This is a genomic window from Ornithinibacillus bavariensis (assembly GCF_050433565.1).
Classification (GTDB): Bacteria; Bacillota; Bacilli; order Bacillales; family Amphibacillaceae; genus Ornithinibacillus; species Ornithinibacillus bavariensis.
The window spans coordinates 57,672-173,014 of sequence record NZ_JBNPWZ010000003.1 but is presented as its reverse complement, the minus strand read 5'-3'; the positions used below and the strand labels follow the sequence as shown (position 1 = coordinate 173,014).

Below are 115,343 nucleotides of genomic sequence, written 5' to 3'. Positions count from 1 at the left end.
TCTGCAGCTGGTTTGTTTGATCAATCAAAAATTGTTACTAAAAAATAGTATGAAGTAAGGAGGTGTGTTAGTAATGCCATTCGAAGGTTATAGAGTTACAAGTCCGTATGGGTACCGTACAGATCCGATTACTGGTCAAAGGAATACGTTTCATGATGGGATTGATCTAGTTAAGGGTCATCAAGCACCGGTTGGTGCATTCATACCGGGTAAAGTATTGTACGCTGGAAATGGAGTAAGTGGTACTGGTGTCGGAGGCTACGGTAATGTAGTCGTTATTCAAGATAAATACAATCGGGCTCATGTCTATGCTCATCTTTCTAGTGTGACAGTAAAAAAAGGACAAACAGTTAAACAGGGTGACATAATCGGTAAACAGGGTGCTACGGGTGCAAGAGTAACTGGTTCGCATTTGCATTACGAGGTGCGAAAAAAATCTAGTCCATCTCTTGGTTGGATTAATGATCCAAAAGCCAGAACTTTAGACCCCACTCAGTATGTCAAGGATTACTTTGTAGCAGAAAGTGTAACTGGGAATAATATTTATGTAGTTAAGGCCGGAGATAACCTTACAAAGATTGCTAATGCCTACAATACAACAGTGGATGCACTTGTTAAACTTAATGGTATCGATAATAAACATCTCATATTAATCGGGCAAAAGATTAAGTTACCTGGTAAGACAAATAAAAAAGAAATTCTTTACCTACCAAAAACAGCTTCTAGTTGGCGAGTTTATTCAACCACGGTTGCGCCGGTTAAAGGTAACGAAAAAGGCTTCTTAAATCCAAGGAAATTTGGTGGATTACAATATGAGGTGCTTGGTAGGCCTCAGGCTAACGTTGTTACTATCCAGACAAGGGATTTTGGTAAAGTAAATATTTACGTAGGGCCTGAAACAGGTGCAATATTAAAGAAAATTTAAGAAACTAACTATTTTCTTATTCTATTGGACTACCTGAGGAAATTGTTCTTGTTACTTAAAAAGCTGTATTAATTTCTTTTTTCTCATTATTTTAGATACTAGGGTACACTTTTTATCACAATTTTTTTGAAGGTCACTACGTTTCCTAAACTAGTAAGTATTTAATTTTTTAACCTCATGAGTCGAATTCCTTAGGATTCGACTTTTTGAGATTAGTCTATTTAAATGATTTCTTCTTTAGCGGATTAGAGAATTTACTCTCACGACTAATAATTATCTAATACGGGCCTCTTCTTTACGTTTTATAATTTTAGATAGCGTTTCCTCAGGAGTCATATAGGAAGAATCATTCCAAAGTCCTATTTTAGGGTTTTCATGTAATAGTACGTTATTAAGCGTTTCTACTTGCCATGCCGTATATCCAGACTTATTTCGCTTTTGCTCTCTTTCAATTATTGAATTAACATTTGGATGAAGTGTAATGAAGTAAATTGGCTTTGATTTGAATTCATCTAGAAAGCCCATGACCTCTTTTCCTAAATAATTATCTTGAACCACGACAGAAAATCCTGCATTGTAATACATTTCTACTACTTTTGCTGCAATCTTAAAACGGAGTCTTAATTGCTCTAACGCACTTTGGGAATAATTTGGAGTCATATCAATGTTTCCTTTTACGATCATTTTTCGAAAAACATCTCCACGCACATGAACTCCTTTCTCAAATTTCTCTGCTAACATTTGGGAAATTGTGGATTTTCCAGATGCCATTACCCCAGTTATAATATAAATTCCTCTTTCAAGTGTCACAGTTCTACCCTCCAATCGCCTACTCAGGCTTTTACAATATAAAACAGATATCTTAAAAGCTAACTGCATGTATTTTGTGAAGTACTTATATTGAAAGAATAGAGTTGGTTAATACTAATGACAAACTATTCTCTCAACCCGTGCTTGATTCACATCTTTATCCCTCATAAAAAAGTACGGTTTTCTTTAAGTCACTTAATATGGATAAAGCAAGTGTCCATTCGATTTTACCACGTTCATATTAATTTCCACCATTTATATTTTGTCTTTCGATTCAAATCTAGCTTTAAAAATTATTGAAATTATAAAACGTAAACTTTCGAGGAGCAAATAAAAAACTTAAACTAAGAATAATCAGTTCAGCCTATAAGTTTATGGCATATTAAACCGAAAATAGCACTTCACTATACAGAAGAATAGTCCTAGAAAGAAAATGGGCATTCTCTTCTATACAAATGTCTATATTATTGATTGAAAGATACATATTTGTCATCAGGTAGGAAAGAATATGTCTAGAATTATTAATTGGAGGTTTATATATGTCTAATAAATATAAAATGAGCTCCACAGAACTAGGTGCATTATGGATGACATATCATAAAAAGACAATGATTTTGAGAATATTAGAGTACTTTATTGAAAAAGCTGATGATGAAGAAGCTAAAAATCTAATGTCAGGCTTGTGGGAGCAGCTTCATCCAAAGATTATTGAAATGGAGTCCATGTTTATAAATGAAGGTGCAGTACCTCCAAAAGGCTTTACAAAAGTGGATGTCAATTTAGAAGCACCAAAGCTATGGGAAAATGGTTTTGATATTATGTTTAGCAGGATTTTAAAGGAAATAAGTACAGGAATGTATGCACTGCATTTAACAATTTCATATAGAGAAGACATCATAAAACTTTATAAGCAACTTACTGAAATAACAGAGAATTATTATGATAAATTTACACAATATCTTCTTGGAAAGTCTATTCTGTCACGTCCAAATTATGTCAATATGCCAAGTTCAATTGACTTTATATCTGATAAACAGTACATGAAGGGAAGTACTATTTTAGGGCAAAAAAGATTATTAAATACCATCGAATTCGGTGTATTATATCGTGGGTTTGAAAGCAACATTACAGGGATGCAATTAATGAAAGGTTTTGCACAATGTGCAAAGGATAAGGATGTGCAAAAGTACTTTTCAAAAGGTTTGGAGCTTTCAAAAGAAATTATACTTGAAAATGAAGGTATACTAATAGAAAGTAATATCCAACCTCCTTCAACACCTGGTGGAACAGTTACGTCTTCAACCATTGCTCCATTTTCTGATAGGCTTATGCTGTTTTGTAATTATCTGTTAGGTAGTTTTAGTCTGGGAGGTCAAGGATTTAGTGCAACTTTCTTGTGGAGAAATGACTTAATCACAAAAATAGGTGTACAAGCCAAAGATATATTTGAATACACAAGAGAAGGAGCTGCCCTCTTGATGTCTAAAGGATGGATTGAGGAACCACCTAAAATGGATCTTTGAACGATAAACTCCCTGATGCAGTTCGGAGTTAGAATTTTGTATAACGTAACTAGGAAAGAACATGCTAGTTATTATCGAGATCCGGAAATGTAGTCCTATTTAATTGCGCTGAATTAATGATTACCATTATAGGTGGGCGGCGAAATAATTCTATATTTAAATCTAAGAGCGAATCTGAATGGATTCGCTTTTTTCGATCAGTAGGAGAGAATAAATAGTTTGGATGTTTCCAAGAACATTCTTTTTTCCACTCCTTGGTATTGGTTGCTAACGAATAAACATCTCAAAATAATTATCAGATGGAAACTTTCAAAGAGTGTAGAAGCTTGAATAGAATTGCTTTAATAATATGTTAACTTTTGAAGAACAAAAAAATCATAAATTTTCATCATCGTTTAAATGAGGAGTATTAACTCCTAATGCTTTATGTTCTTTTAAAATAAACTCGACGCTTTTAACATTTTCTCTCTCGCACTCAACTACTAAAATTACTAAAGGGAGTATTTTCCTTTCTGTTCGTCGACTATTTTTAGTAAGCTTGATAACACATATATTCCATAAGAAGCCAATAGAGAATCCAATAAATGCTGCTATTAACCCCCATATAATTGGCCCCCATGTAAGATTAAACCCTAAACTAGTTCCCACAACCCCAGTAGCAACTGCTAATGCAAGTGATTTATCTAAAAAAGAAAAACCATCTGCATCATGTATCGAATCGAAAATTTTTAATGTCTCATCTGATTCATCGATTGGTATGGCAAATATGTTCTTCTTTGTCACTCCTTCTTGTTCTAATTTTGTGATTGCTAATTCAAGTGATGGAGAATGTTCAAAAATAGAAAATACCTGCATTGTTTATTACCACCTTATTCTTTCCTTACCCTGAAACTAGGGTGTTGATAAGTTTCCTGAAGATAGTATCGCTGTTCTCTGATATAAAGTTTATTATTTTCAACTGTATTCACATAAGCATCATACATAGAAAACCCATAAATCGAAGGTAAGAATAAAAGCCATTCTTTATTGAATACCTCGGTTGCTTTTTGAATCTCCCCCATGAATATGTAATTTAACCCTTCTACAAAATGGGAATAATAAGTAATCACTACCATCCATATTAAAATAAAGCCTGCTAAAACTATACGATGAATATACAGCTGCCCTAAGCCCGGCATGATAAAAGACCATAATAATGCAGTTATGGGATTCCTCTTATCCAAATAGTTAATTTCAAACGCACCAAGAACAAAGGAGTTGAAACGATGTTTTTCTCGTTGTGCTAAAAGTGTTATCTTATTCATATCGACAGCTGTTCGATAACTATCCCAAGTAGCAAAAAAGTAGGTAGGAAGATATAACATGAGCCATCTAGTATCCAAGACGGCTTTCGCTTGTTCAAAATCTCCTATGAATGTATAAATTATCGCTTCATTTAAATGCGCATTTAAATTAATGACCATTTCCCATATAAATAACGCCATTCCTCTTAAATATTTCGAAAGCAAAAGATGTCCAAATCCTGGATAAGCAATAGACCACCATGCAATTATAATTGGGTTACGTAAGTGCAGTTGTGTCGTCCCCAGCTGACTAACGTATCCAACATATCTTCTTGCTGTATTGTTATTATCATAATTATTCATACGGATACCCCACATAAATGAACTCCATTAAAATTTCATTTGATAATTGGCTCTTTCTTTAGGTTTTACATTTATCATATGGAATATCCAAATAACAAAAATGGTAGTTTGAATTTGTGCTTATTTATGATGTTTTTGCATTTAAACAGCTATTTAAGCTTAGAGTGGGGAGCATGGATTTTCCAGGAAGTAAACGAAAAAGTGCTAAATCTTGTTAAAAAAGTAATTTAGCACTTTTTCTTTTTAACTATTTATATTATATTGGTTCTACTTCTATAGATTTTTCCCGCTAGTAGTATAACTTCGATGTAATTTCCAATATTGATTAATTGTTATGAGAAAACGTATGGTAAAAAATTGGTAAAGAGGGAGAGGTTTTTTATGATTCGCTATCCTTATCTATCGGAAGGTGGCATTATTGGTATTACGGCACCGTCTTCAGGTGTTGAACCTGAATTACATGATCTAGTAAAACAATCTATTCACCGAATGGAGTCCATGGGGTTTCAAACTATTGTAGGAGATACGGTTTGGACGCAAAAAAAGGCAAAATCTGCACCTGCACAAGTAAGAGCATACGAACTAAATGCGCTGCTTCAAAACGATAAGGTTGATTTAATCTTTCCTCCTTGGGGTGGAGAACTCCTAATCGAACTGATAGAGTATATCGATTACAGTGAGGTTAAACCAAAATGGATTATGGGCTATTCAGACACAAGTGTGTTACTACTTGCACTTACATTAAAGACAGGAATAGCGACAGCACATGGCGTTAATCTAATGGATTTACGAGGGGAGAAAAGTGATGAGACAACAGCCATGTGGCGGAATGTATTAGCAACTAAATCAGATGAATCTATACTACAACAATCCTCTTTTTTATACCAAAAAGCATGGCAGCACGACAATCCGTCCCCATGGGTATTCCATTTAACAGAACCAACAGAATGGAAATCAGTACCAAGAGGTATTTCGCCTATAAAAGGGAGATTATTGGGTGGATGTGTAGATGTCATCCGTCATTTAATTGGAACACCTTATGGTGACGTAACGGCATTTCAACAACATTATATAGCAAACGAACCGATTCTTTGGTATTTCGAAAACTGTGAACTATCGACAACAGATTTACGTCGGTCTCTTGTTCAGATGAAGCTTGCTGGCTGGTTTGACAACTGTTCTGGTATTTTATTTGGTAGAAGTGTTGCAAATCAGACAATTGAAGGATATGAAATAGAGGATGTATATAAAGACCTTTCAAATGAACTAGGTATTCCTGTTGTGTATGATATTGATTGTGGACACGTACCTCCGCAAATAACTTTCATTAATGGAGCATTTGCAGAAGTGGAGAAAAGAGATGGTAGCTGGAATGTCCTTCAGACATTTAAATAAACTGATAAGTGAATAAAGGCCGTTAAATTGTGTAAGGATAGTATTAAATACAGATTGATAAACCAAATGCCTAGTTTTAAGGTGTTTGGTTTTATTTTTTTCATAAAATAATCTATACAACTCTCACAAAAAAATGCTTCTTCATATGCTATTAGTTAGGAAGGGGTGTGATGGGATATATGCGAGAACGGCACGATATGAATGAATTCGACTTGAAAAATTATATGATCACTATTCGAGATAGCATCCAGAAAAGGATATTACAGCAAATTAATGGGGCTAATCCCAGCATAAAAAATCTCTGTTCCTATCTAGCCTTGAATTCAATAGTTAAACCAGAAATTAATTCGATCTTAGTCGAGGAAGGATTTTTACCGTTAAATAAGAGCAGCTCACATATCATGTATACCATAAATAAAATTATTGAACATCTTGAAGGAAGCGGCAATAGTCATAAAAATGATTATCTCACTGTCAAGGATTCAATAGTTCGCAGAGAAATGCGTTCCATCGAATTATTTGGTCGTGGAAATGATGACATCCCAAATATCATGGTAACATTGGATGCTTCAATGCTTGAGAATCCAAAGGTCTTCGAAGAATTAATTCTTGGAGGCATGACTATTGCAAGAATAAATTGTGCACATGATAATTTAGACATATGGAAATCCTTAATTCACACGTTAAGAGCCACGGAAGAGAGAATGAATAACACAGCTGATGCTACGATTTCATCTTGCAAAATTTATATTGATTTACCAGGTCCAAAAATACGGATAGGGAAATTAAAAGTGAGTAAACAAAAGGGAGAGTATATAAAGGTTAAAAAAGGAGATACACTACGAATTTATCGAGACTGTCATTATTTTGGCAGCCCGAGTTCTAATGAAACACCTGCTTCTATTGGGATAACAATTCCAAAAGCTCTACGAAATGTACGTGTCGGGGATAGAATATCTATTGATGACGGTAAGATTTTCGCAAAGGTTACGTCAGTACAAAAGGAATACATTGATTCTGAAATTGTTCTAGCGAGAAACAAAGTAGAAAAGCTAAAACCGAATAAAGGCATTAATTTCCCGGACTCTTTAGTTCATTTAAGTGTACCTACTGTAACAGAAAGAGATTTAATAATTCTGGAAAACATGCATCAAGAAATTGATATGGTCGGTATTTCTTTCATTAATCAGCCAAAAGATATTCAAATCGTTAAGGAAAAAATAGAACAACTTTCATCAGAAAAAATAGGGATAATTGCTAAAATCGAGACAAAGCAAGCACTATTTTCATTGTCACAAATTATTCTTGAGGGGCTAAACCATCAGCCTTTTGGAGTTATGATTGCTAGGGGAGACTTAGCTGTTGAAATTGGAATGGAGCAGCTAGCAAGTGCTCAGGAGGGAATAATGGAAATTTGTGATGCAGGCCATGTTCCGATTATATGGGCAACTGGGGTATTAGACAGAATGAATAAAAAAAACATCCCATCCATTTCTGAAATTACCGATGCCTACTGGGGATTAAGAGCTGACTGTATAATGCTGAATAAAGGTCCCTATGTGCCGTATTCTATCGAATTTATCCACCAACTTGATCAAATAAATAAGGACAATATGTTCCAATCAAGAGATTCCTTACTTCCTTTTGTTCAATATGGCTTTACATTCGATTAATACTCTACTAAAAGATTGAGCTAAGCTATTTAGCAAGGTCTTTTAGTATTACATAGATTATGAAACAAATAACATTTTATTCGGAACACAGCTTATCAGTTTCTAATTTCGTTCAACCACTCTGTTGATAAATTTGGAAAAAAAATAAAATGCCCCTATAATGAAAAATATTACTCTTAAAAAGGAGGGAAGATATGCAACAAAATGATGAAAATATAATTCTCTTCCCCAGATGGCAAAACACGTTAAAAAATGAAAGCCTTCAAGCAATTCAAGAAAGGCGTTATGAGGATGCGTTAGATAAAATAAATAGATTACTTCATTATCATGTGAAGGATCATGAAATTATCATAGGTAAAATAATGTGTTTAATGGAGTTAGGGCGATTTGAAGAAGCTGAAGAGGTTTGTGAGGAAGTACTTATAAATAGACAGGATGAGAACTACTATCAATACCTTCATATCTATTTAACCATCCTCTTCCAAACGAATAAATACAGCTTACTATTGGAAAGAATTGAAGAAGAAATGAAATCTCCTGAATTACCATTAGTGATGAGGGAACAGTTCGAACAATTGTACGAATTAAGTATTAAATTAGAATCGGATATCGTTGAAAAAAACTCTGACATGTATCGTAATGAATTAAAACAAGCTGTTATAGATTGTGATTATTTTAAACAATGGAGAACAATTTCTAAGCTCCGTTCTATGAAATTTGCAATTCATGACACTATTATCGAATTGCTTTCCAACCAAGATGTCCATCCAGTTGTCAAAACAAATATTTTTCATTGGCTCCAGGATCAGGAATATTCTGATAGCGTTCAAATCGTCAAGTTTGGAATAGAAATGAAGGTAATTCCAATAGAGATTTCTGAAATTACTATTCAACCTGTATATATAAAAACATTACAGTATCTTAGCGATTTAGAACAAGAAAACCCAACATTGTTTCTTTTTCTAGAAAAAACGCTGTATCGCTACTTTTATGTGAAACACCCAATACTTCCTCCTATGGAGGATTGTATTTTTCTTGCTAAAAGTCTTCAAAAAATTAGTAATCAGATAACACATAGGCTTGAAGTAGAAGAAGATACCAATATAGAGAAGGTATTACACTTCATGGAAGACATCGTACAATGTGAGCAGCTATACTTATCTATCATTGAAGATTAGCTAGTAACATTTATGCTTTACCCTTGAAAGGGCTAGTAATTATGGTATAATAAGATGGTTGCAATTTTGAATTGGCATTAAACAAATACGTAAAAAATGAATCTTATTAATGAAATTAAGTAGTTAATGGAAATAATAGATTTTGGAGGGAACAATTATGTCAGCAAAATGGGAAAAAAAAGAAGGTAATGAAGGTGTATTAACATTTGAAGTTTCTGCAGAGGATTTTGAAACTGCATTAGATAAAGCCTTCAAAAAAGTTGTAAAAACAGTTCAAGTTCCAGGCTTCCGTAAAGGTAAAATGCCACGTGCTCTTTTTGAAAAACGTTTCGGTGTTGAAGCATTATATCAAGATGCAGTGGACATTGTTTTACCAGATGCTTACGTAAAAGCTGTAGAAGATACTGGTATTGAGCCAATTGATCAACCAAGTATTGATATTGAGCAAATTGAAAGAGGAAATACTTTAATTTTCACTGCAGAGGTTACTGTTAAACCAGAAGTAAAACTTGGAGACTATAAAGGTTTAGAAGTGGAAGAACAAGACAGTACAGTTTCAGACGAAGATGTTGAAAAAGAACTTGAACAATTAAGAGAGCGTCATGCTGAATTAGTTGTGAAAGAAGAAGGTTCAGTCCAAGAAGGCGACACGGTTGTAATGGATTTTGAAGGTTTTCTTGACGGTGAAGCATTTGATGGTGGTAAAGGAGAGAACCATTCATTAGAAATTGGCTCAGGCCAATTCATTCCAGGATTTGAAGAACAACTTGTAGGAAAAGAAGCTGGAGTAGAAACTGAAATTAATGTTACGTTCCCTGAAGATTACCATGCTGAAGAATTAGCTGGTAAAGAGGCAACATTTAAAGTAACAATTCATGAAATAAAATCAAAAGAACTTCCTGAGCTAGATGACGAATTTGCTAAAGATGTTGATGATGAAGTGGAAACATTAGACGCATTGAAAGCTAAATTAAGAGAAGAACTTGAAACTGAGAAAAAACAAAATGCAGAAAATGCCAAACGCGAGGAATTAATTAACAAAGTAACTGAAAATGCTGAAGTTGAAATTCCTGATGTAATGGTAAAAACTGAATTAGATCGTATGATGCGTGAATTTGAACAGCGTCTACAAATGCAAGGTATGACATTAGACCTTTACTATCAATTCTCTGGTCAGGATGAAGATGCATTAAAAGAGCAAATGCGTGAAGATGCTGGTAAACGAGTTAAAACTAACCTTACACTAGAAGCAATTATTAAAGCTGAGAGTTTAGAAGTATCTGACGAAGATATAACTGCTGAGCTTGAAAATATGGCAACTATGTATGGAACTGATGCTGAGCAGTTAACACAAATGCTTGGTGGAAATACTGATGCAATCAAGGAAGATTTATTGTTCAGAAAAGCAATTGATTATTTAGTGGATAACAGTAAAGTAGTTGCATAAAATAAGGTAAATGAAATCTAGAATACAAGGTGCGATATTCGTACCTTGTATTTTTATATCTTCTTTCAGGGAAAGGTTTTTTTTAGTAATTTATATGATTTTCTAGTATGATTAAATAACCTACCCTTGTCATCGATTTTTAGTCAATTATATATAGGGTTGTAACATATACTAAAATGGATGATGTTCAAATTAGGAAAAGGGAAGAACTGAAAATATGAAATTGTTTTAGTGATTTTGAGTATGGAAAAGGTATATCATTTTGTTTTCAAAACGGGTTCTGATATGATAACTACTATAACTAAATGTTTTGCGTTGTGATTTGAAACTTTAGGGGTGAAAATTTTAATGTTTAAATTTAATGATGAAAAAGGGCAACTAAAATGCTCATTTTGTGGAAAAAGCCAAGAGCAAGTTCGCAAGCTAGTTGCAGGTCCTGGCGTTTATATATGTGACGAGTGTATCGAATTATGTACGGAAATAGTGGAAGAAGAGCTAGGAACAGAAGAGGAGTTGGAATTTAAGGAAATTCCAAAACCAAAAGAAATTTGTGCTATTTTAGACGACTATGTTATTGGTCAAGAGAAGGCAAAAAAGAATTTATCAGTAGCTGTTTATAATCATTACAAACGTATCAATACTCCAAAATCAAATGATGATGTGGAATTATCAAAGAGTAATATTGCGATGATTGGACCAACTGGTAGCGGTAAAACTTTACTAGCTCAAACATTGGCGCGAATCTTGAATGTTCCATTTGCAATGGCAGATGCAACTTCCTTAACAGAAGCTGGATATGTCGGGGAGGATGTAGAAAACATTCTACTGAAGCTTATTCAAGCAGCCGATTATGATATCGAAAAAGCCGAAAAAGGAATTATCTATATTGACGAAATAGACAAGGTTGCTCGAAAATCTGAGAATCCATCCATTACACGAGATGTTTCTGGTGAAGGTGTACAACAAGCACTTCTAAAAATATTAGAAGGTACAGTTGCAAGTGTTCCTCCACAGGGCGGAAGAAAACATCCTCATCAAGAGTTTATTCAAATTGATACAACGAATATCTTATTTATCTGTGGTGGTGCTTTCGATGGAATTGAACAAGTTATTAAAAGAAGACTTGGAAAGAAAGTAATTGGCTTTGGAATTAATGATAAACATGAAGATCTTGATAAAGGTAAACTACTTGCTAAGGTATTACCGGAGGATCTACATCGTTATGGCTTAATTCCAGAATTTATTGGAAGATTACCTGTAATTGGTAGTCTTGAACCACTAGATGAGGATGCGCTTGTAGATATTCTTACAAAGCCTAAGAATGCTCTTGTGAAGCAATATGAGAAGCTATTCCAGATGGATAATGTGGAACTAGAATTCGAAGATAATGCCTTAATTGAAATTGCCAAAAAAGCAATTGAAAGAAAAACTGGTGCCCGTGGATTACGTTCTATTCTAGAAACGATCATGCTAGAAGTTATGTTTGAACTGCCTTCTCGAGATGATATTCAAAAATGTATCATTACGAAAGATACCATCATAAATGAAAATGGCAGTCCTAAGCTCGTTTACAAGGATGGGACGGTAACAGAAGGTATTAAAAAACTTCCAAAAGAAAGTGCGTAAGTGAAAAAACAATTTGTTATAAACAGCTGACTGGGATGCGTAGCACTAAATGAGTTTGACTAATCTGTGCCAGCATTCTCAGTCAGCTTTTTATTTATTCTACTATCTAAAAGAATTAGTTATTATCTAGCGGGTAAACTAAGAAAAGCCATGCTCAATCATTTTACAAAATGACCTTATATTATATAAACTTTAAGAGAACTAAATACATAGGATAATTTATTACTGAAATAATGGAGGTTTTTACATAATGACCCATGATACAAAACAAGTTCCCCTCCTTCCGCTACGTGGTTTATTAGTGTTTCCTACTATGGTTCTTCACTTGGATGTAGGACGTGATAGATCTGTGGCAGCATTAGAAAAAGCGATGGTTGATGATCAGCTGATATTCCTAGCTGCACAGAAAATGGTAAGTATTGACGAACCAAAGCCAGAGGAAATTTATCGAATCGGTACATTAGCAAAAATTAATCAAATGCTAAAACTTCCTAATGGTACATTTCGAGTACTGGTAGAGGGTCTCTATCGTTGTGAAATCATTCGTTTTGTTGAAGAAGAAGAAGAATTTGTTGTAGAAATTCAGGAGCTAGAAGAGGTTCCTGGTGATTCTGTTGAGGAAGAAGCATTAAAGCGAAATTTGCTGACACAATTTGAACAGTATGTTAAAGTATCACGCAAAATATCCAAGGAAACCCTAAATACGGTTTTGGATATAGAAGAGTCAGGAAGACTTGCCGACATCATTACTTCGCATTTAGCATTAAAAATAAAGGACAAACAAGAACTGCTAGAAATAGTAAATACCCAACAGAGATTAGAACATTTAATGGAGTTAATCTCTAATGAGAAGAAAGTCTTAGACTTAGAAAAGAAAATTGGAGAACGAGTTAAGTCCTCCATGGAAAAAACACAAAAGGAATACTATCTCCGGGAGCAGTTAAAAGCCATTCAGAAAGAGCTAGGTGAGAAAGAAGGGAAATCCGGAGAAGTCCTCGATTTAAGAACAAAAATCGAGAAGTCCGGTATGCCAGAGAGAGTGATGGAAGTTGCTTTTAAAGAATTAGACCGATACGAAAAAATTCCACAGTCCTCTGCGGAAAGCTCTGTTATACGGAATTATATCGAATGGCTACTTGCCTTACCTTGGACCGAGAAGTCTCAGGATGCCATTCAGATTGAACGTGCAAAAGAAATTTTAGATAAGGAACATTATGGTCTTGACAAGGTAAAAGAACGAATTTTAGAGTACCTAGCTGTACAAAAATTGACAAAGTCACTAAGAGGTCCAATCTTATGTTTAGTAGGTCCTCCAGGTGTTGGTAAAACATCCCTTGCAAAATCAATAGCTAAATCAGTAAATCGAAATTTTGTTCGAATCTCGCTTGGTGGAGTTAGAGACGAAGCGGAAATCCGTGGACACCGTCGTACCTATATTGGTGCAATGCCAGGCAGAATTATTCAAGGAATGAAAAAGGCGAAGACGATTAACCCAGTCTTCTTATTAGATGAAATCGATAAAATGTCTAATGATTTTCGTGGGGATCCTTCTTCCGCCATGTTAGAGGTGCTCGACCCTGAGCAGAATAGCAATTTTAGTGACCACTTTATTGAAGAAGCATATGACCTATCCAATGTCCTATTTATTGCAACTGCAAACTATGTGAACAACATTCCTGGACCACTATTGGACAGAATGGAATTGATATCACTCTCAGGATACACAGAGCTAGAAAAGTTGCATATTGCAAAAGAACATTTAGTACCAAAACAAATGAAAGAAAATGGCTTGAAGAAAAGTAATCTACAAATTCGTGATGATGCATTACTTCGTTTAATAAGAGTTTATACAAGGGAAGCTGGCGTTCGTACACTTGAAAGACAAATTGCCAAGCTTTGCAGAAAAGCAGCGAAAATGATTGTAGCAAATGAGAAGAAACGAGTAATTGTAACTGAAAAGAGTTTGGAAGAATTACTAGGAAAACCTATATTCCGCTATGGACAAATGGAAAAAGAAGATCAAATCGGTGCAGCGACTGGTTTAGCATACACGACTGCTGGTGGTGATACCTTATCGATTGAGGTAACGCATTTTCCAGGTAAAGGTAAATTAACGTTAACTGGAAAACTAGGAGAGGTTATGCGTGAATCAGCTCAGGCAGCTTTTAGCTATATTCGTTCTAGAGCTGAAGAACTCGGCATTGAATCGGATTTTCATGAGAAATATGATATCCATATTCACGTTCCAGAAGGTGCAACTCCTAAGGATGGCCCTTCTGCAGGAATAACGATGGCTACAGCTTTAGTTTCAGCATTATCAAATCGTGCAGTAAAAAAAGAAGTAGCCATGACAGGTGAAATAACGTTAAGAGGGCGTGTTCTCCCTATTGGAGGACTAAAGGAAAAAACATTAAGTGCACATCGTGCAGGAATTACAACTATTATTTTTCCAGAGGATAATAAAAAAGATTTAGATGATATTCCGGAAAGTGTACGAGAGCAACTAACATTCATTCCAGTAAACCATCTTGATCAAGTATTAAAGCATGCCCTAGTGGAGGAGAAACATGAAAGTAACAAACGCGGAGATCGTAATTAGTGCTGTAAGTAAAAAACAATATCCCAATGATCAATTACCAGAGATTGCTTTAGCAGGCAGGTCCAATGTGGGAAAATCATCATTTATCAATAAGTTAATTGCCCGTAAAAGCCTTGCAAGGACATCATCAAAACCTGGTAAAACACAAACACTCAATTTCTATCGTATTAATGATGCATTTTATTTCGTGGATGTTCCGGGCTACGGCTACGCGAAAGTGTCTAAGACAGAGCGTGAAAAATGGGGCAAGATGATGGAAGAATATTTCCAAACTCGTGAAACATTAAAGGCTGTCTTACTCATAACGGACATCAGGCATGAGCCAACGAAAGATGATATTCAGATGTATGAGTTCCTAAAATACTACGAATTACCAGTCATTGTCGTGGCAACAAAGTTAGATAAAATTCCAAAAGGAAAACGTGCCCAGCATCTAAAAAGAACCATTAATACATTACAACTAGAAAGAGGTGACATCATTTTACCATTCTCATCAGAAACTGGTGAAGGTAAAGATGAAGCTTGGGGAATATTAAACAATTTTTTATAAGTCACACGGAGACCAGATCAAATAATGATTTGGTCTTTTTTTTGTGTCTGTCTTTGGTTAACAATACACTGACTTGAGGATGTCCCCAAATACTAGTCTATTATGAAAAACACCAAAGAGCAGCAGTAAGAGTCATATTAGAACTACTACTTTGAGCAATATTTAATAGTTGCTCAAAACCAATATTGCTTTATACTTCAGAAATAAATAAAGACCAGTAACTGAGGCATATATAGCTTCCCAAATTTCCGAGGTAGAGCAAAAAACGGTCATCAAAGCCAGTATTGCTTACCAAATCTCCGAGGAGAATCAAAAAAGGGTCATCAAACCTCGTTTTGGCTCCCAAATCTCCGATGAACAGTAAAAAACGGTAACTAAAACCAGTATTGCTTACCAAATCTTCGAGGAAAAGCAAAAAACGGTCATCAAAGTCTGTATTGCTTACCAAATCTTCGAGGAAAAGCAAAAGACGGTAACCAAAGCTTGTATTGGCTCCCAAATCTCCGATGAACAGTAAAAAATGGTAACCAAAGTCTGTATTGCTTACCAAATCTCCGATGAACAGTAAAAAACGGTAACCAAAGCCAGTATTGCTTACCAAATCTCTCGGGAGAATCAAAAAACGGTAACCAAACCTCGTTTTGGCTCCCAAATAACCGTGGAAAAGTAAGATACGGTAACCAAACTTATATTGCCCCTCATTATTTAGAAATTAACCTAATCTTGAAGTCAAAATCCTATCATATATCGAGTAATTTCCAAAACAGTACTATGAGTAGCGCAAATGGAGTGGTGCTGTAAAAGGATTACAGACCAAAAACCTCGACTCGATGCTATTTACCCTAGAAACCCTCTGCAATTTACCCAAATAGAGCGGAGAACTATTAATTCACAATAAAATAGTCGTTGGAGGAAATAATAAATATTGTCACATCCATGGTAGCACATTAGCTTGTGAAATGCGTTGTCGTTACTATGTACGAAGCATTATCCCTAAATAACTGAATACTAGGCTAATTAATACCATTTAATACCAAAAAGGGAGAACTTAGAAAATGAAAATAGAGACTCTCTTCTATATTTAGGATAAGGAGTCTCTATCTTCTCATTTCTTTTTTAACAAATAAACCCCAATTACGATTAAGACAAGTGGCCAATACATATTAATAAAATTAAATACATCATTTATCCAGTTAAGCTCATGTGGGATTCGAATGGAAAAGATGAATACGCAAGAAAGTATGATAAGTATTAGTCCTGGTATTAATCCTTCTTTTGTTTTCAAATAACGTACTAGAAAAGCTATTCCTACAATTAGTGGGTACATTGCCCAGTGATCAATCCAGAAGGTATAGTGCTCCATACCGTGAAAATGGATGCCAAGACCTAGGATCAATGTACCTGGAAATAGCTGATTAAAGTCCTTAACCTGGAAGCTATAGATTAAGAATGCAATGCCAATAATAATTAATAAAGTAGGCCACGAGTAAAAGTCTGTGAAGATTGGTAGCTTTAATTGCTTAAATAAGAAAAATAGTCCTATTCCAATAACTACATAAGCTGTGAATGTATTTTTCTTTTTCATGGAATTACCTCGCTTTCTCATACTAGGTGACTATAATGTTGATTCCTTGCTTATGAACTTTTGATGTGTTAGAGTACATCTGAGTTTAATATTATCGTGTTTTTATCATAGCACATATAGTTTCAAAAACTGTTCACAAAGCAAGAATTTATGACTTAATTCCTATGATATAATAAAAAATGTATGAAAAAATAAGTTCAATGCGACAATTTGAACCTCTTATTATGGAGGAGAGAAAAAAGTGCACATTTTAAAAGTAGGTTTAAATTATAAGACAGCTCCTGTAGAAATCAGAGAAAAGCTTACATTTGCTGAAAGCTCTCTTCAGGATGCCATGTTAGCTCTAAAAAAACAAAAAAGCATATTAGAAAATGTTATCGTTTCTACCTGTAACCGTACTGAAATTTATGCGGTAGTTGATCAGGCACATACAGGGCGTTACTATATAAAACAATTCCTGGCTGATTGGTTTCAAATCGATAAGGACGAATTTACTTCGTTTTTACGAATTAGTGAGGATGATGGGGCTTTAGAGCATTTATTTAAGGTCTCTTCTGGAATTGACTCTATGGTTCTTGGGGAAACACAAATATTAGGTCAAGTAAAACAAGCATTCCTAACATCACAAGAAGTCCAAGCAACAGGAACTATTTTTAATGAACTATTTAAGCAAGCCATTACGTTTGCAAAAAGAGCACAACATGAGACAAGTATTGGAGAAAATGCTGTATCTGTAAGTTATGCAGCTGTAGAACTCTCTAAGAAAATTTTTGGTTCTTTATCCAATAAGCATGTTGTCATATTAGGTGCTGGTAAGATGGGTGAACTTGCAGTTAAAAACTTACAGGGCTCTGGTGCTACGAAAATTACCGTGGTTAACCGAACACTGGAGAAAGCAAAGGCATTAGCAGCACAGTTTCAAGCAACTGCAGAACAAATGGAAAATTTAGCGAATTGTTTAAAGGATGCAGATATACTGATAAGCTCAACCGGTTCAAATAGCTTTGTATTAACAAAGGAAATGGTTGAAAAAGTCCAAAAGTCACGAAAAGGCAAACCACTATTCTTAGTGGATATTGCAGTACCTAGAGATCTGGATCCAGAAATAGCTAAATTAGAAAACGTCTTTTTATATGATATCGATGATTTACAACATATTGTAGATGAAAATTTAGAAGCACGTAAAAAGGCCGCTGAACAAATCGAAATCGAAATAGAGAAGGAAATAATGCTATTCAAAGAGTGGCTACGCACATTAGGTGTTGTACCAGTAATTTCTGCTTTAAGACAAAAAGCTTTAGCAATTCAAGCTGAAACCATGAAGAGTATAGAGAGAAAAATGCCTGATCTAACAGAACGGGAGAAAAAGGTTCTAAGTAAGCATACGAAAAGTATTATTAATCAAATGTTAAAAGAGCCTATTACCCAGGCGAAAGAATTAGCCGGTACAGACAAAGCCGCTGAAGCATTACAACTTTTTGTGGATATTTTCGGTATTGAAAATGAAGTAAAGAAAGAATTTGAAAAACAAGCAGAAAAAAGTGAAGGATTCATAAGAATACTGCAAAAGGAATTCCCAAGAGCAGATAAGCTTAAAGGTGAATTCATTTAGTAAAGGTAAAGGAAACTATCCATATGGTCGATTTACGATGGCTTTATGAAGGAATAGTATCTCTATATGTATTGAGTTTGATAGGTTATTTCATTGATTTTGTACAGCAAAACCGGAGGGCTAATACATTAGCCTTCTGGTTACTTTGTATGGTTTGGCTCTTGCAAACCTTTTTTTTGTTTCATCGGGTTCTAACAGAAGGGCGTTTTCCTATTGCCACTTTGACAGATAGTTTCTTTTTCTATGCATGGATATTAGTGACATTTTCTATATTAATGAACTGGCTGTTTAAAATATCGTTTATCGTATTTTTTATTAATCTATTTAGTTTTTTAATCTTACTTATGCATATCTCACATATAGCGCAAACCAATATGGTAACAAGTGGAATCCAATTGGTGAATGAAATATTAATTGCGCATATTTCCTTAGCAATTATTTCATATGGATTTTTTACTATTGCTTTTCTCTTATCTATTATGTACATGGTCCAATATTATTTCTTAAAAGAGAAAAAAGCTATAAAATGGATTTGGAGACTTGGTGATTTGGAACGATTGGAGCTAATGACCTTCCGTACGATAACGATAGGTGTTCCAACTTTACTTATTGGTATTATTTTAGGTTTTGTATGGGCATATACGGAAAATGCTACATTCTATTGGTATGATTTAAAGACAATAGGATCTTTAGTGGTACTATCTGTTTATATTAGTTATTTATGCTTACGAACTGTGAAGCGTTATTCGGGAAAAGCTTTGGCTACCTATAACACATGGGCCTTTTTATTTCTGCTTTTGAATTTCTTTATCTTTAGTCATTATTCAAGCTTTCATCTATTATGAACCAGTGGGAGGAATACGACATGCGAAAAATCATAGTTGGATCGAGACAGAGTAACCTAGCTCTTACACAAACAAATTGGGTAATCAATGAACTAAAAAAAGCTGGAGTTGAAAATGATTTTGAAGTAAAAAAAATTGTTACCAAGGGTGACCGCATACTGGATGTGACGCTATCAAAAGTCGGAGGGAAGGGTTTGTTTGTAAAAGAAATTGAACAAGCTCTATATGATAAGGAAATCGACTTTGCTGTCCATAGTATGAAGGATATGCCAGCAGTTCTACCGGATGGCTTAGCTATCTCTGCTATTCCTATCAGAGAGGATCACCGTGATGCTCTAATTTCCAAAAACAATATTAATTTTAAGGATTTACCACATGGAGCTATCGTTGGAACAAGTAGTCTTCGCCGTGCTGCACAGCTATTAGCAGAAAGGCCTGATATCCAAATTAAGTGGATTAGGGGAAATATTGAGACAAGAATACGAAAATTGCAGGAAGAGGATTATGATGCAATCATATTAGCTGTTTCTGGGCTTAAACGTGTAGGTCTTAGTGAGGACTTGATTACTGAATATCTTGATATCGATGTCTGTGTCCCTGCTGTAGGGCAGGGTGCTTTGGCAATTGAATGCCGCGAAGATGATCAAGAGCTTCACAACATTTTAGCTAAGATTAATGATGCTTATACAACGAAAACGGTTACTGCTGAGAGAACGTATTTGAACTTGCTTGAAGGTGGCTGTCAGATTCCTATAGGTGGATTTGCACAATTAGAAGACGATGAAGTTATTTTAACTGCATTAGTTGGTACACCTGATGGGAAAACGATTTTAAAAGAGATTGTTCGAGGTACAGATCCTGTACAAGTAGGAAAAGATGCCGCTGAAAAACTTCTCGGTCAAGGTGCAAAAGAAATTATTGAGCAAGTAAAAGAGGAGCTAGATAAGTAATGCAACTCCCACTTTCCGGTAAAAAAATATTAAATACAAGAGAAGCGTTACAGGCCGGAAAACTTACTAAAATGCTAGAGGAGTCCGGTGGGGCAGTTTTTGAAGTACCATTACTTAAAATCTCTTGTAAAATTACCAATGAAAACAAAAGCTTTATTCAGAATTTAAGCAGGTTTGAATGGATATTTTTCACGAGCTCTAATGGTGTTCATTGTTTTTTTAAACTTCTTTCACAATGTAACTTGGAACTACCGAATCTTCATATTGCAGTTGTAGGTCATAAGACAGAGGAAGCCTTAAAACAATATGGTTACCATGCTGAACTTGTACCAGAAATTTACGATGGAGAAAATTTAGTTCAAGAATTTCTAGCAAAATATAAGGTAAATGGTAAGGTTTTATTAGTTCAAGGAAGCCGTGCGAGAGATATTATTGCACTTGGTCTTAAGGAAGCAGGAATACCATATGAAGTAATTATTGTTTATGAAAATACCTTTAATGATGATGCAAAAGTGACGCTGAAAAGGCTATTACGTACAAAGAATTTTGACTATATTACTTTTACGAGCCCTTCCTCTGTGGAGGCTTTCATGATGTATCAAGATGGAGTCTTGCGGTTACAAACTAACCCTGTTTTCGTTTGTATCGGTAAGACAACAGAAGATAAATCAAAGGAACTGGGAATAACAAATACTATTTCACCAAGCATGTACACGATTGAAGGAATGGTACAGGCTATGTGTGAGACAACGAAATGAGAGGACTGAAGTTTTATGGAATATGTTACTGATTTTAAACGTCATCGCCGTCTACGTTCATCAAAGGCTATGCGAGATATGGTAAGAGAAAATCATTTACGAGTAGATGATTTTATCTATCCAATGTTTGTAGTAGAAGGAAGTAATGTTAAGAAAGAAGTACCTTCTATGCCAGGAGTATTTCAAGTTTCTCTTGATTTACTTTCTAATGAAGTTAAAGAAGTCTATGAACTTGGGATTAAATCTGTCATTCTCTTTGGTGTTCCAAATGAAAAGGATGAGGTTGGAACAGGCGCTTATATCGAAACAGGAATTGTACAAGAGGCAACGAGACTTATTAAACGCGAATATCCTGAGCTACTTATAGTTGCAGATACTTGTCTATGTGAGTACACATCACATGGTCACTGTGGTGTCATTCATAATCATGATGTTGATAATGATGAATCACTTGAATTATTAGCAAAAACCGCTGTTTCCCAGGCAAAAGCAGGTGCAGATATTATTGCTCCTTCAAACATGATGGATGGTTTTGTAAAGGTAATCAGACAGGCGTTGGATGAAGCTGGTTTTACGAATATTCCAATTATGTCATATGCAGTAAAATACGCATCAGCATTCTATGGTCCATTCCGTGATGCAGCCGATAGTACTCCACAATTTGGGGATCGTAGGTCATATCAAATGGATCCAGCAAATCGTCTTGAGGCACTAAGAGAGGCTGAATCAGATGTCGAAGAGGGCGCAGATTTTCTTATAGTCAAGCCTACACTTTCATACCTTGACATTGTACGTGACGTTCGTAATAACTTCAATCTTCCAGTGGTTGGATACAATGTAAGTGGAGAGTATTCGATGGTAAAAGCAGCAGCACAAAATGGATGGATTAATGAGAAAGAATTAGTGTTAGAAATGCTAACCTCAATGAAACGTGCTGGAGCAGATTTAATCATCACATATTTTGCAAAGGATGCAGCAGCTTGGCTTAAAGAAACTAATTAATGGTGAGGTGACTGGTGTGAATCGTTATGATCGATCAATTGATGCTTACAAAGAAGCAGTAGATTTAATGCCTGGAGGGGTGAATTCACCTGTACGTGCATTTAAGTCAGTCGGTATGGATCCGATTTTTATGGAAAGTGGAAAAGGTTCTAAAATAAAGGATATCGATGGTAATGAGTACATTGATTATGTGTTAAGCTGGGGACCATTAATTTTGGGTCATGCGGATGAAAGAGTTGTTCAAGGGCTTCATGAAGTGATAGCGAATGGGACTAGCTTCGGAGCACCTACGCTTTTGGAAAATAAACTTGCTAAACTAGTAATTGAGCGTGTACCATCTATAGAGGTTGTGAGGATGGTTAACTCTGGTACAGAGGCAACGATGAGTGCACTAAGACTTGCACGAGGATATACTGGTAGAGATATTATCTTGAAATTTGAAGGAAGCTACCATGGTCATGGTGACTCATTATTAATTAAAGCGGGATCGGGAGTCGCGACATTAGGCCTACCAGATAGTCCTGGTGTACCAAAATCAATTGCTCAAAATACTATTACTGTAGCATATAACGACCAGGATGGTGTCCGTGCAGCATTTGAACGATATGGTGAAAACATTGCTGCTGTTATAGCCGAACCTGTATGTGGAAATATGGGTGTTGTTCCACCAACAAATGACTTCTTAAGCTTTTTAAGAAAGATTACGGAAGAATATGGGTCATTACTTATTTTTGACGAGGTGATGACTGGTTTCCGTGTTGACTATAATTGTGCACAGGGTTATTTTGGCATAACACCAGACTTGACCTGTTTAGGAAAAGTAATTGGAGGGGGATTACCAGTTGGAGCTTATGGTGGCAAACGGGAAATTATGCAACAAGTTGCACCAGCAGGCCCAATCTATCAGGCAGGTACATTATCTGGTAATCCATTAGCGATGACAGCAGGCTATGAAACACTACATGCTTTAACGAAAGAGTCCTACTCAAATATTAATAAACGAGTAGATCAACTTGTTGAAGGCTATAAACAAGCAGCAGAAGATTATGAAATACCACTTCAAATTAATCGTGCGGGATCAATGGTTGGCATCTTCTTTGCTGAGGAGCCAGTAGTCAACTTTGAAACAGCATCAAAATCGAATTTGGAGTACTTCAAGAAATACTACCGAACAATGGCGGAAGAGGGCGTATTCTTACCACCGTCACAATTCGAGGGATTATTCTTATCAACTGCACATACAGAAGAAGATATTGATAAAACAATAAAAGCAGCGAGAAAAGCTTTTTCTACCTTAAAATAATAGGAGGGCTGTTCCAATAAAATTGGAATAGCCTTTTTCTTTTCTTAGCATTTTTACACATCATTTCACATCCGAATACATATAAAAATGATGTTTATAACGTTTCTATGCATCAATGTTTTAGCATTTATGCGTTAAAATGACGTTTAGAGCAACGCTAAACATCATTTCATTACCACATAGATAATCAAAATGAAGCTTATCGTGTACTTCATTTTATCTATTTTCACAAGTCTATATGATGTTTATCTATACCACTATCATGTACGTTATCTCAAAACACTTTTTACCTAGTTAGCATATCCTTATACCTTGACTCATATAGATAATTAAAGATAGAGCATATGGTATGTATGTGTTGAAGGGAGGAAACAACTTGGCAAATGAACAATCAGTATTCCGCTTTGATTTAAATGAATCACTGTATTTTGAGAAGGGCCAAGAAGTCGAAGAGATTATGGGGATATCCTTGGACCCAGAGATTTCAATTCAAGAGTTTACGGATTATATCTCCATTAGGGGAGTAGTAGAATTACAAGGTTCCTATCAAAAGCTTGAACTATTCGATGAGGAGGATGAAGCCGATTCCTATTTTGAATCCTATGATTCGAGGCGTTATATGGAACGTGTAACGGATACATCCTATGGGAGTGCCGAATTTATGCATCGTTTTCCAGTTGAGATAACGGTTCCATCCTACCGTGTTGAAAATTTGAATGATGTGTTAGTTACGATTTCAGAGTTTGATTATGAATTACCAGAACCAAACCATCTCAACTTACGATCCACGATTGAAATTCATGGTATAAATAATCGAGTTGAAGAAGTAGAGGACGAGGATCCAGAATCCGTAGTTGAGGAATCAGAAGAGGAACTAATCGAATCAAGAGACGCTGGTAATACCTTTGAATTTGATGTAAAGCCAGAGCTAGAGTCTTCCAGTTTTGAGGAGCCTGTCGGAATAGAAGAAGATGTAAAAAATGACCTCGATGATGAAATGGAAAGTGATCGCTGGAAGTTTAAGAAGGAATCTCAGACCTTCGAACAATTTTTCAACAAAAATAAAGTGCCAGAAGTAGAGGTTTTGGAGGAATCTTCATCCATAAAAGAATCTAGTTCTAGCTCTAGCTCCAAAATGGAAAGTCATGAAAGTAGGGAGGAAAAGACTGATTTAACTTATCTATCTGATATATTCCGAAGTTCTGAAGAGGAATATTTTAAACTGAAGCTCTGCATTGTACAGGATAGAGATACATTAGAGTCTATTGCTGAAAAATATGAAACATCAACCCTCCAAATTCGAAATTATAATCAATTAGAGGAAGATGATGTAACAGAAGGTCAACTACTGTATATTCCCATAAAAAAGTAAATGGAACGAATTAGAAACCCCTTGTCTTTTTTGCCAAGGGGTATATTAATGGAGCTTATTTTAGGTGGTGAGTAGCTTGGAAAATGTACGAGGTATTTTAGAAGCCTTTCGCGTCTATCCTGTTGAAATTGAAAAGTATACAGATAGAGTTTATTACGTTAAAAGTAATAATCAGACCTTTGCGTTAAAGAAAAGTATCCTCAATAACGATACACTTCCATTCTGGCATGATGTATATCGTGTTGCTCAAGCTGAGAATCTACAGCATATAATACCTGTGTATATAAACCATAGAGGAGATTTATATGCAGGGAATGGGAATGAGGTATATTACTTAACACCATGGATTGAATCTCACCATAGGTCATTATTTATTGATAAAGTCTATCAAACCTTAGGCTATATTCATGCTAAAACAAGGAAAATCCATACATTGACAGAGTCGTCACGAGAACAATCAAGAGAAAGCTTTTTAATCTACCAAAAACAAATATATGATTTACGAAAAGCACTATTGGGTCATGTAGAATTATTCGAGTCTAGACATTTTATGTCACCGGTAGAACTACTAGTCTGCACGCAATGCCGTGATATACTGAAGGCTTTCTTTTTAATGGATAGAAGGCTAGAGCAGTATCTAGAGTATCAATCTGATATTTCAGAGTGGCAAGTTTGTCTCTGCCATGGTAACTTATCGGGTAGCCATATCCTTCATGGGGAACGAACCTTTTTCATCAATTGGGAGCGTTCCAAGTATGATAATCCTATTATAGATTTGTCCCATTTTCTAAAGGATAGGACGCTTCATTATGACAATGAAGGTGAATCATTACTGAGTAAATTTAACAACTACATGGACGAGAACAAGCTTTTAATTCATGAGTTGATTCTACTTTGTATTTATTTAATGGATCCATCGCAATATCTCCAAGCAATTGAACGATATGTCAATGATAGTTCCGAGGACAGTACGATAAATCAGGTAATCCAGCTTCAGAGGCTTCATCGACAACTATTATTTGGTATCCGTTTTTCTGAATTTATTGAGGCAGAGTATGAAATGGTTTCACTTGATGAGAGTAGTGAAATTTAAATCCATTTAAGATAAAATGAAATAAATATAAACGCTAAAAACAGAGTAAGCAATACGTCAAATGAAGTTGGGAAAATAATAGTCCGAATAAGCTGGAAGATTAGTATTGGTAAGGTCACGCTTTCAACAACAATTAAACATTTTAATGCCCAAGGTGGTAATCGATATCGATAATATCTACTCATGCAAATTCACCTCCGTAAGGTAACACGTTATGTGATTTGGTATTCACTTAGCATCGCTTTTCTTAATACTATATGTATAAACAAAGGTGATTTGTGCAATGATTCATTTAATAGTTGATTTATGAACAGAAATTGACTAAAATAAGAAAATAAAACTATAAATGAAGCAAATGATTGGGAAGAGTACAGAAGCGTAACCGTTTAGAGAGGAAAACATTTGGTGAAAGTTTTCTCGGAATTACCTTTTGGAAGGTCGCCCTTGATGCAGCTACTCCGAATATAAGAGTAAGAGTATGCCGGTTAATTACCGTTATCAAGTAATGAGTGTATAGGTTTTTTTAGACCTGTAAACAAAGGTGGTACCACGGAATAATGCCCTTTTCGTCCTTTAATTAAGGATGAGAAGGGCTTTTTGTATTTAATAAGGAGGCTGATAAAAATGCAGGAAAATAACAGTTCACTTCCACCGAAGTATGATCATCAAGCAGTTGAACAAAATCGCTACAAATTCTGGCTAGAAGGTAAGTACTTTGAAGCAACAGGTGACCCAGATAAAGAGCCGTTCTCCATCGTTATTCCACCACCAAATGTAACTGGACGTCTTCACCTCGGTCATGCTTGGGATACTACTATGCAGGATACTGTATCTCGAATGAAGCGGATGCAGGGCTATGATGTATTGTGGCTTCCAGGAATGGACCATGCTGGTATTGCAACCCAGGCTAAAGTTGAAGCAAGATTAAGAGAAGAAGGTACTAACCGCTACGAGTTGGGTAGAGATAAGTTTCTTGAAAAAGCTTGGGAATGGAAGGAAGAGTATGCAGATTTTATCCGTTCACAATGGGAAAAGCTTGGTTTGGGGTTAGATTACTCCAGAGAGCGGTTTACGCTAGATGATGGGTTATCAGAAGCCGTAAAAGAGGTCTTTGTAACGCTATATGAAAAAGGGCTAATTTATCGTGGTGAATACATCATCAACTGGGATCCTGAAACAAAAACAGCATTATCGGATATTGAGGTAATTTACAAAGAAATTAAAGGTAATTTCTATCATATGAAATATCCAATTAAAGATAGTGATGAAACAATTGAGATTGCTACGACAAGACCAGAAACTATGCTAGGGGATACTGCAGTTGCAGTACACCCAAAAGACGAGCGCTATCAGCATTTAATTGGTAAAACGGTCGTTCTTCCAATAACTGGACGTGAAATTCCGATTGTTGCTGATGACTATGTTGATATGGAATTTGGATCTGGAGCAGTGAAAATTACCCCAGCACATGATCCAAATGACTTTGAGATTGGCAATCGTCATGATTTAGAACGTGTTTTAGTTATGAATGAAGACGGCACAATGAACCATAACGCAGGTAAGTACAAGGATATGGACAGATTTGCGTGCCGAAAGCAAATCGTTAAAGATCTTCAGGAGCTTGGTGTATTATTTAAGATTGAAGAGCATATTCACCAAGTAGGACATTCTGAGCGAAGTGGGGCAGTTGTTGAACCGTATTTGTCAACACAATGGTTTGTAAAAATGCAGCCACTTGCTGATGCAGCTTTAGCATTGCAGGATACAGATGATAAAATCAATTTTGTTCCAAAACGATTCGAGAATACGTATTTTAACTGGATGGAGAACATCCGAGATTGGTGTATCAGTCGTCAACTATGGTGGGGTCACCGTATTCCAGCTTGGTATCATAAAGAGACTGGTGAACTATATGTAGGAAAAGAAGCACCTGCAGATATTGAAAATTGGAATCAGGATGAGGATGTATTAGACACATGGTTCTCAAGTGCACTGTGGCCATTCTCCACGATGGGCTGGCCAAATGAAGACTCAGAGGACTTAAAACGCTACTTCCCTACAGATGTATTAATTACTGGATATGACATTATCTTCTTCTGGGTGGCTCGAATGATCTTCCAATCAAAGGAATTTACAGGAAAACGACCTTTTAAAGACGTATTACTTCATGGATTAATTCGAGATGAGCAAGGAAGAAAATTTAGTAAATCCCTAGGTAATGGTGTTGACCCTATGGACGTGATTGAAAAATATGGTGCTGATTCTTTACGATATTTCTTATTAACCGGCACTTCTCCAGGTCAGGATATGCGTTTCCATTGGGAAAAGGTAGAATCCACCTGGAACTTTGTTAATAAAATTTGGAATGCTTCACGATTCTCTTTAATGAATATGGAAGGCTTTACGTATGAGGACATTGATTTAACAGGTGAACTCTCGCTCGCAGATAAATGGATATTAACGCAATTAAATGAAACGATTGAACAAGTAACAAGAAATACGAATAAATATGAATTTGGTGAAGCAGGTCGTCATCTGCATAATTTCATTTGGGATGAATTATGTGATTGGTATATTGAGATGGCGAAGATTCCGCTATATGGTGAAGACGAACATGCGAAAAAGACTACACGCTCTGTACTTGCTCATGTACTAGATCAAACCATGAGGCTCTTACATCCATTTATGCCATTTGTTACAGAGGAAATCTGGCAAAAGCTTCCTCATGAAGGTGAATCCATCACTATTGCCAAATGGCCGGAAGTTAATACTAATTTCCATGATGAAAAAGCTTCAGAAGAAATGAAACGGTTAGTTGCTATTATCAAGTCAGTAAGAAATATTCGCGCTGAAGTGGATACACCAATGTCGAAGCAAATTAACTTATTGATTCAAGCAAAGGATGAGTCTATCGTTGCTGAGCTTGAAAACAACCGTCATTATGTGGAACGCTTCTGTAATCCAAGCGAATTAACGATATCTACTGCAATTGATGCTCCTGATAAGGCGATGTCAGCTGTCGTAACGGGTGCTGAAATTTTCTTACCGCTAGAGGGATTAATTGATTTTGATAAGGAAATTGCTCGTTTAGAGAAAGAGCTTGATAAGTGGAATAAAGAAGTTGAACGAGTTCAGAAGAAGCTTCAAAATCAAGGCTTTATATCAAAAGCTCCACAAGCCGTAATTGATGAAGAAAAGAAAAAAGAACAAGACTATTTAGAAAAACAAGCTGCTGTAAAGGCACGACTTGAAGAGTTAAAAGGATAGGTTAAGATGGAAACAAGAGTAGCAGGGGATATATACCACTATATATCCTTTGCTACTCTTTCTTTTATGAATGTGACATATTTCTCTAAAATATTCACATCACTTACAGCACTAAGTGTTCTAGAGCCAACAACATCTTCAATTTCATTAAATAATAATTCACCTTGATGTCCAATTAAAAAATCGATGCCAACCATCCCGAAATCAAATTGTGAAGTTATTTTAAATATTAATTTCTTCTCATCGCTATTTAATGGATACCAAGTTGCCGAACCACCAAGCTTATAATTAGCACGAAAGTCGGATTGACTCATACGCATAACCGCTCCAACAATCTCACTACCGACAACAAAAACCCGTAGATCTTTACCTAGCTGTACTTCTGTTGATTGTATAACATAATCTGAAGCGGTTAGCTGTTGAGTATATGCAACCCATTCCTCAAAATTCTTGATTAAAAAGACGTTTTTCCCACCTCTACCAGCTACTTCTTTTATAACAAATGGATAAGACATAGGAGGTGTCTCCAGTATATTCTCTCTTTTTATAAAGACAGTATCGACCATTGGAATTCCAAGCTTTGCCACTTCGAAATAGGTTCTTGCTTTATCATTACATATCTCTGATAAAGTAGAGGAATTAAAGACAGATACACCTAATTCCTCTAGTATTCGATTCATCATAGGCTCTACTGTCCGAACAATAGCAAATCTGGGTAAATCAACATGAACTCCATGATACAAAACAGAATGCATATTTTGGTATATTCCTATGGATAGATGTTCCCGGAGAATTAACGCTATGTGTAAGGATTGTTTTTTCCCTTCCTCGATAAACCATTCAATATAGGCTTTATTTTCTATTGCATCTCGACCACTATAAATAAGCCAACCATTAATCATTTTTATCCCTCACTGCATGTAATACATGCTCCATAATTGCATCTGCTGCATTAATTCCTGTACAGTTATATAGATTACGAATATGTGCATTAGAATTAATTTCGCAAATGATAAAATTACCCTCAGAACCATAAAGTAAATCTACTCCGCAAAAATCAGCCCCGATCGCTTTTGCTGCTGAAATGGCAACCTTTTTTGCTTGTTCAGAAGGTTCGAATGCCTCTATATTCCCCCCAGCTGTTACATTAGCTCGAAAATCATGATTTGCAGTACGTTTCATCGCAGCAACTACTCGATTACCAACCACTTGTATTCGAAGATCCTTTCCAAAGCTTGAATGGACAAATTCTTGAAACATAAACGGTTTTCCGTAAAGCTCGATTACTTTTTCTTTAAGCTCCTCCTTGGAATGGACGAGGTATACCTGTTCTCCAAATGATCCAAATGCTTCTTTCACAATCATAGGTAGACCAAGCTGCTCAATAATTGTGTCAAGATTTGGTAAATACTTTTCTTTACGACTATAAAATACCTTAGGAGCTACTATTGTCTTTGGAATTGGTAGCTGATGCTTTGCCAAAATCTGATAGGTAGCAATTTTATCATCACTAGTCTCAATCACATGTGAAGAATTAAAAACTGGAACGCCTAATAATTCTAGTTGTCTAGCTAAATAGATATCTTTATCTGTAAATACAATATAATCCGGTAATTCACTTTCGGATAATAGGCCGATTTGTCTGTCTCCGAATAATGTGAGGAGATCATTGTTTTTAATAATTTGAGCATTTGAACCAAGTCTATTTGCAGCATCTCGAATCATTTCAGCAAAATCCAAAAACTTATTACCAGGCAAGTTTCCATTGTATATAATCCAACCTGTTTTACTCAATTGACCTTTTCCTTTCTTATTTGTGCTATAATTTTTTCGATTAATAGAAAGATGGTGAAGCAATGTTTACTAGTCTAGAGCAGGTTAATCATTTCTTTCGGGATAGAAAAAACTATGGGATTAAACCTGGACTTGACCGCATGTATCAGTTACTAGAATCACAGAACAATCCTCAAGATAAAATAAAAGCAATTCATATTGCAGGAACAAACGGAAAAGGTTCAACACTAACATATATAAAAGAAGCATTCATTCAGAATAACTATACAGTCGGTGTTTTTACCTCACCTAGTTTAACAGGCATAACTGGCCATATTTACATTAACGATAAGCCTATTGGTGCCGAGTCCTTCTTAACCTACCTAAATAAGCTATTACCTACCATAGAACGATTAGATACAAAAAAAATGTATCCAACAGAGTTTGAAATTATTACGGTAATCGCCTTTATGTATTTTGCAGAATCTGTTGATATTGCCCTTATTGAATGTGGTATGGGAGGTAGAGAGGATGCTACAAACTGCATCTCTCCTATTTTGTCCATTATAACAAATATTGCTATGGACCATGCTTATTTTTTGGGTGATACTATAGAAAAAATTGCTTATCATAAAGCGGGAATTATCAAGGATCAAATACCTACTGTTGTAGGAAAAGTAGATAGTGCCTCTCTAGAAATTATTGTAAAGGAGGCAGCCTCCAAAAATTCGACAATATATCAGTATAGTCAGGAATATAAGGCTAGTAAAATCATGATCCAACAAAATTCGCAGAGCTTCCAATGGGAGTATAACGATTTCTCTCTACCTATCACAATAAACATGAAGGGACGCCATCAAATCGAAAATGCCTCAACAGCCTTGATGGCTATTCACCAATTAATAGATGCCGGATTTTCTTTAGATTGGGTAAAGGTACAAAAGGCATTTCAACTTGCTAAGCTTGAGGGTAGGTTTGAAAGGCTAATGGAACAGCCTTCTATTATCGTTGATGGTGCTCACAATCCAGCTGGAATGAATGCATTTTTACAAACCGTTCAATCTGAATATGGAGATAGAGAGAAAATATTAATCTTCGCAGGCTTCCGGGATAAAGAGTTAAAGCAAATGATACTGGAAGCAATTCCTTATTTTCAGACCGTATTTCTTACAACCTTTGATAGTCCGAGAGCGGAAGAAGCAGATGAGCTAGGAAGACAGCTTCAAGCTAATAATGTAAAAATCAATTCAAATTGGAAAGAGCTTGTCGAGAAGGTGGTTCTTTCGGATAAAGAGAGCAATAGTGCTTACTTTTTCGCTGGATCATTACACTTTATAGGATTAGTTAGATCATTAATTAATAGTGCAAATGGAGATAAACTTTCGCAGTATATGTAGAAAAAAACATTTGAGGACTGACAATATTCCTCTTACTTTTTAATAGAATTATGCTAGAGTAAAACAAACTAATCTAGCAAAGTGAGGGGAACAGCAAATGTCTGCTAAAGGACCAATAGTTGTAAGGATTGATGGACACAAAAAGAAAATAAATTCTGCTAAGGGTGATGACGGTCGTAAAAAAGTGGAAACATTGGCTCACACAGAAGCAGCAGCTGCTGAAGAATCAAGTGATCGCATTCATACTTTTGCTAGAGAGTATGACAAGTCACTGATGATATCTAAATCTAAGATGAAAAAACAAAGTACCTTTTCCATGTTTAAGCCAATTCTTATTGCAATCATTTCTGCTTTGGCAATAGGCTCTATCATGGGTTTTGTCATGCTCAAAATAATTGTAAACTTTGATAATGAGCTGAACCCAACACCAGCTAATGTTTTACCAGCAGAGGGTGAGGACGGTAAAGAAAATAAGAAGGCTGATTCTGTTGAATTATCCTCTTTTACACTTGATGCATTATCTGCATATGTGTTGCAGGGCGGGGTATATTCCGAATCTGCAAATGCTGAAACAGAATTAGGTAAATATACAGATTTAGGATATGCGCCAATTATATGGCAACGTGAGAATCAATTTTATTTACTAGTTAATATGGCGGATTCAAAAGTTTCCCTACAAGAGGATGCATTATCACTAGCAAACAACAATATTGAAGTATATGTGAAAGAATGGCAAATTAGTGAGTCAAAGCTTGAGCTTACGGAAGAGGAATATAACTGGATTACTGTTTTCCAAAAGGATTGGAATAATGCACTGCAAAACGGCAGTATCAATAAGGAAACCTGGAAAAAACTTATTGATGATGCACCAAACAAAACAGAGCATTTAACTAGTTTTACAGCAAGTTTACGTGAGGTATTAAAGCAAGAGGGGAAAGGAACAGGTACATTATTAATGGAAATGGCTAATGCATATGAGGATTGGTTAGCATCTGGAAAAATAAAATTAGAAGAGTAGTAATTTTTTATTTTTAATGTAGAGACAGTATGAAAAATATTATTTTTCATACTGTCTCTTGAATTTTATGGTTCGTTTAAGAAATGAAAATAATTTTATTTCAATTTGTCACGCCCTTGAGTCTAAGCTATTCTATTTAGAAAATGAAGGGAGGATAACCAATTGAAATCTTCAACAATCATGATAAAGGATGTTCCTAAGGAAGATCGTCCGAGAGAAAGACTGTTAAGCTTAGGAGCAAGTCATTTATCAAATCAAGAATTATTAGCCATTTTGTTAGGCAGTGGAACAAAAGATGAATCCGTTATGGCACTTGCTAATCGCTTATTAATGCATTTTGAAGGTCTCAAGCTATTGAAGGATGCTACCATTGAGGAGCTTACAGCAATTAAAGGAATAGGAAGTGCGAAGGGAGTATTAATTTTATCCGCCTTAGAACTGGGTAAACGATTAAGTCAATACAAGGCAAGTGAAAAATACGTCATACGTTCACCGGAGGATGGTGCTGATTATATTATGGAAGAACTTCGTAATTTGAATCAGGAGCATTTTGTCGTACTTTTTTTAAATACAAAAAATCAAATTATCCACAGGCAAACTATTTTCATTGGTAGCCTAAATGCTTCGATCGTTCATCCAAGAGAAGTGTTCCGTGAAGCGGTCAAGCGCTCCGCGGCATCAATCATTGTCGCACATAATCATCCCTCAGGTGACCCCACACCATCACAAGAAGATATCCACGTTACAAGGCGCTTAGCGGAATCAGGTAAAATGATTGGAATAGAATTATTAGATCATTTAGTTATTGGTGATCGTAAATTTGTATCATTAAAGGAAAAAGGATACCTATAGTACTATCAATTTTTTTGGTTTTCTCGTATAATTATGTATAGATGAAAAGCTAGCGCCATTTTCATATCATCTTGAAGGTGGCGCTCTTAGAATTGGAAAGGTTCTTTCCATACATATCGTTTTTAATCAATTACTATTCGAATTATATTATGAAGGGCTTCACATAAAATATATAGAAGTTAGTTATGCTACTGTTAATGAATACCGAATTGGAGTTGGAGAGGGAGATTTTATTGGGGATTATTGGACTATCTCAGGATTTGGGAATTGATTTAGGAACTGCAAATACATTGGTTTTTATTAAAGGCAAGGGTGTGGTATTAAGAGAACCCTCTGTTGTTGCAAAGAATATGGAGACTGGAGAAATTGAAGCGGTCGGAAGCGCAGCTAAGAATATGATTGGCAGAAGCCCTGGGAATATTTCTGTTATTCGCCCAATGAGAGATGGGGTAATTGCAGATTATGATACAACAGCATCAATGATGCAATATTATATTAAACGGGCGATGCGTAATCGGTCTTATTTTGCAAAAAAACCAAATGTTATGATCTGTGTACCATCTGGAATTACGATGGTTGAAGAACGAGCAGTAATTGACGCCACGAAACAAGCGGGAGCAAAGGATGCATTTCCTATAGCAGAGCCTTTTGCTGCGGCTATTGGTGCTGGACTGCCGGTTTGGGAGCCAACTGGAAGCATGATTGTTGATATTGGCGGTGGCACTACAGAGGTCGCAGTCATTTCACTAGGTGGTATTGTAACGAGTGAGTCAATTCGTGTTGCTGGTGATGATATGGACGAGGCCATTATTCAACATATTCGCAAAAACTATAACTTATTAATTGGCGAAAGAACTGCAGAACAGATTAAAATGGAAATAGGAACAGCCAGTGATACCAATATTGAAAATTTATCAATGGAGATTCGTGGGCGGGACTTACTAACTGGACTACCAAAAACAATAGCAATAGATGAAAATGAAATAGCTACGGCACTAAAGGATACAGTAGATGCAATTGTGTATGCGGTTAAGATAACTTTAGAAAAAACACCACCAGAGTTAGCTGCTGATATAATGGATCGTGGAATCGTCTTATCTGGTGGTGGTTCATTATTACGTAATCTTGATCGAGTATTAAGTGATGAGACGAAAATGCCAGTTTTTATAACTGAAAGTCCGCTGGACAGTGTTGTTATTGGAACAGGCAAGTCTTTGGAATATATTCAGCATTTCAAAGCGCAGCCGAATGTATCTACTCGTCCAACCGTAGAATAAGTGGGTGTTTTGATGTCTTTATTTCGTAAAAAGAGGTTATTTATTATATTAATAGGGATTATTGTACTTGTTGTTCTGATAGGATATTCCCTAGGAAATCGTTCTAAATTGTCGATAGGTGAACAATTTGTCAGCGACGTTATTGGAACTGTTCAAAATGTCATTTCAGCTCCTGTTAAATTTGTTACCAATCTCGTGGGGAATATAGGCGATGTTCGTGATACATACGAAGAAAATGAAGTATTACGAGAAAAGCTTGCACAATACAAAGGTTTAATCTATGAAGTACAGGAAATTAAAGAAGAAAATGAAGAGTTAAGAAAGCTTTTAGATAAAGCAGATTCTATACGCTCCTATAATCCAATTCATGCGACTGTTACAGCAAGGTCACCAGAGCGTTGGATTGAACAGGTAACCATCAATAAGGGTAAGCTTGATGGGGTAAAAGAGAATATGGCAGTTATTACCGCAGATGGAATGATTGGAAAAATCCAACGTGCTTCACAACAAACCTCAACTGTTCAACTATTAACAGGTTTTGATGAATTTAACCGAATATCAGCAACTATTTCTCGAGAAAAAGGAAATGATATTTTTGGTTTGATAGAGGCATATGACAGGGAATCGAATTCTCTTATTCTTCGAATAATAGAAGACTCTGATCAAGATCTGAAGAAAGGTGAGCTAGTTGTCTCCTCTGGAATGGGTGGGGTATTCCCAGCAGGATTACCAATTGGAAAGGTGAAAGAGGTTATTCCAGACCAATACGGACTAACAAGAACTGCACTGGTCGAGCCAGCAGCTAATCTGTATGATATAAATAACGTTGTTGTAGTAGATAGAGTTTTAAGCGGTGAAGAGGGGGATGAGGAATGAGGCATATATTCCTCCCCCTTATTCTGCTAATTCTTGTTGCTCTAGAAGGGGTAGCTTTAGATATTCTTCCGAGCAGTCTGCTGGACAGTAATCTAATGATAACTCCACATTGGGTCCTTATGTTTCTGGTATTAATTGCGATTTTCTATGATCGACAAAATTCCTACTATGCCATCATGTATGCCTTTATTTTTGGATTATTGATTGATATCGCCTACACTGGGATTCTAGGTGTATATATGTTTACATACGCTGTAGTTATTTACGTGATTCTTGAATTGAGGAAGATGTTACATAGTAATATTTATTCCGCGCTATTGTTTGGTATAATAAGTATAACGATTGCTGAGTTAATCATAAATGTTATTTACTATGTGGTAGGAATTATGAATACTACCTGGACAGATTATTTTATATATCGTTTAATCCCGTCGGTTCTAGCTAATGCGATATTCATACTTATTTTATATCCAATATTTGCAAAACGATTAGAAAAGTGGAAAAATACGCAGATAAAGTAAAAGGAATAGCAACCCTGCACGCTGAAATTAGCACTAATGAGGTGAACATATTGCAAGAAACAAAACAAAAAAACTATGTGACGATTAAAGGAACTAGAGATGGACTTACACTTTTTATCGATGATCGCTGTTCATTTACAGATGCGTGTAGGGAATTAGTTGATAAACTTTCCGTCAATATTGTACAAAAGGACGAGCCCGTTGTGCCAGTTACCGTGAAGCTTGGTAATCGCTTTATATATGAAGATCAAAAGAAACAATTAGAGGAAATTATCACCAAAGATAATCATTTTACCGTCCAATCATTAGATTCAAATGTTATATTACGTGACGAGGCACTAGCCTTTTTAGATGACACAGAAGTTAAAGTAATAACCCGTATAGTTCGCTCTGGCCAAGTATTAGAAATCAAGGGAGATTTGCTATTAATAGGTGATGTGAATCCTGGTGGAAAAGTAGTTTCTACAGGAAACATTTATATTATGGGGAGTTTACATGGCGTTGCTCATGCCGGTGTAAATGGTGACCGAAACGCGATTATAGCTGCTTCCTATATGAATCCTAGTCAGCTTCGAATTGCAGATCATATTAGTCGTGCACCAGATTATGAGTCTGATGGAGTATATATGGAATGCGGTCTCATTGATGATGAAAAAGATAAAATAGTGATTGATAGAATACAAGTTTTGGCACATAAGCGTAAGAGCTTAAATCGGTTTGAAAGGAGACTAATCAATGGGTGAGGCAATTGTTATAACATCAGGTAAAGGTGGGGTTGGTAAAACAACTACCACTGCTAATATTGGAACTTCATTAGCTTTAATGGATAAAAAGGTTTGTTTGATTGATACAGATATCGGTCTTCGAAATCTTGATGTTGTAATGGGTCTAGAAAACCGTATTGTATACGACATTGTCGACGTAGTACAAGGTCGTTGCAAATTAAAGCAAGCCTTAATTAAGGACAAGCGCTTTGAATATTTATCCCTGCTTCCTGCTGCGCAAACAAGTGATAAATCAGCTGTTACACCAGAAGGAATGCGCGAAATCATAAAAGAGTTGAAAACAGAGTATGATTATATTATTATCGATTGTCCTGCTGGTATTGAACAGGGATTTCAAAATGCAGTCGCAGGGGCAGATAAAGCAATCGTAGTTACCACCCCAGAGAAATCTAGTGTTCGTGATGCCGATCGAATTATCGGTTTATTAGAAAAGGAAGATATGGATGCACCTACTTTAATAATTAACCGAATTCGTAAGCATATGATGAAAAATGGGGATATGTTAGAGATTGATGAAATCGTTCAAATCCTTTCGATTGACCTAATTGGTATTGTATTAGACGATGATGAAGTTATTAAAGCATCTAATCATGGTGAGCCTGTTGCCTTTCAACCAAATACGAAAGCATCCATTGCTTACCGAAATATTGCTAGAAGAATCCTCGGTGAATCCGTGCCATTACAGTCTCTAGATGACGAAACTGGTATGTTCCAAAAGGTTAAGAGATTTTTTGGGATTAGGAGTTAGTTGGATTATAGCGTATTTCTTAACAGTTTCGTTTTATTGGATATAATTAGAAATTACTATATGAACAGAGTTCTAAACGATATTGATTTAGAACTCTGTTTTTTGTTTGTTAACAAAAGGATATATCGGTTTTCTGCTTTTTTGTATATGTATTACGAGATAAGTATTAGTCTTACAAAATACATAGTGCTTACACCAGCACTATCGTCCAGACTGCAAAGAACAAGCTAGGGGCAAAAATGAAGAAATCGGATGGATTTAGAATTGGCCTTATCGCTGTCTATGTACATTGCTTTAGCTGATTCTAAGACTACTTGCAACGCTACAATTATTAGGGTTAACTATACTGACTTTATGGGTAAAATATAAATAGGTCAATGACCAAACTAGGAAAAGTCAATAGACATTTTTTAATGGAATAGGTATAATAAAAGTAGACAAGCCATACTAATTAAATAACCGAGAATGCAGCAACATTCTCGGTTAGCATGATAGTAGATGTTCAGGTGGATTTCCCTCTGGACGAAGCAGAAAGAACCCCACCCTTATTTTGATTTAGCGGTCAAAAGGGTGGGGTTCATCGTTTATCAGTAAAGTCTTTTACTAATTGTCTAATGAAGTCTAACAGCTTTAACAAAAATGCTCCAGCTGCGAAAAGTACTGTTAATAGTAACAATACTAATTCTAACTCCATTGGCATCCCTCCTTTCACCATAATCGGTTTCCAGAGGGAAGCGAAATACCCCACCCGTACAACTATACCATGCTTGTCTTTATTTTATCTTATAGATATTTAATGGCAAGTTATTTCATTTAATTATTTAACATATCATTATCTGTAAAGTTGAACATGCTCTTCTTCGATATCGCTATCACCTAAAAGTAAACTTCTGAACCATTTTTTACATTTACTCCAAAAATTGTAACATAATGCCTAGATTGTTAAATAACTAGGCGTTATGTAATATAATGGAACTAATGATTATTCCACAAAAGAAGGTGAATAAACGAGTAAAGACAGAAAAGAATTGCTGTTGTTTTTAGTAGTTTTGCTGTTTATTAGTCTTATCTTTAATTATAAGTTTTATAAAACCAGTCATGAATGAAGCAATCCTTATACCATTTATATAAATGAGTTCATAAGTATAATGCTTTACTTGGCTTGTCTCTGATTGGTTTCTTATTTGGGATACATAAAATTATTATTAGGAGGTATGTAATGGAACCGCGAATCTCAGTTTTAACTTTAGGTGTAGATGATTTAGAAAGGTCATTGAAATTCTACAAGGATGGACTTGGATTACCTACAGAGGGGATAGTAGGTCAAGAGTTTGAACACGGTGCAGTAGCTTTTTTTGAATTACAATCAGGGCTAAAACTAGCTATATGGAAGCGTAAGGACAAAGCCCATGATACAAGTATAAATCAGTCACTGAAAAGTCCAACTGAATTTACGATTGGTCATAATGTGGGTAGTAAAGAAGAGGTTGATCTAGTAATGGAACAGGCTAGAAAGGCTGGTGCAGATATTACAGTTCCAGCACATGATACCTTTTGGGGAGGATATTCTGGATATTTCCAAGACCCTGACGGACATTTATGGGAAGTAGTTTGGAATCCAGCTTGGGAAATTACTGAGTGAGAAAAGTATTAAGGGGGATTCCATTTGAGCGTGGAAATTAAGACTTCTACAGATAGACCAATAAAAGCAATAGAGTTAATGAGACTTTATCGAGATGTTGGTTGGTGGGAAAATAGAAATGAACACGATATTGAACAAATGTTAAAACGAGAAATAACTGTTGGTGCATGGGAAGATGATGTTCTAGTGGGTTTTGCCAGGTCTATTTCGGACGGTAAATTTAGGGCTTATGTTGAAGATGTTGTTATACAAACAGAATATCAAAAGCTTGGTATTGGTAGGAAGTTAATATTGCAATTGTTAAAGGAACTTTCTCATATTGATGTAATTAGTTTGTTTTGTGAAGCGGATTTAATCCCGTTTTACGAGAAAAATCAGTTTAAATTTAGCAATTCTCAAGTTGTCATGCATAGAAATGCCTCATTAACCGTCATGGGGAATAACGAGTAGACTCTGAAAAGGTGGAGCTTTTAAAAAACAAATGTAAATCGTTGAATGAAAATATTTTTTTAATGAATTCTAAATTTAAATTCTGATTGGAGTAACTATTATGGAAAGTAATACAGAGCAATAAATAATAAGTGAGCTAAAGAATATAAATAAATCATTACAGACGATGAATGAGAAAATCGATGCTATTGATAAGGGCGGTAAACCAGCCTTTAATTTATGGGAAATTATAAGGTCTTTGTTAATAGGAGTATGTATTGTAGGTCCTGGATTAGCAGTTGCAATTGTTGTTTTTCAAGTTATTTACAGTTGGTTATTTAACTGAATCATGATAGAAGATAGTAAGGGCCCTCTTATTAAATGAAGTTTAATTGTTTATTAACTATTCTCATACTACTAAATACATATCTTGTCCGCTTTCTTCATACAATTGTAAAAACGTTTAATGAAGGAATGTGAGGGCGTATGAAGAAAGATATTAAGGATGTTCGCCGTGCCATAAGTGAACGGAAGAAGTCACGCGGGCTACCAAATAAAACAAGACATAAAAATTTTAGTACCATCATGCCGGTTTTACCGCAGGATGAAGAAAAACATGGGTATTATCCTGACTTTCTTGATCCATCCGCATCTAATCAAAGAAATAGTAAAGTAGTAACTGGTATTATTTTTAAAGGGATATTATCGGTTATGTTATTCTTTTCCGTTGCAATTGTTCTCCAAAACGATGCGGATTTTCTTTCGAAGCCAAAGAAGTGGGCATATCACGCACTAACTGAAGAATTCCCATTTGCATCCACTTATGAATGGTACAAGGATGCATTTGGAACACCGCTGGCATTTTCACCAAATAATGAAAAGCAAGAAGCAGAGAAAGTAGCTTTAGTATTACCAGTATCAGGTAATGTTACAGAGACATTCCAAACAAATGGGAGAGGGATTAAGATTGCTCCTGCTGATACTGCTCCAGTTTCGGCATTAAGGGATGGTGTTGTTATTTTTGCAGGAAAGGATCGCAATACCAAGAAAACAGTTGTAGTTCAACATGCGGATGGAACCACTTCAACCTATGGGTACTTAAGCTCCATTGATGTTCATTTATATCAAATAATTGATGCGCAACAGCGAATCGGTGAATTTGCACCATCTGAGGATAATGAAACCCTTTATTTTGCAATTGAGAAAGACAATGAATATATCGATCCAGTTCAGGTGGTTGAAGTCGATGACAATCCGTAAACTGCTACCACCGATACATATCCATCCAATCCTGCTTATTTTTATGGTTATTTCGTTTTTTACGGGTACCTTTGTAGAATTATTCATCATTCTAGTCATAGTTCTAATCCATGAGCTTGGGCATTATATAGCAGCAGCTCTATTCAAATGGCGAATTAGAAAGGTAATGCTTTGGATCTTTGGTGGAGTTATGGACACGGATGAACACGGAACAAGGCCACTCAGGGAAGAATTTTTCGTAACTATTGCAGGACCTCTTCAGCATTTCGTTATATATGGAATGGTATTAATTGGTTCAGCTCTAGCGTTTGTTCCAGCCGCAATGGTGGAGAAGATATTATTTTATAATACAATCATTTTGGTATTTAATTTGCTGCCAATATGGCCATTAGACGGTGGAAAACTGTTATTTTTTTTGCTTTCAATTAAATTACCATTTCGAAAGGCATATCACATTATGATTATGCTTTCTATCGTATTAACATTAGTTGTTATTTTGTTGCAGTTCGTTTTCTATTCATTCACATTGAGTGCTTTCTTGTTGATGATCTTTTTGTTATTGGAAAATCGTTCAGAATGGAAAAAAAAGCACTATGTTTTTATTCGATTTCTGCTTAATAGGTATAAGGGTGAACAGTGGATAAAAGACGTAAGACCGATAACGGTACCTGCACAATATTCTCTCATGGATGTTTTCATCCAATTTAAACGGGATTATAAACACCCAATTTATGTTCAAATGCCTAATAATACACGTCTTTACATTGATGAAGCGGATTGCTTGCAAAGCTATTTTTATGATAAAAATTATGATTTGACAATCGGCGAGATTGCTATGTTTCATGCTAGCTAGAAAAATAGCAAGGAAGCTTGACAAATAGTAATCGAACATGATAACATTTGTATGTTATTCATCGTAGCACCCGTGCTACAACCGCACAGAACAGGTTTTTAAAACTCGAAGTTAGTTACCTGTATGGCGAGTCTGAGTTAATTAAGGAGGTGCAGTTATGTACGCTATTATCGAAACAGGTGGTAAGCAAGTTAAAGTTGAAGAAGGCCAAGTAGTTTACGTGGAAAAAGTTACAGCTGACGTGAATGAAACTGTTACTTTTGACAAAGTTCTTTTCGTAGGTGGAGCAGACGTTAAAGTTGGTTCTCCTTATGTGGAAGGTGCTACTGTTACGGCTAAAGTTGAAAAACACGGCCGTCAAAAGAAAGTTACTGTATTCAAGTTTAAAGCTAAGAAAAACTACCACAAGAAACAAGGTCATCGTCAACCATACACAAAACTAGTGATTGAAAAAATCAACCAATAAGGGTTTAAACCATGATTAAGGTTACTGTATACCGAGATAATAATCAAATAAAGTCCTTTGAGTTATCTGGACATGCAGAAAGTGGTCCCTATGGATATGACTTAGTTTGTGCTGGAGTATCCGCAGTTTCCTTTGGCGCAGTAAATGCTGTACTTAAGATGACGGATATTGAATTAGAAATCGAACAAGGTCATGAGGGTGGTTATCTTCGTGTGTCTATTCCAGATTCTGTAGATGAAGGATTAATGGAAAGAGCACAGCTCTTGTTCGAGGGTATGATTGTTTCACTGGAAACTATTGAACGTGACTATAATCAATTTATTACAATTCAAAGTAAATAGGAGGTGCTCTTATGCTACGTCTAGATTTACAGTTCTTCGCATCTAAAAAAGGTGTTGGTAGTACAAAGAACGGTCGTGACTCAGAGTCCAAACGTCTTGGTGCTAAACGTGCTGATGGACAATTTGTAACTGGTGGATCTATTTTATATCGTCAACGCGGTACTAAAATCTATCCAGGTGAAAACGTTGGCCGTGGTGGAGATGACACGCTTTATGCAAAAATCGACGGTGTTGTAAAATTTGAACGCTATGGTCGTGACCGCAAAAAAGTTAGTGTTTACCCAGTTGCTCAAGAAGCATAATATTACCGAACAAAAACTCCAATCAATTTAGTGGTTGGAGTTTTTTTGATATAATTCATGGTAATGGGGGGATATTGTGGAGAGTAAAGATATCATTCAACTATTACGTTTACAACGACATGATTTAATGAATGATTTGCAAATAGTTCATGGCTATTTAAGTATGGGTAAAATTGATAAAGTTAAGATGAAGGTAAATGATATTTTGGAAGCTTTTCATCAAGAAAGATTACTTATGAATATGAACTGTCCTAATTTTGCATTATGGCTCTTGCAATTAAACTGGAAACAACCCAACATACGTTTTAATTATCTTCTACATAGTATAAATCAAGATTTATCTCATATTGACAATACATTGACTTCAGTTGGTATGACATTTGTTGATATACTGACAATGGCAGTTAGTAATCAAGAGGAACTTGTAGAAGGGACTATTGAGATAAATGTGATTAGTTCATCAATCGAACTGGTGATAACTATCCAAGCGTGCGCTATAAATAAGAATGCATTTAAAGTAGGAATTAATAACAAAATAGATAATGTTTCTATCCATGAGAATAACACGAATGAAACGATTATCTGTACATTTACATTTCCTGCCTAATGATATGAGGTGAAAAAATATGTTTGTCGATCAAGTCAGTGTGTATGTAAAAGCTGGTGACGGAGGGAATGGGCTTGTTGCTTACCGTCGTGAAAAGTATGTCCCTTTAGGTGGTCCTGCCGGAGGAGATGGTGGAGACGGCGGAGATGTTGTTTTTAAAGTGGATGAGGGTCTTAATACGTTAATGGACTTCCGCTATAACCGACACTTTAAAGCAAAACGTGGGGAGAACGGGATGAGTAAAAATCAGCATGGTAGAAATGCTTCCCCGCTAACCGTTTCAGTACCACCTGGAACTACTGTTATCGATGAGGATACCAATCAAGTAATTGCAGATTTAACTGTCCATGGTCAAGAAGCTGTAATTGCAAGAGGTGGCCGAGGGGGTAGAGGTAATTCACGTTTTGCGACCCCAAGAAATCCAGCACCTGATTTTGCTGAAAATGGGGAACCAGGTGAAGAGCGTAATATTAAGGTAGAATTAAAATTAATCGCTGATGTAGGATTAGTGGGCTTTCCTAGTGTTGGGAAATCAACTTTTTTATCCGTAGTTAGTGCAGCAAAGCCAAAGATTGCTGACTACCATTTCACTACTTTAGCTCCAAATTTAGGCGTGGTTGATACTGGAGATGGTCGAAGCTTTGTTTTAGCTGATTTACCAGGTCTAATAGAGGGCGCTCACGAGGGAGTCGGACTGGGACATCAATTTTTAAGGCATGTTGAACGAACAAGGGTAATTATCCATGTAATTGATATGGCAGGAACAGAAGGTCGTGACCCTTTTGAGGATTATCAGAAGATTAATAATGAATTAAGAGAATATGATGAGAAACTTATGAATAGACCACAGGTGATTGCAGCAAATAAAATGGATATGCCTGATGCAGAAGAGAATCTAAAAAAGTTTAAGGAACAAATAGAAGATGATATACCAGTATTTCCGATTTCAACATTAACCAAATCTGGACTTCGAGATTTACTTTATACAGTGGCAGACCTATTGGAAAAAATTCCAAAGAACACAGATGAGATAGAGGATACAGATGAAACCGTAGTTTATCGATATCAAAAAGAAGACAAAGGCTTTGAAATTAGTCGAGATGATGACGGTGCATTTGTACTAACAGGTCCACGTATCGAGAAATTGTTCAAAATGACCGACTTTAATCGTGATGAAGCTGTTCGACGTTTTGCTAGACAGATGCGTACGATGGGTGTAGATGATGAACTCCGTAAACGAGGAGCAGAAGACGGGGACACAATCCGTATTTTACAATTTGAATTTGAGTTTGTTGAATAGTTATATATAAAAGAGCCGTTTCCTATTGGAAAACGGTCTTTTTTGTGTTTAGGGCAATTTATTCTTCTAGTCTAAACTGCCTCAAACTACAGTAGGTAATAACGGATAGCTCTTATCAATACCTAGTAATTTTTAAAAAGGTCGTAAACTGACAAACATCACTCCCCATTGTTTTATCTCCATACAAGTTTTCTAATATTATGGTTCAACATTTAGAACAGTTTTGCATATCTTGGTAAAGAGTGATTCTAGCCTAGAATTTTGAAGTGAAAGGAGTTCGAATAAACGTTGAAGATTCATGTAGTACAAAAAGGAGATACATTGTGGGAACTGTCTAAGAAGTATGGGGTAGATTTTGGGGAATTAAAACAGGTTAACTCGCACCTATCTGCTCCGGATATGTTAATGCCAGGTATGAAAATTCGTATTCCAACTACAGCTAAAGCCGTAAAAAAGGAAGGCATGGTTAAAGAAGTAAAAAAAGAACATGTGGAACACCCGTATATGAATATTTCACCAAAGCCTCTACCAGTAATAAAAGAGGATCATGTAAAGAAAGAAGTACAAGTACAGCCTGTAATGCCACTACCACAAATGCCACAAGTACCGCAAATGACCTTGCCTCCAATTATCCAACAACCTACCTTGGAAACAACTGAATTAAACACGTATATGACTTTTAATTTTGAAGAATCATCATCTGAAGAAAGTCATTCTCCAAAGCATGTAAAACATAAAGAAAAACCGAAGAAGCATAAACCTAAACATCAACCAATGCAGCAACCTGTATTTCATCATATGGCATATCCAATGCATATGATACCATGTTTCCCGGTAAATCCTTGCTGTGGAGGAATGCACTTTTCACATCATCTCTTCCCGATGTATCATCCACATCTTGCTCATCTAGGTATGGGCTATCCAGCACCTATGATGTATGGGGCTGAAGCAGATTGTGGATGTGGAGGAGGAGCAGCTGATTATCCACCAATGTTAACAACTATGCCCCCTATGGGTACCGGTACAGAGATGAACTTTCCGACACAAGTAGAGGGTATGCAAAATATTCCTACACAAGCCAATACGATGTTCCCATACATGCCTGATTGGCAGATGGGTGGCTATCCTACCCCTCCTGGATTTGGTGGATATAGGGATGAAGAGAAGGAAGAATCATCCGATTGAGGAAACAGTTAAGCAGAGACGATAATCACTACGATCGTCTCTCTTCTTTTTTACTTTGGGAGGGAAACTTAGAAATAAAGAAGCTTCACCAAATTAAGCGAAACATATATTATTTGGAAGCTAATACAGGAAAACAATATATTCTAAAAGGGCATTCAAATTTATTGAATATGAGGCAACAATGGGATTTTTTTAACAAGGCTAAATCAAAATCAATCGTGCCTTTTGTTCGCTTTCCAAATGGAAAAAAAGAAATTTTAACAGGTACGAATTATGGTTGGACAATATCTCCTTATATCACTGGAAGAAAATTAAACTATCAGCACCCTGGAGACCGACTGTTAGCTGTTTCTACTATAAAAAAATTTCATCAAGATGCAAAAAATATAACCGTTAAGAATCCGATTAAAAAGCAACTATTTTATAGAAGATGGCATGTAAGGTTAAATAAATTTTTGGAAACAGAGTATATTTTTCAAAAGTATGGCTATGAGAATTTATTTCGAGATATTGTATGGATGATGAACCGTTATTTAGATATTGTATCAACCTATTCTTGGAATCACGATCAAAAGGAAGCTGAAATAGAGGGAAGATGGGTTCATGGGGATGTTGCTTCCCATAACTTTATTCATAATGAGCGGACAGTTCTAATTGATTTTGATCTACTGCATTGTACGACACAGCTTTATGATTTTATTCAATTAGGACAACGATTTCTGCCGAATATAAATTGGAAGCTTGACCGTTTATTACAATACAATATGGCGTCAGAAAGGGAATTAGCGAAATTTTTATATTCAGTATTTATCCCAAGTGATGTGTTAAGGGAATGGATGCATTATTTGAAAAGCAAACGAAGACTTAGTGTCAGCTCCTATTTACAAACAATGGAAGAGGAATGGATAAAGCGTAAAGAATTTTTAAATACCTCCAAGGTCATGCTAAAATAAAGTGTAGATTTGATAAAGGAGCGATTATTGTGGAACAGACGGTATCAGAGATAGTGGAATGGTTACAGCAACAAGTTAAAGCAGCTGGTGCAAAAGGATTATTAGTAGGTGTTAGTGGTGGTATTGATTCTGCGGTTGTGGCAAACTTAATAAAAAGAGCTTTTCCAGAAAATTCATTAGGTGTTATTATGCCACTGAATAGTGATCCAGAAGGAATGAAGCATGCGGAGAAGGTTATTGATACATGTGGAATGAATGGTCTTACTGTTGACTTGACGAATACACATACCATATTATTCTCTTCAATTAAAGAACAATTAGGCGATAATTTTCATGAGGAGAATGGTCGTTTAGCAGATGCTAATCTAAGAGCAAGACTTAGAATGAGTACACTTTATACGATAGCTACCAATTATAATTATTTAGTAGTTGGTACAGATAATGCTGCAGAATGGTATACAGGTTATTTTACAAAATACGGTGATGGAGGAGTTGACATCTTACCGTTAGTTGAGTTTACCAAGACCGAGGTTCGCGAAATGGCGGCATATCTTGAAGTACCTGAAGAAGTAATTCAGAAGAAACCAAGTGCAGACTTATGGGCGGGGCAAACGGATGAGGCGGAAATGGGCACTTCCTATAATACAATTGATGCTTACTTGAAGGGTGAAACAATCCCTGAACAAGATAAAGCAATTATTGAGAAATTGCATCGAAGGTCAGAGCATAAACGAAACCCTCTTCCACATTTTAAACGGAAAGGTTAATATATCCTGTTTAAATAACCTCTCTTTAAGCAAACTAGCTTTAAGGGAGGTTTAATATATGCGAGGAAAATTAATGGTTATCTTACTATGTACTGGATTAACTTCAGCTTGCGGAAATAACAATACAGAACAAGGAACAAGCGATCCGAAAGAAATAAAACAGTTTCAGTCTGTGAATTATGAAACACCAAGAGAACAAAAGAATCGTTTGGATAATGATAAAACGATAGGTGAACGTGGTGGTTACCCACGGAGCGAGCAGCCAGGAATTAATGTTGGTGATGAGAACACATCCCATCAGAATGAAGACCGTTATTCCAATGAAAAGACCCGTTTAATATCGAAATATTTGAAAGAAAGAAAAGACATTGTGCAGGCACAGGTAAGTGAGACTGATGATCGGATTATCGTTGGAGTTATTACTCCCAATCCGAATCAAAATGAAAATCCTAATCTGCACAAAGAAATCGAAAAAGATGTACGACGGGTAGAACCAAACAAGGATATCGTTGTCTATGTAGATAAAATATATTGGAATCAAATGAGGAATATGAATAGCCGTCCTAATAACATGAATCGCGATATCCAGGAAAAATTAAATGATTTTTTTGGTAATGATTAAGCCTTTGTATCTTTGCAAAGGCTTTTTATGATGTGATTACTTATAATAAAGATGGGTAAGCAAAGGAAATAACGTACCCTCTCCTTACAAAGGCTTAACTAGTACCTACCGGGCTTTTCTTATGGTATTATGTTACAATAGTAAAAGGATTAAATGGGAGAGAAGAAGATGTTTGCATATATCAGGGGACAGTTGGTCTCCATTCAAGATGAATCGATTGTGATGGATGTAAATGGATTAGGGTATGAAGTAATTTGTCCAAATCCTTTTATATATCAGGATTCCTTAAACAAGGAATTGCTTATACATACATATTTTCATGTTCGTGAGGATGCTCAACTACTGTATGGTTTTAAAAATGAAGACCAAAAATATTTATTTACAAGATTATTATCTGTTTCAGGAATAGGGCCAAAGGGAGCACTAGCCATTTTGGCAGGGGTAAATATCCCGGAATTTGTTGCAGCAGTAGAAAGAGAAGACGATAAATTCCTCACAAGCTTCCCAGGTGTTGGAAAGAAGACCGCAAGACAGATTATTTTAGATTTAAAAGGGAAATTAACCAATACATTTACTGTTTCTGTAGATGCAGAAGAAAACTATGTTTCACCGACTACAGAGCGTGTGGAATTAAAAGAAGCGTTGGAAGCCTTAAAAGCTTTGGGGTATATGGATAGAGAGATTAAGTCCATTCTCCCTCAATTAAAGAAGGGAATCGAACAATCAGCTAATACAGATGAGATTATTCGTAAAGCATTAAGCTTATTAATGAAAAAGTAAGAAGGGGGCAAAATGATGGATGAGCGAATGGTTACTAGTGAATTACATAGTGAAGAGTCCGTAGTAGAACTTAGTTTGCGCCCCTCAACATTACGTCAATATATCGGACAAGACAAGGTAAAGGAAAACCTAAAGATATTTATTCAAGCAGCTAAAATGCGAAATGAACCGCTTGATCATGTATTATTGTATGGACCACCAGGGCTTGGTAAAACAACCTTAGCAGCTATTATTGCAAATGAAATGGAAGTACAGTTTCGATCTACATCTGGACCTGCAATAGATAGAGCTGGGGATCTAGCTGCCATTCTTACTTCCTTAGAGGCAGGGGATGTATTATTTATTGATGAAATTCATCGATTACCCCGTTCTGTCGAAGAAGTGTTATACTCAGCTATGGAAGATTTTTTTATCGATATTGTCATTGGAACCGGTCCAAGTGCAAGATCTGTTCGAATTGATTTACCTCCGTTTACACTTGTAGGGGCGACAACTAGGGCAGGCCTGCTTTCCGCACCTTTACGTGATCGTTTCGGTGTATTGAGTCGACTAGAATATTATGAGACAAAGGACTTGTGTGCAATTGTTGAGCGGACAGCAGAGATATTTGAAACAAAAATATCTCTAGAAGCGGCAGTAGAAATAGCACGCCGCTCAAGAGGAACTCCGAGAATTGCCAATCGATTGCTTCGCCGTATTCGTGATATTTCGCAAGTGAAGGGTGAAAATGAAATTAGTATAGAAACAACGAAGACAGCGTTAAACATGCTGCAAGTAGATGAAGCTGGACTTGACCATATTGATCATAAGCTCTTAAAGGGAATTATTGATGGGTTTAAAGGTGGTCCTGTGGGCTTAGATACGATTGCAGCAACAATTGGGGAAGAGTCGCAAACGATTGAGGATGTATACGAACCATATTTGCTACAGATAGGATTTATCCAACGAACACCTCGGGGAAGAGTAGTTACGCATAAAGCATACAACCATTTTGGGGTGAAAGTGAATGAAGTGGAATGAATATAGGTAAGCTGTTAATTATAATCGGAATAATTTTTCTTATCATTGGTATTATATGGACATTCATTGGGAGATTACCTGGTGATATTACATTTAAGAAGGGTAATGTCACTTTTTATTTTCCAATCATGACTTCTATCGTTGTTAGCATCATATTATCTCTTATATTCTATATACTAGGAAGATTTCGTTAAACTGATTTAAAGGAGTATTACAGCATGAATATCGAGGATTTTGATTTTGATTTACCAGAAGAATTAATTGCCCAGACCCCGTTAAAAGACCGAAGTGCTTCCAAATTGATGGTGTTACATCGTGATGTTGAGGAAATTGAACATAAGCATTTTACCGATATTAAGAGCTTTTTGAAAAAAGGAGACTGTTTAGTATTAAATAATACAAAGGTGTTACCTGCAAGATTATACGGTATTAAAGAAGATACTGGTGCTAAGGTAGAGGTCCTATTACTGAAACAGGTAGAAGGCGATACATGGGAGGTCTTGGCAAAACCAGCCAAAAGGTTGAAAGAAGGGACCAAGTTAATTTTTGGTGAAGGAAAATTAACGGCTACTTGTACAGAGACCTTGGAGCATGGTGGACGTCTTTTAGATTTTGCATATGATGGCATATTTTATGAAGTGTTGGATGAACTAGGTGAGATGCCACTACCTCCGTATATTAAGGAGCAGCTTCCTGAAAAGGATCGATATCAGACAGTATATGCAAAAGAAGAAGGATCAGCTGCAGCACCTACTGCCGGACTTCATTTTACAGAGCAATTACTAGCGGAAATAAAAGAAATGGGTGTGACAGTTGCTTTTATAACGCTACATGTTGGACTTGGTACATTTCGTCCAGTAAGTGTAGAGAATATTGATGAGCATAAAATGCACTCAGAATTTTACGTGATGACACAAGAAACAGCAGAAACGCTAACGAAAACTAAAGAAAATGGCGGTAGAATTATTTCTGTTGGAACAACTTCCACACGAACCCTTGAAACGATTGCACGTGATAACAACGGGAAATTAGTAGAATCAAGTGGTTGGACCGATATCTTTATTTATCCAGGATTTGAGTTTAAAGCAATTGATGGGTTAATAACTAACTTCCATCTACCTAAATCAACATTAATTATGCTAGTTAGTGCTTTCTCTAATCGCGAGTTTATATTGAAGGCTTACAACGAAGCAGTAAAGGAAAAATATCGCTTCTTTAGTTTTGGAGATGCGATGTTCATTATATAGAAGAGGAAAGATAGCATGACATCACCAATAACATATGAATTAATTAAAACAGATAAACAAACAGGGGCAAGGCTCGGACGAGTTCATACACCACATGGCACCTTTGAAACGCCAATGTTTATGCCTGTTGGTACACTTGCAACTGTAAAAACCATGAGCCCAGAAGACTTACACTCCATGGATGCTAAAATAATTCTTTCTAACACATACCATTTATGGCTTCGGCCTGGAGAGGATATCATTCGTGAAGCAGGAGGGCTTCATAAGTTTATGAACTGGGATGGGGCAATATTAACCGATTCCGGCGGGTTCCAAGTTTTTAGTTTGAGTGATATGCGAGAAATTACCGAGGAAGGTGTACATTTTCGTAATCATTTAAATGGAGACAAACTATTCCTATCACCAGAGAAGGCGATACAAATTCAGAATGCACTTGGTTCAGATATTATGATGGCCTTTGACGAGTGTCCACCATATCCTGCTACACATGAATATATGAAGGCTTCTGTAGAAAGAACTTCTCGATGGGCAGAAAGATGCTTAAATGCACATCAAAGACCTGATGTTCAAGGCTTATTTGGTATTATTCAGGGAGGAGAGTTTGAAGATTTACGTAGACTTAGTGCGAGTGATTTAGTGTCACTTGATTTACCTGGATATGCAGTTGGAGGATTATCAGTAGGTGAGCCCAAAGATGTAATGAATCGAGTGTTAGAGTTTACAACTCCTTTAATGCCTAGCAATAAGCCTCGTTATTTAATGGGAGTTGGCTCTCCAGACTCATTGATTGATGGAGCTATTCGTGGAATTGATATGTTTGATTGTGTTTTACCAACGAGAATTGCCAGAAACGGAACCTGTATGACGTCAACAGGGCGATTAGTGGTTCGCAATGCTAAATATGCCCGTGACTTTGGACCAATTGATGAAAATTGTGATTGCCATGTATGTAAAAATTATACAAGAGCATATATAAGACATTTGATTCGATGCAATGAAACGTTTGGTTTTAGACTTACTACTTATCATAATCTGCATTTTCTGTTAAAATTAATGGAGCAAGTACGACAAGCTATTCGCGAAGATCGACTTGGTGACTTTAAAGAAGAGTTCTTTGAGCAGTACGGATTGAATAAACCGGATGCAAAGAATTTTTAACATGTTTAAAAAGCGATATGCGTTTTTTAAACAATTTGTCTAGAAGGGAGGGACAAGTACTATGGAACAATTAGCAACATTTATACCTTTGATTGCAATGTTTGTGATTTTTTACTTTTTACTAATCCGTCCACAACAGAAACGTCAAAAACAGGTACGACTAATGCAGTCTGAACTGAAAAAAGGCGATGCTGTTGTTACGATTGGTGGATTTCATGGTGTTATCCATGCACTAGATGAGAGCACAGTTGTCCTACAAGCTGGTGACGGTTCAAAACTTACATACGATCGTTCTGCGATTCGCGATGTGAAATCAGTATAAATCACATTAGAGGCTAACCATTATGGTAGCCTCTTTTAAATTTCAAAAAATAGATAGAGATTTCTTATGCTCTTCTCTTTTTAGTTATTCATGATTAGAAGCAATATTGACTCCTATTACACCACCAAATAAAGCGGCTAATATGTAGAATAAATGATAAACAGTTTGCTGCAAAGAGAATCCCACGTGATATCCAAGGTATTGCACGAGAAATGTAAAAACGGTAAATCCTAGGCCAGTAAAAGCACCAATGATCCATCCTTTTTTTCTTCCCTTTGCCCCGGCTACCGCTCCGCCGATGAATAAAGAAATTAATCCTATAACCAATGTTACCCAATCTACTGCAGGTTCGCTAAAACTAGAAAACCGTAATAATAATGCTATCGCCATACCTGAAACAAGAATTAATCCTAATACAACTATCCAACCATAAAGTAAAGCAACAAATTGTTGATTGCGCATTTTTTTCCCCCTAACCAGTAAGTACTTTTATAGTAATCATATTCTCGTCCATCCAAAAGTAGACGAGTTTTTTGATTTATTTTAGCGGAACCATTTTTGAAGGAATGGAAGTTGTTCTAATTCATCCTTTGTAATGAATTTGAGAATGAAAAGAAAGACAATGTAAATTATCGCTAATACGATTAATGCAAGCAGAAAGAGAATTAAATTTGGATCATGGATAATGTAGAAATTATAAATATACTTACCAATAATCCATGTTATAAGAATAAGAGCTATCATCTTACTAACATCTTTAATAGGAATATAGAAATGAATTTCTTTTCGTAATGCTGCTAAATGTAGTAATGTAATTAAGATGACAGATACTGACATGGCAATGGCGACACCCATTATGCCAAAGCTTTCGTTGGAGGCGAGTATAAACAGGACGATGAATTTTACTACAGCACCAATTAGACTATTCCACATCGCTGGCTTAGCTAAATCTAGGGCTTGAAGTGTTGCTTGTAAAGGGGATTGAATATAGAGTAAAATGTAAAAAGGTGCCATAAATACAAGAATTGTACTTGCATTGGCTGTGCCGTACATAAATGTAAGAATCGGTACCGCAAAAATGGTCAAGACGACTGTAGAAATTGCACCAGATGCGAATGATATCCGTATCGCTTGATGAATTCGATAATGGATAAGTTTTTTATTCGATACTGCTTCTGCTTCGGAAATATTTGGTACAAGTGCAATCGAAAGTGATTGCGTTATAAAAGTAGGTAACATTAACAGTGGCAAGACAAAACCCGATAATTCTCCGTATTGCTTCGTTGCTACTACACTGGTAAGTCCAGCTAAAGCTAAGCTATGAGCAACTATAATCGGTTCTAAGAAGTAGGAGAACGAACTAATCATCTTACTTCCTGTACTAGGAAGTGCAATAGAGAATAGTTCCTTTACGGTTTGTTTACTCGATTTTAAGTAAGAGAAAAAACGGTGTCTTAATCGCATGGTTTTCTTTTGTTTAAATTGGTAAATCATATACAAAAGGGAAATAAACTCCCCTAAGATGACACTGAACATTGCTCCTGCGGCAGCGAATTTGATTCCATAAGGGAGAAGTAGGTGAACGAAGAATGCGACACAGCTTATTCGGACTACCTGTTCAATGACCTGTGAAATACTCTGTGGGGTCATGTTTTGCTTACCCTGAAAATATCCACGTAATACGGATGATACGGCAACAATTGGAATAATCGGACTAACAGCAATCAATGGATAAAGTGTTCGGTCATCAGTTAATAGTGTTTTTGCGATAAATGGTGCTGTGAATATCATAATGAATGTAAAAATGACACTTGTAACGGTTGTAATAATAATGGAAACTACTAGAATTCGTTTAATTTTTGCTCGATCATTTTGTGCGTCTGCTTCTGCTACACGCTTTGAGATAGCAACAGGTAAACCAAGCTGAGTAATCGTCATGACTAAGAAAAGTGTTGGGAGCGCCATCATATATAATCCAACACCTTCTTCACCCATTAACCTAGCAACAACTAAACGGTTAATGAAACCTAAGAAGCGAGTGATTAATCCAGCTAATATTAAGATAAGGGTGCCCTGTAAAAATGTTTGTTTCGACAACATTGACGACCTGCCTTCTCAAAAAATAAATTTTCATATACAATGATATATATGCAATTGATGTGGCCAAGCATGACAACTTGTACAAGAACTTTAGATTCTTTCCTGAAGAGGTGATAACTTGGAAGTAATAAAAACAGTAAATGATTGGAAGAAAGAACTAGGATCTGCCTTAAGGAGTAAAGCAGATGAATTCCATATGATGGGATATAAAGAGGCAACAGAAGAAAATATATGGGACTGCCTTGTAAAAAAAGTATGGAAGGGTAATCCAGAAAAGCGTCTCTACGAGGTAATTCAGGATATATTTCACCTACGTTCTAGTATTTATATGAGTTATATAACCGTTGATGCCTATCAGTCCTTCCAAGATGAGGATTTAATGGCGTCTATTCAAGCATTGATGGGTAATAAAACGTAAACTCCGAAATGAATATACATATTGCCTTGGAAACAGAGTAGGGAGGAAATTTTAATATGAATAATAAAGGACGTATTACATCCTTTTTCTTAATTGTTATCATAATGGGACTCATTATTGGTATTTTTACCCCGAATATTGCAAAAGGGATTAATTTAGGATTAGATCTTCAGGGTGGATTTGAAGTATTGTATAAGGTCGAACCTATTGATAAAAAACAAGAGGTTACAAGGGATTTAATGGAATCCACTGTTCAATTATTAAATGACCGCGTAAACAAATTAGGTATTAGTGAGTCTGTAATTGACATTGAAGGAAATGATCGGATTCGTGTTCAATTGGCAGGCGTTGAAAATCAAGAGCAAGCACGTGAAATGCTAGCAACTTCTGCAAGGCTTACATTTCGTGACGTAAATGACACTGTTCTATTGGATGGTTCTGATGTCAAAGAGGGAAGTGCTAAACAGGACTTTGATCCAACAACAAATGCACCAATTGTTACGTTATCATTAAAAAATCCAGATAAATTTGCACAAGTTACAGCTGATCTTGCTCAAAAAAGCGTTGGTGAAAATTTACTTGTTATCTGGATGGATTATGAGGAAGGAGATTCTTATAAGGCAGAGGCTTTAAAAGAAGACCCTAAATATGTTTCAGCTCCTGGTGTATCCAAAGAAATTCCAGGTGGAAATGTTATGATTACAGGTAATTTTACGGTTGAATCAGCAAAATATCTTGCAGATATTATCAATTCTGGTTCATTACCTGTTAATATGGACGAAATGTTTTCAACATCTGTCGGTGCACAGTTTGGTGAGCAAGCATTAAATCAAACCATCTTTGCAGGAGTAATCGGTATTGCAATTATCTATTTATTCATGCTAGTGGTTTATCGTTTTCCAGGTTTAATCGCAAACATAAACTTAACAGTATATATTTTCTTAGTATTACTTGTATTTGACTTATTAAATGGGGTGCTAACACTTCCTGGTATCGCCGCATTGATATTAGGTGTTGGTATGGCTGTTGACGCAAATGTAATAACATTTGAACGAATAAAAGAGGAACTTCGTGAAGGTAAATCGTTACAGTCTGCCTTTAAAGCAGGAACAGCAAACTCGTTCCGTGCCATTCTAGACTCCAATATCACAACCATTTTGGCTGCTGCTGTCTTATTCATTTTTGGTACGAGCTCAGTAAAAGGGTTCGCAACGATGTTAATCATTAGTATTTTAGTCAGCTTCTTAACAGCAGTGTATGGTACAAGATTACTATTGCATTTCTGGATAAAATTGAAATTTTTCAAGAATCACCCAGGTTGGTTTGCGGTGAAAAAATCAGAAATTCGTGATCTTCGTGATAAATCAGAAGCACCAGCTAAATTCTTAAATCGTGAGTGGGATGTTGTACGTCATCGTAAAATATTCTTTATGGTCACCTCAATACTACTGATAATTGGTGCAATTGCCCTTATCTTCTTCCGTCTAAATCCTGGGGTTGACTTTACAGCAGGAACTAGGGTACAGATATTGGCAGAGGAAAGTTTAAACCAAGAACAAATTGAGTCAGACTTGGATAAACTTGGTTTAGAGGCTAAATCTGTAGTTATTTCGGGTGATGAGAATGAAATTGCTGCAATTCGTTTTCAAGATGTTTTAAGCGATAAAGAAGTCACCGAGTTCAAAGCATTTGTCCATGATAAATATGGTGTAGATCCAAGTATTAGTGTTGTATCACCTATTGTAGGACAAGAGCTAGTGAAAAATGCGATTTATGCCCTTGCAATCGCTTCGGTTGGTATGATTATATATGTAGCATTCCGATTTGAGTTTTATTTTGCAGTCATTGCTATTCTAACTTTATTGCATGATGTCTTTATCATGCTCACGGTGTTTAGCATATTTAGAATCGAATTTGATGTTACGATTGTTGCAGCTATTCTGACGATAATCGGATACTCAATAAACGCAGTAATTGTAACATTTGACCGAATTAGGGAAAACATCCAACGCAGGAAAAAACCAATCCGGGCATTTGATGAATTGGCAAGAATCATCAACACAAGTATTGTCCAAACCATGACAAGAACATTGAATACAACTATCACTACACTAGTTGCAGTTCTTGCATTTCTATTCCTAGGTGCGGAATCTATTCGCGGATTTGGTATTGCCTTGACAGTAGGGCTACTAGCTGGATTGTATTCATCCTTATTCCTAGCTACACAATTATGGTTAGTATGGCGTGGTAAATCATTAAAAGAAAAACCACTTGATTTTAGAAAGAAGAAGCGTGTTGAAGGTCCACAAGTGTAAGGTTTAATATGAAAATAGAAATACCCCTTGGCTAAACGTCAAGGGGTATTTCTATTTGTCATTACCAAAAATATGTGAGCCTTTTAAAAGAGTAATTCATACAAGAAAATCAAACATAATAATTCTAATTGCCCCACTTAGCAGATTTTGTGTATAATAGATTAGTCAGGGGTGAAATTATGTTACGAAGTAAAGCAAATTGGAAATTTGCCAAACAAAATGGTACTACGCAACAGTGGATGGATGATGGAACAGAATTATCCCCCGTGATACAAGAGCTGTTATTACAACGAGGAATACAGACTTTGGAAGAGGCACATTCATTTCTTAACCCTTCCATCGAAAACTTGATTGATCCACTCCAATTGTCAGCAATAGACATAGCTACAGAACGTGTACATCAAGCAATTAAAGCGAATGAAAAAATACTAGTATATGGTGATTACGATGCTGATGGTGTCAGCTCTACAACAGTTTTAATACAAGCATTACAAGAGCTTGGAGCAGATTGTGATTTCTATATTCCTAACCGTTTTACAGAAGGTTATGGTCCTAATGAATTAGCATTTCGAGCTGCTTATGAAAATGGATACACCCTAATTATTACAGTTGATACTGGGATTGCTTCTGTTCATGAAGCCGCAGTAGCAAAAGAGCTTGGGATTGACTTAATTATTACTGATCACCATGAACCACAGGAAAAGTTACCAGATGCATTTGCTATAATTCATCCAAAATGCTCACCAAATTATCCATTTAAGGAGCTTGCTGGTGTAGGAGTTGCTTTTAAATTCGCCCAAAGCCTACTCGGATATTTTCCAGAGCAATTTTTAGATTTAGTTGCAATAGGAACGATTGCAGATTTAGTTCCCTTGGAAAGCGAAAATAGAATATTAGCCTATTATGGCCTACGACAAATAAGTGTTACAAAGAGAGCTGGCTTAGTCGCATTAAAAAAGCTATGTAATATGGAAGGAAATACTACAGAAGAAGATGTTGGATTTTTAATAGGCCCAAGATTGAATGCTGTTGGAAGGCTTCAAGATGCTGATTTAGCTGTTCAACTGCTCATGACTGCTGAAAAGGATGAAGCTGAAGAGCTTGCCAAAATAGTGGAGTCACTAAATCAGGATCGGCAAAAGATTGTTGCTACAATCGTAAAAGAAGTAGAAGAAACGGTGCAAATCGATACAAATAAAGGTGTAATTGTTGTAGCAAAAGAAGGTTGGAATGAAGGTGTGCTTGGAATTGTAGCATCTAGCCTTGTTCGAAAGTATGATCGTCCAGCTATCGTCCTTCGTATTAATGAAGAAAATGGTACAGCTAAAGGATCTGCTCGAAGTATACCCGCATTCGATTTATTTCAAAACTGTATGAATGTGAAGGAGTTGTTCACCCATTTTGGTGGCCACTCACAAGCAGCAGGTATGACATTACCAGTGGAAAATGTCAGTAAATTGGAGCAAGCATTGGACGCTATCATTCAAGAGCAATTGACACCAGATGATTTTAAACAGGAAATATATGTTAGTAAATCACTTGAAATAGAAGATATTAATGAAGCATTAATTGAGGAAATGAAGCACTTAGCCCCATTTGGGATGGCAAATCCAAAGCCGAAGTTTCATATTAAACATCAACCAACAGATATTCGTCAGCTAGGAAATATGAAGAAACACTTAAAGTTGATGTTCAAAAATCAAGCTAGCTCTTTAGAGGGTATTGCTTTTGGCATGGGTGATTTAGCTGCCCATATTTCACCTAGCGCTAAATTATCAGTAGTAGGTGAGCTGGGAATCAATGAGTGGAACGGGATTCGAAAACCACAGATAATAATTGAAGATATGCGAATTGATGACTGGCAGCTGTTCGATCATCGTGGAAAAAAACAAATTGATTTCTCTATCTATATGAATCAATTTGAAAAGCATTTGTTATTGTATACACATCAAGAACACGATAAAGCTCCTACTGAAATTACCCAATTATCCTATGAGCAAGCAATAAATGTAAGTGAACAAGTTGAGGTTCTCTATCTAACTGATTTACCAAATGACCTCGATGACTTAAAAACTATCATACATAAGGTAAAGCCTTTATGTATACATGTATGCTTTTATGTGGAACATAGTGTTTACCTATCTCATTTTCCTTCCCGTGAAGACTTCAAATGGTTATATTCATTGATTTGGAAGAGAGAAAAGCTCGATTTAGGGCAAGAACAACAGAAAATTTTACAAGCAAAAGGCTGGTCAAGGGATTCTTTACTCTTTATGTTAAACGTGTTTTCAGAGCTTGAATTTGTTAAGATTAAAGATGGAATTATTCACCTTAATAAATCACCTCAAAAAAAGGATCTTCAAGAAGCAATAGTTTATCAAAATCGTGTCAAGCAAGGAAAGGTTGAAAAGGCACTGTATTATGCAACCTATGACGAATTAGTAAACTGGTTTAATGAATGTATGGGACAAACGGATTATCTCAAGGAGGAAGTAACCCATGGATTATAAGAAATATATTAAAATTGTAAATGATTGGCCAAAGAAAGGCATTGAATTTAAGGATATTACTCCATTAATGGACAATGGCATGGCATTTAAATCAGCTGTAGATGAAATTGTAGAATTTGCCAAAGAAAAGGATATTGATCTTGTTGTAGGGCCAGAGGCACGAGGATTTATTGTTGGGTGTCCAGTATCCTATGCACTTGGGGTAGGTTTTGCACCAGTACGAAAGGAAGGCAAGCTACCACGAGAGGTTATTAAAGTGGATTATGGTTTAGAATATGGGAAGAATGTATTAACCATTCACAAGGATGCCATTAAACCAGGACAGCGTGTGTTAATAACGGATGACTTACTTGCAACAGGTGGTACGATTGAAGCCACGATTCAGCTTGTTGAAGAATTAGGCGGTATCGTTGTTGGATGTGCATTTTTAATAGAGCTAACATATCTAGATGGTCTAGCAAAACTAAAAGACTATGATGTTTTAACCTTAATGAAATATTAATGCGACATAGGGTCTGGTGAAATAGTGCTTTCATCAGACCTATTGTAATAAGTTTTACTTTACTTTTTGTAATATTTTTTCGATACTAGAAAGAAAGTATCCTCTTCAGGTCAAAGGTGATAATATGGGAAAAAGTGACAATATAACAATCGATTCAATTATAGAGAAAGCTCGGCAGTATCTTTCAGAGGAAGATATCAGTTTTATCATGCGAGCATACGAATATGCAAAAGTAGCCCACAAGGATCAATATCGTAAATCAGGTGAAGAATATATTATTCACCCTATTCAGGTAGCGGGAATATTGGTTGACTTAAAAATGGACCCTGAAACCATAGCAGGTGGCTTTTTGCATGACGTAGTTGAGGATACTGATGTAACTACCGAAATGATTGAAGAAGAATTTAATCAAGAAGTAGCCATGCTAGTAGATGGAGTAACAAAATTAGGAAAAATTAAATATAAATCAAGAGAAGCCCAGCAAGCTGAAAATCATCGAAAAATGTTCGTTGCAATGGCAAGAGATATACGAGTTATCCTAATTAAATTAGCAGACCGATTGCATAATATGCGAACATTAAAGCATTTACCGCCTGAAAAACAACGCGAAAAAGCAAATGAAACATTAGAAATTTTTGCCCCATTAGCACATCGTCTTGGAATATCAACTATAAAATGGGAACTGGAGGATACGGCTTTACGCTATTTAAATCCTCAACAATATTATCGTATTGTTCAGCTCATGAAGCAGAAGCGTAATGAGAGGGAATCCTATATAGAAGAAGTAATTGGCGAGGTTACTAAGCAAGTAAGAGAAGTCCATATAGATGCTGAAATTTCTGGCCGTCCAAAGCATCTATACAGTATTTACCAAAAAATGGTGAAACAAAACAAGCAGTTTAATGAGATTTATGATTTGCTAGCAGTCCGTATTATCGTTAATAGTATTAAGGATTGTTATGCGGTACTGGGAATTATCCATACGTGTTGGAAGCCGATGCCCGGCAGATTTAAAGATTATATCGCTATGCCAAAGCAAAATCTATATCAGTCCCTGCATACAACGGTAATTGGTCCAAAAGGTGATCCATTAGAGGTGCAAATTCGTACAAAGGAAATGCATGAAATTGCAGAATATGGGATTGCCGCACACTGGGCTTATAAAGAAGGAAAACCTGTTAATAAAGATAAAAAATCCTTTGAAGAAAAGTTAACCTGGTTTCGTGAAATCCTAGAATGGCAAAATGAGACACATGATGCTGAAGAATTTGTAGAATCATTAAAAATTGATTTATTCTCTGATATGGTTTATGTATTTACACCAAAAGGGGATGTGATTGAGCTTCCTTCTGGGTCGGTTCCTCTAGACTTTGCCTACCGAATTCATACAGAGATAGGTAACCAAACGATTGGTGCAAAGATAAATGGTAAGATGGAGCCATTAGATTATGAGTTGAAAAATGGCGATATCGTGGATGTATTAACTTCTAAACATTCCTATGGGCCATCCCAGGATTGGTTGAAAATTACACAAACCTCACAGGCAAAAAATAAAATAAAAGCATTCTTCAAGAAACAACGTCGTGATGAAAATATTGTTAAAGGTAAGGATTTAGTTGAAAAAGAAATACGAGGACTAAATATTGAACCAAAGGAAGCCCTAACAGAAGAAAATCTTAAGCGAGTCTATGAGCGGTTTAATTTTACATCAGAAGATGATTTATATGCTGCGGTAGGCTATCAAGGGATCACAGCCGCCCTTGTTGCAACAAGGTTGACAGATAAAATTCGTCAAAAACGGCAAATGGAACAAGATCTTGCCCAGACATTAGAAGGGACTAAAACCGAATATAAAGAAACGAAGAGACATAAGAAGGATTCAGGAGTTATCGTAGAAGGCGTAGACAACCTTCTCGTAAGATTATCCAAATGCTGTAGTCCGGTTCCTGGTGATGATATTGTCGGTTATATTACGAAGGGGCGTGGAGTCTCCGTACATCGTACCGACTGCCCTAATGTTCAAAGTGAAGAAGCACAAGACAGACTTCTACATGTAGAATGGGAAAGTGATCAATCTCAAAAACAATATCATGTTGATTTGGAAATTTCTGGTTATGACCGAAGAGGTTTACTTAATGAAGTCTTACAGGCAGTGAATGAGACAAAAACAAATATCACGCATGTAACGGGACGATCTGATCGTAACAAGATGGCAATTATTCAAATTACCATCCTGATTAATAATACGAATCATTTACGGAAAATTGTTGAAAGAATTAAACAAATAAAAGATGTATATGCTGTAACACGTACGATAAATTAAGAGGCTGCCACAATATGAAGATGTTTACAATAACGTAAACTCTCAAATAGGGGACAACCTCTTTTTTCTTAGAAAAAACCGAAAAAGGAGTCGGAAAAGGTGAAAGCAGTAATTCAACGAGCACGTGATGCGAAGGTAACCGTGAATCAGGAAATAGTTGGTCAAATCGAAAATGGTTTTGTCGTATTACTTGGAGTAACCCACGAAGATACAATCGAGGATGCAAAATATTTAGTAAATAAAATTGTGAATTTAAGAGTGTTCGAGGATGAAAATGAAAAAATGAATTTATCCTTAAAGGATGTTGATGGCGAAATCCTGTCAATTTCCCAGTTCACCTTATATGGAGATACACGTAAAGGCAGAAGACCGAACTTCATGCAGGCCGCCAAACCAGATCAGGCAAATACCCTATATGAGCAGTTTAATCAATTAATAGCCGATGAAGGAATAACCATAGAAACTGGCTCATTTGGAGCAATGATGGATGTACAGTTGACAAATGTAGGACCAGTTACATTGATTATAGATAGTAAGGAAAAATAAAGGGACATTGTTATTGTTCATTAGATTGAAGGTCTAATGAACAATTTTTTATTAAAATCATTATATTTGTCTAATAGCCGATGTCTAATGGACTTAAATTCATGAAAATCTCGATTAGAGTCTAATAGCCGATGTCTAATGGACTTAAATTCATGAAAATCTCGATTAGAGTCTAATAGCTGGTGTCTAATGGACTTAAATTTATAAAAATCTCGATTAGAGTCTAATAGCTGATGTCTAATGGACTTAAATTCAAAAAAATCTCGATTAGAGTCTAATAGCCGATGTCTAATGGACTTAAATTCATGAAAATCTCGATTAGAGTCTAATAGCCGGTGTCTAATGGACTTAAATTCATGAAAATCTCGATTAGAGTCTAATAGCCGATGTCTAATGGACTTAAATTCATGAAAAATCGTATTAGAGTCTAATAGCTGGTGTCTAATGGACTTAAATTCAAAAAAACCTCAATTTGAGTCTAATAGCTGGAATCTAATGGACTCAAATTACTAAAACCCTAAAAAGAGTTTATTTGCATAGATCTAAAAAATTAATTTCAAAAAACCAAGTTTACGTTTACGTGCTGGCACCCTAAAGCCTATATTATAGACACGTCTATATGACAATCTTGGTATTTTAATTTCATTCGGATTATTGAACATCTGGAATAATGACTTATAAGAAAATAAATTCCATCGCTAAATCGCTTTATGTTTTTTTTACTATTGCTGATTGCGGTAAAATAACTTAAATATATTAAATCAGTGTAAGTCAATAGCTGAATGGTGTGTTAAGTTTAAAACCAAAAGAAATACCTGTTGTAAATTAATTATCACATGTGCGGAATAAGGAGGGGCAATAATGCAATATTTTATCGGTATAGTACCACCTGAATCTTTTAAAGATAAATTAATAGCATTTCGAGGTAGGTGGCCGAATCATCGAATTAATAAAGTAGTCGAGCCACATATTACGCTGAAAGCACAAGGAGGTTTAACCGCTAGTGAAGAGTGGTTAGCAAATATTATAAATGTATGTGAAAATTTCCATCCGTTTCGAATAAGGGTGGAAGATCCGAAGTTTTTCTTTGATAATATCCTTTTTTTAAGTGTAGAATCAGTTGAATTAGTAGAATTACATTACAAAATTGTTCAAGTAGTCGCTCCAAGTGCTGAATTAATTAAGCAATACTATGAGCTAGATGATTATATCCCTCACATGACACTAGGGAAAACAGCATATGGAATGACCCATCAAGAGCTGATAGACATGGAGGCTGCAGTAAAAGAAGAGTTAAGCCCGTATCCATCTTTTGAGGTTAATTTCATAAGAGTATATAAAGAATTTGAATCTGAAAAATATTTAAAATTTCTAGATATACCTTTGGAGGGAAAAAGATAAACGGGACATCTTACTGCCCCGCGAAATACCGCTGTAAACCATTTACTATACCACTAACCAACTTTTTTTGATAGGCGTTAGTTAATAATAGTTGTTCGATTTCAGGGTTGGAAATAAATCCAAGTTCGATAAGTACACCTGGTTTTAAATTTTGTCTAATTACTTGAAAGTCACCGTATTCTGCTAAACGATCCCGATCTCCGGTTTCTTTAATCAGTTCTTGTTGAATGTAATTGGCAAGCGGTTTGAATTGTTCATGAAAATAATAGGTACTGATTCCAGTTGCATCTGGAATATCTGGCACACTGTTATAATGCAGACTAATAAATGCATCTGTATCAAAAACGTTGGCCATATTAGCACGACTGGATAAGGATACGAATGTTTCTTGATCACGTGTCAGAATAACCTCTGCACCAAGCATTGTTAACTCTTCTGCTAAGCCCTCGGCTGTTTTATATGTGATGTTCTTTTCTAAGGTGTCATTGGCACCAATAGCACCCGAGTCATCACCACCATGACCAGGATCCAGTACGATTGTTTTTCCTTTTAGACCTGTAAAAGTTCTGCCTTTTGTTGCATCAATTAACTTTTTATATACATAGCCTTCTACTTCTTCTGATTTTACCTTTAACCATTCATCTGTCTCTCCGATCACATCGAAGGCTTGTCCTTTGTTTGCTAGGGAAACAATGTCATTTTCGGTAGAAGGTCCATTTCTAATTTGAGTCTTGTCCTGACTAATGACTATGGTACGGTTGTCTGATTCCGCCATCGTTTCTTCCGATTGATTTGCATTATGACCTTGTATGCTTATATAGTCTGTACTGACCCAACCTGAAAAACCGTCTAATTGCATCTCTACCCAGCCATCTTGCTGTGTAAGAATGGGATAAGTTTCATTTGTATTTAGCTGCCCAATTCTATCATAGTTTGTCCCTGGTCCACTTCGAACATTTAAATTATCCTGTGTAACGATAGCGGTAGTGCCTTGGGCAATTACAGTTGAATGTATTGTTAATAATATTAAACAAAGTGTTAGTGCGATAATTCTATGGATGCGCAAAAAATATTCCTCCTAGCCGTTCAATGTTTCGTTTTCTATTTTAATAAATAAAGTCAAAATAGGCAAAGCTAGTGATAGAAAAAGGAGGAAAAGAGTCAATGCGATATCATGAAAAACATTGGAATGCAACTAATAGCCGGGATATATTAGGCGTTAATTTACATCGATTTTTGGAATTAGAGGGTTCTGCAGGTCATATGGAAATTGCCCAAGAGTTAGGAATTTCATTAGGTGAAGTGAAAGCTTTAAAGAAAAAGATTAATCGCACTTGACAAGTGCTTCTTGAAACATTATGATAATATTCATTCAAACATTAATAAAATTCCAATGAAGGAAAGAGTAGCTAGTTATTTGCATGATAAGAGACAAAATGCCTTAGGCTGAAAGCATTTTGCATGACAACCTAGTGAAAGACATTCCAGAGGATCTGTATCGAACGTAAAATTGCTAGTAGGTATAGACGTTTTGCAGGCGTTAACTGTGAAAAGAGAATGCACATTTATGCATTAACTAGGGTGGCAACGCGGGTAAACTCTCGTCCCTTTTTATAGGGATGGGAGTTTTTTTATACCATTTTTTAATTGAATACATAGATTGAGGAGGCATGAAAAATGAATATTAATGCGCCAAGAGGTACGGCTGATATCCTTCCAAAGGAATCTCAAAAATGGCAGTACGTTGAAAATAAAATAAAGGGAATTTGCGAAACGTATCATTTTGAAGAAATACGTACTCCTTTGTTTGAACATACAGAAGTATTTGCACGTGGTGTTGGGGAATCAACGGACATTGTACAAAAGGAAATGTATACCTTTCTTGATCGAGGTGGTAGAAGTCTAACGCTTCGTCCAGAAGGAACAGCAGCTGTAACACGAGCATTTGTCCAAAATAAATTATTTGGTGATCCCAACCAACCAGTAAAATTATATTATTTTATGCAAATGTTTCGCTATGAACGTCCACAGCACGGAAGAATGCGTCAGTTAAATCAGTTTGGTGTGGAGGTTATGGGTAGTGAAGATCCTGCCGTAGACGCAGAGGTTATTGATTTAGCAATGACTGTTTATCGAGAGCTTGGACTCTCTTCTTTAAAGCTGGTTATTAATTCGCTTGGAGACAAAGAGAGTAGAAAAAACTATCGAGAGGCATTAATTAAGCACTTTACACCACATAAAGAAGAACTGTGCAAGGACTGTCAATCCCGACTAGAACAAAACCCATTGCGCATCTTAGATTGTAAGGTCGATAGAGAACATCCTGCGATGAAGACAGCTCCATCGATTCTTGAGTATTTGAATGATGAATCCAGGGAATATTTTGAACAAGTAAAGGCTTATTTAGATGTTATGGGAATTGAATATGTCGTTGATCCTAATTTAGTGCGTGGTTTAGACTATTATAATCATACGGCATTTGAGATCATGAGTGAGGCAGAGGGCTTTGGAGCTATAACAACACTTGCTGGTGGAGGACGATATAATGGGCTTGTTGAACAGCTAGGTGGACCAAACACACCAGGAATGGGCTTTGGAATGGGAATGGAGCGTTTGTTATTAGCGCTTGAAGCGGAAAATGTTGAGATACCTCTTGATGATCAACTGGATTGTTACCTTGTATCCATGGGTGAAAATGTCAAAAAAGAGGCAGTTCGCATTGTTCATGAATTACGTAAGAATGGTATTCAAGTCGATCAAGATTATCAAGGACGAAAATTCAAGGCACAATTTAAAGCGGCTGACAGATATAAAGCTAAATTTGTATTGGTATTAGGTGAAGATGAATTAAAGAATAGAGTGGTTAACGTTAAGAATATGGCAACTGGTGAACAGACAGAAGTGCCTCTGGATCAGTTAGTAACCACCATGAAAGAAAATCTTCTAGGAGGAGTAGGACATGAGTGAAAGAGTGCTCGCGGGAACAATAAGAGAAACTGATGTTGAAAAAAGCATAATGTTAAAAGGCTGGGTACAAAAACGACGCGATTTAGGCGGTTTAATCTTTATAGATTTACGTGATAGATCAGGGGTAGTACAAGTGGTATTTAATCCGAATCATGAAGAGGCATTAGCTGTAGCAGAAACAGTACGTAGTGAATATGTCATTGAAGTAAAGGGTCAAGTAATTTTACGCGATGAAAATACAATCAATCCGTTAATGGAAACAGGAAAAGTAGAAGTTATTGCTACAGAAGTAAGTGTTCTTAATAAATCGAATAACCCACCGTTTCTCATACAGGATGAGACAGATGTCGCAGAGGATCTGCGCTTAAAATATCGTTATCTCGATTTACGACGAAGTCCATTACAAGAAACTTTTAAAAAACGTCATCAAATTACACAGGTTGTACGTAACTTTTTAAATGATGAAGGCTTCCTAGAAATGGAAACTCCTATTTTAACAAAGAGTACGCCAGAGGGAGCACGTGATTATTTAGTACCTAGTCGTGTTCATCCGGGTGAGTTTTATGCATTGCCTCAATCACCGCAATTATTTAAGCAGTTAATTATGATGAGTGGTTTCGAAAAATATTATCAAATTGCTCGCTGCTTCCGTGATGAGGACCTTCGTGCAGATCGACAGCCTGAATTTACACAAATTGATATTGAGACATCATTCTTAACTAGTGATGAAATTATGACAATGACTGAACGAATGATGCAAAAAGTCTTGAAAGAGGTTAACAATGTCTATATTGAGTTACCACTACCTCGAATGAAATATCAAGAAGCAATGGAACGTTTCGGTTCAGATAAGCCGGATACTCGCTTTGGCCTTGAACTAATCGAAGTCTCTACAGTTCTAGCAAATTCTGATTTCAAGGTATTTCAAGGTGCAATTGCTAGCGGTGGGAAGGTATGCTTATTAAATGTAAAAGGGGAAGCGGCAAACTTCTCTCGTAAAGACATTGATAAACTAACAGAATTTGTGAATGTTTACGGTGCAAAAGGCTTAGCATGGTTAAAAGTTGAAGCTAACGAATTAAAAGGTCCTATAGCTAAATTTATTACCGAAGAGGAAAAGAAAGGCATTTTAGAAAGTGCTGCAGCAGAAGAGGGAGATTTATTACTTTTCGTAGCAGATAAAACATCTGTCGTATATGATAGTCTCGGTGCTTTACGCCTAAAGCTTGGAAAAGAGCTAGGTCTGATTGATGAAAGTAAATATAATTTCCTATGGATTACAGATTGGCCATTACTGGAATACGATGAAGAGCTTGGCCGATATTTTGCAGCACATCACCCATTTACCATGCCATTTGAAGAAGATATCGAAAAGCTAGAAACGGATCCTGCTAGTGTACGTGCAAACGCATATGACCTCGTGTTGAATGGCTATGAACTTGGCGGGGGATCATTACGAATCTATAAACGTGAACAACAGGATGAGATGTTTAAGGTACTCGGATTTACCCGAGAAGAGGCAGAAGAACAATTCGGATTCCTCCTCGATGCATTAGAGTATGGAGCACCTCCTCATGGTGGTATTGCCTTAGGACTTGACCGAATCGTTATGTTACTAACAGGTCGCAGTAACTTACGGGATACAATCCTTTTCCCGAAAACAGCCTCTGCTTCAGATCCACTGACAGATGCACCGAGTGAAGTGAGTGAAGCACAGCTAACAGAATTATCTATTCGCCTGAATAGCTAATTATGACTAAACTAATTAGATGTTGAAAAAATGTAACAGTTGTAACGAACACTTCATAAAACGGTTGTTGAATACAGATTGTATGCTGTGGTAAGATTATTCTACAAACGTAATGCATTACGACATGATCAATCCTAAGATGTTAGTCTATCAAATACGTTTTGACCGAACAGTTTTAGATATAGGAGCCTGATTGTTTTCATATGGCATACATGCCTCGTACTTATTGGGAACTGGGGACGTATAAAATATGAAGCAAGGCACCCACCTGCGAAGAAGCGGGATCAAAACTTAGGCATAGACGGCATCATTGGGATTGATACCATACATAAGAAAAAACAAGTTTTCGTCTGTAAAGATGAAAACTTGTTTTTACTAGGGGTAGTAAATCATTTTTCAGTTGTTCGGCAATTGAATTTTGAAGTGGTACTATAAATCATTCGAACCATATTTCCTGGGAAAAGTGAATTCTATAGAAGCACTAAAATAATTTCAGAGCAAAATGAATTTTACAAAGGCTCTAAACGTCATTTCAAGCGTAATACCGGAGCAAAATGAATTTTATAGAGGCTCTAAACGTCATTTCAACCGTAATTCTAGAGCAAAATGAACTTTACAGAGGCTCTAAACATCATTTCAACCGTAATACCGGAGCAAAATGAACTTTACAAGGGCTCTAAACATCATTTTAATCGTAATTCTAGAGCAAAATGAATTTTATAGAGGCTCTAAACGTCATTTCAACTGTAATTTCTGAGCAAAATGAACTTTACAGAGGCTCTAAACATCATTTCAACCGTAATTCTAGAGCAAAATGAACTTTACAGAGGCTCTAAACATCATTTCAAGCGTAATACCGGAGCAAAATGAATTATACAAGGGCTGTAAACATCATTCCAACCATAATTCCAGAACTAAATGAATTTTATAGAAGAACTATACCACCATAGGAAAATGAATAATACAATGGGACTAGCTCTATATCCATAAAAAGCAGAAAAAGAATGCGTTGGCATCCTTTTTCTAAATGTTAATTCGATCCTTGTGCAATTTGTTCTAGATTTCCATTCTTGTCCATGCGAAATGCTGGAGCTTTAAACGTTCCTTGGTCTTCTAGTACCGTCATTTTTCTTGCGCGATCCATGATTTGAACGAATACTTTATAATCTTCTTGAATCGTCTCTAGCTCTCTTTCTGTGTCAGAAAGCTGTTTCTCAAGCTTCGCAATTTTTTCTTTCAACATGACATTCTCACGCTGTGCTTGTTCATAAGATACTTTTGATTGATTGGAAGCATAATAGTCTTTCTTTAATTGATTTAGGAACTGTATAACAGTTTCTAATGTGATTGTAGATTCAGCCGCAACTGGAATTATGCTTTCCTCTTGGTCTGATCTTGATTCATAGTTTGGCTGAAAACTCACGATAGTTGATCTGCTTGCTTTTCTTGCCTTTTCCAATGCTCGCTTCTTTTCTTTTCGTTGTCTCTTCGCTAAATCAATGGCATTGATATATTTTTTCCTTATTTCTGCATTCCATCTAAATCCGCATGCTGCAGAGGTTCGATTTAGTTTGTCTCCAACTTCCTCAAAAGCGTTTAATTGTGTACTACCTTCACGAATATGACGTAAAACAGTTTCAGCAAGTAATAGGTCATCTTCATGTGACCATGCATCTTGTCTTACCTTTGTCATAATTGTTTCATCTCCTTTTCCAATAGCTACCAGAATTAAAACAATAGATTTTAACTAGTAAAATGTGTGCCAAAAAAGTCAGTTCGTTAGATAGAAAGTTTCATGAACCCGACTTTTTAACCATTGTTTCCTTTTCCTATAGTTTGGACTGGAGAAGATTTTTTTATACCTCTTTAGTTATGATTCTTTTTCTCTTTCACTATTTTTTCGTACACTTGTTTCATAGCCTTTTCGAATTTTCCTGTTTCTTTTGGATGATAATATTGCTTGCTCTTGATGGCGTCTGGTAAATATTGCTGGGAAACCCAACCGTTAGGGAAGTCATGAGGATATTTATAATCAATTCCTCTTCCTAGGCTCTTTGCCCCCACATAATGGGAATCCTTTAAATGGTTTGGAATCTCTCCAGATCTACCTGTTCGAATATCTGCTAGAGCAGCATCAAGCGCTTGATATGCAGAATTGGATTTAGGTGATAAGCATAGCTCGACAATGGCGACTGCTAATGGTATACGTGCTTCCGGAAATCCCAATCGCTCCGCAGCTTCAACAGCAGCAACGGCTCGTGGACCAGCTTGTGGATTAGCTAAACCTATGTCCTCATAAGCGATGACAATCATCCTTCTAGCGATAGAATCTAAATCTCCAGCTTCAATTAATCTACCTAAATAGTGAAGAGCGGCATCAACATCGCTACCACGTATGGACTTTTGAAAGGCTGATAATACGTCGTAATGTGCATCACCATCCCTGTCATGGGAGAAGCTCTTCCGCTGCATACATTCTTCAGCAATTGCTAAATCAATGATAATTTCTCCATCTTCTGTTTTAGGAGTAGAAGCTACTGCTAATTCTAATCCATTCAAGGCAGCACGCATATCTCCGCCAGAGCTTCTTGAAAAATGTTCGAGTGCATCATCCGTGATATTAATTGAAAAAGCCCCATAACCTTTATCTTTATCGGAAAGTGCTCTCATAATCGCTTTTTTTACATCATCCGGAGTTAATGCATGCAATTCAAAGATATGACACCGACTTCGAATGGCAGGATTGATTGCATGATATGGGTTACTTGTCGTACAACCAATTAACGTAATTAGGTCACTTTCTAAATGTGGAAGTAAAAAGTCTTGTTTTGCTTTGTCCAGTCGATGTACCTCATCTAATATTAAAACCATATTTCCAGACATCTTTGCTTCTTCTACCACAATCTCCATATCTTTTTTCTTATCAACGACAGCATTCAGCATTCGAACTTGTAATTGTAAACTCTTTGCTAAAGCGGTAGCCAGAGAAGTTTTTCCTGTGCCAGGAGGTCCATAGAGGATCATTGATGCAAGCTTCTCCGCTTGAACCATTCGATTTAAAATTTTTCCTTCACCTACTAGGTGCTCTTGTCCAATTATTTCCGATATATTTGTTGGTCGCATTCGAAAGGCAAGTGGTTTTTGTTTCATTTTTCTCGTCCTTTGTTTAAAATAGTAGCTTAGTATTCATATCGTAATTGCGAAATTTGTAATTTGCAATCTATATGATATCATATCATCTGTTTCCATGTTTTTGGTGATAATGGTATAGTAATAATAGATAAAATATACGTAGTTACGTAAGGATAGAGGAGTTACCGATATGAAAATATCAACGAAAGGCCGTTATGGCTTAACAATAATGATTGAATTAGCTCGATCTTATGGCGAAGGTCCAATTCCCCTAAAGACGATTGCTCGGGAAAATGATTTATCAGAGCATTATTTAGAGCAATTGGCTGCACCACTTCGCAATGCAGGGCTAATTAAGAGTATCCGTGGTGCTTATGGAGGTTATGTTCTACCAAAGGATCCTAAGGAAATAAGTGCAGGAGATATCATCCGGGTTTTAGAAGGACCTATCGTATTAGTGGAGGGAATCGAGGATGAGGAGCCAGCAAAACAAGCATTATGGAGACGAGTAACAGAAGCGGTTAAGGAAGTGTTAGATACAACAACACTTGAAGACCTAATAAACCATGATTCTGATGATTCATTAAAAGGATATATGTTTTATATTTAGGCCGTGGGATAAGCTATAGCCTAGATGAGTTAGAAAGGACGAAAAAAATTGGAACATATTTATTTAGACCATGCTGCAACTACTCCAATGCATGAAAAAGTTATTCATGCGATGATGCCAATATATCAAGAGGTATTCGGAAACCCCTCCAGTGTACATGCTTTTGGACGAAAAGCACGTCAATTACTTGATGGTGCAAGACGTGTGATTGCAAGTAGTATTCAGGCAGGAGAAAAAGAAATCATCTTTACTAGTGGTGGAACAGAAGCAGATAATCTAGCGTTAATCGGTACAGCATTGGCTAATCGAGATAAAGGAAATCATATTATAACAACTGTTCAGGAGCACCATGCTACACTTCATACTGCCGAGTATTTAGAAAAAGAAGGCTTTAAGGTTACGTATTTACCTGTATATAAGGATGGTAAAATATCTGTCGAGGATCTGAAAAATGCACTAACAGATGAAACAATACTTGTTTCCATCATGTACGTTAATAATGAAACGGGAATTGTTCAACCAATCAAAGAAATTGGTGAGATTCTCAAAGACCATCAAGCATATCTTCATACGGATGCAGTACAGGCTTATGGCCTTCTCGATATTGACGTAAATGATTTAGGTGTAGATTTATTGTCAACCTCTGCCCATAAAATAAATGGACCAAAAGGAATTGGTTTTCTATATGTAAGAGAAGGTATCAAACTAAACGCCCTACAATTTGGAGGAGAACAAGAGCGTAAACGTCGCCCTGGAACTGAAAATGTAGTAGGTGTAGTAGGATTTATGACCGCTGTCGAAATTATGCTTGAAGAAAGAGAATATCGTAATAAAGCATATGAAGGGTTTAAGCAGCAATTTTTAAGTGTTTTAAAAGAGGAAAATATAGAGTTTCAAGTTAATGGGGATATTGAGAGCACGATAGCCTCTATTGTTAATATTAGTTTTCCAGGTACAAATGTTGAAAAATTACTAACAAACTTTGACTTATCGGGAGTGGCAGCTTCAAGTGGTAGTGCTTGTACTGCTGGTTCTGTTGAACCGTCTCATGTATTGTCAGCTATTTATGGTGAAAATAATGCCTGTACAACGAATTCGATTCGTTTTAGTTTTGGTGCTGCCAATACGACGGAAAATGTAGAAGAAGCTGCTCATCGCGTTGCAAAAATTGTTAGACGTCTATTAAAGTAAGGTGGTTACCATGAAAAATAATAAGGATATACGTGTTGTTGTCGGAATGAGTGGAGGTGTCGACTCATCTGTAGCAGCACTTCTTTTAAAGGAACAAGGATATGATGTTGTAGGTATTTTTATGAAAAACTGGGATGATACGGATGAATTTGGAGTTTGTACGGCAACAGAGGATTTTGAAGATGTCGTTCGGGTTTGTAATCAATTGGATATTCCGTATTACTCGGTTAATTTTGAAAAACAATACTGGGACAAAGTGTTTACGTATTTCTTGGACGAATATAAAGCGGGAAGAACTCCAAATCCAGATGTCATGTGTAATAAAGAAATTAAATTTAAAGCATTTCTTGATTACGCACTCGATTTAGGTGCTGACTACCTAGCAACAGGACATTATGCACAAGTTAGAGAGCATAACGGAAAATATGAAATGCTTCGTGGTGTGGATTCTAATAAGGATCAAACCTATTTTTTAAATCAATTGTCTAGTGACATATTAGAAAAAGTAATGTTCCCATTAGGGCATTTACCAAAATCAAAGGTACGTGAGATTGCTAGTGAACATGGCCTTGCAACTGCAACGAAAAAGGATAGTACAGGCATATGCTTTATTGGCGAACGAAACTTTAAGGAATTTTTGAGTGAATATTTACCAGCTCAGCCAGGTGAAATGATGACATTGGAAGGGGTTATAAAAGGGAAGCATGATGGACTAATGTATTATACAATTGGTCAAAGGCAAGGTCTAGGAATTGGTGGTTCAGGAGATCCTTGGTTTGTAGTAGGAAAAAACTTAACAGAAAATGTGTTATATGTTGAGCAAGGCTATCATAATGAAAACCTATATTCTGATGAACTTATCGCAACAGATTTAAATTGGATTAATCCGAATGATGTGAAAGAAACATTTTCATGTACAGCGAAGTTCCGTTATCGTCAAGAAGACAGTGGTGTAACCGTGCATGTATTAGAAGATGGCAATGTACGTGTAGTCTTCGATGAAAGTCAACGTGCCATAACCCCTGGTCAAGCAGTAGTCTTTTATGATGGAGAAGTTTGCCTCGGTGGAGGAACAATAGATAAAGTGTTGAAACAAGGTAAAGAATTGGATTATGTCGGTTAAATGAATTCTTAAATTGCGAATAGACTACCCTGAGTTATTGCTAAACAGTATAAACCCATAGTCTATCGCAATTTTTTATTAATCGTGTTAATAAAGGAGTAAAAAAATGAGCAAGATTGCAAGTGCAGTAGCTTTAATGAAGGAACACAAATACGAGGAAGCTGCAAGATTATTTAATGATTACATTGAAGAAAATCCAGCTGATCCTTTAGGATTTATCAATTTTGGGAATTTACTATTACATCTGGGTGATATGGATCATGCGAAGAGCTTTTTCGAAAAGGCTCTTTCGCTAGATGAAAAGTCTGCAACAGCTTACTATGGACTGGGTAACCTTTACTATGAGCTCGAAGATTATCCAAAGGCACAGAAGAACTTTTTACATGCAATTAAAAATGGCCTTGAGGAAGCGGATGTATTTTTTATGCTTGGTATGTCTCATCAAAATCAGCAACAATTCAAACTTGCACTCCCATATTTACTTAGAGCAAAAGAGTTATCCCCTGAGGATGAAGAAGTCTTATTCCAATACGGACTTGCATTAGCTCAAAGTGAGTTATTAGGGGATGCAAAAGAAGTGTTTCACGCTGTGCTAAATATCAATAGTAAACATTGTGATGCTTTATATAATTTAGGAGTAATTTCTCTATTTGAAGAAGATGTGATAAAAGCATTAGAGTATTTTAACCGGGCATTAGAAAATGAACCTACGCATGTGCTTGCTGCGAATGGGAAACGAATAGCCGAAGAAGCATTAAATTCCAAGGAGACTGGAATGTGAGGGATAGAAAATGGAGGATAATCAAAATATAGATTCGGAGTTCATAAAAGGAGAGCTCCTTTATACTATTTTCCAAAATGATATCGAGCATTTCTCCATTGCGAAGGTTAAAGTACATGGGACCAATTTAGAATACAACGAGAAGGAAGTTGTGGTGAAGGGTTATTTTTCAAGTTTGCAGGAAGGAACAGTTTATCAATTTTTTGGAAAACTGGAACGACATGCTAAATTTGGGATACAGTTTAGTGTAGCATCCTATCATACGGTTATTCCTGATACAAAAGAAGGACTTATTTCCTATTTATCTAGTGATATGTTCTATGGAATCGGAAAAAAAACAGCAAAAAAAATAGTCGAGCATTTGGGGGAAACAGCAGTTTCCAAAATCTTAAATAACCCTAACATTCTATCGGAAGTACCAGGATTAAAAAAAGAGGCACGAGAGACCATCGTAAAAACTTTACAGGAAAATCAAGGCTTTGAACATGTAGTGGTTTATCTAGCTAAGTATAATATCGGATTAAGAATGGCTCAAAAGATTTATGATAAATATAAAGACGAAACAATAGAATTGTTACAAAAAGATCCTTATTGTTTTGTGTTCGATATCGAGGGTTTCGGGTTCCAAACAGCAGATATGATTGCGAAGAAGAATGGACAATCGTTATCTAACCCAAACCGGATTGGAGCAGGATGTATCTATATCCTGCAACGTAGTGTACAAGATGGACATGTCTATTTGCCTTTAGCACAGTGCCTCCAAGAGGTTGGAGTATTACTAAGGAACCCAGAACAAGCAATATCTGAAGAGCAAATAACGGATGTGCTTTCCGAATTAAATAAAGAAAAGAAGGTTATCCTTCAACATGGAAACGTCTATTTACCTTCCTTATATTATGCTGAGGACGGGTTTGCATCTAGTGTTCAGCGTCTAGTCTCTAATCAAATCGAAGAGGAGACAACACTTGCCGACCTTATGAAAATCATCGGTGATATTGAAGAAGAAGAGGTTTTAAGCTATGGAAAAGAGCAGTTTCATGCCATTGAACAAGCATTAAAATCGAAGCTGATGATTTTAACTGGTGGACCTGGGACGGGAAAGACCACTGTTATAAAAGGTATTATTCAGGCATATGCTAAAATTCACCGTGTATCTATTGATCCAACTTCCTATGAACATCGGGCAGATTTTCCATTTGTGTTAGCTGCACCAACTGGAAGAGCAGCAAAACGACTCCACGAATCTACAGGCCTTCCTGCACTGACAATTCATCGACTTTTAGGATGGAATGGTAGTGAGAGTTTTGAGAAGGATGAGCATGATCAACTCGATGGGAAGTTCTTAATCATTGATGAGTTTTCAATGGTGGATATATGGCTGGCCAACCAATTATTTAAAGCTATCCCAAATGATATGCAGGTTCTAATTGTTGGTGATGAAGATCAGCTTCCATCAGTTGGCCCTGGGCAGGTCCTAAGTGATTTGCTTGAAAATAATCGAATACCTAAGGTTAGTCTACACGAAGTATATCGGCAAAAGGAAGGCTCTAAAATTATTCAACTAGCACATGCAATAAAAAATGATAGTTGTACTATTGACCTATTGCAAAATGACAAGGATTTTAGCTTTATTGCCTGTCGTGAGAACCATGTTGTCAAGGTGATCACCCAAGTTTTTGAGAAAGCGATACAAAAAGGTCTAGATGTACGAGATATTCAGGTGCTTGCTCCAATGTATAAAACAGAGGCAGGTATTACATTAATTAATAAAGCTCTACAGGATTTAATTAATCCAAAAAGTAAAGGGAAAAGAGAAGTAAAAGTAAATGATATTGTTTTAAGAGTTGGTGATAAAGTTATCCAGCTTGTTAATCAACCAGAGGATCAAGTATTCAACGGTGATATCGGCGAGGTTGTAGCGATTTTTGAAGAAGATGAGAACACAGACCATGTCGAACAGCTTGTCGTATCGTTTGATGATCGAGAGGTAGTGTACGAACGTAAAGATTATATTAATTTAATGCATGCCTACTGTATCTCTATTCATAAATCACAAGGCAGTGAATTTCCTATTGTCATTCTGCCAGTCGTATCGACTTATCACCGAATGCTTCGGAAAAACCTTCTGTATACAGCAATTACTAGGGGAAAGCAATCCTTAATAATTTGTGGTGAAAAACAAGCATTTCTACACGGTATTAAAAAATTAGATACAAATAAACGCTTTACATCGCTTAAAGAACAACTATCTGAAAGATTACTAGAGATGCCAATCTCCCAAAATAGTAATGAGATTGAAGAAGAAGATATTTCTCCCTATGATTTCATGTGATTAGGTATATTTTGGGAAAAACGGGAAAGCATAACATAATACCTATCATATTTACTAGGAGAGATATTATGTTAATGCGATGCCCAAATTGTAGTAGTAAAGATATCGGAAAAATTGGTACCCAGCAATTCTATTGTTGGAATTGTTTTGTAGAAATGTCTGTTACAGGTAATGAATTAACGGTTCATCAAGTAGAAGCAGATGGTAGCCTAAGCTCCTTGAATGATTTATTTACGGAGGAAGAGAGAAAGGTAGAATGGTAATCCTTTAGTTCGAACTAGAAACTCATGCTAAGGGGTGTACCATATGTTTTTACAAAAAAAACCAACTAATTTTCTCTACTGGATTATTACGGGAATCTTTGTATTTCTCTTTATTTTTCTTTTAGTAAAGCTTTTTCCTTATTATAAAGCTTTTTTTTCTTTTATCTGGCATTTACTGGCACCGTTTCTCATCGCATGCCTAATCGCCTACTTGTTATATCCAATTGTTCAAAAAATTAACGCTTACAATATTCCGAGAAGTATTGCTATATTATTTATTTATCTATTGTTTTTTGGAGGGGTCGGTTATCTCATTTATCGTGTATACCCTACATTTGTCTTACAATTAAGGGACTTAAATGAATACTTGCCACAATTAGTTGCAATGTACCAAGATGCAATTTATCAAGTATATGAATCAACCTCTTTTTTACCTGAGACCGTACACGACAAAATGGATGAAACGATTCAAGCTGTTGAGCAGTCGATTGATTCAACGATTGGAAAGTTAATTGGTGGTATTACAAAAATATTTGATTTTATCATTATATTGACTGTAATACCAGTTTTGGTTTTTTATTTTTTAAAGGACTATGAGAAAATAAAAGAATATACAAAGCGATTCATTCCGAGAAAATACCAAGAAGCCTCAAGTAATCTAGTGCATGCTGTTGATGAAGGATTAGGTAACTATATTCGTGGACAGCTGTTAATTTGTCTTTTTGTCGCAATAACAACTTATATTATTTTCCAATTACTTGGGTTAAACTATGCACTTTTACTTGCTATCTTTATGGGGCTAATGAATATGGTTCCTTACTTTGGCCCAATTATTGGTGCAGTTCCCGCTGTCTTAATTGCCCTAACCGTATCCGGGAAAATGGTTGTCTTTGTTCTAATAAGTGTTTTTGCTATTCAATTAATTGAAAGCAACTTCCTATCACCATATATTATGGGGAAGAGCACGCGCATCCATCCTGTTGTGATTATATTTGTTTTATTGCTAGGTGGAAAAATTGGTGGCGTATTAGGTATGATACTTGCTGTTCCTGCTTTAACTGTTTTAAAGGTGGTAATAAAGCATAGTTATATCATGATTCGTGAACATTGACTTTTGATTAAAAGTTAACTATAATATCGCTATCTATATGAATTATCACGTTGAAGGTTATGAGTACATGGCACTCGATTTAAAGAGAGGAATTTCCTTAGGCTGAAAGAAATTCTAAATAAGAACCATGGAAAGCTAAACCAGAGTACGGGCTAATCCCCGTCGGTCTCATACCGTTATCATGCTGGAGTGATGAACATTTTAATGGTTCATAATTAGGGTGGTACCGCGAATAATCTCGTCCCTGCATTAGAGCAGAGAGGGGATTTTTTTTATTTTTCCTGAGGATTATGGTTACTCAGGTAACGACTAATAGCCATTCTACGGTTTAAATAAAAAGGAGGAAAATGTAATGAAACAATTAACATCTGCTCAGATCAGACAAATGTATCTTGATTTTTTTCAGGAAAAAGGACATAAGGTTGAGCCTAGTGCGTCATTAGTTCCACAGGATGATCCAACATTACTATGGATTAATAGTGGTGTGGCAACATTAAAGAAATATTTTGATGGACGAGTGATTCCAGAAAATCCCCGCATTGTGAATGCACAAAAGTCAATCCGCACCAATGATATTGAGAATGTTGGGTATACCGCCAGACACCATACTTTCTTTGAAATGTTAGGTAACTTTTCTATTGGTGATTACTTTAAAAAAGAAGCGATTGAATGGGCTTGGGAATTTTTAACAAGTGACAAATGGTTGGGACTGGATCCTGAACGACTATCTGTAACGGTCCATCCAGAGGATGATGAAGCATATGATATGTGGTTAAATGATATAAACATTCCAAAGGATAGGATTATTCGTCTAGAGGAGAACTTTTGGGATATTGGTGAAGGCCCTAGTGGTCCGAATACTGAAATCTTCTATGATCGTGGAGTAGAATACGGAAATAATCCTGACGATCCAGAGCTTTATCCGGGTGGAGAAAATGACCGTTATTTGGAGGTTTGGAATCTAGTATTTTCTCAATTCAACCATAACCCAGATGACACTTATACCCCTCTACCAAAGAAAAATATTGATACAGGTATGGGGCTAGAACGTATTGTATCGGTTATTCAAGATGTCCCAACTAATTTTGAGACAGATTTATTTATGCCTATTATTCAGAAGACAGAAGAATTAGCAAATGTTAAGTATGGTGTTGATAAAGCAAGTGACACAGCATATAAAGTTATTGCTGACCATATCCGAACAGTTAGCTTTGCAATTAGTGATGGTGCACTTCCTTCTAATGATGGAAGAGGTTATGTCCTACGAAGATTAATTCGTCGTGCTGTTCGTTTTGCGAAAGAAATTGGTATTGAAAAGCCATTTATGTATGAGTTGGTTGAAACGGTTGGAACAATCATGAAGGATTTTTACCCAACCGTATTAGATCAAGCTGATTTTATATCTAGTATTATTAAAGTAGAGGAAGAACGTTTCCATGAGACATTACATGAGGGACTGGATATTTTAACGGCTATTATCGAGAAGGAAAAGGAAAAAGGTTCTACCATTTTTCCTGGAAAAGAAGTGTTTCGCCTTTACGATACGTATGGATTCCCAAAAGAATTGACTACAGAATATGTAGAACAGCTCGGGTTTACTGTAGATGAAGCTGGCTATGAAGCTGAAATGGAAAAACAACGGGAACGTGCAAGAAACGCAAGACAAAAAGTAGATTCCATGCATGTACAGGATGAAGTTTTAGGAAAGTTGGACATGAAGAGCGAATTTGTTGGGTATGATACATTACGTATAGAAACAAAGATTGCTGCAATGATAAAAGATGGTGAGTTAGTAGACGTTGCAGGTGCTGGGGATGAGGTGCTAATCTTTTTAGAAGAAACTCCTTTCTATGCGGAAAGCGGTGGACAAATTGCAGATCACGGTATAATTTCCTCCCACACAGGAAAGGCACTGGTGAACAATGTTCAAAAGTCACCGAAGCAACAAAATATCCATTTTGCAATTATTGACAATGGTGAATTACATGTTGGGGACACTGTACAGGCTGAAGTAGAGGAAGAACTACGCAACTTAACGATAAAAAATCATACAGCAACACATTTACTACATCAAGCATTAAAGGATGTATTAGGTAAACATGTCAATCAGGCAGGATCACTAGTTGCACCCGAACGATTACGCTTTGACTTCTCTCATTTTAATGCTGTAACAAAAGAAGAACTAGAACAAATTGAGCATATTGTTAATGAAAAAATATGGAACTCAATATCACTGGATATTTCCTATAAAAATCTGCAGGAAGCAAAAGAAATGGGTGCGATGGCTCTATTTGGTGAAAAGTATGGAGAAATCGTTCGTGTTGTTCGCATTGGTGAGTACAGCTTAGAGCTTTGCGGTGGTTGTCATGTTCGTAATACGTCTGAAATCGGTTTGTTTAAGATCGTTTCAGAAGGGGGTATCGGGGCAGGCACTCGTCGTATTGAAGCAGTAACTAGCAAATATGCTTTTGAATTCCTTTCTGGAAAACTAGCAGTATTACATTCAACCGCCCAGTTATTAAAAACCAATGAAGAAAGGGTAGTTGACCGTGTGGAATCACTTTTCCATGAAATGAAAGCATTGCAAAAGGAAAATGACTCTTTAAGTGCAAAGCTATCTAATCTTGAAGCTTCTTCAATTCTTGACCAAGTAGAAGAAGTAAATGGAATTCAGGTCTTAGCACAAAAGGTCAATGTGAAAGATATGAATCAATTGCGCGCTATGGTTGATGATCTGAAGCAAAAGCTAGGTTCTGCTATCATTTTATTAGCAACCGATAATGATCAAAAAGTTCAGCTAGCAGCAGGGGTTTCCAAAGATTTAATGGCCAAAGGCTTACATGCAGGAAACTTAATTAAACAAGCAGCCCAGCTTTGTGGTGGCGGCGGTGGTGGACGTCCTGATATGGCTCAAGCTGGTGGAAAAGATGCAACTAAAATTCCAGCTGCACTAGCATATGTAAAAGACTATGTGAATGAATCTGTTAAATAGAGTGTATTTGAAAAAAATATGTACTGTCTAAGTAGACGTTTTTCGGTACGGGTTCACATCGCATCGCATTGACAAATATTTTTAGACAAAGTTGTATGAAATTAATTAACTAAGACATATTTTTCCCAATTGCACACGTAGCAACAATAAATAAATCACCGCACTTAATGATTTTATAGAGAATAGTCTTCATTCTATCAAATAAAATATTATAATATATCTTCCAAACATGTTAGAATAGAACTAGAGGTAAAATGTGGAATGGGGTGTCGTGATGAGTTCAATCGATAAAACAATGAAATTCAACTTTTCGGAAGAGCCATTTAATCGAGATATAAAAGAAGTACTACTTACTGTCCATGAGGCACTTCAAGAGAAAGGTTATAATCCGATCAACCAGATTGTTGGATATTTACTATCGGGCGATCCGGCTTATATTCCAAGATATAACGATGCACGTAATTTAATCCGAAAAATTGAACGTGATGAGGTAATCGAAGAGCTTGTTAAATACTATCTAGAAAAGCAATCCATGGATCGATAGATGAAGATATTAGGGTTGGATGTTGGCTCCAAAACAATCGGAGTCGCCGTAAGTGATGAACTGGGATGGACAGCCCAGGGATTAACTACGATTAAATGGGATGAAAATAGTATAGAGTCTGCAGATATACCATTGAAAGAAATCATCGAAGAACATAAAATAGAGAAGGTTATTGTAGGGCTACCTAAAAATATGAATGGTACCATAGGGGAACGTGGAGAAGCTTCCATGCGATATGCAGATCATATTGAAAAGGTACATCAACTACCTACTGTATTATGGGATGAGCGGCTGACAACCATGGCAGCAGAACGAGTATTACTTGAAGCGGATGTAAGTCGAAAAAAACGAAAAAAGGTAATTGACAAAATGGCCGCTATGATGATTTTACAGGGATATCTAGACCAAAAATGAAAAGGAGAATGATTTTTAATGGCTATTGAAGAAAAAGAGCGCATCATCATTCCAGACGAAAATGGTGTTGAAAATTTATTTGAAGTATTGTTTACCTTTGACGTCGAAGATACCGGGAGCTCCTATATTGCTGTAGTACCGGCAGAACAAGTCAATGATGAAGAAGTAGAAGTGTATGCCTTCCGTTATGAGGAAAAAGATGACGACGATTTGTCCCTATTTGCTATAGAGTCAGATGAAGAATGGGAAATCGTTGAAGAAATGCTTAATACGCTAGCTGAAGAGGAAGAGCTAAGCGAATAATAAAAATTATAGAAATGGGAATAGTAGGTGCAGTAAGCTTGCACTTACTATTTTTTTGAGAACTATGGCGAAATACTCAGAAGAGCACTGCTATTTATTTTCTACCTTCCTTATCACTAGCTACTATAAACTCCTAGCACATCATGTCTTTTTTTAGTATAATATAGCGGATGAGAGGGGTATGACTATGTCTAATAGAAAAGATAAGGGTAGTTTTAAAGATAATTTAATTGCTAGGGGAGAAGAAGCTCGTACCGTACGAAAGGTAGTAGCAATTGTGATTTCATGTCTTTTAATTATCCTAATAATTGGTGGAATTTCTGGCTTTTTATACGTTAAATCTGCTCTCAAGCCAGTAGACCCAGGAAATGAAAAAGGGGTTCAGATTGAAATTCCTATGGGATCCTCGACTTCTAATATTGCGGATATATTAGAGAAGAATGATATCATTAAAAATGGACTTATATTTCGCTTTTATATAAAGTTTAAAAATGAATCGGGATTTCAGGCAGGAAAGTATACGTTTACGAAATCCATGACCTATGACCAAATTATTGAATCATTAAAAAATGGACGTATTATTAAGGAACCTGTTTATCGGGTGACCATTCCTGAAGGTTTAACGATTGAAGAGATTGCAGCTATATATGCTAAGAAATTACCAATGAAGGAAAAGGACTTTATTGATAAAGCAAGTGATCCAGAGTACATTAAGCAATTAATGCAGAAATACCCAATATTAACGGAGGATATTTTAAATCCAGAATTAAGGTATTCCTTAGAAGGTTATTTATTCGCAGCAACATATGATTTCTACGAAGAAAATCCTCCAATAGAATTAATTATAGAAAATATGCTGGATAAATCTCAAGAAGTGGTTGGCAAGTACTTAAATGCAATTGATGAAAAAGGCTTATCTATTCATGAAGCAGTCACGATGGCATCTGTAGTAGAGAAAGAAGCAGTTACGGAGGATCAACGTAAGAAAATTTCAGGTATCTTCTATAATCGCTTAAAGGTTGGAATGCGACTACAAACGGATCCGACTGTTTTATATGCGATTGGTGGACATAAGGCCAAGGTATTAATTTCTGATACAAAAGTAGAGTCGCCATTTAACACGTATCGAATTAATGGATTACCAATTGGACCAATTTCTAATTTCTCTGAGAATGCATTAGAAGCGGCAATCAACCCAGAAGAAACCGATTACTATTATTTCTTGCATGATGGACAAGGCAATATTTACTATTCAAAGACACTAGAGGAGCATAATGCTTATAAAGCTGAATACATTAAATAAACTTGGAGGAAGTGTGAAGTAATATTCACATTTCCCGTTTTTTTGGTAAAAGCACAGTGGCTTATAATTAGATAGTGTAATTTTTGCATAAACTATACATCCTATAAGGATAAGTACGAATGAGGGTTATAATATGGAAGAACATTCAAAGGAATATTTACTAAGACATCTACCAGAGTCTGAAAAATGGGTGAAAGAACTTGAAGAGAAGGCTAAATTAGACCGTATTCCGATTATGGACCCAATCGGAATTAACTTTCTTATGCAATTAATTCGATTAAATAAACCACAACGGATATTGGAAATCGGTACAGCAATCGGTTATTCCGCCTTACGAATGAATGAGGCTTGCCCAGAAGCAACCATTACCACAATAGAACGAGATGATGTACGTTACCAGGAAGCAATTCAAAATATAACGAAATTAGGTAAACAGGATAGTATTCATGTGCTATACGGGGATGCACTTGATAAGTTAGTCGAATTGGCAGATGCTAAGCAAACTTTTGAATGTATTTTTATTGATGCAGCAAAAGGACAATACAAAAATTTTTTTGAATTAGCAGTACCACTACTCGCAAAAAATGGATTTATTATTACTGATAATGTACTATTTAGAGGGTATGTAATGGATCCAGCATTTGAGCATCCTCGCTATACCAAAATGGTTGAAAAAATAAGAGTGTATAATGAATGGCTGGCAAATCATCCAATGTTTATTACAACAATACTACCTATTGGTGATGGAGTAGCAATTAGTTATAGAAAATAATCAGGAAGGGGAATAGGAATGCAAAATAAACCAGTAGTAATAGGTGTTGCAGGTGGAAGTGGAAGTGGTAAAACATCTGTAACAAGATCCATCTGCCAGCAATTTAGTGACAAAACAATTCTTGTAATTGAACAAGATTATTATTATAAAGATCAGAGTCATTTACCCTTTGAAGAAAGATTAAAGACAAATTATGATCATCCATTGGCATTTGATAATGATTTATTAATTAAACATGTACATAAATTATTAAATCGTCAGCAAATCGAAAAGCCGGTATATGATTACAAAGTCCATAATCGATCAAAAGAGACTATATTAGTTGAACCAAAGGACGTTATTATACTAGAAGGAATCCTTATCTTAGAGGATCCGCGATTAGTCGATTTAATGGATATAAAGGTATTTGTGGATACGGACGCTGATCTGCGCATTATCCGGCGATTACTGAGAGACATTAAAGAGAGAGGAAGAACCTTAGATTCTGTAATCGATCAATATTTAAATGCGGTACGTCCAATGCATCTCCAATTTGTTGAACCGACAAAGCGCTATGCGGATATCATTATTCCTGAAGGCGGAGAAAATCATGTAGCAATTGATATCATGGCGACAAAAATCGAAAAGATATTGTCAAAAAATAATGAAAATAGTTTGAAGAAAAGTATTGAAAATTAAGGTGATTTCTGCCATAGTTATGGATAGTATACTTTTAAAATGGCTATATTTTTTAGTACTTATATTGCCAAGCTAATAAATAGCTTGATCTAGCAGTAGATAGAAAAAGGAGTTGTTTTTAATGGCTGTAGAAAAAAGTTATTATATGACACAAGAGGGGAAAGAGAAATTAGAACAAGAGCTTCTCTATTTAAAAACAGAACGCAGACAAGAGGTAGTAGAAAGAATTAAAGTCGCGCGTGGTTTTGGTGACCTCTCTGAGAACTCTGAATATGATGCAGCAAAGGATGAACAAGCATTTGTTGAGTCTCGTATTGCTCAGGTAGAAAAAATGATCCGCAATGCCGTTATTATTGAAAATGATAATTTAAATCCTAATATGGTGTCACTAGGTAAAGCGGTTACCTTTAAGGAATTACCAGACGGTGAAGAAGAAACATATACAATCGTAGGTAGTGCAGAAGCAGATCCATTTGAAGGGAAAATTTCCAATGACTCTCCAATGGCTAAAAGCTTATTAGGCCATGAGGTTGGTGAAGAGGTATCGGTTGCAACTCCTGGTGGAGAGATTCAGGTAAAAATAGTAAATGTTGAATAACACACTAGAAGCGGGGGAATACCCCGCTTTTCAATTTTCTCTACCACGTCTTGCAAGAATATCTTCTTAAGCATAGATGGTAACGTATTTGATATAATTAGTAGCATATAATTTATGGTACTATAATAAGGTATACATAGGGAGGGAAGAGGAAATGAGTAGTTTTGATAGAAATAGTCGAGTTAATAAATTTGAAAAAAGACGAAAAAATACAAAGTTAATCTCTACATTAATCATTGTTGCTAGTTTTCTTGTTGTATTTCTCATTGGTTTATGGATTTTTGGACCTGACAAAGAACCAAAAGATGATATTGCAGCACCTAAAACAACTGTAGACGATAAGACAGCAGATAACGACGCAGGTACTACGGATGAAACTGAGGATACAGAACAAAATTCCTCTCAAAACCAAGAAGAATCATCGCAATCCAATGAAAATGATACAGATAAAGCTGATGAAAGTTTTGCAAATGAAAATGTAGAAACAGAACCAGCAAATCCAATAGATAGTAGTGATAATGTCATAGAGGCATATACAGCAAACTGGTCCCCAATTGGTACCAATCAAACAGGACCACATACCACCCAATTTGATGATGACTCTCAAGATTGGAAGGAAATGAAGCAGGCTATTCGATTAGCTACAGGACTTACAGAAGGGGACATGATTACCTGGTTCATAGGAAATGGCGGAGACCAAAAGGCAATAGGAACCGTAACTAATAAAGCCGAATCAGAGATATATCGTGTATATATAAGCTGGATTGATAATCAAGGATGGCAGCCTACATTAGTTGAACGACTGAAGAATAACGATAAAAAATAAGACGTATAGTACTATTTCGGGAGGAAATCATCATGACAATTGGACTCATCGGAGCAATGGATGAAGAAATTGAGCTATTAAAAAATGAAATGACAGATAAAGAGGAAACAACGATAGCAAATAGTCTATTTATTAAAGGCAAATTAAACAACAAGGATGTTGTATTACTTAAATCAGGTATTGGAAAAGTAAATGCAGCGATGAGCACTACCATTTTATTAGAACGATTTTCACCAGTCTGTATTATTAATACAGGCTCTGCAGGTGGTTTTTCCTCAAACTTAGAGGTCGGGGATGTTGTAGTATCCTCTGAGGTTGTTCACCATGATGTTGATGTGACGGCCTTTGACTATGCATATGGACAAGTACCAGGAATGCCTCCAACATTCAAGTCTGATCCAGATTTAGTGAAAAGTGCCATTCATTCAATTGAAACGATAGACATAAACGGTGAAATTGGATTAATCGCAACAGGTGATTCCTTTATGGAGGATCCAGAACGCGTCAAGGATGTTCGTAGCAGATTTCCGAACATGATAGCATCAGAAATGGAAGCAGCTGCGATTGCACAAGTATGTCACCAATATGGTTGCCCATTTGTAGTTATTCGTGCACTTTCGGATATAGCAGGAAAGGAATCGTCAATATCCTTTGATGCCTTTTTAGAAAAAGCTGCTAAAAATGCCTCAGAAATGATTATGCATATGTTAAAAGAGATGTAAGGGTTGCCCTTATATCTCTTTTTTATAATTATGGCACTCGCCCAATCTATGCGAATGCCATGTGCTAACTATTGGCTAATTTTGATATCCTTTACGTTCCTTACGGTAATACTCATGAAAGACTTTCATTAAAGCCCGCTTTTCTATTCTGGAAACATAGCTTCTGGAAATATTTAGTTTTTTAGCGATTTCTCGCTGGGTTAATTCTTTCTTATTATTCAATCCATAACGATAAATAATTACTTCCTTTTCGCGTTTATCTAGAATGGAAAAATAATCCTGCATTTTTTCGATTTCCATATTTAATTGGATGTACTCAATAACATTTTCATTCTCAGCTTCTAAAATATCGATTAAACTTATCTCATTTCCCTCTTTGTCTTGCCCAATAGGGTCATGTAAAGAAACATCCTTTTTAACTTTTTTTAGAGCCCGTAAATGCATCAATATTTCATTTTCAATACAGCGTGCTGCATAAGTAGCAAGTTTCGTTCCTTTTCCAACGGAGAAGCTCTCGATTCCTTTTATCAATCCTATGGTACCAATAGAGATTAAATCCTCCATGTCTTCCCCTGTATTTTCAAATTTCTTAACTATGTGTGCGACAAGTCTTAAGTTATGCTCAATTAGCTTATTTCTTGCTTCTTCACTCCCGTTTTGCATTTCCTCAATATATTTTGCTTCCTCCTGTGATGAGAGGGGCTGTGGGAATGCGTGGTTTTTTACGTAAGAGACAAAGAATAGCGCTTCCTTGATTAGCAGTGCAAGGACACTCATGATTCCGGACAAACACATACACCTCCTGCCTAGGCTGGGCTTTAGCCTATATAAACACACTATGTCGTCGAAGCGTGTCTTGTGTCTGTCCATGAAAAACAAATACGAGCATCGAAATAAAGAAATACTCGCCACCTCTTGCAAGTCAGATGACGAGTATATTATCCTAAATTTTATGATTTAATTACGTTCTTGTATTGCTTCCTCATAAGCATCTGTGCGATTTTTCGTAATCGGCTTTATACCACTGTGATGTGCCGCTCTTCCAATCATATGGGCGGATACTGGAGCTGTTATCATTATGAAAATAATTCCAATTAGTAGTTTTCCACTTATGATACCTTCTTTTGCGTATAGATAGATAAATGCACCTATTAATATAAAGGCAACACCTAATGTAGAAGCCTTGGTTGCTGCATGTAATCTTGTATAAATATCGGGAAAGCGAATAATACCAATGGAAGCTGACAGTGTAATGAAAGCGCCAATAACCAAAAATAATATAATAATTATATTTATTACTAGTTCAATCCATGTCCCGGTCAATGATAACACCCTTTTCCACATATTTTGCTGTTGCTAGTGTCCCTAAAAACCCTATTATACCTACTAATAAGACGATATCATTTAAATACGGTGTCGAGAGGTAAATAGCTATTAATCCGGTCAAGGCCATTAAATTAATACCAATTGTGTCAAGGCCTACGGCACGATCTGGATTTGTCGGTCCTTTTAAAATTCGATATAAAAGTAGTACAAGGGATATTGCTATAATTATCGAACAGCCTATAACGGTAATTTCAATTATATTTTCAGTTAACTGAATTGCAGCCTTCATCTATCTAGTCACCTCCAGGATTGCTTTTTCAAAGCTATCCTTTATGTCTTTAACAGATTTATTTACTTCGTCAATATCCATTGCATGAATATATAAAGTCTTACTATCATCGGATATAGCAACAGAAAGCGTCCCAGGTGTAAGCGTAATAAGATGTGCCAATAAGGTTATTTCCCAATTGCTCTTCACTTCAAGCGGTAAAGCGAATATTCCTGGTTCAATTTCTGGCTTTGGCGTATAAACAAGCTTTAAAATACTTAAATTGGATAGGAGTAATTCTCTTATGAAAATCAGCATTAGTTTAATAATTTTCATAACACGTCTTCCGTAAAAATTAGCTGAAAAAAATCGATTTAATAAGAGTACTAACAAAAATCCCCAAATAAACCCGGCAATGAAGCTTGGAAAGGTATAGGATTCACTTAAAAACATCCACATTATTGCAATAATAATATTAATTACGATTTGAAATGCCATAGTCGATTACTCCTTTAACACAGAATCTATATAGATTTCCGGATCAAGTAAATATTCTGCGATACCATCAATGGCAGGATACACATATTCAGCACCTATACCGAGAAACACAGATACTGCTAATAAACAAACGATAGGGATGATTTGCCCTTGTGCCGGTTTCTTTGTCAAACTAAAGGTTGCATCCTTTTCACCCCAAAAGCCACGAATAAATATTTTCATTACAGAGTAGAGGATTAAAAGGCTTGAAAGTAATGCAATAATGGTAATCGCAACCTCATCATTGGATAGAGCACCTTTTAGTAGAAGTAATTTCCCAATAAACCCACTGAATGGTGGAATTCCTGCTAAGACAAAGGCACTGATAAAGAGTAACCAACCTAAAACAGGATAATAATGGATTAGCCCTTTCATTTTCCGTAAATCGGAAGTACCTGCTACATAAGAAATAACGCCAACCAATAAGAATAAGGCAGACTTTATAATCATGTCGTGTACGAAATAATAGATAGAACCACTAAGAGCATCTTTATTAAAAATTCCAATACCCATAATGATGAATCCAATGGCAGGAATAATATTATAGGCAATGATTAGTTTGATATTATTCGTAGACAGAGCACCGATTACACCAAATAACATTGATAAACCTGCAATCCATATAAAGGCTTCATGAGTAATATCTGGACGATGTGTAAAAATTAGTGTAAACACCCGAAGGATCGAGTATATACCGACCTTTGTTAAAAGAGCCCCAAATAAAGCAGAAACAACTGGATTTGGTACAATATATGGCCTTGGTAGCCAGTAATATAATGGAAATAGAGCAGCTTTTGTCCCAAAAACAAAGAATAATAACACACCAATTGTTGTTAGTATACCTTTTTGATCAACTTCTGCAACCCGTTCTGCTATTTGTGCCATATTAACAGTTCCAACTACCCCATATAGGAGTGCAACTGCTGTGACGAATAGCATCGAGGAAAATAGATTAATTAATACATATTTTATCGACTCTCGAAGCTGTACCCGTTCTCCACCTAGTACGATTAGTGCATATGAAGCCATTAACAATACTTCAAAGAATACGAATAGGTTAAATAAATCCCCAGTTAAAAATGCACCAGATACACCGGTAATTAACAGGAAAAAGAAAGTGTAAAAATAATGGTTTTCTTGTTTTAAAGATAAGGAATGTGGTGCATAAAACGCTGCAGTTGCTGCGATGATATTTGTCGTTAGAATCAGGATAATGGATAGTTCATCGGCTACCATAATAATTCCATATGGTGCAACCCAGTCCCCAGTTTCTAATATAATTGATCCCTCAGTGAAAACAACATAGGTAACATAGCTTGTTACTATTAAACTAATGATCACAAAGAGCTTTGTTAGTGTACGTGTTAGTTTCACATTTTTATTCGTAAAAGCAACGATGATACCGGATAACATAGGGATGATAATCGGCAAAATTGCTAAATTACTCATTCGATTCACCCCTCATTTCTTCCATATTATCAGTATTATTCTCTTTTGCAGTGCGATAGCTTAGAACAAGTAATAAGCTCGTAATTCCAAAACTAATAACAATTGATGTTAAGATTAACGCTTGTGGAAGCGGATCTGTATAACTCGTCACAGATTCATCTAATATTGGTGGTTGTCCTCTCTTTAACTTACCCATTGTCAAAATAACTAGATGGGCACCATGTGAGATTAGAACCGTTCCAATAATGATGCGCAGTAATTGTTTTTGTAAAATATTATAAATGGCAGTCGCAAATAGAATACCAGAAAGTATTAATACAATATACTCCATTATTCTGCCTCCTTATTCTTTCGCACTTTAATGAGGCCATAAATGGCTAAAGCTGCAATTCCCAACACAGTAATCTCAAATAATGTATCAAGTCCTCGCATATCTACAAGAATTACATTAACGATATTATGTCCACCACCTAATGAATAGGCAGTTTCAACAAAATAATCTGATATGGACGCAAACCAATCCGAGCTATGTGCCGCAATACCAACCATCGTAATAAGTGTACCAATTCCAAGCGAGAGTATAGCATTGGAAGCTGACGTGGTAATTGTTTCGTTTCTTTTTCGTAGCTCTGGTAAATGATAGTATGCTAGCAGGAATAGAGCCATAGACACCGTTTCTACTACTAGCTGTGTTAAGGCTAAGTCAGGAGCACGGAAAATCACAAACAATATGGATATACCAAACCCGACAATTCCTGTAATAATAATTAGGCTTAGCTTGTTATTTACAAAAATTGTACAAATAGCAGCCAATGCCATTACGATTATAACAGTGAAATCAATCCATTCTACATCTGCCAGGTCATTAAATGTAATATGACTAAATCCATCAGTAGTTACCATGATGAGAAATGAAAAAGCGATAATTGCACCTAGGATAATTGACATATACAACTTAAGGGAGCCTGTCATATAGAAATTAGTAATCCTTTTAGCATATCGATCTATGATATCAATTGTTTTATCATATAACTCATTAAAACTTAATTTACCTGGTATAACCGAATAAATCTTGCGCCATTTTTTAAGAGTAAGAAACAAGATAGCTCCAATCCCAACAACTACTAACGACATCAAGAATGCAGGCTTTAATCCATGCCAGAATTGAATAGCATGATAGTCTACATTACCATTGATAGATTTTGCTGCGTGTGTTAATAATGTTCCATTTACTATATTAGGGAATAATCCAATAATGATGACTCCAAGAACTAGTACGATTGGTGATAGTAACATCCCAAGAGGTGCCTCATGTGGCTTCTTCGGTAATAGGTCGAGTTTTTTCTGTCCCATAAATACCCCAAAGAAAAAGTACATAGAATACACAAAGGTAAAGATACTACCGAAAACAGCTAGATATGGGATGATGTCTGCAAAAGTTGCTGCAAAAGTATTACTAGTTATGTCTAAATGAGTTGTTGATTCAAAAAATAGTTCTTTACTATAGAATCCGTTTAAGAATGGAAGTGGAACCCCTGCCATAGAAAATGTTCCAAAGAGTGCCAGTGTTGCGGACATCGGCATAAAGGTTAATAAACCACCTAGTTTACGAATATCTCTTGTTCCTGTTTCATGATCAATAATACCAGCAATCATAAATAGACTACCCTTAAATGTTGCATGGTTCAGGATGTGGAATACTGCTGCAAATACCGCTGCTTCTGTACCGAAGCCCAACATGGCCATTATCATACCTAATTGACTAACTGTTGAAAAGGCAAGGATTGCCTTTAAGTCAGTTTGTCTTACCGCCATGTAAGAAGCCCAGACAAGTGTTACAATTCCAATTATGCTAACGGTAATAAAGAACCATTCATACGCATGAAAAATAGGTGAGAACCGGGCTACTAGGTAAATGCCAGCCTTAACCATTGTTGCAGAGTGTAAATAGGCACTAACCGGTGTAGGAGCTTCCATTGCATCTGGTAACCAAATATGAAATGGAAACTGTGCTGACTTTGTGAATGCGCCTAATAAAATTAACACCATGATAAGCGGTAAATAATTACTATTTAAAATCTCATCCATACTATTTATCATTGCACGAATACTAGTTGTATTCGTAATAACAGTTAAGAAAATAAGCCCACCCAACATACTTAATCCACCAAAAATGGTGATAAGCATGGATTTTTGTGCACCATAACGGGAGCGTTCTCGGTGATGCCAATATCCTATCAATAGGAAGGATGATATGGAAGTTAACTCCCAAAATGTATAAAGAACAAACACATTATCGGATAATATAACCCCAAGCATCGCAGACATGAACATAAGAAGGTATACATAAAAGTGGCTTAATTTTTCGGATGTATCTAAATAAAAGATGGAATATAGGACCACTAACGTACCAATTCCGCTAATCAAGAGGACAAAAAGTAAGCTAAGTCCGTCTAAATAGAAATCAAAATTAATACCTAATGAGGGTATCCAACTATATTCATGAATAAAAGGAGCAAAATCTTTTCCTATAAATTGAATAAAATACAGGAAAATCCCTAACGGTATTATCAAAACGAATACACCAGTATGTACTTTTTGCTTATATTTGCTTATAAATGGAACAAAAAATGCAAATATAAGCGGAATTAAGACAGCAGTTAACATCTATTTAAAAACCTCCTAAATAATATAGCGCCTAAAATGAAATATGTATAAAAGACGAATCTAGTAACATTTTTTCCATTAACTGATAGAATACTTCATAATACAAGACCTTTCAATTAAAAAGAGAAAAAATAATAGAATAGGTAGACTTGCACGGTGACAATTAAGGTGGTTCAGATTGTTTAATTTAGTATGTATTACAGGTAAAAAGATGATCGAGGGAATTTATTTGTAATAATTTATTTCTTTTTAATAATTTCATATAATCATTTTAATATAAAAGAGGGGAAGTTATAAAGTAATATACTAATATTTATCTGTAGGCATTTTATTTTTTCTATATCGGGCTATTAAAAAGAAAAACTCTTACTATCATATAAGATAGTAAGAGTTAAAATAGTGTCGTGCAATTTTTGATGTATGTCGAATGCTGTTAGCTTGTATACTTTATCTTGTGACTCAAACCTCGGCGATATATTTCAGCTTTTATAAGTGAAACAAAATCAGGGCTTAGTTTTAGTTCATTTGCTTTATAGTACGATTCAATCAATAATTCATCTGACAAATGTTTCATAAATTTTAGCCCTCCTATAATGAACTGTTTTTTTCACTGAACTAGATTAAAGATATTTATAACGTAACACGAAATAGTTGCTAGGACAAGGTGTCAGTTATCTACAGGTGATTGTAGATAACTTGTGAATAACTTGCAATTAATGGTAAAAAACCTTGAAATAATGCTGTTGATAATGTGAATATACTTATCCACAAGACGAGTTATGAAGGAATTTGTCGAACGATTTTTGCAATATAAATGTTGAATCTACATATTTCTATCTAATCCAGCATAAATATGCTATTTTGTATAATAGTCGCTTATGAAATCTTATTAAACATATTAACCGAAAATACTATTTCTTAAACATAAGATAGGTTAATATAATAGAGATGCTGTTCGGTTATAAAAAATACCAATGAAAGAAAATAGGCAGATAAACCAAATGAAAAGGATTTTCCATACAACGAGGTTGTAATTTGATACATTGGAGAGGTGTCGTTAATTGTTAAAACGTTTTTTACCGAATGAACATGTTAAAAGTATTTACGAGATTGATCCTTTAACCCTAAGAGAGAAAGGGATAAAAGGTATCATTACGGATCTAGATAATACACTAGTTCCTTGGGATGTGAAGGAGGCAACTCCAGAAGTTATAAATTGGTTTAAACAAATGAAGGATAATGGCATTAAAGTAACTATCATTTCCAATAATAAGGAAGAAAGAGTTAAAATGTTTTCAGAACCTCTTGGAACACCGTTTGTATTTAGTGCCAGAAAACCATTATCAAGGGCATTTAAAACAGCTTCAAGACAAATGGAACTGAAAAAAGAGGAAATTGTTGTAGTTGGGGACCAGTTACTAACAGATGTGCTAGGTGGTAATTCAGCAGGCCTTTACACCATTCTAGTAGTTCCGATTGTACAAACAGACGAAAAGATCACGCAATTTAACCGAAAAATAGAACGTAAAATCATGAATTATTTTCGTAAAAAAGGCATGATACGTTGGGAGGAATAGTGCTTGGAAGTTATTCATTGCATGGGTTGTGGCGTGGAAATTCAAACAGAAGATCCAAACGGCCTAGGATATACACCAAAATCATCATTGGAAAAAGAAAATATACTTTGTAAGCGGTGCTTCAGGTTAAAGCATTATAATGAAATACAAGACATATCCATTGAAGACGACGATTTTCTTAAAATGGTTAGCTCCATTCGAGAAAAGAAAGGTCTTGTTGTTCATATTATTGATATTTTTGATGTGAACGGGACGATGATAAAAAGCTTACCAAGAATTGTTGGAAACAATCCAATCATTTTAGTTGGTAATAAAATGGATTTATTGCCAAAGTCTACTAACCAGCGTAAACTTATACAATGGTTGCGCACATCTGCAAAAGATATTGGACTTAAAGTTGAAGATGTATTTCTCATTTCGTCAGTCAAAGGCTATGGGATTGATGAGTTAACTGAGCAAATAGACGCCTACCGTAAAAAACAGGATGTGTACATCGTAGGAACAACGAATGTTGGTAAATCAACGTTCATAAATCGATTGATTAAGCAGACTGTTGGAGAAAGTGATGTAATAACTACATCCTATTTTCCAGGAACAACACTAGGATTTATCGAAATTCCTTTAGATGATCAGACATCGTTAATTGATACACCAGGAATTGTGAATTCAGAACAAATGGCGCATTATATTTCTGACCATGATTTAAAAATAATAACACCAACGAAAGAAATAAAGCCTAGGGTATATCAATTAAATGCCAAACAGACATTGTTTTTTGGTGGATTAGCCCGACTTGATTTTATTAAAGGGGAGAGACAATCCTTTGTTTGTTACTTTGCAAATCAGCTGCCGATTCATCGTACGAAATTAGAAAAGGCAGATGAATTATATCATAATCATCTTGGCGAGTTATTATCACCTCCAGATGAAGAGTCGTTACAAACGTTACCGCCATTTACTCAACAGTCATTTAAACTAGAAAATGAGAAAACCGATATTGTCTTTCCAGGCTTAGGCTGGGTAACCGTTAATGGTAGTAATACAACAATAGTGGTTCATAGTCCAAAGGAAGTAGCAGTTTCTGTACGAAAATCGTTAATCTAAGGAGGGGTATAATGGAACTTCGGCTTGGATTAATTGGTTATCCGATTAAGCACTCCCTTTCTCCTTGGATACACAAAAGGTTTATGCAGCAAACAAATATCGAAGGAACCTATAGAATAGAAGAGGTTCTTCCTGATGAGTTTGAACAGCAGATCACAAGAATCATCCACAGCTATGATGGGTTTAATGTAACAGTACCATATAAGCAAAAAATAATTTCTTACCTGGACGAGTTAGATGAAAATGCTGCTAAAATAGGTTCAGTAAATACTGTAATAAATGTAGAAGGGCGTTTAATTGGGTATAATACAGATGGTATTGGGTATGTACGCTCCTTAGAGTCGTCCTTTCCAGAGATTATGGAGAAAAAGAAGTCTAAAATTCTTATCATTGGAGCTGGTGGTGCAGCAAGAGGTATCTATGTAGCTTTAAATCAATGCGGTTTTCAGTTCATTGATATCGCTAATCGTACGAAGGAAAAGGCGGAAGCTATAGCGAAACTTCGAAAAAAACCGACAACGACTGAGGTTATTGGTTTAAAACAAGCAGAAGAACACATCGGAAACTATCCGCTGATTGTGCAGACAACCAGTGTTGGAATGCTGCCGAATCAGGATATGGTACCCATACAGCTTCACCATTTACCTAAAAAGGTAAATGTTAGTGATATCATATATCAACCATTTTGGACCAAGTTTTTAAAAGAAGCTAATGATAAAGGTGCCAATATTCATCATGGACATACGATGCTACTATATCAAGCACAATATGCTTTTGAAATATGGACAGGTATAAGGCCAAGTCTAGGAAATATGAATCGTGAATTAAAACTTTTACTGGAAGGGTGATCAGATGCTAACAGGAAAACAAAAAAGATTTCTACGTTCCAAAGCCCACCATTTAAAACCTATCTTTCAGGTAGGGAAAATTGGTGTCAATGACAACATGATTGTTCAAATCAATGAGGCATTGGAGAAAAGAGAGCTAATAAAAGTAAGTATCTTACAGAATTGCATGGAAGATAAGGATGCGATCGCAGAGCAATTACAAGAAGGAACTCATGCTGAAATTGTTCAAATTATCGGAAATAATATCGTATTATATAAGGAATCAGAAGAAAATAAACAAATACAGCTGCCGTAAATGAGTAAAGGAGTTCATGATGAAACGGATCGGAATTTTAGGTGGAACATTTGACCCGCCGCATATGGGACATTTAATTATAGCTCAAGAAGTACTTTGTGCCTTAAAACTGGACCAAGTCTGGTTTATTCCGACGTACGAGCCACCGCACAAACATGATGCATTTGTACAAGCAGATTATCGAATTGACATGCTGAAACTAGCAATTGCTGATAACGAAAAATTTTCTTTGAATACGATAGAAATTGACAGAGCAGGAAAATCCTATACCATTAACACCATTATCGATTTAAAAAAAGCTTACCCAGAGGTAGATTTTTATTTTATCATTGGAGCGGACATGGTCGAGTACCTACCAAATTGGTATAGGATTGACGAGTTAATCAAACAAGTGAACTTTGTAGGAGTAAAACGCTCTGGCTACTCAATGGATACGGATTATCCGGTTAAAAAGGTAGATATTCCAATGGTCGATATTTCCTCTAGTTTAATTCGAGGGCGTCTACAGGAAATGAAGTCTATTAAGTACTTAGTTCCGGGCTCTGTACATCATTATATTAAGGAGCATGGTCTCTATGAAAAAAGATGAAGCAATTGCAATCATTGAACCTTATTTAACGAAACCTAGATTCGAACACACTTTACGAGTTGCCGAAACCGCTGTTAAGCTCGCTAGTAAATATGATGTTTCCGTTGAAAAAGCGGAGCTCGCTGCAATTTTTCATGATTATTGTAAGTACCGTTCCCTGGAAGAGATGGCAAGAATAATTGAAGCTAGCTCTCTCCCAAAGGATCTACTTGAATATCATCATGAGTTGTGGCATGGACCAGTAGCTTCACTTTTGATTGAACAGGAATATGGTATTGAGGATCAAGATATTAAAAATGCCATTTACTATCATACGACCGGAAGAGCAAATATGTCTAAAATGGAAATGGTTGTTTTTGTAGCGGATTATATTGAACCTGGTAGAAGCTTTGAAGGGCTTGATGAGGTTCGGGAGATGGCAGAAAAAGAATTAATTCGAACGACTTGGATGGTATCTCGGAATACTATACAATTTTTGATGGGGAAGAAAAGTCGTATTTATCCTGATACATTTCATGCATATAATGATTTAACGAAACGTTTAGATGGAGGGAAAAAATTTGAGTTATAATTCGTTGGATATTTTAAATCTAGCAGCAGAAGCGTGCGATGATAAGAGAGCAGAGGATATTATTGCTCTTGATTTGGCACAGGTTTCATTAGTAGCCGATTACTTTCTTATTTGTCATGGTACAAATGAGCGTCAGGTACAGTCTATTGCTAGAGAAGTAAAAGAAAAGATGGAAGAAAATAATATTCCTGTGAAACGTCTAGAAGGTTTCGAGCAAGCTAGATGGGTACTTGTTGATTTAGGTGATGTGGTTTGTCACATTTTTCATAAGGAAGAAAGAGCGTATTATAATCTTGAGCGCTTATGGGGAGACGCCCAGACTGTTTCCCTTGAGGTTGGGCAGGAATGACGTATCAACTTATGGCAAGGCTATATGATCAATTTATGACAGCTGCCCCTTATGATAAATGGGTAGAACTGACCGAAAAAATCATTAGCCGTTATCAATTGCAAAATCCAAGAATAGTGGATCTTGGCTGTGGTACAGGTGAAATTACCGTAAAGCTAAAAAGTAAAGGCTTCGAAATTACTGGAGTGGATGCTTCAACGGATATGTTAACCATAGCCGAACAAAAGGCAAGTGATTATCATCAAAGGGTACAATGGATACATCAAGATTTAAGGGAACTACAGGGCTTGTCAAACTTTGATCTTGCAATTAGCTACTGTGATGTTATCAACTATATAACCTCCAAGTCAGATATTCAAATCGTTTTTAATAATATTGCTGAATTGCTAGGAGATAACGGGTTGTTCGTCTTTGATGTTCATTCCCTAGTACATGTAGAAGAGAACCTAGTAGGGAAAACTTTTGCAGATGTGACAGATGAAGGTGCTTATATATGGTTCTGTTATGAAGGAGAAGAGGAAGGTGAGATGTATCATGATCTCACATTCTTTAGTTCGAATGGGGGTAGTTATCAACGTTTTGATGAAACACACCACGAACAAACTTTTCCTATATCTGTGTATGAGGAAATATTAAAAAAATGCGGATTTGAAATTTTAGATATTTGCGGAGACTTTATCTTTGAAAATGATTTTTCTGAAGAAGAAGCAGAGAGAATTTTTATAGTAGCTCAAAAAAGGATGAGATAGTGCCATTTCTCGTCCTTTTGTATTTTTGCCAGGATCTATTCCATTCGGTATGATGATAGGACTAGATAACTGGGATGTGATAAAAATGATACATTTGCTTCGTAAAAATCTGTTTGCAATCGGTATTGGTATTACTGCTTTAATTGTCTTATTTTTTATGATTAATCGAGAAAAGCCATCCACAACAATTACCCCATTAGAACAGGAAACTTCTTTGCCAAATGAAACGAATTTGGAATCTAACGAAAGCCAATTAATGGTAGACATTAAAGGTGAGGTTATGTCACCTGGTGTATACGATATGCCTTCCGATGCCAGAGTAAAAGATGTTGTTGACGCTGCAGGTGGATTTACAAAAGATGCCGATCAGCAGATGATTAATTTGGCACAAAAGGTTTTAGATGAAATGATTATCATTGTTCCAAAGCATGGGGAAATGGAATCGGATGGTACTTCTGAACAGTCAAAACAAGGAAAAGTAAGAATAAATTATGCTTCAGAAGAAGAAATACAACAATTACCTGGAATAGGTCCATCAAAAGCAAGGGCAATTATTCAATATCGAGAAGAATTTGGGTATTTTAAGCAAGTAGAAGACTTATTAGAGGTTTCTGGTATTGGTGAGAAAACATTAGATGCTTTAAAGGAGGAAATTCAAATTCCTTAGTAGATTGACGATTTAAATCCAAGCAAGGTAAACTAGATTTAATAGAGAGGGGATAATTTATGATGGAAAGAATCTCATGGAATCAATATTTTATGGCACAAAGTCATTTACTTTCGTTACGTAGTACCTGTACAAGATTAATGGTAGGAGCAACCATCGTTCGTGACAAAAGGATTATTGCTGGGGGTTACAATGGAAGTGTATCTGGTGATGTACATTGCGTGGATGAAGGCTGCTATGTGATTGATGGTCATTGTGTCAGGACGGTACATGCCGAGGCTAATGCTCTCCTTCAATGTGCTAAGTTCGGTGTTCCTACCGAAAATGCAGATATATATGTAACACATTTTCCTTGCTTGCAATGTTGTAAGCAACTTATTCAAAGTGGCATTAAAAAGGTTTATTATGCTGAGGACTATAAAAACCATCCTTATGCTGTACAGCTATTTAAGGAAGCAGGAGTAGAAACGGAAAAGGTTGAGTTAGACTATCTTGCCTTAGATATGCTTTATAAAGAGAAATCATCGGTTGTAAAAGAACTGCTAGAACTAGTGGAATCAGATACGACTTCAAAAGCTACTGCCCTCAAGGAAAAAGCGCAAGAATTATTTCATTTATCATAAAAAGGTATCATTAAGTATGAAAGGTTATTGGCATATACCTTCAATTTCTGTACTATTTAGTGCATTTACTGTGATTTTTGATTCCGTTGTTTTTAGTATAGTTCTTTTGCTATGGCTATTGTATTTGTATGTTACGAGGCGGTTAGGGAAGATTCCTTTAACCCTATCCCTAACCGCATTTCTATTTTTTACCGTTTATTTTCCTCGGATTGAAATCGTTTCATCTCCTTTTGAACCCTTAGAAATGAGTATTACAGGTCAAATAATTACCCCAATATCAAATTCAGAAAAAGTGATTCAATTTAATGTTCGTGAAGATAAAACAAATCAACTAATTAAAATTATTTATTTTAAGCAAAATGAAAATGAATCAGACTTTTTCGATGTACAACTTGGTGCTTCATGCCATCTGTCAGGGGAAGTAAGTCTTCCTGTGGGGAGCACTAATCCAGGTCAATTTAATTATCAAAAATATCTCGCTGCAAATGGAATCCAGTATGAAATGAAAATTAATTCTAGTCAAGATATGATTTGCCAAGGAAAAGCTAGTAAAACTTTTCTTTATTCCTTACGGGAAAAGTTGAAGAATTATATAACTGAAGCATATTCGGATAAGACGAGTGCGTGGATTATTGCATTGGTTTTAGGTGATGATAGTCAAATTCCTGAGGAGACTACGGAACATTTTCAAAGCTGGGGTTTATCCCATATATTAGCAATATCAGGATTACACATTGGTTTAGTAGTTGGTTTTTATTACTTTTTGACGTTTAGGCTGAGTGTTCTAACGAAGGAGAAAGCACAGCTCTTGATATTCATTTTTTTGCCCATCTATGCTGTACTAGCAGGAGGGGAACCTTCTGTATGGAGAGCAACGTTAATGGTTTTATTTGTTGTTATTATACAAAAGATTAAGATTCGTTTTTCAGTAACTGATATTATAAGTATTACATTTTTAATATTATTACTGTTGGATAAATATTGGATCTATCATGTTGGTTTTCAATTTTCTTTCCTAGTCTCTTTCGGTATTATCCTCTCAAGAAAATGGATTGGGAAGGATCAGTCTCTTTTTATGCAGTTGGTAAGGCTTAGTTTTGTTTCACAAATGATTATTGTTCCACTACAGCTGATGTATTTTTATGCGTTTAATCCTCTTTCTATACTACTCAATGTTATTGTCGTACCTTATTTCTCCTTCTTTGTCATACCATTCATGTTTATTTTATTGATAATTTCCCCTATACCCTTCGTAGCAACTTCATTAGATTGGTTATTTACGATGATCCACCAATATCTATTTTTGTTACCACTTGAAGTCGTCAATCAGTTAGCTTATTTTCCTTGGTGGTCAGGTTCTTTTCCTGCCATTCTTGTTGTTTTATATTATGGATTATACTTAATGATGATGTATTTTGTTCAAAAAGGGGTCCATCGCCGCGCGTTTTTATATGGAATATTTGTTACACTTGTATTATTTTTCGTTGCATTCCGTCCATATATATCCCCTTATGGAACGGTGACCATGCTAGATATTGGGCAAGGTGATGCATTTGTTATTGAGCTACCTTATCGAAAAGGGGTTTTAATAGTTGATGCTGGATCAGGTTTTACTTTTGAAACAATGGAGCCCTCTAAAACCAATTATACGAGAATAATCAAACCATTTTTACAATATAAGGGAATTCGAGAAATTGATGGTATCGTTATTAGCCACGAGGATATCGATCACGCAGGTAGTGTGAACTATCTTTTAGAGGATTTTGATGTAAACACGATTATGATCAGTGAATATTATCAAATTGAAGAAGGCACTGAAAAAAAATGGCAACGGAATGGAACAGATATTTTGCGATTAAAAGCAGGAAACTCCTTTGAATTAAGTGGAAGTACGTTTACAATTCTCTCGCCATGGGTAGATAAAAAGGGCTCCAATGAAAACTCGCTTGTTATATTTACGGAGCTTGGGAATAAAAGCTGGCTGTTCACTGGTGATATTGATAAAGATGTAGAAAGAGAAATAATCAGAAACTACCCCAATTTAAAGGTAGAGGTTTTAAAAATTGCTCACCATGGCAGTAACACCTCATCTGACCCGTTTTATATCAGCGCAATAAACCCAACATATGCCCTGATTTCAGTGGGTGAAAATAATCGCTATGGTCACCCTTCAAATGAAATTATATCACTATTGGAAAAAGAAAATATTCATGTTTTCCGTACAGACTTAGAAGGTGCGATTATTTACCAATTTACTGAAGACACAGGAACCTTTTATCGGTTCAAGCCATAGAATAAAAAGGATTCAATAAAAGACAAAAGAGACCGGTAACAAACCAAGTCTCTTTTGTTTCGTAAAACTATGTATTAGGAACCAATTACACTTATGGTTACACCAATAAAAAATATGATTAGAAAGAATATTAAAGAAAACCCGAACCCTTTGATGGAATCGACAACATCGTTATTTTTAGATTGTGGATCCTTTTCAAATTCATTCATAGCTAACCCTCCCATTTCACCCTTTAGTATAAATTAATTACATAAAAAAATCCACAAATGATACAAAAAAGTCATTTTTCAGTATGCATACCCAAAATTAGAAAGAGTTAACAACTATACTTCTTGGGTAGAAGGCCATGCTATAAATGAAAGAAAAACATCGTTTAACATCATGTTCCTAGGGCATTATGTTAAACGTTTATATAGATAGGGAGGGAAATTTATATCCCAAATTTCCCTCTCAGGTTTTTCTTGCTATTCGAAACCATAGCCATTACCATAAAGTATATAATCTTATGGAGTGAATAGCAATGGCTAATACATATGGAGAAGCAATTAAACAAATAAAGCAGAAAAATATTCCAGAAGTCATTTTATTATATGGCACTGAAAATTATTTTATCCAAAAAATTAAGGATTTATTGGAAAAAGATATAGATGAAGAGAACATAGCGATTTATGATTTATTGGAAACATCCATTCAAGAGGTTGTAGCGGATGCAGAGACATATCCTTTTTTTGGAGAGCATAAATTAGTTATCGCAACGAACGCAAATTTCTTAACTGCGAAATCAGACAAGCTTCCTTTTGAGCATCAAGTAGAATATCTGGAGAATTATTTGGAAATGCCAGTTGATTATTCTACATTAGTTCTTATTGTACCATACGAAAAACTCGACGAACGGAAAAAGGTCACAAAAGCTTTAAAAAAGAAAGCATTAGTAGCAGAATGTAATCCTGTAAAGGAATATGAATTAGCAGAATGGATAATGAATTTGGCAAGGCAACTAGTTATCCAAGTTGAAAAAGATGCGATTGAAGTTATTGAACGAGAGCTTTCGACCGATTTGAATATTATTGAAAATGAATTGGAAAAGCTTGCCCTATATGTTGGAGAACGAGGAACGGTAACAAAAGAAATTGCAGAAGAACTAATATCCCATACAGTAAACAGTTCGGGTCTTCGTTTAGTTGACGCAGTAATAGATGGTGATTTAGCTAAGGCAATACGAATATACAAGGATTTAGAGAAAATGAAGGAAGAGCCAATAGCATTAATTGCCCTATTAGCATTTCAATTCCGAACGATTTTTCGTGTTAAGCTATTAAAGCAAAAAGGATATAGCCAAGCACAAATGCAAAAACAATTAGGCGTACATCCTTATGTAATAAAGGTTGCACAGAGTAGAGAAGGGAAATTCACGGTTAATAGACTACAATTTATTATGGACCAGCTAGCAGAAACGGACGCTATGATGAAACAAGGAAGGATGGAAAAGGATATAGCATTTGAATTATTATTGTATCACCTCGTTCAAAAAAAAGAGGATGTTCGGTTGGGTTAATCCCTCCAAGCATCCTCTTTTTTATGTCCAGATTACATTACGCACCAAGACCGTTAACTTTTTTAGTTAAACGAGCCTTTTGACGATTTCCAGCGTTTTTATGGATAAGTCCTTTTGATACTGCTTTATCAATTTTTTTGATTGTAGCAGTTAATGCAGTTTTTGCATTTTCAACATCGTTTGCTTCAATAAATTTTTCAACAAGTTTTATTTGTGAACGCATTTCTGATTTATCAGATTGGTTCTGCGCACGTTTTTTATTGTTTACATCAACACGTTTAATTGAAGATTTAATATTAGCCATTGTTTCACCTCCTAAAAACACATCGGCGTTCATAAATATTGAACAAGAGTCATTTTACCAAAGTTAGAGCCTGTTTTCAATAAATATCTTTATGTCTCTGTCCTACCTGTATGTTTTAAAGCGAAATTGTGAACGATAATGCTATAGCTAGTATGAGCAATTATGGTTATATTTTGAAAGGATGAAATTTTGATGGAGAAAAATGATTATACACTTCAGGTTCGTACAGATTTAGCAGTGGAAGCGAAAGATATGTATGTTGAAAAAGAAAAGGCAAAATCAGACCAGATAAACGGTGTTCACCATAAAAATCGTGAGGAAAACGGTATAAGAATAACATATGTGGATATTGATCCAAGTGGTGCAGAATTATTAGGGAAGAAACCTGGTTCCTACATTACTATTTATGCTGATGGAGTTAAAAAGCAAGACACGAAGAGCCAAGAAAATGCGGCAAAAATATTGGCTCGCGAACTAGAGAATCTTCTAGAAAAAAACAATATTCCTAAAGATGGCACAGGGCTTGTAGTAGGACTTGGTAACTGGAATGTTACCCCTGATGCTCTAGGGCCTATGACCATTGAAAAGGTTCTTGTAACAAGTCATTTATTCAGGCTGGAGCATGAATCCGTCTCGGAAGGATATCGTCCAGTCGGGGCAGTAACACCTGGTGTAATGGGGGTAACAGGGATTGAGACAAGTAATATTATATATGGAATAGTAGAGAAGTTTCAGCCGGATTTTGTTATTGCCATTGATGCGCTTGCTTCAAGATCGATTGAACGTGTTAATGAAACCATTCAGCTATCCGATTCAGGAATCCATCCTGGTTCAGGAGTTGGAAATAAACGAAAGGAATTAAGTAAAGAAACATTAGGGGTTCCAGTTATTGCTATAGGAGTACCCACAGTAGTTGATGCTGTCACAATAACAAGCGACACGATTGATTATATTTTAAAGCATTTCGGTAGAGAGTGGCGTGAGAAGGATCGTCCATCGAAAGCACTGGCACCAACTAATATGAGTTTTGGTAGGAAGAAATATACAGATGAGGATCTGCCAGAACAAGATAAACGACAGACGTTTTTGGGAATTGTTGGGACCCTTTCAGAAGAAGAAAAGCGTCGTCTTATTTCTGAGGTTCTTACCCCATCCGGCTATAATATGATGGTTACTCCTAAGGAAGTGGATGGTTTTATGATTGATATGTCTCATTTAATTGCAAATGGTATAAATGCAGCATTACATGAAGCTGTTGATGTAACAAACTTTGCTTCCTACTCGCGATAAATTATATTCTAGTATTTCCTATAAATTTAAGAGAGTTTTTGGTTCTACCTTCCATTGTTTCGTCATAGATTTTAACTATAGACCAACAAGGAAGGTGGAACATGATGCTTGGTCCAAATACTACAAATCGATTTCAAGTTGTTAAAAAGAGTATTTTATATTTAATTAGTGTACTATGCTTATTTGCATTAATCGGATTATTTACAACCATTTCTCCCGCACTAAAAATACCTACTAATACATTGACAAACTGGACAAGCGAAATTGAGGGAACTACCTTCTTATATTTATTTGGAATGGAGAATCGCTTGTTTAAAGAAGCGGTACCACCTGAAGCAGAGATACCAAATCTATCATCGACAATTTTCCAAATTGCAACAAGTATAAAACCGGATGATCCAAGAAGTCTTCTTGGTAATGAGCTTCCAGGCTTCTCAATATATGATAGTGAGATTTTTATAGCGGGGGAAGGAACAAATTATACGAATCTCCCAGTGGAGTCATCGCCACCGCTTGAAGAGGTTTTACGAGATCGAGATGCAGTTGTCGATGAGGACATCGATGATGAAAAGCCAGAAAAAGCTCCAGATGGGCACCCAACGACTGGAGATAAGAAAGTAGTTTACATTTATAACACACATAATTATGAATCGTTTTTACCACATTTACCTGGTGTGACAAACCCTAATTATGCACAGCATCGTGAAGTAAATGTTACGAAGGTAAGTGATCGATTTGCTAGTGCGCTGTCTAACCTTGGTATAGGTAATACGGTAGAGAAAACCGATACAATGAAATTATTAGATGAGAAAAAAATGGAATATTGGCAATCCTATGATGCGATTCGCAGTAATGTTCAAGAGGCATTCGCCAGCAATAAAGATATTCAGTATATCTTTGACATTCATAGAGACTCTCAGCGAAAAAAGGAAACTACGAAAGTTATTAATGGTGAGTCTTATGCAAAGATAGCATTTGTTATCGGTGGGGAAAATAAGGATTATGAAAAGAATTTAGAAATAGCGAGTAAACTTTATAAAATTATGGAGAAAAAGTATCCAGGATTAAGTCGAGGTGTTTTACCGCCTAAAAAAGGTGCAGGAACAGATGGGGTCTTCAATCAAGATCTTCATGAAAATGCATTAACAGTAGAAATCGGTGGAGTCGATAATAGCCTAGAAGAATTATATCGTTCAGCAGATGCGCTAGCAGATGTGTTTAGCGAATACTACTGGGATGCGGAGAAAGTGAATTCGGAATAAGGGAGGTTCGTATTCATGTTTAGATTTATATCTGTCTCATTATTACTGGTAGTGTGTTTTTTAATAGGAGCAATTGTGGGCATTGATTATACCGGAGCAGGTGACTCTGTTCAGCCTGTCAAAACAGGAGTTCAAGAAGCTGCTAAAGAAGTGGGACATACATCAACGAAACAACCAAGTGAGACAGAAAATGTAAATCAACAAACCGTTGCTCAAGAACTTTCCGAGTCCAATGATAATCATCTCAGTCAGAAAACTGCATCTTTTCTAGAGACCATTGTAAAAGGCTTCTATGATACAATTGTTGAAATTTTGTATTCGATTTCACAGCTGTTCTTTTAGGGTTAACGAAGTTGTGTATTATATTGAATTAAGGGCTATTATCTTACTGGATAGTAGCTCTTTCTATTAATTAAATAACTCTTTCTTGAAAGTAAAGATAGCAATTGCTATAATCATCCTAGCAATTATCGTATTATTCTCCAATTTTTATGGATTAAAGTACGGCGAATTTTTGTTTTTTACATTAGGTAAAAGGCAATAGGAGTGAACATCAAGTATGGCGAGAAAACAAGCAAATGTGCGAAACTTTTCTATTATTGCTCATATTGATCACGGCAAGTCAACGCTAGCGGATCGAATTTTGGAAAATACCCAGACGGTTACCAAGCGGGAAATGAAGGACCAAATTCTTGATGCGATGGATTTGGAAAGAGAACGTGGTATTACCATTAAATTAAATGCCGTTCAATTACATTATACAAGTAAGAGCGGAGAAGATTTTACGTTTCATTTAATAGATACCCCAGGACATGTCGATTTTACATATGAAGTATCTAGAAGCTTAGCAGCCTGTGAAGGGGCAATTTTAGTAGTAGATGCCGCACAGGGAATCGAAGCACAAACATTAGCAAATGTTTACTTGGCATTAGATAATGACCTAGAAATAATTCCGGTTATTAATAAAATTGATTTGCCAAGTGCTGATCCTGAGCGTGTAAAAAAAGAATTAGAAGAAGTTATCGGAATAAATCCTGATGATTGTATTTTAGCTTCTGCTAAAGCAAATATTGGTATAGAGGAAATATTAGAGCGTATTACTGAAGCGGTTCCGCCGCCAGAAGGGGACCCAGAGGCACCTTTAAAAGCGCTTATCTTTGATTCCTTATATGATTCTTATCGCGGCGTAGTAGCGTATGTATGTGTTAAAGAGGGTTCTGTTAAGGTTGGCGACCGGATTAAGATGATGGCAACTGGTAAGGAATTTGAAGTGAACGAGGTCGGAGTATTTACACCTAAGGCTTTGCCACTTAAAGAGCTATCTGTGGGGGATGTTGGTTACTTAACAGCATCGATTAAGAACGTTAGTGATACCCATGTTGGGGATACCATTACATTATCAACTAATCCAGCTGATGAACCACTTCCGGGGTACAGACGCTTAAATCCGATGGTATATTGCGGACTATATCCAGTAGACTCTAATAAATATAATGACCTTCGTGAAGCGTTGGAGCGCTTAGAACTTAATGATTCTGCACTTCAATACGAAGCTGAAACCTCTCAGGCGTTAGGTTTTGGTTTCCGTTGTGGATTTTTAGGCTTATTACATATGGAAATTATTCAGGAGCGTATTGAACGGGAATTTAAGATTGATTTAATCACTACTGCACCGAGTGTAATTTATGAGGTAGAGCAAACAGATGGTGAAATGTTAAAAATTGATAACCCGTCAATGATGCCTGATCCGCAAAAGATTCAGGAAATCCTTGAGCCATATGTGAAAGCTTCCATTATGGTGCCAAATGAGTATGTTGGAGCAGTGATGGAAATTTCACAACGTAAACGTGGTCAGTTTATTGACATGGAGTATTTAGATGATGTTCGCGTTAATGTCATTTATCATATTCCACTGTCAGAAATTGTTTATGACTTTTTTGACCAATTGAAATCAAATACGAAGGGCTATGCTTCATTTGACTATGAATTGATTGGTTATCAACCATCAAAATTGGTAAAAATGGATATTCTCCTTAATGGAGAGACTATTGATGCACTATCCTTTATCGTACATAAAGATTTTGCTTATGATAGAGGAAAGATGATCGTAGAAAAGCTGAAAGAACTCATTCCAAGACAGCAATTCGAGGTGCCAGTCCAAGCGGCAATAGGAAATAAAATTGTTGCCAGGTCTACAATCAAGGCAATGCGAAAAAACGTTTTAGCGAAGTGCTACGGTGGTGACATATCGCGTAAGCGTAAATTACTAGAGAAACAAAAAGAAGGTAAAAAGCGCATGAAAATGGTTGGATCTGTCGAAGTACCACAGGAAGCATTTATGGCTGTTCTAAAAATGAATGAAGAATAGATAGAAAATGGGAGAACTTATATAAGTTTTTCCTTTTCTTTTTTCTAAACCTACTGTTAGGAGAATTTAAAATGATTAATTCTGTATATATTCATATTCCGTTTTGCCAGCATATTTGTCATTATTGTGATTTTACGAAGTTCTTTTATAATGAGAAATCCGCTGATGATTATCTAACTGCCTTAGAAAAGGAAATAAATACGCAATTGCCTGGGAAAAATAATCCTGTTAAAACTATTTTTATCGGTGGGGGTACGCCAACGGCATTAAGTCATCCACAATTAAAACGTCTTTTGGAGCTTGTTCAGGAAAAATTTAATATTTCGGCATGTGAAGAGTATACTATTGAAGCAAATCCAGGAGACTTTGATAAAGAAAAAGCAAAGCTATTAATGGACTATGGGGTAAACCGAGTATCTTTAGGTGTCCAGGTTTTTGATGATGCGATGCTTGCTGAATTAGGTAGGGTACATCGTATTAAAGATGTTTATAAAACCATAGATATTTTAAAACAACATAATTTAACTAATATAAGCTTAGATTTAATATACGCCTTACCAAAACAAACTGCCCGGCATTTTGAAAATACAGTGACGGAAGCAATCTCATTTGATTTACCACATTATTCCGCCTACTCCCTGCAGATTGAACCGAAAACAATTTTCTATAATCGGTATAAAAAGGGGCAACTCCATCGTCCTACACAGGAAGAAGAAGTTCTAATGTATGAAGTTTTAAAGACAAAAATGCATAAAAACGGAAAAGCACAATATGAAATTAGTAACTTTGCCGAGCCAGGGTTTGAAAGTAAGCATAATTTAACGTATTGGAACAATGATTATTATTATGGATTTGGTGCTGGTGCGAGTGGTTATCTCCCTGGTAAGCGTACATTGAATATTCGGCCATTACCGGCATATATAAAGCAAGCTATGGAGGATGGGAATCCCATTCTAAAAATAGATCATATCTCGTTAAAGGAACAAATTGAGGAGGAATTGTTCCTTGGGCTGCGTAAGCTTGAAGGTGTAAATAAGAATGACTTTCATCAAAAGTATGGTTTTTCATATGAAAGATTATACAAACAGCAAATCCTAGAGCTTAAACAGAAAGGCTGGCTAGTAGAAGAGGGGGATAACATCCATTTGACAGACCAGGGACTATTATTTGGAAATGAGGTATTTTCCTATTTTCTTTTAGACAAGCTAGACCTCGAGCATGTGCATTGACAAAAAAATAAGGATTTGGTAATTTATTATTATAATTAGCACTCGGAGGAAGAGAGTGCTAACAGGGGTGATCATTTATGTTAACAGATAGGCAATTACTAATTTTGCAAGTTATTATAGATGATTTTATTGAATCAGCTCACCCAGTTGGCTCACGTGCTATCTCGAAAAAAGATGAGATTTCCTACAGTGCTGCAACCATTCGGAATGTGATGGCTGATTTGGAAGAAATGGGATATATTGAAAAAACCCATTCCTCCTCAGGACGTATTCCCTCTGAAAAGGGTTATCGCTATTATGTGGACCATGTAATTGCACCATCAGTTGATAAAACGAATTTAAACATCATAAAGGGTATGCTACAAGGAGAGTTTATTGACTTTGAGAAGCTTGTACAAAAATCAGCAGAGGTGCTATCCGACTTAACGAACTATACATCGATAATACTTGGCCCTGAGATTTTTGAAACGAGAGTTAAGCAGATGCAAATCGTACCATTGTCTGAAAATACTGCGGTTGCTATTCTAATTACTGATTCAGGTCATGTGGAGCATCATTCCTTCAGTATTCCGAATGAGATAAGTGCATCAGATTTAGAAAAAATGGTAAACATTTTGAATGAACGATTGAAAGGGGTATCCCTTGCGAAATTACCAGAGCTATTAAACACTGAAGTGGTTTCTCTGATGAAAAAGTACGTACAGGATTTTGAAAAATCATATCACTATTTAAAATCGGCTTTTAGCGAACAACCTGTTAAGCTTTATATTGGTGGGAGAACCAATCTATTAACACAGCCAGAATTTAATGATATTAACAAAATCCGTTCTTTTTATCGTATGATGGAAAATGAGGATGAAGTGGTCAACTTATTAAAGGTACCACAACAGGGAATAAGGGTTACTATTGGTAGGGAAAATGAATTAGAGGCTATTCAAGACTTTAGTTTAATAACAGCTTCTTATCAATTACGTGATGAACAAATGGGAACCATTGCATTAATTGGACCAACGAGGATGGAATATCGTAAGGTTATAACATTGTTAAATGCATTATCAAATGAAATGACAGATGTATTGTACTTATGGTATAAAAACAACAGTAAGTAAATAATTGATAAGATCATACAGCAACTGTATGATTGTGATGGATGTTGGAGGTGCTAAAGCGTGGCGGAAAAAGATATCACTCAAATGGAAGAAGAAAATCTGACAGAAGAGAAGCAAATAGATGAAG

At 36.0% G+C, this 115,343-nt stretch carries 115 protein-coding genes, 1 other RNA gene and 4 other annotated features (2 of these 120 cut by a window edge); of the genes, 93 read left to right on the top strand and 23 right to left on the bottom strand.

Features of this window, described 5'->3' with window-relative positions; all coding sequences use genetic code 11:
• A protein-coding gene (locus HNR27_RS07670) for a holin (protein ID WP_429339322.1) crosses the window boundary here: on the top strand, positions 1 to 48 show its end. Its footprint begins 180 nt before the window's first position; only the last 48 of its 228 coding nucleotides appear in the window; its start codon lies beyond the left edge, outside the window; the stop codon is at positions 46 to 48.
• 25 nt (positions 49 to 73) lie between these two features.
• Positions 74 to 925, top strand: a complete 852-nt coding sequence (locus HNR27_RS07665) for a peptidoglycan DD-metalloendopeptidase family protein (RefSeq protein ID WP_429339321.1) — start codon at positions 74 to 76, stop codon at positions 923 to 925.
• Positions 926 to 1,198: 273 nt separating this feature from the next.
• Here the strand turns inward: HNR27_RS07665 and HNR27_RS07660 are convergent, their stop codons facing one another.
• On the bottom strand, positions 1,199 to 1,735 hold the full coding sequence (locus HNR27_RS07660) for an AAA family ATPase (RefSeq protein WP_429339320.1): 537 nt from the start codon (positions 1,733 to 1,735) through the stop codon (positions 1,199 to 1,201).
• A 587-nt stretch (positions 1,736 to 2,322) separates the two neighbouring features.
• Here HNR27_RS07660 and HNR27_RS07655 point away from each other — a divergent pair.
• Positions 2,323 to 3,258, top strand: a complete 936-nt coding sequence (locus tag HNR27_RS07655; protein WP_429339319.1) for a DUF3231 family protein — start codon at positions 2,323 to 2,325, stop codon at positions 3,256 to 3,258.
• Positions 3,259 to 3,633: 375 nt separating this feature from the next.
• On the opposite strand, the gene HNR27_RS07650 is transcribed toward HNR27_RS07655, so the two are convergent.
• Positions 3,634 to 4,113 carry a hypothetical protein gene (locus HNR27_RS07650; RefSeq protein WP_429339318.1) on the bottom strand — a complete coding sequence of 160 codons (480 nt, stop codon included), beginning with the start codon at positions 4,111 to 4,113 and terminating at the stop codon, positions 3,634 to 3,636.
• Between the two features lie 14 nt (positions 4,114 to 4,127).
• On the bottom strand, positions 4,128 to 4,904 hold the full coding sequence (locus HNR27_RS07645; RefSeq protein WP_212921177.1) for a hypothetical protein: 777 nt from the start codon (positions 4,902 to 4,904) through the stop codon (positions 4,128 to 4,130).
• 381 nt (positions 4,905 to 5,285) lie between these two features.
• Between HNR27_RS07645 and HNR27_RS07640 the strand changes: the two genes are divergently transcribed.
• From HNR27_RS07640 to yihA, 7 genes are all read left to right on the top strand, one after another.
• Positions 5,286 to 6,299, top strand: a complete 1,014-nt coding sequence (locus HNR27_RS07640) for a S66 family peptidase (RefSeq protein ID WP_429339317.1) — start codon at positions 5,286 to 5,288, stop codon at positions 6,297 to 6,299.
• 170 nt (positions 6,300 to 6,469) lie between these two features.
• The gene (locus HNR27_RS07635) at positions 6,470 to 7,972 is read left to right on the top strand and encodes a pyruvate kinase (RefSeq protein ID WP_429339316.1); all 1,503 of its coding nucleotides are present in this window, start codon (positions 6,470 to 6,472) and stop codon (positions 7,970 to 7,972) included.
• A 194-nt stretch (positions 7,973 to 8,166) separates the two neighbouring features.
• Entirely contained in the window at positions 8,167 to 9,150 is a 984-nt protein-coding gene (locus tag HNR27_RS07630; RefSeq protein WP_429339315.1) for a tetratricopeptide repeat protein, read from the top strand.
• Positions 9,151 to 9,307: 157 nt separating this feature from the next.
• Positions 9,308 to 10,597: a trigger factor gene (tig, locus tag HNR27_RS07625; RefSeq protein WP_429339314.1), complete on the top strand. Its 1,290-nt coding sequence runs from the start codon at positions 9,308 to 9,310 to the stop codon at positions 10,595 to 10,597.
• 348 nt (positions 10,598 to 10,945) lie between these two features.
• Positions 10,946 to 12,223 carry an ATP-dependent protease ATP-binding subunit ClpX gene (gene clpX, locus HNR27_RS07620; protein ID WP_429339313.1) on the top strand — a complete coding sequence of 426 codons (1,278 nt, stop codon included), beginning with the start codon at positions 10,946 to 10,948 and terminating at the stop codon, positions 12,221 to 12,223.
• 250 nt (positions 12,224 to 12,473) lie between these two features.
• The gene (gene lon, locus HNR27_RS07615; RefSeq protein ID WP_429339312.1) at positions 12,474 to 14,822 is read left to right on the top strand and encodes an endopeptidase La; all 2,349 of its coding nucleotides are present in this window, start codon (positions 12,474 to 12,476) and stop codon (positions 14,820 to 14,822) included.
• Positions 14,791 to 15,372 carry a ribosome biogenesis GTP-binding protein YihA/YsxC gene (yihA, locus tag HNR27_RS07610; protein ID WP_429339311.1) on the top strand — a complete coding sequence of 194 codons (582 nt, stop codon included), beginning with the start codon at positions 14,791 to 14,793 and terminating at the stop codon, positions 15,370 to 15,372. The genes lon and yihA overlap by 32 nt, the downstream gene beginning before the upstream one ends.
• 190 nt (positions 15,373 to 15,562) lie before the next feature.
• Here yihA and HNR27_RS07605 read toward each other — a convergent pair whose 3' ends face one another.
• Positions 15,563 to 15,991, bottom strand: coding sequence for a hypothetical protein (locus HNR27_RS07605; RefSeq protein ID WP_429339310.1), 429 nt, complete (start codon positions 15,989 to 15,991; stop codon positions 15,563 to 15,565).
• A 486-nt stretch (positions 15,992 to 16,477) separates the two neighbouring features.
• The gene (locus tag HNR27_RS07600; protein ID WP_429339309.1) at positions 16,478 to 16,957 is read right to left on the bottom strand and encodes a LiaI-LiaF-like domain-containing protein; all 480 of its coding nucleotides are present in this window, start codon (positions 16,955 to 16,957) and stop codon (positions 16,478 to 16,480) included.
• A gap of 241 nt (positions 16,958 to 17,198) precedes the next feature.
• On the opposite strand from HNR27_RS07600, the gene hemA reads away from it, so the two are divergent.
• The 8 genes from hemA (at position 17,199) to HNR27_RS07560 (ending at position 25,892) form a co-directional block, all read left to right on the top strand.
• Positions 17,199 to 18,569 (top strand): glutamyl-tRNA reductase, encoded by a 1,371-nt coding sequence (gene hemA / locus HNR27_RS07595; RefSeq protein ID WP_429339308.1) that lies wholly within the window; start codon positions 17,199 to 17,201, stop codon positions 18,567 to 18,569.
• Between the two features lie 23 nt (positions 18,570 to 18,592).
• Positions 18,593 to 19,414, top strand: a complete 822-nt coding sequence (locus HNR27_RS07590) for a cytochrome C assembly family protein (RefSeq protein WP_429339307.1) — start codon at positions 18,593 to 18,595, stop codon at positions 19,412 to 19,414.
• Positions 19,415 to 19,434: 20 nt separating this feature from the next.
• Positions 19,435 to 20,364 (top strand): hydroxymethylbilane synthase, encoded by a 930-nt coding sequence (gene hemC, locus HNR27_RS07585; protein ID WP_429339306.1) that lies wholly within the window; start codon positions 19,435 to 19,437, stop codon positions 20,362 to 20,364.
• Positions 20,364 to 21,122, top strand: coding sequence for a uroporphyrinogen-III synthase (locus HNR27_RS07580; RefSeq protein WP_429339305.1), 759 nt, complete (start codon positions 20,364 to 20,366; stop codon positions 21,120 to 21,122). Before hemC ends, HNR27_RS07580 begins: the two co-directional genes overlap by 1 nt.
• Before the next feature lie 15 nt (positions 21,123 to 21,137).
• Positions 21,138 to 22,124, top strand: a complete 987-nt coding sequence (gene hemB, locus HNR27_RS07575; protein ID WP_429339304.1) for a porphobilinogen synthase — start codon at positions 21,138 to 21,140, stop codon at positions 22,122 to 22,124.
• Positions 22,093 to 23,427: a glutamate-1-semialdehyde 2,1-aminomutase gene (gene hemL / locus HNR27_RS07570; RefSeq protein WP_429339303.1), complete on the top strand. Its 1,335-nt coding sequence runs from the start codon at positions 22,093 to 22,095 to the stop codon at positions 23,425 to 23,427. The genes hemB and hemL overlap by 32 nt, the downstream gene beginning before the upstream one ends.
• A 376-nt stretch (positions 23,428 to 23,803) precedes the next feature.
• Positions 23,804 to 24,799, top strand: a complete 996-nt coding sequence (gene spoVID / locus HNR27_RS07565; RefSeq protein ID WP_429339302.1) for a stage VI sporulation protein D — start codon at positions 23,804 to 23,806, stop codon at positions 24,797 to 24,799.
• 76 nt (positions 24,800 to 24,875) lie between these two features.
• A complete protein-coding gene (locus HNR27_RS07560) occupies positions 24,876 to 25,892 on the top strand; it encodes a phosphotransferase (protein WP_429339301.1) in 1,017 nt (338 codons plus the stop codon).
• Here HNR27_RS07560 and HNR27_RS07555 read toward each other — a convergent pair.
• Positions 25,889 to 26,077, bottom strand: a complete 189-nt coding sequence (locus tag HNR27_RS07555) for a hypothetical protein (protein WP_212921159.1) — start codon at positions 26,075 to 26,077, stop codon at positions 25,889 to 25,891. The two genes, HNR27_RS07560 and HNR27_RS07555, sit on opposite strands and share 4 nt — an antisense overlap.
• A 161-nt stretch (positions 26,078 to 26,238) precedes the next feature.
• Positions 26,239 to 26,469, top strand: a binding site (T-box leader).
• Between the two features lie 47 nt (positions 26,470 to 26,516).
• Between HNR27_RS07555 and HNR27_RS07550 the strand changes: the two genes are divergently transcribed.
• Positions 26,517 to 29,159 carry a valine--tRNA ligase gene (locus HNR27_RS07550; RefSeq protein ID WP_429339300.1) on the top strand — a complete coding sequence of 881 codons (2,643 nt, stop codon included), beginning with the start codon at positions 26,517 to 26,519 and terminating at the stop codon, positions 29,157 to 29,159.
• Between the two features lie 38 nt (positions 29,160 to 29,197).
• Here HNR27_RS07550 and HNR27_RS07545 read toward each other — a convergent pair whose 3' ends face one another.
• Together HNR27_RS07545 and HNR27_RS07540 are read right to left on the bottom strand one after the other, a co-directional pair.
• The gene (locus tag HNR27_RS07545) at positions 29,198 to 30,061 is read right to left on the bottom strand and encodes an ATP-grasp domain-containing protein (protein ID WP_429339299.1); all 864 of its coding nucleotides are present in this window, start codon (positions 30,059 to 30,061) and stop codon (positions 29,198 to 29,200) included.
• Positions 30,054 to 30,953 carry an ATP-grasp domain-containing protein gene (locus HNR27_RS07540; protein ID WP_429339298.1) on the bottom strand — a complete coding sequence of 300 codons (900 nt, stop codon included), beginning with the start codon at positions 30,951 to 30,953 and terminating at the stop codon, positions 30,054 to 30,056. The genes HNR27_RS07545 and HNR27_RS07540 overlap by 8 nt, the downstream gene beginning before the upstream one ends.
• Positions 30,954 to 31,015: 62 nt before the next feature.
• Here HNR27_RS07540 and HNR27_RS07535 point away from each other — a divergent pair, with 62 nt between their 5' ends.
• From HNR27_RS07535 to yajC, 27 genes are all read left to right on the top strand, one after another.
• A complete protein-coding gene (locus HNR27_RS07535) occupies positions 31,016 to 32,329 on the top strand; it encodes a bifunctional folylpolyglutamate synthase/dihydrofolate synthase (RefSeq protein ID WP_429339297.1) in 1,314 nt (437 codons plus the stop codon).
• 97 nt (positions 32,330 to 32,426) lie between these two features.
• The gene (locus HNR27_RS07530; RefSeq protein WP_429339296.1) at positions 32,427 to 33,347 is read left to right on the top strand and encodes a hypothetical protein; all 921 of its coding nucleotides are present in this window, start codon (positions 32,427 to 32,429) and stop codon (positions 33,345 to 33,347) included.
• Positions 33,348 to 33,527: 180 nt separating this feature from the next.
• The gene (gene radC / locus HNR27_RS07525) at positions 33,528 to 34,199 is read left to right on the top strand and encodes a RadC family protein (RefSeq protein WP_212921304.1); all 672 of its coding nucleotides are present in this window, start codon (positions 33,528 to 33,530) and stop codon (positions 34,197 to 34,199) included.
• A gap of 185 nt (positions 34,200 to 34,384) precedes the next feature.
• Positions 34,385 to 35,476 (top strand): rod shape-determining protein, encoded by a 1,092-nt coding sequence (locus HNR27_RS07520; RefSeq protein ID WP_429339295.1) that lies wholly within the window; start codon positions 34,385 to 34,387, stop codon positions 35,474 to 35,476.
• A 12-nt stretch (positions 35,477 to 35,488) separates the two neighbouring features.
• Positions 35,489 to 36,352: a rod shape-determining protein MreC gene (gene mreC, locus HNR27_RS07515; protein ID WP_429339294.1), complete on the top strand. Its 864-nt coding sequence runs from the start codon at positions 35,489 to 35,491 to the stop codon at positions 36,350 to 36,352.
• Complete coding sequence (gene mreD, locus HNR27_RS07510; protein ID WP_429339293.1) at positions 36,349 to 36,873, top strand: rod shape-determining protein MreD; 525 nt, start codon at positions 36,349 to 36,351, stop codon at positions 36,871 to 36,873. Before mreC ends, mreD begins: the two co-directional genes overlap by 4 nt.
• Positions 36,874 to 36,923: 50 nt before the next feature.
• Positions 36,924 to 37,616: a septum site-determining protein MinC gene (minC, locus tag HNR27_RS07505; RefSeq protein WP_429339292.1), complete on the top strand. Its 693-nt coding sequence runs from the start codon at positions 36,924 to 36,926 to the stop codon at positions 37,614 to 37,616.
• A complete protein-coding gene (minD, locus tag HNR27_RS07500; RefSeq protein WP_212921150.1) occupies positions 37,609 to 38,406 on the top strand; it encodes a septum site-determining protein MinD in 798 nt (265 codons plus the stop codon). The genes minC and minD overlap by 8 nt, the downstream gene beginning before the upstream one ends.
• A gap of 1,219 nt (positions 38,407 to 39,625) precedes the next feature.
• Positions 39,626 to 40,048, top strand: coding sequence for a VOC family protein (locus HNR27_RS07495; RefSeq protein ID WP_429339291.1), 423 nt, complete (start codon positions 39,626 to 39,628; stop codon positions 40,046 to 40,048).
• A 24-nt stretch (positions 40,049 to 40,072) separates the two neighbouring features.
• Complete coding sequence (locus HNR27_RS07490; protein WP_429339290.1) at positions 40,073 to 40,498, top strand: GNAT family N-acetyltransferase; 426 nt, start codon at positions 40,073 to 40,075, stop codon at positions 40,496 to 40,498.
• 465 nt (positions 40,499 to 40,963) lie between these two features.
• Positions 40,964 to 41,737 (top strand): M23 family metallopeptidase, encoded by a 774-nt coding sequence (locus HNR27_RS07485; RefSeq protein WP_212921147.1) that lies wholly within the window; start codon positions 40,964 to 40,966, stop codon positions 41,735 to 41,737.
• Positions 41,724 to 42,590: a M50 family metallopeptidase gene (locus HNR27_RS07480; protein ID WP_429339289.1), complete on the top strand. Its 867-nt coding sequence runs from the start codon at positions 41,724 to 41,726 to the stop codon at positions 42,588 to 42,590. The genes HNR27_RS07485 and HNR27_RS07480 overlap by 14 nt, the downstream gene beginning before the upstream one ends.
• A gap of 69 nt (positions 42,591 to 42,659) precedes the next feature.
• Positions 42,660 to 42,734, top strand: a sequence feature (ribosomal protein L21 leader region).
• A gap of 13 nt (positions 42,735 to 42,747) precedes the next feature.
• Positions 42,748 to 43,056 (top strand): 50S ribosomal protein L21, encoded by a 309-nt coding sequence (gene rplU, locus HNR27_RS07475; protein WP_212921145.1) that lies wholly within the window; start codon positions 42,748 to 42,750, stop codon positions 43,054 to 43,056.
• Between the two features lie 11 nt (positions 43,057 to 43,067).
• Entirely contained in the window at positions 43,068 to 43,397 is a 330-nt protein-coding gene (locus HNR27_RS07470) for a ribosomal-processing cysteine protease Prp (protein WP_429339288.1), read from the top strand.
• Positions 43,398 to 43,408: 11 nt separating this feature from the next.
• Positions 43,409 to 43,699 carry a 50S ribosomal protein L27 gene (gene rpmA, locus HNR27_RS07465; RefSeq protein WP_010098994.1) on the top strand — a complete coding sequence of 97 codons (291 nt, stop codon included), beginning with the start codon at positions 43,409 to 43,411 and terminating at the stop codon, positions 43,697 to 43,699.
• A gap of 76 nt (positions 43,700 to 43,775) precedes the next feature.
• Positions 43,776 to 44,306, top strand: coding sequence for a Spo0B domain-containing protein (locus tag HNR27_RS07460; RefSeq protein WP_429339287.1), 531 nt, complete (start codon positions 43,776 to 43,778; stop codon positions 44,304 to 44,306).
• Positions 44,307 to 44,325: 19 nt separating this feature from the next.
• Entirely contained in the window at positions 44,326 to 45,606 is a 1,281-nt protein-coding gene (gene obgE, locus HNR27_RS07455; protein WP_429339286.1) for a GTPase ObgE, read from the top strand.
• 288 nt (positions 45,607 to 45,894) lie between these two features.
• Positions 45,895 to 46,791, top strand: a complete 897-nt coding sequence (safA, locus tag HNR27_RS07450; protein WP_429339285.1) for a SafA/ExsA family spore coat assembly protein — start codon at positions 45,895 to 45,897, stop codon at positions 46,789 to 46,791.
• Entirely contained in the window at positions 46,788 to 47,744 is a 957-nt protein-coding gene (locus HNR27_RS07445; protein ID WP_429339284.1) for a phosphotransferase, read from the top strand. The genes safA and HNR27_RS07445 overlap by 4 nt, the downstream gene beginning before the upstream one ends.
• A gap of 29 nt (positions 47,745 to 47,773) precedes the next feature.
• A complete protein-coding gene (gene nadE / locus HNR27_RS07440) occupies positions 47,774 to 48,511 on the top strand; it encodes an NAD(+) synthase (RefSeq protein WP_429339283.1) in 738 nt (245 codons plus the stop codon).
• A gap of 58 nt (positions 48,512 to 48,569) precedes the next feature.
• The gene (locus HNR27_RS07435; protein WP_429339282.1) at positions 48,570 to 49,133 is read left to right on the top strand and encodes a YhcN/YlaJ family sporulation lipoprotein; all 564 of its coding nucleotides are present in this window, start codon (positions 48,570 to 48,572) and stop codon (positions 49,131 to 49,133) included.
• A 168-nt stretch (positions 49,134 to 49,301) separates the two neighbouring features.
• Positions 49,302 to 49,913: a Holliday junction branch migration protein RuvA gene (ruvA, locus tag HNR27_RS07430; protein ID WP_429339281.1), complete on the top strand. Its 612-nt coding sequence runs from the start codon at positions 49,302 to 49,304 to the stop codon at positions 49,911 to 49,913.
• A 15-nt stretch (positions 49,914 to 49,928) separates the two neighbouring features.
• Complete coding sequence (ruvB, locus tag HNR27_RS07425) at positions 49,929 to 50,933, top strand: Holliday junction branch migration DNA helicase RuvB (protein ID WP_212921301.1); 1,005 nt, start codon at positions 49,929 to 49,931, stop codon at positions 50,931 to 50,933.
• Entirely contained in the window at positions 50,930 to 51,127 is a 198-nt protein-coding gene (locus tag HNR27_RS07420) for a DUF2905 domain-containing protein (RefSeq protein WP_212921136.1), read from the top strand. Before ruvB ends, HNR27_RS07420 begins: the two co-directional genes overlap by 4 nt.
• A gap of 24 nt (positions 51,128 to 51,151) precedes the next feature.
• Positions 51,152 to 52,180, top strand: coding sequence for a tRNA preQ1(34) S-adenosylmethionine ribosyltransferase-isomerase QueA (queA, locus tag HNR27_RS07415; protein ID WP_429339280.1), 1,029 nt, complete (start codon positions 51,152 to 51,154; stop codon positions 52,178 to 52,180).
• A 15-nt stretch (positions 52,181 to 52,195) separates the two neighbouring features.
• On the top strand, positions 52,196 to 53,338 hold the full coding sequence (tgt, locus tag HNR27_RS07410; RefSeq protein WP_429339279.1) for a tRNA guanosine(34) transglycosylase Tgt: 1,143 nt from the start codon (positions 52,196 to 52,198) through the stop codon (positions 53,336 to 53,338).
• 61 nt (positions 53,339 to 53,399) lie between these two features.
• Positions 53,400 to 53,660, top strand: coding sequence for a preprotein translocase subunit YajC (gene yajC, locus HNR27_RS07405; protein WP_212921133.1), 261 nt, complete (start codon positions 53,400 to 53,402; stop codon positions 53,658 to 53,660).
• Positions 53,661 to 53,744: 84 nt separating this feature from the next.
• Here the strand turns inward: yajC and HNR27_RS07400 are convergent, their stop codons facing one another.
• Both HNR27_RS07400 and spoVB read right to left on the bottom strand, forming a co-directional pair.
• Positions 53,745 to 54,122 (bottom strand): TIGR04086 family membrane protein, encoded by a 378-nt coding sequence (locus HNR27_RS07400; RefSeq protein WP_212921132.1) that lies wholly within the window; start codon positions 54,120 to 54,122, stop codon positions 53,745 to 53,747.
• Between the two features lie 81 nt (positions 54,123 to 54,203).
• Entirely contained in the window at positions 54,204 to 55,760 is a 1,557-nt protein-coding gene (spoVB, locus tag HNR27_RS07395) for a stage V sporulation protein B (RefSeq protein ID WP_429339278.1), read from the bottom strand.
• Positions 55,761 to 55,878: 118 nt separating this feature from the next.
• Between spoVB and HNR27_RS07390 the strand changes: the two genes are divergently transcribed.
• From HNR27_RS07390 to HNR27_RS07360, 7 genes are all read left to right on the top strand, one after another.
• The gene (locus tag HNR27_RS07390; protein WP_212921131.1) at positions 55,879 to 56,178 is read left to right on the top strand and encodes a post-transcriptional regulator; all 300 of its coding nucleotides are present in this window, start codon (positions 55,879 to 55,881) and stop codon (positions 56,176 to 56,178) included.
• A 56-nt stretch (positions 56,179 to 56,234) separates the two neighbouring features.
• Positions 56,235 to 58,493 carry a protein translocase subunit SecDF gene (gene secDF / locus HNR27_RS07385; protein ID WP_429339277.1) on the top strand — a complete coding sequence of 753 codons (2,259 nt, stop codon included), beginning with the start codon at positions 56,235 to 56,237 and terminating at the stop codon, positions 58,491 to 58,493.
• 179 nt (positions 58,494 to 58,672) lie between these two features.
• Positions 58,673 to 61,003, top strand: coding sequence for a single-stranded-DNA-specific exonuclease RecJ (gene recJ, locus HNR27_RS07380; protein WP_429339276.1), 2,331 nt, complete (start codon positions 58,673 to 58,675; stop codon positions 61,001 to 61,003).
• A complete protein-coding gene (locus HNR27_RS07375; RefSeq protein WP_429339275.1) occupies positions 60,993 to 61,505 on the top strand; it encodes an adenine phosphoribosyltransferase in 513 nt (170 codons plus the stop codon). Before recJ ends, HNR27_RS07375 begins: the two co-directional genes overlap by 11 nt.
• Before the next feature lie 124 nt (positions 61,506 to 61,629).
• Positions 61,630 to 63,828, top strand: coding sequence for a RelA/SpoT family protein (locus HNR27_RS07370; RefSeq protein WP_429339274.1), 2,199 nt, complete (start codon positions 61,630 to 61,632; stop codon positions 63,826 to 63,828).
• A 99-nt stretch (positions 63,829 to 63,927) separates the two neighbouring features.
• Positions 63,928 to 64,374 carry a D-aminoacyl-tRNA deacylase gene (gene dtd / locus HNR27_RS07365; RefSeq protein WP_212921126.1) on the top strand — a complete coding sequence of 149 codons (447 nt, stop codon included), beginning with the start codon at positions 63,928 to 63,930 and terminating at the stop codon, positions 64,372 to 64,374.
• A gap of 861 nt (positions 64,375 to 65,235) precedes the next feature.
• On the top strand, positions 65,236 to 65,775 hold the full coding sequence (locus HNR27_RS07360) for a 2'-5' RNA ligase family protein (RefSeq protein WP_429339273.1): 540 nt from the start codon (positions 65,236 to 65,238) through the stop codon (positions 65,773 to 65,775).
• 10 nt (positions 65,776 to 65,785) lie between these two features.
• Here the strand turns inward: HNR27_RS07360 and HNR27_RS07355 are convergent, their stop codons facing one another.
• Entirely contained in the window at positions 65,786 to 66,841 is a 1,056-nt protein-coding gene (locus tag HNR27_RS07355; protein ID WP_429339272.1) for an N-acetylmuramoyl-L-alanine amidase family protein, read from the bottom strand.
• 98 nt (positions 66,842 to 66,939) lie between these two features.
• Here HNR27_RS07355 and HNR27_RS07350 point away from each other — a divergent pair, with 98 nt between their 5' ends.
• The 4 genes from HNR27_RS07350 (at position 66,940) to ssrS (ending at position 70,813) form a co-directional block, all read left to right on the top strand.
• Complete coding sequence (locus HNR27_RS07350) at positions 66,940 to 67,113, top strand: hypothetical protein (protein WP_429339271.1); 174 nt, start codon at positions 66,940 to 66,942, stop codon at positions 67,111 to 67,113.
• Between the two features lie 46 nt (positions 67,114 to 67,159).
• Positions 67,160 to 67,387: a binding site (T-box leader), on the top strand.
• A 65-nt stretch (positions 67,388 to 67,452) separates the two neighbouring features.
• Positions 67,453 to 68,742 carry a histidine--tRNA ligase gene (hisS, locus tag HNR27_RS07345; protein ID WP_429339270.1) on the top strand — a complete coding sequence of 430 codons (1,290 nt, stop codon included), beginning with the start codon at positions 67,453 to 67,455 and terminating at the stop codon, positions 68,740 to 68,742.
• Positions 68,735 to 70,492: an aspartate--tRNA ligase gene (gene aspS / locus HNR27_RS07340; protein ID WP_429339269.1), complete on the top strand. Its 1,758-nt coding sequence runs from the start codon at positions 68,735 to 68,737 to the stop codon at positions 70,490 to 70,492. Before hisS ends, aspS begins: the two co-directional genes overlap by 8 nt.
• Positions 70,493 to 70,620: 128 nt before the next feature.
• A non-coding RNA gene (gene ssrS, locus HNR27_RS07335) (6S RNA) lies at positions 70,621 to 70,813 on the top strand.
• Between the two features lie 709 nt (positions 70,814 to 71,522).
• Here the strand turns inward: ssrS and HNR27_RS07330 are convergent.
• Both HNR27_RS07330 and HNR27_RS07325 read right to left on the bottom strand, forming a co-directional pair.
• Positions 71,523 to 72,185 carry an RsfA family transcriptional regulator gene (locus HNR27_RS07330; RefSeq protein ID WP_429339268.1) on the bottom strand — a complete coding sequence of 221 codons (663 nt, stop codon included), beginning with the start codon at positions 72,183 to 72,185 and terminating at the stop codon, positions 71,523 to 71,525.
• Between the two features lie 173 nt (positions 72,186 to 72,358).
• On the bottom strand, positions 72,359 to 73,642 hold the full coding sequence (locus HNR27_RS07325) for a replication-associated recombination protein A (protein ID WP_429339267.1): 1,284 nt from the start codon (positions 73,640 to 73,642) through the stop codon (positions 72,359 to 72,361).
• Between the two features lie 172 nt (positions 73,643 to 73,814).
• Here HNR27_RS07325 and cymR point away from each other — a divergent pair, with 172 nt between their 5' ends.
• From cymR to mtnN, 17 genes are all read left to right on the top strand, one after another.
• Entirely contained in the window at positions 73,815 to 74,234 is a 420-nt protein-coding gene (gene cymR, locus HNR27_RS07320) for a cysteine metabolism transcriptional regulator CymR (protein WP_429339266.1), read from the top strand.
• Positions 74,235 to 74,282: 48 nt separating this feature from the next.
• The gene (locus tag HNR27_RS07315; RefSeq protein ID WP_429339265.1) at positions 74,283 to 75,425 is read left to right on the top strand and encodes a cysteine desulfurase family protein; all 1,143 of its coding nucleotides are present in this window, start codon (positions 74,283 to 74,285) and stop codon (positions 75,423 to 75,425) included.
• 10 nt (positions 75,426 to 75,435) lie between these two features.
• Positions 75,436 to 76,548, top strand: coding sequence for a tRNA 2-thiouridine(34) synthase MnmA (mnmA, locus tag HNR27_RS07310; RefSeq protein ID WP_429339264.1), 1,113 nt, complete (start codon positions 75,436 to 75,438; stop codon positions 76,546 to 76,548).
• A 106-nt stretch (positions 76,549 to 76,654) separates the two neighbouring features.
• The gene (locus HNR27_RS07305) at positions 76,655 to 77,329 is read left to right on the top strand and encodes a tetratricopeptide repeat protein (RefSeq protein WP_429339263.1); all 675 of its coding nucleotides are present in this window, start codon (positions 76,655 to 76,657) and stop codon (positions 77,327 to 77,329) included.
• A gap of 10 nt (positions 77,330 to 77,339) precedes the next feature.
• Entirely contained in the window at positions 77,340 to 79,661 is a 2,322-nt protein-coding gene (gene recD2, locus HNR27_RS07300) for an SF1B family DNA helicase RecD2 (RefSeq protein WP_429339262.1), read from the top strand.
• A gap of 74 nt (positions 79,662 to 79,735) precedes the next feature.
• Positions 79,736 to 79,924, top strand: coding sequence for a hypothetical protein (locus tag HNR27_RS07295; RefSeq protein WP_029191194.1), 189 nt, complete (start codon positions 79,736 to 79,738; stop codon positions 79,922 to 79,924).
• A gap of 43 nt (positions 79,925 to 79,967) precedes the next feature.
• Positions 79,968 to 81,035: an AI-2E family transporter gene (locus HNR27_RS07290; protein ID WP_429339261.1), complete on the top strand. Its 1,068-nt coding sequence runs from the start codon at positions 79,968 to 79,970 to the stop codon at positions 81,033 to 81,035.
• 41 nt (positions 81,036 to 81,076) lie between these two features.
• Positions 81,077 to 81,284, top strand: a binding site (T-box leader).
• A gap of 103 nt (positions 81,285 to 81,387) precedes the next feature.
• The gene (gene alaS / locus HNR27_RS07285; protein ID WP_429339260.1) at positions 81,388 to 84,027 is read left to right on the top strand and encodes an alanine--tRNA ligase; all 2,640 of its coding nucleotides are present in this window, start codon (positions 81,388 to 81,390) and stop codon (positions 84,025 to 84,027) included.
• 274 nt (positions 84,028 to 84,301) lie between these two features.
• On the top strand, positions 84,302 to 84,571 hold the full coding sequence (locus HNR27_RS07280) for an IreB family regulatory phosphoprotein (RefSeq protein WP_212921111.1): 270 nt from the start codon (positions 84,302 to 84,304) through the stop codon (positions 84,569 to 84,571).
• A complete protein-coding gene (gene ruvX / locus HNR27_RS07275; protein ID WP_212921110.1) occupies positions 84,572 to 84,985 on the top strand; it encodes a Holliday junction resolvase RuvX in 414 nt (137 codons plus the stop codon).
• Positions 84,986 to 85,003: 18 nt separating this feature from the next.
• On the top strand, positions 85,004 to 85,288 hold the full coding sequence (locus HNR27_RS07270) for a DUF1292 domain-containing protein (RefSeq protein WP_212921109.1): 285 nt from the start codon (positions 85,004 to 85,006) through the stop codon (positions 85,286 to 85,288).
• A 187-nt stretch (positions 85,289 to 85,475) separates the two neighbouring features.
• The gene (gene mltG, locus HNR27_RS07265; RefSeq protein ID WP_429339259.1) at positions 85,476 to 86,591 is read left to right on the top strand and encodes an endolytic transglycosylase MltG; all 1,116 of its coding nucleotides are present in this window, start codon (positions 85,476 to 85,478) and stop codon (positions 86,589 to 86,591) included.
• A 133-nt stretch (positions 86,592 to 86,724) separates the two neighbouring features.
• The gene (locus HNR27_RS07260) at positions 86,725 to 87,363 is read left to right on the top strand and encodes an O-methyltransferase (RefSeq protein ID WP_429339258.1); all 639 of its coding nucleotides are present in this window, start codon (positions 86,725 to 86,727) and stop codon (positions 87,361 to 87,363) included.
• Positions 87,364 to 87,381: 18 nt separating this feature from the next.
• On the top strand, positions 87,382 to 88,041 hold the full coding sequence (udk, locus tag HNR27_RS07255) for a uridine kinase (protein WP_212921106.1): 660 nt from the start codon (positions 87,382 to 87,384) through the stop codon (positions 88,039 to 88,041).
• 121 nt (positions 88,042 to 88,162) lie between these two features.
• Positions 88,163 to 88,639, top strand: a complete 477-nt coding sequence (greA, locus tag HNR27_RS07250; protein ID WP_212921105.1) for a transcription elongation factor GreA — start codon at positions 88,163 to 88,165, stop codon at positions 88,637 to 88,639.
• A gap of 154 nt (positions 88,640 to 88,793) precedes the next feature.
• Positions 88,794 to 89,465 carry a YrrS family protein gene (locus tag HNR27_RS07245; RefSeq protein ID WP_429339257.1) on the top strand — a complete coding sequence of 224 codons (672 nt, stop codon included), beginning with the start codon at positions 88,794 to 88,796 and terminating at the stop codon, positions 89,463 to 89,465.
• Between the two features lie 32 nt (positions 89,466 to 89,497).
• A complete protein-coding gene (gene mtnN, locus HNR27_RS07240; RefSeq protein WP_429339256.1) occupies positions 89,498 to 90,187 on the top strand; it encodes a 5'-methylthioadenosine/S-adenosylhomocysteine nucleosidase in 690 nt (229 codons plus the stop codon).
• 75 nt (positions 90,188 to 90,262) lie between these two features.
• Here the strand turns inward: mtnN and sigK are convergent, their stop codons facing one another.
• From sigK to sda, 8 genes are all read right to left on the bottom strand, one after another.
• Positions 90,263 to 90,976 carry an RNA polymerase sporulation sigma factor SigK gene (sigK, locus tag HNR27_RS07235; protein WP_212921102.1) on the bottom strand — a complete coding sequence of 238 codons (714 nt, stop codon included), beginning with the start codon at positions 90,974 to 90,976 and terminating at the stop codon, positions 90,263 to 90,265.
• Between the two features lie 168 nt (positions 90,977 to 91,144).
• Positions 91,145 to 91,510: a monovalent cation/H(+) antiporter subunit G gene (mnhG, locus tag HNR27_RS07230; protein WP_429339255.1), complete on the bottom strand. Its 366-nt coding sequence runs from the start codon at positions 91,508 to 91,510 to the stop codon at positions 91,145 to 91,147.
• Entirely contained in the window at positions 91,491 to 91,802 is a 312-nt protein-coding gene (locus HNR27_RS07225; RefSeq protein ID WP_212921100.1) for a Na(+)/H(+) antiporter subunit F1, read from the bottom strand. Before HNR27_RS07225 ends, mnhG begins: the two co-directional genes overlap by 20 nt.
• Positions 91,803 to 92,279 carry a Na+/H+ antiporter subunit E gene (locus HNR27_RS07220; protein WP_212921099.1) on the bottom strand — a complete coding sequence of 159 codons (477 nt, stop codon included), beginning with the start codon at positions 92,277 to 92,279 and terminating at the stop codon, positions 91,803 to 91,805.
• A gap of 6 nt (positions 92,280 to 92,285) precedes the next feature.
• Positions 92,286 to 93,767 carry a Na+/H+ antiporter subunit D gene (locus HNR27_RS07215; RefSeq protein ID WP_429339254.1) on the bottom strand — a complete coding sequence of 494 codons (1,482 nt, stop codon included), beginning with the start codon at positions 93,765 to 93,767 and terminating at the stop codon, positions 92,286 to 92,288.
• Positions 93,760 to 94,098, bottom strand: coding sequence for a Na(+)/H(+) antiporter subunit C (locus HNR27_RS07210; protein WP_212921097.1), 339 nt, complete (start codon positions 94,096 to 94,098; stop codon positions 93,760 to 93,762). The genes HNR27_RS07215 and HNR27_RS07210 overlap by 8 nt, the downstream gene beginning before the upstream one ends.
• Positions 94,098 to 96,434 carry a Na+/H+ antiporter subunit A gene (locus tag HNR27_RS07205; protein ID WP_429339253.1) on the bottom strand — a complete coding sequence of 779 codons (2,337 nt, stop codon included), beginning with the start codon at positions 96,432 to 96,434 and terminating at the stop codon, positions 94,098 to 94,100. The genes HNR27_RS07210 and HNR27_RS07205 overlap by 1 nt, the downstream gene beginning before the upstream one ends.
• A gap of 433 nt (positions 96,435 to 96,867) precedes the next feature.
• Positions 96,868 to 97,008 carry a sporulation histidine kinase inhibitor Sda gene (gene sda / locus HNR27_RS07200; RefSeq protein ID WP_212921095.1) on the bottom strand — a complete coding sequence of 47 codons (141 nt, stop codon included), beginning with the start codon at positions 97,006 to 97,008 and terminating at the stop codon, positions 96,868 to 96,870.
• A gap of 487 nt (positions 97,009 to 97,495) precedes the next feature.
• Here sda and HNR27_RS07195 point away from each other — a divergent pair, with 487 nt between their 5' ends.
• The 11 genes from HNR27_RS07195 to HNR27_RS07145 all read left to right on the top strand — a co-directional run bounded on the left by HNR27_RS07195 (position 97,496) and on the right by HNR27_RS07145 (position 106,099).
• Positions 97,496 to 98,011, top strand: a complete 516-nt coding sequence (locus tag HNR27_RS07195) for a YqeG family HAD IIIA-type phosphatase (protein WP_429339252.1) — start codon at positions 97,496 to 97,498, stop codon at positions 98,009 to 98,011.
• A gap of 3 nt (positions 98,012 to 98,014) precedes the next feature.
• Complete coding sequence (yqeH, locus tag HNR27_RS07190) at positions 98,015 to 99,115, top strand: ribosome biogenesis GTPase YqeH (protein WP_429339251.1); 1,101 nt, start codon at positions 98,015 to 98,017, stop codon at positions 99,113 to 99,115.
• An 11-nt stretch (positions 99,116 to 99,126) separates the two neighbouring features.
• On the top strand, positions 99,127 to 99,963 hold the full coding sequence (gene aroE, locus HNR27_RS07185) for a shikimate dehydrogenase (RefSeq protein WP_429339250.1): 837 nt from the start codon (positions 99,127 to 99,129) through the stop codon (positions 99,961 to 99,963).
• A gap of 4 nt (positions 99,964 to 99,967) precedes the next feature.
• Positions 99,968 to 100,258 carry a ribosome assembly RNA-binding protein YhbY gene (gene yhbY, locus HNR27_RS07180; protein WP_429339249.1) on the top strand — a complete coding sequence of 97 codons (291 nt, stop codon included), beginning with the start codon at positions 99,968 to 99,970 and terminating at the stop codon, positions 100,256 to 100,258.
• 19 nt (positions 100,259 to 100,277) lie between these two features.
• A complete protein-coding gene (locus tag HNR27_RS07175) occupies positions 100,278 to 100,847 on the top strand; it encodes a nicotinate-nucleotide adenylyltransferase (protein ID WP_429339499.1) in 570 nt (189 codons plus the stop codon).
• Positions 100,834 to 101,418: a bis(5'-nucleosyl)-tetraphosphatase (symmetrical) YqeK gene (yqeK, locus tag HNR27_RS07170; protein ID WP_429339248.1), complete on the top strand. Its 585-nt coding sequence runs from the start codon at positions 100,834 to 100,836 to the stop codon at positions 101,416 to 101,418. The genes HNR27_RS07175 and yqeK overlap by 14 nt, the downstream gene beginning before the upstream one ends.
• Positions 101,408 to 101,767: a ribosome silencing factor gene (gene rsfS / locus HNR27_RS07165; protein ID WP_244853564.1), complete on the top strand. Its 360-nt coding sequence runs from the start codon at positions 101,408 to 101,410 to the stop codon at positions 101,765 to 101,767. The genes yqeK and rsfS overlap by 11 nt, the downstream gene beginning before the upstream one ends.
• The gene (locus tag HNR27_RS07160; RefSeq protein WP_429339247.1) at positions 101,764 to 102,516 is read left to right on the top strand and encodes a class I SAM-dependent DNA methyltransferase; all 753 of its coding nucleotides are present in this window, start codon (positions 101,764 to 101,766) and stop codon (positions 102,514 to 102,516) included. Before rsfS ends, HNR27_RS07160 begins: the two co-directional genes overlap by 4 nt.
• 85 nt (positions 102,517 to 102,601) lie before the next feature.
• On the top strand, positions 102,602 to 103,183 hold the full coding sequence (locus tag HNR27_RS07155) for a helix-hairpin-helix domain-containing protein (RefSeq protein ID WP_429339246.1): 582 nt from the start codon (positions 102,602 to 102,604) through the stop codon (positions 103,181 to 103,183).
• 62 nt (positions 103,184 to 103,245) lie between these two features.
• Entirely contained in the window at positions 103,246 to 103,806 is a 561-nt protein-coding gene (locus tag HNR27_RS07150) for a ComE operon protein 2 (protein WP_429339498.1), read from the top strand.
• A gap of 16 nt (positions 103,807 to 103,822) precedes the next feature.
• Positions 103,823 to 106,099 carry a DNA internalization-related competence protein ComEC/Rec2 gene (locus tag HNR27_RS07145; RefSeq protein WP_429339245.1) on the top strand — a complete coding sequence of 759 codons (2,277 nt, stop codon included), beginning with the start codon at positions 103,823 to 103,825 and terminating at the stop codon, positions 106,097 to 106,099.
• A 74-nt stretch (positions 106,100 to 106,173) separates the two neighbouring features.
• On the opposite strand, the gene HNR27_RS07140 is transcribed toward HNR27_RS07145, so the two are convergent.
• Positions 106,174 to 106,308, bottom strand: coding sequence for a YqzM family protein (locus HNR27_RS07140; RefSeq protein WP_212921085.1), 135 nt, complete (start codon positions 106,306 to 106,308; stop codon positions 106,174 to 106,176).
• A 311-nt stretch (positions 106,309 to 106,619) separates the two neighbouring features.
• On the opposite strand from HNR27_RS07140, the gene holA reads away from it, so the two are divergent.
• A complete protein-coding gene (gene holA, locus HNR27_RS07135) occupies positions 106,620 to 107,654 on the top strand; it encodes a DNA polymerase III subunit delta (protein WP_429339244.1) in 1,035 nt (344 codons plus the stop codon).
• Between the two features lie 37 nt (positions 107,655 to 107,691).
• On the opposite strand, the gene rpsT is transcribed toward holA, so the two are convergent.
• Positions 107,692 to 107,958, bottom strand: a complete 267-nt coding sequence (gene rpsT / locus HNR27_RS07130; protein ID WP_212921083.1) for a 30S ribosomal protein S20 — start codon at positions 107,956 to 107,958, stop codon at positions 107,692 to 107,694.
• Between the two features lie 192 nt (positions 107,959 to 108,150).
• Between rpsT and gpr the strand changes: the two genes are divergently transcribed.
• The 7 genes from gpr to grpE all read left to right on the top strand — a co-directional run.
• Positions 108,151 to 109,248: a GPR endopeptidase gene (gene gpr, locus HNR27_RS07125; RefSeq protein ID WP_212921082.1), complete on the top strand. Its 1,098-nt coding sequence runs from the start codon at positions 108,151 to 108,153 to the stop codon at positions 109,246 to 109,248.
• Between the two features lie 104 nt (positions 109,249 to 109,352).
• Complete coding sequence (gene spoIIP / locus HNR27_RS07120; protein ID WP_429339497.1) at positions 109,353 to 110,510, top strand: stage II sporulation protein P; 1,158 nt, start codon at positions 109,353 to 109,355, stop codon at positions 110,508 to 110,510.
• Positions 110,511 to 110,525: 15 nt separating this feature from the next.
• Entirely contained in the window at positions 110,526 to 110,852 is a 327-nt protein-coding gene (locus tag HNR27_RS07115; protein WP_429339243.1) for a hypothetical protein, read from the top strand.
• Between the two features lie 217 nt (positions 110,853 to 111,069).
• On the top strand, positions 111,070 to 112,878 hold the full coding sequence (lepA, locus tag HNR27_RS07110) for a translation elongation factor 4 (protein ID WP_212921080.1): 1,809 nt from the start codon (positions 111,070 to 111,072) through the stop codon (positions 112,876 to 112,878).
• A 71-nt stretch (positions 112,879 to 112,949) separates the two neighbouring features.
• On the top strand, positions 112,950 to 114,107 hold the full coding sequence (gene hemW, locus HNR27_RS07105; protein ID WP_429339242.1) for a radical SAM family heme chaperone HemW: 1,158 nt from the start codon (positions 112,950 to 112,952) through the stop codon (positions 114,105 to 114,107).
• 77 nt (positions 114,108 to 114,184) lie between these two features.
• Positions 114,185 to 115,216: a heat-inducible transcriptional repressor HrcA gene (gene hrcA / locus HNR27_RS07100; RefSeq protein ID WP_429339241.1), complete on the top strand. Its 1,032-nt coding sequence runs from the start codon at positions 114,185 to 114,187 to the stop codon at positions 115,214 to 115,216.
• Positions 115,217 to 115,300: 84 nt separating this feature from the next.
• A protein-coding gene (grpE, locus tag HNR27_RS07095) for a nucleotide exchange factor GrpE (protein WP_429339496.1) crosses the window boundary here: on the top strand, positions 115,301 to 115,343 show its start. It continues 512 nt past the right edge of the window; the window shows 43 of its 555 coding nt (coding positions 1–43); the start codon lies at positions 115,301 to 115,303; its stop codon lies off the right edge, out of view.

Coding starts and splice junctions, on each gene's coding strand:
- HNR27_RS07665 (WP_429339321.1), top strand. CDS start 74: ATGCCATTCGAAGGTTATAGAGTTACAAGTCCGTATGGGTACCGTACA.
- HNR27_RS07655 (WP_429339319.1), top strand. CDS start 2,323: ATGACATATCATAAAAAGACAATGATTTTGAGAATATTAGAGTACTTT.
- HNR27_RS07650 (WP_429339318.1), bottom strand. CDS start 4,113: ATGCAGGTATTTTCTATTTTTGAACATTCTCCATCACTTGAATTAGCA.
- HNR27_RS07645 (WP_212921177.1), bottom strand. CDS start 4,904: ATGAATAATTATGATAATAACAATACAGCAAGAAGATATGTTGGATAC.
- HNR27_RS07640 (WP_429339317.1), top strand. CDS start 5,286: ATGATTCGCTATCCTTATCTATCGGAAGGTGGCATTATTGGTATTACG.
- HNR27_RS07635 (WP_429339316.1), top strand. CDS start 6,470: ATGGGATATATGCGAGAACGGCACGATATGAATGAATTCGACTTGAAA.
- HNR27_RS07630 (WP_429339315.1), top strand. CDS start 8,167: ATGCAACAAAATGATGAAAATATAATTCTCTTCCCCAGATGGCAAAAC.
- tig (WP_429339314.1), top strand. CDS start 9,308: ATGTCAGCAAAATGGGAAAAAAAAGAAGGTAATGAAGGTGTATTAACA.
- clpX (WP_429339313.1), top strand. CDS start 10,946: ATGTTTAAATTTAATGATGAAAAAGGGCAACTAAAATGCTCATTTTGT.
- lon (WP_429339312.1), top strand. CDS start 12,474: ATGACCCATGATACAAAACAAGTTCCCCTCCTTCCGCTACGTGGTTTA.
- yihA (WP_429339311.1), top strand. CDS start 14,791: ATGAAAGTAACAAACGCGGAGATCGTAATTAGTGCTGTAAGTAAAAAA.
- HNR27_RS07600 (WP_429339309.1), bottom strand. CDS start 16,957: ATGAAAAAGAAAAATACATTCACAGCTTATGTAGTTATTGGAATAGGA.
- HNR27_RS07590 (WP_429339307.1), top strand. CDS start 18,593: ATGGTCGATTTACGATGGCTTTATGAAGGAATAGTATCTCTATATGTA.
- hemC (WP_429339306.1), top strand. CDS start 19,435: ATGCGAAAAATCATAGTTGGATCGAGACAGAGTAACCTAGCTCTTACA.
- HNR27_RS07580 (WP_429339305.1), top strand. CDS start 20,364: ATGCAACTCCCACTTTCCGGTAAAAAAATATTAAATACAAGAGAAGCG.
- hemB (WP_429339304.1), top strand. CDS start 21,138: ATGGAATATGTTACTGATTTTAAACGTCATCGCCGTCTACGTTCATCA.
- hemL (WP_429339303.1), top strand. CDS start 22,093: ATGCAGCAGCTTGGCTTAAAGAAACTAATTAATGGTGAGGTGACTGGT.
- HNR27_RS07555 (WP_212921159.1), bottom strand. CDS start 26,077: ATGAGTAGATATTATCGATATCGATTACCACCTTGGGCATTAAAATGT.
- HNR27_RS07550 (WP_429339300.1), top strand. CDS start 26,517: ATGCAGGAAAATAACAGTTCACTTCCACCGAAGTATGATCATCAAGCA.
- HNR27_RS07545 (WP_429339299.1), bottom strand. CDS start 30,061: ATGATTAATGGTTGGCTTATTTATAGTGGTCGAGATGCAATAGAAAAT.
- HNR27_RS07535 (WP_429339297.1), top strand. CDS start 31,016: ATGTTTACTAGTCTAGAGCAGGTTAATCATTTCTTTCGGGATAGAAAA.
- HNR27_RS07530 (WP_429339296.1), top strand. CDS start 32,427: ATGTCTGCTAAAGGACCAATAGTTGTAAGGATTGATGGACACAAAAAG.
- radC (WP_212921304.1), top strand. CDS start 33,528: ATGATAAAGGATGTTCCTAAGGAAGATCGTCCGAGAGAAAGACTGTTA.
- HNR27_RS07520 (WP_429339295.1), top strand. CDS start 34,385: ATGCTACTGTTAATGAATACCGAATTGGAGTTGGAGAGGGAGATTTTA.
- mreC (WP_429339294.1), top strand. CDS start 35,489: ATGTCTTTATTTCGTAAAAAGAGGTTATTTATTATATTAATAGGGATT.
- mreD (WP_429339293.1), top strand. CDS start 36,349: ATGAGGCATATATTCCTCCCCCTTATTCTGCTAATTCTTGTTGCTCTA.
- minD (WP_212921150.1), top strand. CDS start 37,609: ATGGGTGAGGCAATTGTTATAACATCAGGTAAAGGTGGGGTTGGTAAA.
- HNR27_RS07495 (WP_429339291.1), top strand. CDS start 39,626: ATGGAACCGCGAATCTCAGTTTTAACTTTAGGTGTAGATGATTTAGAA.
- HNR27_RS07485 (WP_212921147.1), top strand. CDS start 40,964: ATGAAGAAAGATATTAAGGATGTTCGCCGTGCCATAAGTGAACGGAAG.
- HNR27_RS07480 (WP_429339289.1), top strand. CDS start 41,724: ATGACAATCCGTAAACTGCTACCACCGATACATATCCATCCAATCCTG.
- rplU (WP_212921145.1), top strand. CDS start 42,748: ATGTACGCTATTATCGAAACAGGTGGTAAGCAAGTTAAAGTTGAAGAA.
- HNR27_RS07470 (WP_429339288.1), top strand. CDS start 43,068: ATGATTAAGGTTACTGTATACCGAGATAATAATCAAATAAAGTCCTTT.
- rpmA (WP_010098994.1), top strand. CDS start 43,409: ATGCTACGTCTAGATTTACAGTTCTTCGCATCTAAAAAAGGTGTTGGT.
- obgE (WP_429339286.1), top strand. CDS start 44,326: ATGTTTGTCGATCAAGTCAGTGTGTATGTAAAAGCTGGTGACGGAGGG.
- HNR27_RS07435 (WP_429339282.1), top strand. CDS start 48,570: ATGCGAGGAAAATTAATGGTTATCTTACTATGTACTGGATTAACTTCA.
- ruvA (WP_429339281.1), top strand. CDS start 49,302: ATGTTTGCATATATCAGGGGACAGTTGGTCTCCATTCAAGATGAATCG.
- ruvB (WP_212921301.1), top strand. CDS start 49,929: ATGGATGAGCGAATGGTTACTAGTGAATTACATAGTGAAGAGTCCGTA.
- HNR27_RS07420 (WP_212921136.1), top strand. CDS start 50,930: ATGAATATAGGTAAGCTGTTAATTATAATCGGAATAATTTTTCTTATC.
- queA (WP_429339280.1), top strand. CDS start 51,152: ATGAATATCGAGGATTTTGATTTTGATTTACCAGAAGAATTAATTGCC.
- tgt (WP_429339279.1), top strand. CDS start 52,196: ATGACATCACCAATAACATATGAATTAATTAAAACAGATAAACAAACA.
- yajC (WP_212921133.1), top strand. CDS start 53,400: ATGGAACAATTAGCAACATTTATACCTTTGATTGCAATGTTTGTGATT.
- HNR27_RS07400 (WP_212921132.1), bottom strand. CDS start 54,122: ATGCGCAATCAACAATTTGTTGCTTTACTTTATGGTTGGATAGTTGTA.
- spoVB (WP_429339278.1), bottom strand. CDS start 55,760: ATGTTGTCGAAACAAACATTTTTACAGGGCACCCTTATCTTAATATTA.
- secDF (WP_429339277.1), top strand. CDS start 56,235: ATGAATAATAAAGGACGTATTACATCCTTTTTCTTAATTGTTATCATA.
- recJ (WP_429339276.1), top strand. CDS start 58,673: ATGTTACGAAGTAAAGCAAATTGGAAATTTGCCAAACAAAATGGTACT.
- HNR27_RS07375 (WP_429339275.1), top strand. CDS start 60,993: ATGGATTATAAGAAATATATTAAAATTGTAAATGATTGGCCAAAGAAA.
- HNR27_RS07370 (WP_429339274.1), top strand. CDS start 61,630: ATGGGAAAAAGTGACAATATAACAATCGATTCAATTATAGAGAAAGCT.
- HNR27_RS07360 (WP_429339273.1), top strand. CDS start 65,236: ATGCAATATTTTATCGGTATAGTACCACCTGAATCTTTTAAAGATAAA.
- HNR27_RS07350 (WP_429339271.1), top strand. CDS start 66,940: ATGCGATATCATGAAAAACATTGGAATGCAACTAATAGCCGGGATATA.
- hisS (WP_429339270.1), top strand. CDS start 67,453: ATGAATATTAATGCGCCAAGAGGTACGGCTGATATCCTTCCAAAGGAA.
- aspS (WP_429339269.1), top strand. CDS start 68,735: ATGAGTGAAAGAGTGCTCGCGGGAACAATAAGAGAAACTGATGTTGAA.
- HNR27_RS07330 (WP_429339268.1), bottom strand. CDS start 72,185: ATGACAAAGGTAAGACAAGATGCATGGTCACATGAAGATGACCTATTA.
- HNR27_RS07325 (WP_429339267.1), bottom strand. CDS start 73,642: ATGAAACAAAAACCACTTGCCTTTCGAATGCGACCAACAAATATATCG.
- cymR (WP_429339266.1), top strand. CDS start 73,815: ATGAAAATATCAACGAAAGGCCGTTATGGCTTAACAATAATGATTGAA.
- mnmA (WP_429339264.1), top strand. CDS start 75,436: ATGAAAAATAATAAGGATATACGTGTTGTTGTCGGAATGAGTGGAGGT.
- HNR27_RS07305 (WP_429339263.1), top strand. CDS start 76,655: ATGAGCAAGATTGCAAGTGCAGTAGCTTTAATGAAGGAACACAAATAC.
- recD2 (WP_429339262.1), top strand. CDS start 77,340: ATGGAGGATAATCAAAATATAGATTCGGAGTTCATAAAAGGAGAGCTC.
- HNR27_RS07295 (WP_029191194.1), top strand. CDS start 79,736: ATGCGATGCCCAAATTGTAGTAGTAAAGATATCGGAAAAATTGGTACC.
- HNR27_RS07290 (WP_429339261.1), top strand. CDS start 79,968: ATGTTTTTACAAAAAAAACCAACTAATTTTCTCTACTGGATTATTACG.
- alaS (WP_429339260.1), top strand. CDS start 81,388: ATGAAACAATTAACATCTGCTCAGATCAGACAAATGTATCTTGATTTT.
- HNR27_RS07280 (WP_212921111.1), top strand. CDS start 84,302: ATGAGTTCAATCGATAAAACAATGAAATTCAACTTTTCGGAAGAGCCA.
- ruvX (WP_212921110.1), top strand. CDS start 84,572: ATGAAGATATTAGGGTTGGATGTTGGCTCCAAAACAATCGGAGTCGCC.
- HNR27_RS07270 (WP_212921109.1), top strand. CDS start 85,004: ATGGCTATTGAAGAAAAAGAGCGCATCATCATTCCAGACGAAAATGGT.
- mltG (WP_429339259.1), top strand. CDS start 85,476: ATGTCTAATAGAAAAGATAAGGGTAGTTTTAAAGATAATTTAATTGCT.
- HNR27_RS07260 (WP_429339258.1), top strand. CDS start 86,725: ATGGAAGAACATTCAAAGGAATATTTACTAAGACATCTACCAGAGTCT.
- udk (WP_212921106.1), top strand. CDS start 87,382: ATGCAAAATAAACCAGTAGTAATAGGTGTTGCAGGTGGAAGTGGAAGT.
- greA (WP_212921105.1), top strand. CDS start 88,163: ATGGCTGTAGAAAAAAGTTATTATATGACACAAGAGGGGAAAGAGAAA.
- HNR27_RS07245 (WP_429339257.1), top strand. CDS start 88,794: ATGAGTAGTTTTGATAGAAATAGTCGAGTTAATAAATTTGAAAAAAGA.
- mtnN (WP_429339256.1), top strand. CDS start 89,498: ATGACAATTGGACTCATCGGAGCAATGGATGAAGAAATTGAGCTATTA.
- HNR27_RS07225 (WP_212921100.1), bottom strand. CDS start 91,802: ATGAAGGCTGCAATTCAGTTAACTGAAAATATAATTGAAATTACCGTT.
- HNR27_RS07220 (WP_212921099.1), bottom strand. CDS start 92,279: ATGGCATTTCAAATCGTAATTAATATTATTATTGCAATAATGTGGATG.
- HNR27_RS07215 (WP_429339254.1), bottom strand. CDS start 93,767: ATGAGTAATTTAGCAATTTTGCCGATTATCATCCCTATGTTATCCGGT.
- HNR27_RS07210 (WP_212921097.1), bottom strand. CDS start 94,098: ATGGAGTATATTGTATTAATACTTTCTGGTATTCTATTTGCGACTGCC.
- HNR27_RS07205 (WP_429339253.1), bottom strand. CDS start 96,434: ATGTTAACTGCTGTCTTAATTCCGCTTATATTTGCATTTTTTGTTCCA.
- sda (WP_212921095.1), bottom strand. CDS start 97,008: ATGAAACATTTGTCAGATGAATTATTGATTGAATCGTACTATAAAGCA.
- aroE (WP_429339250.1), top strand. CDS start 99,127: ATGGAACTTCGGCTTGGATTAATTGGTTATCCGATTAAGCACTCCCTT.
- yhbY (WP_429339249.1), top strand. CDS start 99,968: ATGCTAACAGGAAAACAAAAAAGATTTCTACGTTCCAAAGCCCACCAT.
- HNR27_RS07175 (WP_429339499.1), top strand. CDS start 100,278: ATGAAACGGATCGGAATTTTAGGTGGAACATTTGACCCGCCGCATATG.
- yqeK (WP_429339248.1), top strand. CDS start 100,834: ATGAAAAAAGATGAAGCAATTGCAATCATTGAACCTTATTTAACGAAA.
- HNR27_RS07160 (WP_429339247.1), top strand. CDS start 101,764: ATGACGTATCAACTTATGGCAAGGCTATATGATCAATTTATGACAGCT.
- HNR27_RS07155 (WP_429339246.1), top strand. CDS start 102,602: ATGATACATTTGCTTCGTAAAAATCTGTTTGCAATCGGTATTGGTATT.
- HNR27_RS07150 (WP_429339498.1), top strand. CDS start 103,246: ATGGAAAGAATCTCATGGAATCAATATTTTATGGCACAAAGTCATTTA.
- HNR27_RS07145 (WP_429339245.1), top strand. CDS start 103,823: ATGAAAGGTTATTGGCATATACCTTCAATTTCTGTACTATTTAGTGCA.
- HNR27_RS07140 (WP_212921085.1), bottom strand. CDS start 106,308: ATGAATGAATTTGAAAAGGATCCACAATCTAAAAATAACGATGTTGTC.
- holA (WP_429339244.1), top strand. CDS start 106,620: ATGGCTAATACATATGGAGAAGCAATTAAACAAATAAAGCAGAAAAAT.
- rpsT (WP_212921083.1), bottom strand. CDS start 107,958: ATGGCTAATATTAAATCTTCAATTAAACGTGTTGATGTAAACAATAAA.
- gpr (WP_212921082.1), top strand. CDS start 108,151: ATGGAGAAAAATGATTATACACTTCAGGTTCGTACAGATTTAGCAGTG.
- spoIIP (WP_429339497.1), top strand. CDS start 109,353: ATGCTTGGTCCAAATACTACAAATCGATTTCAAGTTGTTAAAAAGAGT.
- HNR27_RS07115 (WP_429339243.1), top strand. CDS start 110,526: ATGTTTAGATTTATATCTGTCTCATTATTACTGGTAGTGTGTTTTTTA.
- lepA (WP_212921080.1), top strand. CDS start 111,070: ATGGCGAGAAAACAAGCAAATGTGCGAAACTTTTCTATTATTGCTCAT.
- hemW (WP_429339242.1), top strand. CDS start 112,950: ATGATTAATTCTGTATATATTCATATTCCGTTTTGCCAGCATATTTGT.
- hrcA (WP_429339241.1), top strand. CDS start 114,185: ATGTTAACAGATAGGCAATTACTAATTTTGCAAGTTATTATAGATGAT.